The organism is Enterobacter sp. 6722112, assembly GCF_058661685.1.
This window is the reverse complement of sequence record NZ_JBZWGR010000007.1, coordinates 2,747,338-2,862,680: the sequence shown is the minus strand read 5'-3', so window position 1 is coordinate 2,862,680 and position 115,343 is coordinate 2,747,338. Positions and strand designations below refer to the sequence as shown.

Sequence of the window (115,343 nt, the reverse complement as noted above, 5' to 3'; positions counted from 1 at the left end):
CCCCAACCGCAGAGACGGCGGCGATGGCCGGGACCAGGAACCACAGGGGAATGGTCAGCATGCGGGTGAACAGGCCGATCAGCGGGATGTTCATTACCAGCAACATCACGTTGGCGATCAGCAGGGCGGCAATTAAACCCCAGACGATATCGGGCTGCTCGGTAAACATCGCCGGACCCGGGGTGATGTTATAGAGCGTCAGCGCGCCCATCATTACCGCCGTGGTGCCGGAGCCCGGCACGCCGAGGGTCAGCATCGGGATAAACGAGCCGCAGGCCGAGGCGTTATTCGCCGCCTCCGGCGCCGCCACGCCGCGGATATCGCCTTTGCCGAAGCTGTCGCTGTTACCGCTCAGCTTTTTCTCGGTCATGTAGGTGATAGCGCTGGCGATAGTAGCCCCCGCGCCGGGCAGAATGCCGACGAAGAAACCGATCACCGACGAACGCAGGGTGGCGCCAATACACTGCGCCCCCTCTTTGGCATTAAAGAGCATACGTCCGGTTTTACGCACCAGCGTCTGCCCGCTGCTGGTATGCTCCAGCATCAGTAAGATTTCTGAGACAGAGAACAGACCAATCACCACGACGATAAACTGCACGCCGTCGGAGAGATGAACGCTGTCGAAGGTAAAACGATAAACCCCGGTGTTGGCATCCACGCCGACGGTGGCCAGACTGAGGCCAATCAACGCAGACAAAAACGACTTCAGCGGATTCTGCGCCATCATGCTGCCGAGACAGGCGATGGCGAACACCATCAGGGCAAAATACTCGGCCGGACCAAACGCCAGCGACCACTGGGCCAGCGCCGGGGCGAAGAGGATGATGCCGCCAATGGCGATCATGGAGCCAAAGAACGAGCTGACGGCAGAAATAGAGAGCGCCACGCCGCCGCGCCCCTGCTGCGCCATCGGGTAGCCATCCAGCGCGGTCATAATGGCGGCGGCATCGCCGGGCACGTTAAGCAGAATCGAGGAAATACGCCCCCCGTATTCGCAGCCGATATAGACCGTCGCCAGCAGGATCAGCGCCGATTCCGCAGGCAGGTGTAGCGCAAAGGCCAGCGGCAGTAAAATCGCCACGCCGTTGATAGGGCCAAGGCCCGGCAGCAGGCCGACGATGGTCCCGACGAAACAGCCGATCAGGGCGATCACCAGGTTTTCCGGGGTCATCGCTACCGCGAACCCCTGAGAGAGATAGATCCAGGTATCCATAGCGTGCTCCGTTAGTTAAACCATGCGCCGAGCGGCAGGGTCACGTCCAGCAGGCGGTCGAAGGCGTACCAGAGTAAAATGCCCAGTACGACCCCGGAGATCCCCGCCGCAGGCAGCGAGGCGTTAAACAGTATGCCAATCACCATCGTCAGCAGGGCGGTGGCAATCGGGAAGCCGAGCCACTCAAAGCCCCACGCATACATCAGCAGGACAATTACCATTACCAGCAGACGTTGCAGCGTAAGGCGTGGCGGCCACTCCACGGTATCCGGATGGCGCAGCAGCAGCGCCACCGAGCAGAGCAGCATCAGGCCGACAATGCCGACGGGGAAGGGGCGTGGCCCCACGGGTTCATAGCTGTATTCGCTGTGGATCTGCCAGGCGACGAACATGCCGCCAATGCAGAGCAGCAGCCATATCCCGGCAAAAATGCGATCGCTCATAGCGCCTCCGGTTATTTCGCCAGACCAAAGGCTTTCGCCTGTTCTCGGTAGTCATTCACCTGTTTTTTGACATACTCGTCCAGCTGCTTGCCGTTCAGGTTGAACTCAAACAGCCCGCGCAGATCGCGCTGTTTTTTGAACTCCTCGGTTTGCTGAAGTTTTGCGAAGGTATCCACCCACCACTGGTACTCGGCGTCGGTCACTTTTGGCCCGACGAAGAAGCCGCGGATGATCGGCCAGACCAGGTTATAACCCTGCTCTTTGGCGGTTGGGACGTCTGCCAGCTGGCCCGGCAGACGGTTTTCCGAGAAGACCGCCAGCACGCGGATCTTATCCCCGCTCAGGTAGGGCACCATTTCGCTGAGATCGCCCGATACCGCCTGGACGTGATTGCCCATCAGCGCCGTCACCGGCTCGCCGCCGCCTTCAAAGGCCACGTAACGCATCTTGTGCGGATCCACTTTGGCCTGCTGCGCCAGCAGCGCGGCTTTCATCCAGTCCTGGCTGCCGATAGAGGCGCCCGCGCCAATGACCACGCTGTTCGGATCTTTTTCCATGGCGGTCAGCAGATCTTTCAGGGATTTCCACGGGGAGTCCGCGCGCACGGCGATCATGCCGTAATCAGTGCCTACGGTGGCGAGCCAGCGCACGTCATTCACGTCATAACGACCAAATTTCCCCTGCGACAGGTTCAGCAGCGAACCGCCGGAGAAGGCCACCACGGTGCCCGCTTCGGCAGGGCGCTGCGCGACGATGGCGTTATAGGCTACCGCGCCCACGCCGCCGGGCATGTAGGTGACGCGCATCGGTTTTTCAATGGCCTTCGTCTCCAGCAGGCTGACCTGAATCAGCTTACAGGTCAGGTCGAAGCCGCCGCCGGGTTTGGCCGGGGCGATACATTCGGTACGGGATGGCGCGTCCTGCGCCTGGACGACAGAGGCACTCAACAGCAATACGCTTGCAGCAAGGGTAGAAAGTATTTGTTTTTTCATCGTTTATCCTCACGCCGGAGAACCGGGAGTACGGGTACGGGTGTCTTTTTTCTGATTATGTGAACCACCTTGTAGCGGTTCCGTTGCGTGATTGTTAAAACAATAACCTTTCATTTCCCTTTCACTGCGACACCAACTTTACAGGATGTGATATGCGTCTCTTACTCGCGGAAGATAATCGTGAGCTGGCTCACTGGCTGGAAAAAGCGCTGGTACAAAACGGATTTGCCGTGGATTGCGTCAACGACGGGCGGGCGGCCGATCACCTTTTGCAGGGGGAAAACTATGCCGTCGCGATCCTTGATATCGGTATGCCCGGCTTCGACGGGCTGGAGGTGGTGCATCGGCTGAGAAAGCGCGGACAGACGCTGCCGGTGCTGTTTCTTACCGCCCGCAGCAACGTGGCAGACAGGGTGAAGGGGCTGAATGCCGGGGCGGATGACTACCTGCCGAAACCGTTCGAGCTGGAGGAACTTGATGCCCGTCTGCGCGCGCTGCTGCGCCGCAGCGAAGGACGAACCCAGGAGCGCCAGCGGCTGGGAGAGCTGGAGTACGATGATGAAGGCTTTTTTCTGCTGCGCGATGAACCCCTTTCCCTCACGCCGCGCGAACTCTCTTTGCTGAAGGTGCTGATGCACCGCCGGACCCGTCCCGTCTCCCGGCAACAGCTTTTCGACCAGGTATTCAGCCTGAACGACGACGTCAGCCCCGAGAGCATCGATCTCTATATTCACCGCCTGCGTAAGAAGCTGACCGGCAGCGGGGTGCGGATCATTACCCTCCGGGGGCTGGGCTACGTGCTGGAGTGCGGCGATGAAGTGGGTTAAGCCGCAGTCGCTTTACCTGCAACTTTTGCTTTTTCTGGGTTTGCCGCTGCTGCTGTTATGGGGGCTGTCAGCCTTTAACAGCTACGTTAGCGCGTTACAGGCGGCGACGCAGGCCTATGACCGCACGCTGTTATCCTCGGCGCGCACGGTGTCAGAGCGGCTGGTGGTGCACAACGGCAAGCTCCAGGTGAACGTGCCCTGGGTCGTGCTCGACAGCTTCGAGCTGAACATGAACGATCGCCTCTATTACAAGGTCGTGGACCCTGACGGGCGGACGATCTCCGGCTATGACGATCTGCCGAATATGCCCCCCTCCACGTCGCGCACCTCCCACTATCCGGCGCTGGCGTGGTTTTATCATACCGAGTATCGCGGGCAGGCGATCCGCGTGGCGAAGCTGCTCCAGCCGGTTAACGAGGACAGTGTGTTCGGCATGGCGGAAATCTACGTCGCCGAAACGTTGCAGTCGCGGCGCTATCTGGCCACTCAGCTGCTGTTTTCCTCGCTCGTGTCGCAGGGGCTGCTGGTGCTGCTGACGCTGGTCCTGACCGCCTGGCTGCTGCGTCGCGTGCTGCGCCCGATGCGGCAGCTCTCTTCGCTGATGGTGCGCCGTGAGCCCGGGCTGCTGGCCCCGCTGCCGGAGCTGCTGCCCTGGTCGGAAACGCGGCTGCTGATTGTGGCATTTAACCGCTATATCGACAGGTTGCGCGGCGTGCTTTCGCGGCAGGCGCGCTTTAATGCCGACGCCTCACACCAGCTCAAAACGCCGCTGGCGGTGCTGAAAACCCAGGTATCGGTTGCCCTGACGCGTGACGATCCGGCGCTGTGGCAGGAGAGCTTACGGGCGATGAACGTCACGCTGGATAACACCATCGTGCTGACGGAAAGGCTGTTGCAGCTTTCGGCGGTGAAGCGAAAAGAGCAGGGGGAGCGACAGTTTGCGCCTGTCGATCTGGTACAGGTGGTGCAAAACTGCTGCTTTTCCCGGCTGGCGCAGGCGCGCAGCAAGGGTATCGATCTCGGTTATGACGGCGTACAGCAGCCGGTAATGATTGAGGGGGATGACGTGTTGCTGGGCGAACTTTGCGCCAACCTGCTGGAGAACGCGATCAAATACACACCGGAGCAGGGCGTCGTGACGGTGTACCTGCGCACGGCTAACGATGCCGTTGAGCTGAGCGTGGAGGACAGCGGACCGGGCATTGCTGAAGACCAGATCTCCCAGGCCATGCTGCCGTTTCATCGGTTGGATAACGTGGGCGATGCCGCCGGGTCCGGCATTGGCCTGGCGCTGGCTAACGATATTGCCCGCCTGCACCGCAGCCATCTTCAGCTGATGCCCAGTGAAAATCTGGGTGGGCTGAGCGTGAAAATGCGCTTTGTGATGCAGGTATAAATGCCGATATTATCAAATCGTTACAAACTAATTGCCCGCCGCACGCGGAGTCCATTGATCACACAGGCAGTCAGGTTAAAATCTCGCGGTTTTTGGACATCTCTGAATAAATTGTGCGGGATCACGACAATGAAAAAAGTGGCATTAATGGGCTTAAGCGGCCTGATGTTTGTTTCAGCAGCGGCAAACGCAATTTCCTTCAACGGCTCGGCGGGACAAGATTATACCCATCTGGGCTTTGGTCTTGGCACGGATAGCGCAGGCCTGGCAATGACCGGCGGCTGGACGCACAACGACGACGATGGGGATGCGGCAAGCCTGGGCCTCGGCTTCAACGTGCCGTTGGGCCCCTTCCTGGCGACCGTCGGCGGTAAAGGCATTTACACCAACCCGAACGACGGCGACGAAGGCTACGCGGCGGCAGTGGGCGGCGGCTTGCAGTGGAAAATTGGCGACAGCTTTAGCCTGTTCGGTGAGTACTACTACTCCCCGGATTCCCTCTCCAGCGGTATCGACAGCTATCAGGAAGCTAATGCCGGCGCGCGCTGGACCATCATGCGTCCGATCACCATCGAAGCGGGCTATCGCTATCTGAACCTGGCCGGTAAAGACGGCAACCGCGACAACGCCCTGGCAGACGGTCCGTACGTCGGCGTGAGTGCCGGTTTCTAATCCTCTCGGCGCGGCGTTCAGTCGCGCCAGTTTCTCTCTTCCCCCGGTCTTCGATTGCGCTATAGTGTTTTGACCATTGAAATGGGAGAACACAATGATAAATGTGGAAATGTTATCCACTGGCGACGAAGTGCTGCATGGGCAAATCATTGATACCAATGCCGCCTGGCTCGCCGATCTCTTCTTTGAGCAAGGATTACCGTTAACGCGCCGCAACACCGTAGGTGACAATCTTGAGTCGCTGGTCAACGTTCTGCGCGAGCGCAGCGAACGCTGCGACGTGCTGATTGTGAACGGCGGGCTGGGACCCACCAGCGACGATCTCAGCGCGCTGGCCGCCGCCACGGCCAAAGGCGAAGGCCTGGTTCTGCACGAGGCGTGGCTGGCACAGATGGAGCGCTTTTTCTCCGGGCGTGGCCGCGTGATGGCCCCCAGCAACCGCAAGCAGGCTGAAATTCCCGCCAGCGCGGAACTGATTGATAACCCGGTCGGCACCGCCTGCGGGTTTGCCGTTCAGCTGAACCGCTGCCTGATGTTCTTCACCCCGGGCGTCCCGTCGGAATTTAAAGTGATGGTCGAGCAGCAGATCCTGCCGCGCCTGCGCGCGCGCTTTACGCTGCCTGAACCGCCGCTGTGCCTGCGTCTGACCACCTTTGGTCGCTCGGAAAGCGATCTGGCCCAGAGCCTCGATCACCTGCAACTGCCTCCTGGCGTGTCGATGGGCTATCGCTCCTCCATGCCGATTATTGAACTGAAGCTGACCGGACCGGCGTCAGAGAAAGCCGCCATGCTGGCGCTGTGGCCGGAAGTGCAGCGCGTCGCCGGGGAAAGCCTGATTTTCGAAGGAACGGAAGGGCTGCCGGCGCAGATCGCAGCGCATTTGCAGTCCCGCCAGCTGAGCGTGACGTTAAGCGAGCAGTTTACCGGTGGGCTTCTGGCGCTTCAGCTTACCCGGGCGGGTGCGCCGCTGCTGGCCAGTGAAGTGGTGCCGTTCCAGCAGGAGACGCTGGCGCAGACCGCGCGCTGGGCGTCCGAGCGCAGAGTGAAGCATTTCGCCGGGCTGGCGCTGTTTGTGGGCGGGCTGGATGAGGAGCATCTCAACTTTGCCCTGGCAACGCCGGAAGGGACGCACGCCCTGCGGGTCAGGATGAGCATTACCCGCCACAGCCTGGCCGTGCGTCAGGAGGTGTACGCGATGATGGCACTGAACATGCTGCGCCGCTGGCTGAACGGGAAAGAGGTCGCCAGCGAGCACGGCTGGATCAACGTCGTCGAATCGCTGTTCGTGGAGTGAGAGTGTGCCGGGGCCGTGTCCCCGGCAACGGTTACGCCAGCGCTTTTGCCAGCAAGGTAATGGGATGTTCACAGCGTTTGCTGGTGGACATCTCGATCTGCCACTTGCAGGTTTCGCAGTCCGTCACCACGATATCTGCGCCGCTCTCTTCAATCTGCCGGAACAGCGGTGCGCCAATGGCCTGTGACGTTGGGTAGTTTTCACGCTTGAAGCCGTACGTGCCTGCGATGCCGCAGCAGCGTGAGTCCAGCACCGTCAGCTCCAGCCCGGGGATCAGCCGCAGAAGCTCAAGCGTATAGATCGACCAGCCCATCTTCTCCATATGACATGGCGTGTGATACACCACCTTCAGCGGCAATTTGCCCAGCGGTAACGTCTGCCCGCTGTCCAGTTTGCGCCAGAGAAAACGGGTCGCCAGCTCAATGTGCTCGCGCAGGCCGGTGTTATCCACCTCCAGCAGATGCGGATATTCATCGCGCAGCGTGAAGGTACAGGTTGACGACGTCGCCAGTACCGGTATCCCTTTGTCGACGATCGCCTCACGTAAAGAGGTGACGTTGCTGCTCGCCTGCTTGCGCGCTTTGTCGATGAAGCCGTTGGCAATCAGCGGAACGCCGCAGCACTTTTCTTTGCTCAGCAGCTGAACGCCCGTTCCCATGGCGTTCAGCACTTTCAGCAGGTCTTTCCCCAGCTGCGGATGGTTGTAGTTCACGTAGCAGCCGTGGAAGAAGGCGACCTGCTCAGCGAACTGCGCCTGTTCTGCCGCCACGGATTTAAACCAGCGGCGGAAGGTGCCGTGAGAATATTTCGGCAGACTGCGGTGATGGTCGATTTTGAGCGTCGCATCCAGCAGCCTGCGCACCGGCTTCAGGGCGGTGGCGGCATTGACGACCGGCGCGAAAGGCGTCGAGAGGCTACCCATCAGATCGGTGTGGCTCAGTATCGCGTCACGCAGCGTCGGTTTTTGCGTACTGTAGCGGGCGCGGGCGCGCTGGATGATATCGCCTATTTTCACGTCCGACGGGCAGGCAACTTCGCAGCGTTTACAGTTGATACAGTATTTCAGCGCCTCGTCGTAGAGCGCGCCATCCTTCAGGCGCAGACGCTCCCCGTCGGGACCGGCCTGTTTCGGGCCGGGATAGCGCGGATCGACGCCGCTGACCGGGCAAACCGTGGTGCAGACCGTGCATTTGATACAGCTTTCAAATTGGGTGTCGTTCATTGTGCTCCCTCCCTGCGCTGGATAATCTGCTCCGCGACATGCAGCGCAGTGACGGCGCAGACGCCGCCACCGCAGCCCTGCGCCACGGGATCGTACCCGCCCAGAACCGAGCCGATGGCGTAAAGATTTTCAACCGGTTCCCCGCCCAGCCGCGGGCGCAGTTGGCTGTCGACGATCACGCCGAACTGCTGCCAGGGCTGCGGGGTGAAGAAATCGCTTTGATACCAGTCCGCGCGGGAAGCGCTTTGCCGGACGTCCAGACCGAGGATCGCCTCACGCACGCCATCCCGGCTGCTCAGCAGACCGTTACTGAAGAAACTGCCACTTGCCAGCACCGTAAAGCGTGCGCGAAGCGGGATGTCGCCGTGGTTGCGGGTCCAGATTTCGCTTACCGCGCCCTCAGCCAGGGTGATTTTTTTCACCTCGTCGCCTGCCATCCAGACGCCACCCTGGGCAACAAACTGACGCTGAAGCTGGGTGTGCAGACGAATGCCGGGCACGGAAGGGGGGAGCGTCGGCAGTAAACCGAGCGTACAGGGCAGGCGCGCCGAGAGCCAGCGCCAGAGCCGGTTGTCCGTTAAGCCAAAACAGGCGGGCATAAACAGGGCGTCGCAGGTCTTGCCGAGCGGTTGAAGCGCCGCGTACAGCTGCGGCCAATAACTTTCATTATCCAGCAGGCGGGCAATGTTCACCGCACGAAACTCGCTGGGGTTTTCGCGCAGCACGTCGAGTTCGGGGAGATCAATCTCCGCCGTATCCACCTGAACACCCTGCTGTCTGAGAGACGCGGCGGCCAGATGTGGCTGGAAATCGAGGAAGCCGCTGATCCCCACCACCCGCACTCGCTCGGCAGCGATGGGGGCGACAGGCACCTCTTCCGGGCTAAGCCAGGCGGCGCGCAGGGTGCCGAGCGGCGTGACGCGCTGATGATTTTGCTCGGCGTCACCCTGCATGCGTGCGCCGCAGGTGGTGAGCAGGTGTTCGGTTTCGCAGGCAAAGCGGGCCATATTCTCTGCGCCCGTCAGGCGGTAGGGATGTTCAGGCGGCAGATCGGCGAACGATAGCGCGCCCAGTAAATCCAGCGAGCCGGAAGAGAAGTGCAGGGCACTCTGACCGCGAGTGACAATGGCGCAGCGCAGACCCCGCTGCGTCAGTTTGAGGCCGCACAGCAGGCCCGCCAGCCCCCCACCCACAATCACGGTATCAAATTTCATGGTTGTGCTCCTTCTCCAGACCGCAAAGCCCCTGATAGACCCAGCGGGTAAACTCGCTTTCGCGCAGGGCATCGCCCCAGGCGACGGGCTGAATGCCTTTCCAGCGCTCGTTTAAAAAATCGCTGAGCTGGGCAAGCGACTGGGTTGACGTGGTGGCGTGAAAACGTTGCAGCAGCCCGGCGGCACGGCAGGCGCACAGCTCCCCCTGACAGGTGCCCATCCCGACGCGCGTGCGGCGGCGTAAATCGAGCAGGTTGTTCACCGTCAGGTTTTCCACGGCATACTGCACCTCGCCTGCGGTCACGGCTTCGCATTCGCACACCAGGCTGCGGCTGAGTCGCCCTTCACCGAGCCAGGTTGGGGTGCGGTCGCCGTGACGGTAAATCGCCGAACCGCGAAGCGGGGCAGGGAGTGAAATGATTTTGTGCAGCGTTTTTTCTGTCGATTGCTGCGAGCCGGGCAGAGCCTGTTCCGCCGTCACGCACGGTGCGGTGTTGCCGAGCTTACGGCAGACGGCATCGGTGGCCCACTGGGCCATCAGCCGGTAGGTCATCAGCTTGCCGCCGGTAATGGTGATAAACCCGTCCATGCCGTCGCGTTCGGCGTGATCGAGCAGCACGATGCCGCGGCTGACGTTACGCCCGCTCGGATCGTTATCGCTGGCGACGAGGGGACGCACGCCCGCGTAGGCACGCAGAATACGCGTCTGCGCCATCACCGGGGCCAGCTTTTCCCCTTCGCGCAGCAGGATATCCACCTCTTCAGCGGTGACGCGGTTGTAATCAATTTCGCTGTAGTCCACATGCATTGAGGTCGTGCCGATTAACGAAATGGTGTCCCCCGGCACGAGGATATCGGCGTCAGACGGTTTACGGCAGCGGTTGATGACATGGTTATTGATGCGGTGGTCGAGGATCAGCAGCGAGCCTTTCGCCGGGAACATGCGCACCGACAGGTCCGCGTATTCCGCGATGCGCTGGCCCCAGATCCCCGCCGCGTTGACCACGACGGCGGCATACAGCTCGCGGTGTTCGTTGTACTGCGCATCAAACACGCGCACCCCGCGCACGGTATTACCTTCACGAATAAGCCCGGTGACGTGATGCCCGGTCAGGATCTGGGCGCCATGTTCCCGCGCGTCGAGCATATTGGCGGCGGTCAGGCGGAAAGGATCAACGGTTCCGTCCGGTACTTTTACCGCGCCCAGTAACGCCGGGTTTACCGAGGGTTCAAGACGGCGCGCCTGCGCAGGATCGATCGCCTCGGCATGAATGCCTGCCGCCGTGCAGGCGGTGATAAAGGTTTGCTGAAAGCCGAGGTCATCTTCTGGAAGGGTGATAAAAAGACCGTTGGTCGGTTCAACGCAGTGGCGGGCGATGCGCCTGAGGATCTGGTTTTCAGCGATACACTCGCGTGCTGACTCAGCGTCAGTGACCGCATAGCGGGCGCCGCTGTGCAACAGACCGTGATTACGTCCCGTCGCGCCGGTGGCGATATCGTGGCGTTCCAGAAGCGTGACGCTCAATCCCCGCAGGGCGCAGTCGCGTGCGATGCCGGCACCCGTCGCGCCACCGCCAATGATAATCACATCGCTGAAGCGTGGATCGTGAATTGTCATTGCCTTTCCTCTATGTTCGTTTTTTAGCATTTAGCCACATTGATCGTGTGGTTTGTTTGATTTCGAACATAAACGCGCGAAATTCGAAAGTGAAACGTGATTTCATGCGCTTTTTTGCGCATTCTGTCATATTTCTGTAACAATCTGTGCGTTGATTCACAGTAACATTCACCGTGATTTCTTAACATCGCCGCCTCTGTAGCCGGGCGCGAGATGCCCGGTCATTTTTTGAAAGGCCACGGAGGCTGTTATGCTCAGTATCTTTAAACCTGCGCCACATCGGGCGCGACTGCCAGAGGCAGAGATTGATCCTCTCTACCGCCGTCTGCGTTGGCAAATCTTCCTCGGGATCTTCTTCGGGTATGCGGCGTACTATCTGGTACGTAAAAACTTTGCGCTCGCCATGCCGTACCTGGTGGAGCAGGGCTTCTCTCGCGGCGATCTGGGATTTGCGCTGTCGGGGATCTCCATCGCGTACGGTTTTTCGAAGTTCATTATGGGGTCGGTGTCGGATCGTTCGAATCCGCGCGTGTTCCTGCCCGCCGGTCTGATCCTCGCGGCAGCGGTGATGCTGTTCATGGGCTTTGTGCCGTGGGCGACCTCCAGCATTGCCATCATGTTCGTGCTGCTGTTCCTCTGCGGCTGGTTCCAGGGGATGGGATGGCCGCCATGCGGACGCACCATGGTTCACTGGTGGTCACAGAAAGAGCGTGGTGGAATTGTATCTGTGTGGAACTGCGCACATAACGTCGGGGGCGGGCTTCCGCCGCTGCTGTTCCTGCTGGGGATGGCCTGGTTCAACGACTGGCATGCCGCGCTCTATATGCCAGCCTTTGGCGCCATTCTGGTGGCGATTATCGCCTTCGCTCTGATGCGCGACACCCCACAGTCCTGCGGCCTGCCGCCGATTGAAGAGTACAAAAACGACTACCCGGATGATTACAGCGAGAAGCACGAAGAAGAGCTGACGGCAAAGCAGATCTTCATGAAGTACGTGCTGCCGAACAAGCTGCTGTGGTACATCGCGGTGGCAAACGTATTTGTCTACCTGCTGCGCTACGGCATCCTCGACTGGTCGCCAACCTACCTGAAAGAGGTGAAGCACTTCGCGCTGGATAAATCCTCCTGGGCCTATTTCCTGTATGAATACGCGGGCATTCCCGGCACGCTGATCTGCGGCTGGATGTCGGACAAAGTGTTTAAGGGCAACCGTGGGGCGACGGGCGTGTTCTTTATGACGCTGGTCACCATCGCGACGGTCGTTTACTGGCTTAACCCGCCGGGGAATCCGGGTGTGGATATGGCCTGTATGATCGTCATCGGCTTCCTGATTTATGGTCCGGTTATGCTGATTGGTCTGCATGCCCTGGAGCTGGCGCCGAAGAAAGCGGCAGGCACGGCGGCAGGCTTTACCGGTCTGTTTGGCTACCTCGGCGGTTCGGTCGCTGCGAGCGCCATCGTCGGCTACACCGTCGACTTCTTCGGCTGGGATGGCGGCTTTATGGTGATGATTGGCGGCAGCGTGCTGGCTGTTCTGCTGCTGGTTGTTGTGATGATTGGTGAAAAACGTCACCACGCCGAAGTGCTGGCGCGTCGTCAATAAGGAGCATTGCGATGAAATTAACTCAGTTAGCGACAGGTCTGCTGCTGGCGGGCCTGATGACAGGCTCCGCGCTGGCGGCGGATAAGATCGTGATCGCCCACCGTGGCGCCAGCGGTTATCTGCCGGAGCATACGCTGCCGGCAAAAGCGATGGCCTATGCCCAGGGCGCGGATTATCTGGAGCAGGATCTGGTGATGACGAAGGACGACCAGCTGGTCGTTCTGCATGACCACTATCTTGACCGCGTGACGGACGTGGCGGAGCGTTTCCCGGATCGCGCCCGTAAAGATGGTCGCTACTACGCCATCGACTTCACGCTGGCGGAGATCCGCTCGCTGAAGTTTACCGAGGGCTTCGAGATTGAAAACGGTAAGAAGGTACAGGTCTATCCGGGACGTTTCCCGATGGGCAAGTCTGACTTCCGTATTCACACCTTCGAAGAGGAGATCGAGTTTGTTCAGGGGCTGAACCACTCGACAGGAAAAAATATCGGTATCTACCCGGAAATCAAAGCGCCGTGGTTCCACCATCAGGAAGGGAAGGACATTGCCGCGAAGACGCTGGAGGTACTTAAAAAGTACGGCTACACCAGCAAGCAGGATAAGGTTTTCCTGCAATGTTTCGACGCCGCGGAACTGAAGCGCATCAAAACCGAGCTGGAGCCGAAAATGGGGATGGATCTCAATCTGGTGCAGCTGATTGCGTATACCGACTGGAATGAAACCCAGGAAAAACAGCCGGACGGGAAGTGGGTGAACTACACCTACGACTGGATGTTTAAGCCGGGCGCGATGAAGCAGATTGCGCAGTACGCCGACGGCATCGGGCCGGATTACCACATGCTGGTGGCGGAAGGCTCAACGCCGGGTCACGTGAAGCTGACGGCGATGGTGAAAGAGGCGCATGCGAGCAAGATGCAGGTGCATCCGTATACCGTACGCGCAGACCAGCTGCCGGAGTATGCGACGGACGTGAATCAGCTTTACGACGTACTGTATAACCAGGCGGATGTGGACGGGGTGTTTACGGATTTCCCGGATAAAGCGGTGAGCTTTTTGAAGGATAAACGCTGAAATTGCCGGGTGGCGGCTGCGCCTTACCCGGCCTACGAACTGCGGTTTTGTAGGTCGGGTCAGCGAAGCGCCACCCGACATAATTACATCTCGATCTCAATATCGCCTTTTGCCCGGCAGCAGCAGGGCAAAATCTCCCCTTCACTGATAAAGGCCAGCGGTTCGGTCAGCCAGTCTACCTGGCCTGCGACCAGACGGCAGCGGCAGGAGCCGCAGTAGCCTTCACGACACTGGTACTCTACTTCTACCTGATGCGCTTCAAGCGCCACCAGCAGAGAAGGGTGCTCTTCCTGGCACAACACCTCTGTACCAGAAAGGCTCAGCGTTACGCGGCTCATCAGAGCTGGAAATCGCTCAGGTCGTCGGTGTTGACTTCAGAATCAATCTGACCGACCAGATAAGAACTCACTTCCACTTCCTGCGGCGCAACCTGCACGTTATCGGACACCAGCCAGGTGTTGATCCACGGAATCGGGTTAGAGCGCGTCTGGAATGGCAGATCGAGACCCACAGCCTGCATGCGGATGTTAGTGATGTACTCCACGTACTGGCACAGAATGTCTTTGTTCAGGCCAATCATGGAGCCGTCGCGGAACAGGTAGTCTGCCCACTCTTTCTCCTGCTGGGCGGCCAGCACGAACAGATCGTAGCATTCCTGCTTGCACTCTTCGGCAATCGCAGCCATTTCCGGGTCGTCCGCGCCGCTGCGCAGCAGGTTCAGCATATGCTGGGTGCCGGTCAGGTGCAGGGCTTCGTCACGGGCGATCAGGCGGATAATTTTGGCGTTACCTTCCATCAGCTTGCGCTCGGCAAAAGCGAAGGAGCAGGCGAAGCTTACGTAGAAGCGGATTGCTTCCAGCGCGTTGACGCTCATCAGGCACTGGTACAGCTGCTTTTTCAGGGCCCGCAGGTTTACGGTAATGGTTTTGCCGTTCACGTTATGCGTGCCTTCGCCCATCAGATGCCAGTAGCTGGTCATCTCGATCAGCTCGTCGTAGTAGTGCGCAATGCCTTCCGCGCGCTTCTGGATCTGCTCATTGGTGACGATATCGTCAAACACCACCGCCGGATCGTTCACGATGTTGCGGATGATGTGGGTGTAAGAGCGGGAGTGGATCGTCTCGGAGAACGCCCAGGTCTCTACCCAGGTTTCCAGCTCAGGAATCGAGATCAGCGGCAGCAGCGCCACGTTTGGACTACGGCCCTGGATGGAGTCCAGCAGCGTCTGGTACTTCAGGTTGCTGAGGAAGATGTGCTTTTCGTGTTCCGGTAGCGCCTGGAAATCGATACGGTCGCGGGAAACGTCAACTTCTTCCGGACGCCAGAAGAAGGAGAGTTGCTTTTCAATCAACTTTTCGAAGATGTCATATTTTTGCTGATCGTAGCGTGCCACGTTGACCGGCTGGCCGAAGAACATCGGCTCTTTGAGCTGGTCGTTTTTCGTCTGTGAAAAGGTGGTATATGCCATTGCGGTGAGTCCTGTTGAGATTTTATTGCCCGGCGGCACTGCGTTTGCCGGGCCTACAAAACCGTAGGCCGGGTAAGCGTAGCGCCACCCGGCGAAGTGCTTAGATCTTACATGCGCCGCTTTCGCAGCCATCGTCCTGAATTGACGGCACCAGGTCGTCCTGGGCGTCTTCCGCACCATCACGGGTGTTGTGATAGTACAGCGTTTTCACGCCAAATTTGTAGGCGGTGAGCAGGTCTTTCAGCAGTTGCTGCATCGGAACCTTGCCAGACGGGAAGCGCGTTGGGTCGTAGTTGGTATTGGCAGAGATCGACTGGTCGATAAACTTCTGCATGATACCCACCAGTTGCAGATAGCCGTCGTTGTTTGGCATTTCCCACAGCAGCTCGTAGTTGTCACCCAGCGTTTCGTAATCCGGCACCACCTGACGCAGCACGCCGTCTTTCGACGCTTTGATGCTGACGTGGCCGCGCGGTGGCTCAATACCGTTGGTGGCGTTGGAGATCTGCGAAGAGGTCTCGGACGGCATCAGGGCAGAGAGCGTGGAGTTACGCAGGCCGTGAGTTTTAATGGACTCGCGCAGGCCTTCCCAGTCGAGGTGCAGCGGCTCGCTGACGATCGCATCCAGGTCTTTTTTGTAGGTGTCGATCGGCAGAATGCCTTTCGCGTAGGTGGTTTCGTTGAACCACGGACACGCGCCTTGCTCTTTCGCCAGCTCGTTAGAGGCTTTCATCAGGTAGTATTGGATCGCTTCGAACGTCTGGTGCGTCAGATTGTTGGCGCTGCCGTCGGAGTAACGCTTGCCGTTTTTCGCCAGCCAGTAGGCGAAGTTGATCACGCCGATACCTAAAGTGCGACGGCCCATTGCGCCGCGTTTTGCCGCCGGGATTGGGTAATCCTGGTAATCCAGCAGGGCGTCGAGCGCACGAACCGCCAGCACCGCCAGCTCTTCCAGGTCGTCCAGGCTCTTAATCGCACCCAGGTTGAACGCGGACAGCGTACAGAGCGCGATTTCACCGTTTTCGTCGTTCACGTCTTCCAGCGGTTTGGTCGGCAGGGCGATCTCCAGGCACAGGTTGGACTGGCGCACTGGGGCAACCACCGGATCGAACGGGCTGTGGGTGTTGCAGTGGTCAACGTTCTGGATGTAGATACGGCCGGTAGAAGCACGTTCCTGCATCATCAGGGAGAACAGATCGACCGCTTTCACGCGCTGCTTGCGGATGCTGTCGTCTTTTTCATATTTGGTGTACAGACGCTCGAATTCGTCCTGATCGGCGAAGAACGCGTCGTACAGACCCGGGACGTCGGACGGGCTGAACAGGGTGATGTCTTCCCCTTTCAGCAGACGGGTGTACATCAGCTTGTTGATCTGCACGCCGTAGTCCATGTGACGCACGCGGTTGCCTTCCACGCCGCGGTTGTTTTTCAGAACCAGCAGGCTTTCCACTTCCAGGTGCCACATCGGGTAGAACAGGGTCGCTGCACCACCACGCACGCCGCCCTGAGAGCAGGATTTTACTGCCGTCTGGAAGTGCTTGTAGAACGGAATACAGCCGGTGTGGAACGCTTCACCGCCGCGGATCGGGCTGCCCAGCGCACGGATACGGCCGGCGTTGATGCCGATACCGGCACGCTGGGAGACGTATTTCACGATGGCGCTGGAGGTCGCGTTGATAGAATCCAGGCTGTCACCACACTCGATCAGTACGCAGGAGCTGAACTGACGGGTAGGGGTACGCACGCCAGACATGATTGGCGTAGGCAGAGAAATCTTGAACGTAGAGACCGCATCGTAGAAACGCTTCACGTAGTCCAGACGGGTTTCACGCGGGTAATTAGAGAACAGGCAGGCGGCCACCAGAATATAGAGGAACTGGGCGCTCTCGTAGATTTCGCCCGTCACACGGTTCTGAACCAGGTATTTGCCTTCGAGCTGCTTCACCGCCGCGTAGGAGAAGTTCATGTCGCGCCAGTGATCGATAAACCCGTTCATCTGCTCGAACTCTTCTTCCGTATAGTCTTCCAGCAGATGCGTGTCGTATTTGCCCAGCTCGACCATTTTCACTACGTGATCGTAAAGCTTCGGCGGCTCGAACTGGCCGTAGGCTTTTTTACGCAGGTGGAAAATCGCCAGACGCGCAGCGAGGTACTGATAATCCGGTGCGTCGTGGGAGATCAGATCTGCCGCGGCTTTGATAATGGTTTCGTGGATATCAGACGTTTTGATGCCGTCGTAGAACTGAATGTGAGAACGCAGTTCAACCTGGGAGATAGATACGTTGTTCAGTCCTTCTGCTGCCCAGTCGAGAACTCGATGGATTTTGTCCAGATTGATACGCTCGGTGGTACCGTCGCGCTTTGTCACCAGCAGACTCTGATTCATGTGGGTTTTTACCTGTCCGTGAAATAAAAAAATATCCCCCGCTTATCCACAGAACCGTCTTGTGACTAACTCTGTGGATAAATACTACATATAGGGGTTTTGCGATAAGAAGAACGCTATATGGTGAGTATTCTAGTATCGAATCTTTTCAGCACAAGGGTTGATTTTGACGTTAAATTGAGGTTGTGAAAGGGTAAAAAAGGCTAAGTCCTCGTGCCGTAAGGCCTGGAAGAGATGTCAATAATTAAGAAAAAAAATTCAAAATTTGATCGAGTGCTGATTTCTTCAACGGGAGGTCAGAATTGCGCAACATGATGTCGCGCAATCATTATAAGAATAACGGATGACGTTAGTCGTTTTTGGCGGTTGTGTGCAACATATAGTTAACATCCACACCTGGGGCAAGTTTGAATTTATCCGTCAGCGGATTGTAGTGCAGACCCGTCATGTGCTGCTCCTTAAGCCATGTCTGGTCAACCCAGCCCAGCAGTTCGGCAGGCTTGATGAACTTCTTCACGTCGTGCGTCCCTTTCGGCACCATGCGCAGCACGTATTCCGCGCCTACCACGGCCATCAGCCAGGCTTTGCCGTTGCGGTTGATGGTCGAGAAGAAGACCTGTCCACCCGGTTTCACCAGTTTTGCACAGGCGCTGACCACCGACTGCGGATCGGGAACGTGCTCCAGCATCTCCATGCAGGTCACCACGTCATACTGGTGCGCATGTTTTGCCGCGTGCTCTTCCACGGTTTCCTGGACATATTCTACCTGTACGCCGGACTCCAGCGCATGAAGACGCGCAACCTGTAGAGGTTCGAAGCCCATGTCCAGACCGGTGACCGTGGCTCCTTCACGCGCCATACTTTCCGCCAGGATGCCGCCGCCGCAGCCGACGTCGAGCACTTTCTTACCGAACAGACCGCCGGAACGCTCCGCGATATAGCCCAGACGCAGCGGGTTAATACGATGCAGAGGTTTGAACTCACCTTCGAGATCCCACCAGCGGGACGCCACCGCTTCAAATTTGGCAATCTCTTCGTGGTCAACGTTGTGAGCCACCGGGGATTTTTCGGCATTCATGGGCGCTTTTACTCCTTATTTAGCAAGACAAATGAGTATATCAGGCAATCCCTGTGAATAAAGCGTATAGGTTTACCTGTATCACCGCGGCTGTGTTATAATTTGCGACCTTTGAATCCGGGATACAGTAGAGGGATAGCGGTTAGATGAGCGACCTTGCGAGAGAAATTACACCGGTTAACATCGAGGAAGAGCTGAAAAGCTCCTATCTGGACTATGCGATGTCGGTCATTGTTGGCCGTGCGCTGCCGGACGTCCGCGATGGCCTGAAGCCGGTACACCGTCGCGTACTATACGCCATGAACGTATTGGGCAATGACTGGAATAAAGCCTACAAAAAATCTGCCCGTGTCGTTGGTGACGTAATCGGTAAATACCATCCTCATGGTGATTCCGCGGTGTACGACACCATTGTCCGTATGGCGCAGCCCTTCTCGCTGCGTTACATGCTGGTAGATGGTCAGGGTAACTTTGGTTCTATCGACGGCGACTCCGCCGCGGCAATGCGTTATACGGAAATCCGTCTGGCGAAGATTGCCCATGAGCTGATGGCTGACCTGGAAAAAGAGACGGTTGATTTCGTTGATAACTACGACGGCACGGAAAAAATTCCTGACGTTATGCCAACGAAGATCCCAAACCTGCTGGTGAACGGTTCGTCCGGTATCGCCGTCGGTATGGCAACCAACATTCCACCGCACAATATCACGGAAGTGATCAACGGCTGCCTGGCCTACATTGACGATGAAGACATCAGCATTGAAGGGCTGATGGAACACATCCCGGGCCCGGACTTCCCGACGGCGGCAATCATCAATGGCCGTCGCGGTATTGAAGAAGCGTACCGCACCGGTCGCGGCAAGATTTACATCCGTGCCCGCGCCGAAGTGGAAGCGGACGCTAAAACCGGCCGTGAAACCATTATTGTTCACGAGATCCCGTATCAGGTGAACAAAGCGCGACTGATTGAAAAAATCGCCGAGCTGGTAAAAGAAAAACGCGTTGAAGGCATCAGCGCGCTGCGTGACGAGTCTGATAAAGACGGTATGCGCATCGTGATTGAAATCAAGCGCGACGCGGTGGGTGAAGTTGTGTTGAACAACCTTTACTCCCAGACTCAGCTTCAGGTCTCCTTCGGTATCAACATGGTTGCGCTGCACCATGGCCAGCCGAAGATCATGAACCTGAAAGAGATCCTGAGCGCGTTCGTGCGTCACCGCCGTGAAGTGGTGACCCGTCGTACCATCTTCGAACTGCGCAAAGCGCGCGACCGTGCCCATATCCTTGAAGCACTGGCCGTTGCGCTGGCGAACATCGACCCGATCATCGAGCTGATCCGCCGTGCGCCGACGCCGGCAGAAGCGAAGGCGTCGCTGGTTGCGCGTCCATGGGATCTGGGCAACGTGGCGGCAATGCTGGAACGTGCCGGTGATGACGCCGCGCGTCCTGAGTGGCTGGAACCGGAATTCGGCGTGCGTGACGGTCAGTACTACCTGACTGAACAGCAGGCCCAGGCGATTCTGGATCTGCGTTTGCAGAAACTGACCGGCCTTGAGCATGAAAAACTGCTCGACGAGTACAAAGAGCTGCTGGAGCAGATTGCCGAGCTGCTGCATATCCTGGGTAGCGCAGAGCGCCTGATGGAAGTGATCCGTGAAGAGCTGGAGCTGGTTCGCGATCAGTTCGGCGACGAGCGTCGCACCGAAATCACAGCCAACAGCTCTGATATCAACATTGAAGATCTGATCAACCGCGAAGACGTGGTAGTGACGCTGTCTCACCAGGGCTACGTGAAGTATCAGCCGTTGACCGACTACGAAGCACAGCGTCGTGGCGGTAAAGGCAAATCTGCGGCGCGTATTAAAGAAGAAGACTTTATTGACCGTCTGCTGGTGGCCAACACCCACGACACGATCCTCTGCTTCTCCAGCCGGGGCCGTCTGTACTGGATGAAAGTCTATCAGCTGCCGGAAGCGAGCCGTGGCGCGCGGGGTCGACCAATCGTCAACCTGCTGCCGCTGGAAGCGAACGAACGTATCACCGCCATTCTGCCGGTACGCGAGTACGAAGAGGGCGTGAACGTCTTTATGGCGACCGCGAGCGGTACCGTGAAGAAAACTGCGCTGACCGAGTTCAGCCGTCCACGTTCTGCCGGGATCATCGCGGTGAACCTGAACGAAGGCGATGAGCTGATTGGCGTGGATCTGACCTCCGGTTCCGATGAAGTGATGCTGTTCTCTGCCGCCGGTAAAGTGGTGCGCTTTAAAGAGAACGCCGTGCGCGCAATGGGTCGTACGGCGACCGGCGTGCGTGGTATCAAGCTGGCGGGTGAAGACAGCGTGGTTTCCCTGATCGTTCCGCGTGGCGAAGGCGCAATCCTGACCGTCACCCAGAACGGCTACGGTAAACGTACGGCGGAAAGCGAATACCCGACCAAGTCACGCGGCACGCAGGGCGTTATCTCCATCAAAGTGACCGAGCGCAACGGTTCCGTTGTTGGCGCGGTGCAGGTGGACGACGCGGACCAGATCATGATGATCACCGATGCCGGTACGCTGGTGCGTACCCGCGTGTCTGAGATCAGCGTGGTGGGTCGTAACACCCAGGGCGTTATCCTCATCCGCACTGCGGAAGATGAAAACGTCGTCGGTCTGCAACGCGTTGCTGAGCCGGTGGATGACGAAGAGCTCGACTCTATCGACGGCAGCGTTGCGGAAGGGGATGATGAAATCGCCCCGGAAGCGGACACCGATGATGAAGTAGCGGATGACGCTGACGAGTAACGTCTCCTGACGCATAAAGGGCCGGTTTCCGGCCCTTTTGTTTTGCGCAAGCAGACAAGTGAACGTTGCGACAAGCCGCGTTTACCGCTACCTTAACCACATTCTTTTTGACCCCGACGGCGGAGCCTCGCCCCTTTGAAATACCTCGTCTCCTTTCGTACCACGTTAAAAGTCTCTCGCTATCTGTTTCGGGCGCTTGCGCTACTGCTATGGTTGCTGGTGGCACTGCTCTCGGTGTTTTACATCGTTAACGCGTTACACCAGAAAGAAGCGGAGATCCGCCAGGAGTTTAACTTAAGCTCGGATCAGGCTCAGCGCTATATCCAGCGCACGTCTGACGTGATGAAAGAGCTTAAGTATATTGCTGAGAATCGACTCACGGCGGAGAACGGCATTCTTGCTATCCGCGGTCGGGATGAAAAAACCGAAGTACCTGATTTCGAACCGCTCTTCCCGGACTCCGATTGTTCCGCCATGAGCAAAGCCTGGCGTGGTTCACTGGAGTCCCTCTCATGGTTTATGCGCTACTGGCGCGATAATTTCTCGGCCGCCTACGATCTGAACCGTGTCTACCTGATTGGCAACGAAAATCTCTGCATGGCGGATTTCGGCCTGCGGGATATGCCCGTCGAACGCGAAGACGCGCTGAAAAGCCTGCATGAGCGTATAGTGAAATACCGCAATGCGCCTCAGGAAGAGCGCGGGAACAACATCTTCTGGATAAGCCAGGGGCCGCGCATGGGCGTCGGCTATTTCTATGCCCTGACTCCGGTTTACCTCGGAAACCGCCTGCAAGCGCTGCTGGGGATTGAACAAACCATCCGCATGGAAAACTTCTTCACACCGGGCAGTCTGCCGATGGGCGTGACCATTCTGGATGAAAACGGCCATCCGCTCATCTCCCTTACCGGGCCTGAAAACCGCCTGAAGGTGGAACCCAGCTGGATGCAGGAGCGGTCATGGTTTGGCTATACCTCCGGGTTCCGCGAGCTGGTGCTGAAGAAAAGTTTACCGCCATCGTCGCTGAGCATTGTCTACTCGCTGCCGGTGGACAAGGTCCTGGAGCGCATTCGCATCCTGATCCTTAACGCCATTTTGCTGAACATCGCGGTAGGCGTCGCGCTGTTTATGCTGGCGAGAATGTATGAGCGGCGGATCTTTATTCCGGCAGAAGCGGATGCTCAGCGTCTGGAAGAGCATGAGCAGTTTAACCGTAAAATTGTCGCCTCGGCGCCGGTAGGGATCTGCATCCTGCGTACTCAGGACGGGACAAATATCCTCAGTAACGAGCTTGCCCATAACTACCTGAACATGCTCACGCATGAAGACCGCCAGCGGTTAACGCAGATCATCTGCGGTCAGCAGGTTAACTTTGTGGATGTGCTGACCAGCACCCACACCAACCTGCAAATCAGCTTCGTCCATTCTCGCTACCGCAATGAAAACGTGGCCATTTGCGTGCTGGTGGACGTCTCTGCGCGCGTGAAAATGGAAGAGTCGTTGCAGGATATGGCGCAGGCGGCGGAGCAGGCCAGTCAGTCGAAATCGATGTTCCTCGCGACCGTCAGCCATGAGCTGCGTACGCCGCTGTACGGCATTATCGGTAACCTCGATCTGCTCCAGACCAAAGAGCTGCCGAAAGGGGTCGACCGGCTGGTGACGGCCATGAACAACTCGTCCAGCCTGCTGCTGAAAATCATCAGCGATATTCTCGACTTCTCTAAAATTGAATCCGAGCAGTTGAAAATAGAGCCGCGCGAGTTCTCCCCGCGCGAAGTGATGAACCATATCTGCGCTAACTACCTGCCGCTGGTGGTGCGTAAACAGCTTGGGCTGTACTGCTTTATCGAGCCGGATGTGCCGCTGACGCTGCATGGCGATCCGATGCGTCTGCAACAGGTCATCTCAAACCTGCTGAGCAACGCCATCAAATTCACCGATATCGGCTGTATTGTGCTGCACGTCTGTCGGGCAGGGGAGTACCTGACCATTCGCGTGCGCGACACGGGTGTTGGCATTCCGGCGAAAGAGGTCGTTCGCCTGTTCGATCCGTTCTTCCAGGTGGGAACCGGCGTCCAGCGTAATTTCCAGGGGACCGGGCTAGGTCTGGCGATTTGCGAGAAGCTTATCAGTATGATGGATGGAGATATCTCCGTCGATACAGAGCCAGGCATGGGCAGCCAGTTCACCATTCGTATTCCGCTCTATTCGGCGCACTATCCGGCGAAAACCACCGTCGACGGGCTGAGCGATAAGCACTGCTGGCTGGCGGTGCACAACGCCTCCTTACATGATTTCCTGACCTCGATGCTGACCAGCAGCGGCGTGCGGGTTTCACGCTACGAAGGCCAGACGCCGGACGCGGATGACATGCTGATCACCGACGTTGAGCCGGAGCAGGCGTGGGCGGGGCGCGGCGTAGTGATGTTCTGCCGCCGTCATATCGGTATTCCGCTTGAGCGTTCGCCTGGGGTATGGGTGCACAGCGTGGCGACACCGCACGAGCTGCTGGGCTTGCTGGCGCGTATTTACAGCGTGCAGCTTGAGGACAGCGACGGCGCGACCGTGCTGGCTTCCCCTGATGAACTGGCGTCGGTGAACGACGATATGATGATTCTGGTCGTCGACGATCATCCAATTAACCGTCGTCTGCTCGCAGATCAGCTTGGCTCTCTGGGCTATCAGTGTAAAACGGCCAATGATGGCGTGGATGCCCTGAATGTCTTAAGTAAGAACCATATTGATATTGTGCTCAGCGATGTGAACATGCCTAACATGGACGGCTATCGTCTGACGCAGCGTATCCGACAGCTGGGGCTGACGCTGCCGGTGGTAGGGGTGACAGCCAACGCGCTGGCGGAGGAAAAGCAGCGCTGTCTGGAGTCGGGAATGGACAGCTGCCTGTCGAAGCCGGTCACGCTAGATGTACTGAAGCAGACGCTATCCGTGTATGCGGAGCGTGTACGAAAAGCGAGACAATAAAAAAGGCCCGAAAGGGCCTTTTTTATTTCTCCGGCGGTTGTAGGCCGGGTAAGCGCGAGCGCCACCCGGCGTAGACAGCGAAGATCAATCTTTGTCCGTTGCGCTCAGCGTCACGGAAGAGAGATAGTTCAGCAGGGCGATATCGTTATCCACACCCAGCTTCATCATCGCGGATTTTTTCTGGCTACTGATGGTTTTAATACTGCGGTTCAGCTTTTTGGCGATTTCAGTGACCAGGAAACCTTCAGCGAACAGACGCAGAACTTCACTCTCTTTAGGCGAGAGACGCTTGTCGCCATAACCACCCGCGCTGATTTTTTCAAGCAGGCGTGAGACGCTCTCAGGAGTGAATTTCTTCCCTTTCTGTAGCGCCGCCAGCGCTTTTGGCAGATCGGTAGGTGCGCCTTGTTTCAGCACAATCCCTTCAATATCGAGATCCAGAACGGCGCTCAGGATCGCCGGGTTATTGTTCATGGTCAGAACAATGATCGAAATGTCCGGGAAGTGGCGTTTAATGTATTTGATGAGCGTGATCCCATCACCGTACTTATCTCCAGGCATGGAGAGATCGGTAATGAGCACGTGCGCATCAAGTTTAGGCAGATTGTTAATGAGGGCTGTGGAATCTTCAAATTCACCGACTACATTCACCCACTCGATCTGTTCAAGTGATTTGCGAATACCGAACAGTACAATCGGATGGTCATCGGCAATAATTACGTTCATATTGTTCATGTATAAGGCTACCTTGCTACAGCAAGCTCTTGACGTAAGCGTCAATGTCGCTGATGTATTTTTCAATGCCAGAGGCATCTTTCTCACGAATTAGATGTTCCAGCGTTTCACATAACTGCTTGCCGGGAACCAGATTAAGCATGGCAAACACCCCTTTAAGCCGGTGTGCTGTCTGTGCCAGCGCTGCAAAATCCTGCGCAGCGGACTCAGTATACAACCGCTTAACATCATCTGGTACTGTATCAACGAAGAGCGAATAATATCCGCTGGCATGGAGTTCGGCATTTTCATCGCCGCCTAACGGTGACTCCAGGATCTCTTCCTGCGCCAGATTCTCTTCAATCAGTTGTAATACAGCTTCCTGCATTGCATTGCTCATATTAAAGTTGACGCGCAGCTGCCCAGGGCCGATTTTCCGCACGCCTGGCTCATCATCGCTTAAAAGCAAGCCTGAGGCAGTAAGATTAGACGGATTATCAGTTAAAAATAGATCAAATTCTTGACTCGCGAGCCTTTCGTCCGGGGTAATGCAGGACGCCCCCCAGTTTTCCAGCTGACGAACGACGATATTACGGATCTCACTGGAGGTCACATCCACCATCACCACCACATCGTCCAGCAGACGCTCTTCATCCTCTTCCTGGGGATTCGCCGCCATTTTCACGTGTAAAGAGTAGCGGGTGCCGAGGGATTCGCGCGCCTTGATGTTCAGATGACCGCCCAGCTTACGCGCCAGCTGATCGCAGAGCCAGAAGGTGAGGGCATTCGCCTTACCGTAGTGGTCGCGCTGGGTATCGTTCAGGAACGGGAAGTGCAGGTTATCAATTTCGCTCACGGTGACGCCTTCGCCCGTATCCAGAATACGGAACGTCAGACGATCGTCGGTGGACTCATCGGTGCTGACTTCAAGGGTGATCTTGCCGATCTGCGTCGTGGTGACGGCATACTGTATCAACATCATCAGGATGCGACGCAGGGCATCGCGATCGCCGTGACGTTCGTCGTTGGCCGGTAAATGGTTGTTGATCAGCAGCTGGAGTCCCTTGCGCTTGATCACCGGCAGGACTTCCGGCACCACCTCATCAATCAGGTCCTGAATGGAGAAGAGCGTAGGGGTGCCCTTCCAGATGTCATTTTCCAGCATGTTCGCAAGCTGGATTTCGTCCACCAGACGAACCAGGGAGTCGGCCTGGCTGCTGAGCTGTCGGCTTTCCGGCGTGCTCAGATCAGCAATCTGCGTGGCGAGTGACTTCAACGGTTGTTTAAAGGCATCGCCAATATTTTGCATAAACGCCGCGCGGCCATGTTGGTTTTTCTCGTACAGCCTTTGCGCCTGCTTGAGCTTTTTATTCACCAGCACTTCGCGATCCTGATCGCGAATGATGAAGATTTGCGTGCGCGAGGCGACCTGACTGCGGAACTGACGGATCTCATACAGTTCATTATTAACGGTGGCCTGAATAACGCCCTGGTGCTGGTCCGCCATGGCCGTAATATTTTGCAGGTTAAGATGCGGCAGAAGGTGATCGGCAATTTTATTGCTCATTACCGTGCGGTTAGCCTCCTGGTCGTGAACGAGCACCCCAAGCGGCAGCACGGAAATAATCTCTTCATTCAGGGCACGAAGAATGCGCAACTCGTTGCTGGTCCCGGCTGATACCGACGTCGAGTCGCTCTGGCGGCCCGACTGGAAACGGAAGGTGCTGTAGCCAAACAGCGCCAGCGCCAGCAGGCCAATATTCAGCAACAGCGGCAGCAGAATGTTTTGCAGAGTATCAAGCATCAGGATGCCAAAAGGCACCTGCCACACCAGACGCATACCGGTTGAGTTGAGCGATGAGGCAATCTCAATCTTTGAGCCATTAAAGGAGATCGCTACGCTGTCCGCGCCTTCTTTATCCGACGGCGTGCGCATATTTTGGGTGCTGTTGTCTGGCTCCAGACGGAAACTGTCCAGCGGCATATCCGGTGGGATGAGATCGTTAATCGGCAGGTCGAAGGCAACCACGGTCGCCAGATGGCCCGGCTGGTTAAAGGTGGTTCGCAGCGTAAAGTAGTGGCCATTCTGCCAGGCAAGACGGCGTAATGACGAGAAACTTTCTCGCTCGTCCAGCGCGTTGGCCTGTTGCAGCATTTCTGCCCGACGGGAATCCACAATACTGCCAACGGTGGTCTCTTTAAAGCCGGACGAGAGATCCTTAAGCGGCAGGGTCGAGATCAGGATCATGCTGTTGTCCTGACCGTTCAGGTAATACATTGACCACGGTACGGTCTCGGCGCCCCACAGGGTGTCCAGATACGAGGAGATCCGCTGCGTCATCTCAAGCGTTGCGCTGTCGTGCGAGCCGAAAATCAGGGCTTCCGTCTTGCGCTGCGGTTTTTCAAGGTAATACACATCCTGCTTAAGGCGCGTTTCCTGCAACCCTTCGCCTGACGAGGTGGCAGGCGCGGCAGCGATATTGTCGTAGATTTGCCAGGTCGCATAGCGCCACGTATCAATGCGCTTGTGCACCGCATGGGTGATATCGACGATTTGATAGCTTTTATCTTTAAGCCAGGTATTAACGGCGCTCTGAACCATCACCCCCATTGTGACTAACAGCACAACGATCAACAGAAGAAAGAAACGGGTGATGCTGCCCGGTAGAAGGGAGAATTTGCTCGGGGCGGTAGTTTCAGTCTGACTCATCGATGTGTTTAACCCGTAATGGCCGCGCGGTAATGGGATAGGGCAGTATAAAGGGTAATAACTGAATTTCCAGCGTCGTTAACGGTATGACCTTGACTTTTTATCCGGGTAACCGGCTTCAACGTCCCCGGATGAAAGGGAAGGTGCGAATAAGCAGGTCATTTCTTCCCAAGCTGACTCGCTGATTAAAATTTCGCGGATCTGGGCCGATTTTTTTCCCGCAAACACATCGAATCAGCCTATTTAGGCTATTTTTTCCACCATTTCTGGCGTTATTTCCGGTTTTTACTGAGATCTCTCCCACTGACGTATCATTTGGTCCACCCGAAACAGGTTGGCCAGGGTGAATAACATCGCCAGTTGGTTATCGTTTTTCAGCAGCCCCTTGTATCTGGCTTTCACGAAGCCGAACTGCCGCTTGATGATGCGAAACGGGTGCTCCACCCTGGCACGGATGCTGGCTTTCATGTATTCGATGTTGATGGCCGTTTTGTTCTTGCGCGGATGCTGCTTCAAGGTTTTTACCCTGCCGGGACGCTCGGCGATCAGCCAGTCCACATCCACCTCGGCCAGCTCCTCGCGCTGTGGCGCTCCTTGGTAGCCGGCATCGGCTGAGACAAATTGCTCCTCTCCATGAAGCAGATTACCCAGCTGATTGAGGTCATGCTCGTTGGCCGCGGTGGTGACCAGGCTGTGGGTCAGGCCACTCTTGGCATCGACACCAATGTGGGCCTTCATGCCAAAGTGCCACTGATTGCCTTTCTTGGTCTGATGCATCTCCGGATCGCGTTGCTGCTCTTTGTTCTTGGTAGAGCTGGGTGCCTCAATGATGGTGGCATCCACCAAAGTGCCTTGGGTCATCATGACGCCTGCTTCGCCCAGCCAGCGATTGATGGTCTTGAACAATTGACGGGCCAGTTGATGCTGCTCGAGCAGGTGGCGGAAATTCATGATGGTGGTGCGATCCGGCAGGGCGCTATCCAGGGATAATCGGGCAAACAGGCGCATGGAGGCGATTTCGTACAGGGCATCTTCCATGGCACCGTCGCTCAGGTTGTACCAATGCTGCATGCAGTGAATACGCAGCATGGTCTCCAGCGGATAGGGTCGCCGGCCATTACCAGCCTTGGGATAAAACGGCTCGATGACAGCGGTCATATTCTGCCATGGCAGAATCTGCTCCATGCGGGAGAGGAAAATCTCTTTTCGGGTCTGACGGCGCTTAGTGCTGAATTCACTATCGGCGAAGGTGAGTTGATGGCTCATGATGTCCCTCTGGGATGCGCTCCGGATGAATATGATGATCTCATATCAGGAACTTGTTCGCACCTTCCTTAGATCTGTACGGTAAAGTGGATGGTCTGCACTATTTCTCTGATGACGACAGTGCAGACGGCGACCAGACCTACATGCGTCTGGGCTTCAAAGGCGAAACTCAGGTTAACGACCAGCTGACCGGTTACGGCCAGTGGGAATACCAGATCCAGGGTAACTCTGGTGAGAACGAAAACAACTCATGGACGCGTGTGGCGTTCGCAGGTCTGAAATTCGCTGATGCGGGTTCATTCGACTACGGTCGTAACTACGGCGTTGTTTACGATGTGACTTCCTGGACCGACGTTCTGCCGGAATTCGGCGGCGATACCTACGGTTCTGACAACTTCATGCAGCAGCGTGGTAACGGCTTCGCGACCTACCGTAACCAGGACTTCTTCGGTCGGGTTGATGGTCTGAACTTCGCGTTGCAGTACCAGGGTAAAAACGGCAGCGCAAGCGGCGAAGGCCAGACCAACAACGGTCGTGACGCGCTGCGTCAGAACGGTGATGGCTACGGCGGCTCTCTGACCTACGATCTGGGCGAAGGCTTCGCTATCGGTACGGCAGTCACCAGTTCTAAACGTACTGCTGACCAGAACGCTGCGGGCTACTACGGTGAAGGCGATCGCGCAGAGACCTATACCGGTGGTCTGAAATACGACGCGAACAACATCTACCTGGCTGCACAGTATACTCAGACTTACAACGCGACCCGTGCGGGCGACCTGGGCTGGGCTAACAAAGCGCAGAACTTCGAAGTGGTTGCGCAGTATCAGTTCGACTTCGGTCTGCGTCCATCCGTGGCGTACCTGCAATCTAAAGGTAAGGACCTGGAAAACGGCTACGGCGACCAGGATCTGCTGAAATATGTTGATGTTGGCGCGACTTACTACTTCAACAAAAACATGTCCACCTACGTTGATTACAAAATCAACCTGGTTGATGAGAACGACTTCACTCGCGCAGCAGGTATCGGTACTGACGATATCGTCGCGCTGGGTCTGGTTTACCAGTTCTAATTGCTCATACAGCGACAAAGGGGCCATCAGGCCCCTTTTTTCATGCTTTTTTAGGGTCTTACAAATACGCTGTTTTAGTGTACTCTTGCCGCCCTGGCATGAGGATAATAACCAATGGATATGACTTTTTTACGCGCCAGCGTTCTGGCGACTTTTTTACTCCTGACCGCGTGTGACTCTTCCACACAGCCCGCAAAAATCGACGCACCCGCCGCGACGGTGCTGGAAGGGAAAACCATGGGGACCTTCTGGCGCGTCAGCGTGATGGATATTGATAAATCCCGCGCTGAAGAATTACGCGGTAAAATTCAGGCGCAGCTGGATGCCGACGATCAGCTACTCTCTACCTATAAAAATGACTCAGCGCTGATGCGTTTCAATCGCTCCAGCAGCACCTCGCTGTGGCCGGTGAGCGAAGCGATGGCCGATATCGTCACGGAATCCATGCGCGTGGGCTACAAAACCAACGGCGCAATGGATGTGACCGTGGGGCCGCTGGTGAACCTGTGGGGATTTGGCCCCAACAAGCAGCCGGTGACTACACCCGATCAAGCCGCCATCGACGACGCCCGCGCCCGTACGGGGTTACAGCATCTGGCGGTGATCTCCCAGTACGGTCAGCAATACCTGCAAAAAGATATTCCCGACCTGTTTGTCGATCTCTCCACGGTAGGCGAGGGGTATGCTGCGGATCATCTCGCGGCCCTGATGGCGCAGGAAGGCATTCCCCGTTATCTGGTTTCCGTCGGGGGCGCGCTCGTCAGCCGGGGCATGAACGCCAGCGGCAGGCCGTGGCGAGTGGCCATCCAAAAACCAACCGATCAGCAGAACGCGGTGCAGGCGATTGTCGACATCAACGGGCATGGTATCAGCACCTCCGGAAGCTACCGCAACTATTACGAGCTGGATGGCAAACGTATCTCGCACGTGATTGATCCGCAAACCGGACGCCCGATTACCCACAACCTGGTGTCCGTGACGGTGATAGCCCCAACCGCGCTGGAAGCGGATGCCTGGGATACCGGATTGATGGTGCTCGGCACGGAGAAGGCCAAAGAGGTGGTGCGTCAGGAAGGGCTGGCCGTCTATATGATCACCAAAGAGGCTGACGGATTTAAAACCTGGAGTTCGCCGCAGTTCAATAGCTTCCTGGTGAGCGAAAAAAATTAAAAAGCAAGGTTGCGGGTTTTTGTTCGGTGGCGTTCAGGCAAGCTGAGCGTATGCTTGTAAGAGGAGCCGATAATGAAAAACACAACCTATCTTACCGATGAGGATCGCTGGCAGGCCGTACTGGCCCGCGATCCGCGTGCGGATAACCAGTTTGTCTTTGCTGTGCAGACGACCGGCATTTATTGTCGTCCGTCCTGCCGCGCCCGCCACGCGCTGCGTAAAAATGTCTGCTTTTATCCTGATGCTCACCAGGCCGCGCAGGCGGGTTTCCGCCCCTGTAAGCGCTGTAGGCCGGACCAGGTCGACCCTATGGCGCAGAAAAAGGCCAACATTGCGCTGGCCTGTCGACTGCTTGAACAGGATGCCGCGCTGAACCTGGAGGCACTGGCGCAGCAGGTTGCCATGAGTCCGTTCCATTTCCACCGCTTGTTTAAATCCGTCACCGGCATGACGCCGAAAGCATGGCAGCAGGCCGCGCGTGAACAACGCCTGCGCACCCTGCTTGCACAGGGCGGTAAAATCACCGACGCCGTACTGGCCGCTGGCTTTCCGGACGGCAGCAGCTACTACCGTAAAGCCAACGGCGCGCTGGGCATGACGGCAAAACAGTACCGCAACGGAGAGGCTGCGGTCCGCTATGCCATCAGTGACTGCTCGCTGGGCCGCTGTCTGGTGGCGGAAAGCGAGCGCGGGATCTGCGCAATACTGCTGGGTGATGACGACGCCGGGCTGACGGCTGAGCTGCTGTCACTGTTTCCGCTTGCCGTCCGTGAACCGATGGAAGGCGCGTTTGCCGGGCGTGTTCGGCAGGTTATTGCCTCTGTCGACAGCCGCGCGACGCCGCTGATGCTGCCGCTGGATATCCGTGGTACCGCCTTCCAGCAGCAGGTCTGGCAGGCGCTGCGGGATATCCCCTGCGGTGAAACGGCAAGCTATCAGCAGGTGGCGAAGGCCATTGGTAAACCCAATGCCGTACGTGCCGTGGCGGGGGCCTGCGGTGCCAACAAACTGGCGATAGTCATCCCCTGTCACCGCGTGGTGCGTAACGACGGTGCGCTGTCGGGTTATCGCTGGGGCGCAGCGCGTAAGATGCTATTGTTGAAACGTGAGGCGAACAACCCGGAGGGATAATGCTCGATCTTTTTGCTGATGCTGAACCCTGGCACGAGCCGCTCGCGCCGGGGGCGACGATCCTGAGACGCTTCGCGCTTTCCCGCGCGGCGGCGCTGTTCGACGGTATTGATGCCGTTACCGCTTGTTCACCGTTTCGCCATATGGTTACGCCGGGCGGGTATACCATGTCCGTGGCGATGACCAACTGCGGCGAACTGGGATGGGCGACGAATGAGCGGGGCTATGTATATGCCGCGAACGATCCGCTGACGGATCAGCCGTGGCCGCCGATGCCGGAGGCGTTTCAGGCGCTGTGTCATGACGCCGCCGTGGCGGCCGGCTATCCTGATTTTCGACCCGATGCCTGTCTTATCAACCGTTATGCCGTTGGGGCAAAGCTCTCCTTGCATCAGGATAAGGACGAGCCAGACCTGCGCGCGCCGATTGTCTCGGTATCCCTTGGGCTGCCCGCTGTCTTTCAGTTTGGCGGCCTGCGGCGCAACGACCCGCTCAAACGGCTGATGCTGGAGCATGGTGATGTGGTGGTCTGGGGCGGTGAATCACGGCTTTTTTACCACGGTATTCAGCCGCTTAAACCTGGCGATCACCCGGTGGCGGGGGCATTTCGCTACAACCTCACGTTCCGTCAGGCGGCATACAGAGAATAAAAATAAGAATTATTCTTGATGTGTGTGAAAGGCAGTTTACACTGCTGGCTGATTTTTCTTGTCCGGATTGCTCTGCATGCAACTACTTCTTCTTGTCTGGCGGCAGTATCGCTGGCCTTTTATCGCGGTGATGGCGTTAAGCCTTGCCAGCGCGGCGCTGGGGATCGGCCTGATTGCCTTCATTAACGTGCGTTTGATCGAAATGGTCGACACGTCACTCTCCGTCCTGCCGGAATTTCTGGGTTTACTGCTGCTGCTGATGGCAGTCACGCTCGGGTCACAGCTGGCGCTGACCGCCCTCGGCCACCATTTCGTTTTCCGTCTGCGCAGTGAGTTCATCAAACGGATCCTTGATACTCAGGTGGAACGCATCGAGCAGCTGGGAAGTGCCTCTCTGCTGGCGGGGCTGACCAGCGATGTGCGCGCCATTACCATCGCCTTTGTGCGCCTGCCGGAGCTGGTGCAGGGGATCATCCTGACATTTGGCTCGGCAGCCTATCTCGCCTGGCTCTCCAGCAAAATGCTGGCGGTTACGGCGCTGTGGATTGTTATTACCATCTGGGGCGGGTTCCTGCTGGTATCACGCGTCTATAAGCACATGGCGGTGCTGCGCGAAACGGAAGACAAGCTCTATAACGATTATCAGACGGTGCTGGAAGGGCGCAAAGAGCTGATACTGAACCGCGAGCGTGCCGAGCATATCTTCAACCATCTCTATATCCCGGATGCGCACGAATATCGTCATCACATTATCCGCGCCGATACGTTCCACCTGAGCGCCGTGAACTGGTCCAATATCATGATGCTGGGCGCGATTGGCCTGGTGTTCTGGATGGCGAACAGCCTGGGGTGGGCCGATACCAACGTGGCGGCAACCTACTCCCTGACGCTGCTGTTTTTACGCACGCCGCTGCTGTCGGCCGTTGGCGCACTGCCGACGCTGCTGAGCGCTCAGGTGGCCTTCAACAAGCTGAAGAAATTCGACCTTGCGCCGTTTAAGGCTGAGTTCCCGCGCCCGCAGGCCTTCCCGAACTGGCAAACGCTGGAGCTGCGTAACGTTACCTTCCGCTATCAGGATAACGCCTTCTCCGTAGGGCCGATAAACCTGACCATTCACCGCGGCGAACTGCTGTTCCTTATCGGCGGCAACGGCAGCGGCAAATCTACGCTGGCGATGCTGCTGACGGGCCTCTACCAGCCGCAGGCGGGTGAAATTTTGCTGGATGGTAAAGCGCTGAGCGCGGAGAAACCGGAGGACTACCGCAAGCTCTTCTCGGCGGTATTTACCGACGTCTGGCTGTTCGACCGGCTGCTGGGACCGGAAGGGCAGCAGGCGGATCCGGCGCTGGTGGAGAAGTGGCTTGCGCACCTGCAAATGTCGCACAAGCTGGAGCTCCAGGATGGCAAAATCCTGAATCTGAAGCTGTCGAAAGGGCAGAAGAAGCGCGTGGCGTTGCTGCTGGCCCTGGCCGAGGAGCGTGACATCATCCTGCTGGATGAGTGGGCCGCCGATCAGGACCCGCACTTCCGTCGCGAGTTTTATCAGGTCCTGCTGCCGCTGATGCAGGCGATGGGAAAAACCATTTTTGCCATCAGCCATGACGATCACTACTTCATTCACGCCGACCGTCTGCTGGAGATGCGCGACGGCAAGCTGAGCGAGCTGACCGGCGATGAGCGCGATGCGGCGTCACGGGACGCGGTGGCGCGTACGGCCTGATTGCAATTGTGCCGGGTGGCGCCCGGCACACTAATTTTTCATATATGCCGTTTTTTTCTCCATCCCGACCCGCCGTTTATTCTTATTTACATATCCCCGCGCTATGCTTAACGCCAACTCATTTAATGGATTTATGATTGATGTCGGTATTAAAGAAAAACAGCGCCAGGCAGCGTGACCAGGAGCGTGCGCGGCTCATCTGGCTCCTGACGACCGATAAAGCGGTCACGTCAACGTTATTGGGTAAGCTAACCCTGGCTGAGCAATATGATGTCGGCACGCTGGCCGACGATATTGCTGAGGTAGGTGCGCTGGTTGCACATTTACCGCCCCCGGACCTGGCGGACACCCTGGAGGCATTGCCTTCCGAGGAGCGCCACGCCCTGTGGCGGCTGGTGCAGGATCACGAGCGCGGTCAGGTATTGCTTGAAGCCTCGGAAAACGTCTGGGATGACCTTATCGATGAGATGAGCGACCGGGACATCCTTGACGCCCTGCAAACGCTGGATATCGATGAGCAGATTTACCTCGTTCAGCATCTTCCGCGCAACCTGACCGGACGCCTGCTGGCTTCCCTGCCTGCTGAAGAGCGGGCGCGCGTGCGTCAGGTGATGCACTACGAGAAAAACAGCGTCGGCGCGATCATGGAGTTTGGCGTCATCACCGTGCGCCCGGACGTCACCCTGGGTACGGTGCAGCGCTATCTTCGTCGCCTGGGCAGTATGCCGGACAACACCGATAAACTGTTCGTCACCTCGCGGGATAAAACCCTGCTCGGGGAGCTGGAGCTGAAAACGATCCTGCTGAACAGCACCCAGCAGCGGGTGAGTGAGGTCATGGAAACCGAGCCGATGGTCTTCTCGCCGGAAGACGATGCCGAAAAAGCGGCGCGTACCTTCGAACGTGATGACCTGGTGAGCGCGGCGGTGGTGGATTCGGTGGGCAAGCTGATGGGGCGTCTGACCATCGATGAGATCGTTGACGTGGTCTATGAAGAGACCGATAACGACCTGCGTGCCCTTGGCGGGATCAGTGCCGAAGATGACGTTCATGCCTCCGTCGGCAAGGCCGTCAAAACGCGCTGGGCGTGGCTCGCCATCAATTTATGCACCGCGTTCGTGGCGTCCCGCGTTATTGACGGCTTCGAACATACCATTTCCCAGCTGGTGGCCCTGGCGTCGCTGATGCCGATTGTGGCGGGGATCGGCGGGAACACCGGTAACCAGACTATCACCATGATCGTTCGCGCCCTGGCGCTGGAAAACATACAGCCGGGTAATTTCTCGTGGCTGATTTTCAGGGAGATGGGCGTTGCGCTGATTAATGGCCTGGTCTGGGGCGGCATCATGGGCGGCATTACCTGGTGGCTGTATGATGATATGGCGCTGGGCGGGGTCATGATGCTGGCGATGGTGCTGAACCTGCTGGTGGCGGCGATGATGGGCGTGATTATCCCGTTGACCATGACCCGGCTGGGGCGCGACCCCGCGGTGGGGTCGAGCGTGATGATCACCGCCATTACCGATACCGGCGGTTTCTTTATTTTTCTTGGACTGGCGACGATTTTTCTTCTGTAGCCAGCGCTTTTTGCTTAAGTCGGGCAGGGAGGATGAACATCATCACAATCCCGCCCAGCACGCCAATCGCCAGGTTGCCGGTGAAAACCGTTGCCACAACCGTCACCAGCATCACGACGGTTTCAGCCACCGGCGCGTTTTTCAGCGTTCCGGGCTGAACGCTATGCCAGCTAAAGGTCTTGACGGCCACAATGGCCATAATTCCCGCCAGTACCGCCATCGGAATTTTGGCCATCACCTCGCTGAGCGCCGTAACCAGCACCAGCAATACGATGCCCGCCGCAAGGGTGGAGATACGGCTTCTGCCTTTCCCCATCTCCACGTTAACGATGGTCTGCCCAATCATCGCGCAGCCCGCAATGCCGCCGTAGAACCCGGCCATAATATTGCCCACGCCCAGTCCGATGCTCTCGCGGCGCTTACTGGAGGGGGTAGCGGTCAGCTCGTCCACCAGTTTTGCCGTCAACAAGGATTCCAGCAGGCCAACGAAAGCGATACTTAGCGCGCACGGCCAGATGATGCTCAGGGTTTCCAGATTGAGCGGCACCAGCAGTTGCGTAAAGCCCGGCAAACCGCCGCCCATGGAACCTTCATCCCCTACCGTCGGCAGGATTTGCCCGCTGGTGACGGTGAACAAAGTCAGCAGCACAATGGCAATCAGCGGGGAGGGCACGCTTTTGATATAGCGTGGCACCCAGAGCACAATCAGCAGCGTCAGCACGAACAGGCCCACAATCAGCGGGCTTCGGCTCCAGAAATGGGGCACCTGGGCAAAGAAAATCAAAATGCCAAGGGCGTTAACAAACCCGGTCATCACCGACTGGGGAATAAAGCGCATCAGCCGCGCCATACCCAGCGCGCCGAACAGGATCTGAATCACGCCTGCCATCACCACCGCGGGCAGAATGTACTGTACGCCGTGTTGATGGACCATCGGCCCAATCACCAGCGCGACGGAACCTGCCGCCGCCGTCACCATGGCCGGACGCCCGCCGAGCAGGGAAAGGGCGAAACAGAGCACCACGGAGGCGATAAGGCTCACTTTCGGATCCACGCCCGCGACCACGGAAAACGAAATCACTTCCGGGATCAGCGCCAGCGCGGTAATCACACCGGCCAGGGTTTCGCGCATCAGACGGTGAGGCGAACGTAAAACAGTGGCGACATGGCCTTCTTGAGGTACAGACGAGTGGGGTAATGACATAACAATTCGCTGGTAGGGGCAGGCTTCCGTGCGCGCGATCACAAAGTGCAGCATGATAGCCAGGAAAATCGTCGGGTGCCAGCCTGTCTGCCAAATCCCTACAAACAATCCATCATTAAATTTCACAATTACAATAATTTCGTAACCTTTAAACAATATTTAAAAGTTGCTACCGTGCCACCGCAGCGTGTTTCACCTGTAATTTCCACGCATCAAGCACTATTCAACTAAGGCATAAATGATGAAAAAAATGACTGCCGTGCTCTTTTCTCTGGCCGTGGGGCTGAACGTCGTCTCGCTGGCGGCGAAGGCTGACGCACCAAAAGAGCAGGAAACGGATGTCCTTTTAATTGGTGGCGGCATCATGAGCGCCACGCTGGGAACGTATCTTCAGGAATTAGAGCCGAACTGGTCCATGACCATGGTCGAGCGCCTCGATGGCGTGGCACAGGAAAGCTCTAACGGCTGGAACAACGCCGGGACGGGGCACTCGGCACTCATGGAACTGAACTATACGCCGCAGAAAAAGGACGGTTCCATTAGTATCGAGAAGGCGGTAGAGATCAACGAAGCGTTCCAGATCTCACGTCAGTTCTGGTCTCACCAGGTGAACAGCGGTGTGTTGCACAATCCGCACTCCTTCATCAACACCGTACCGCACATGAGCTTTGTGTGGGGCGATCAAAACGTCAACTTCCTGCGCGCGCGCTACGCTGCCCTGCAACAGAGCACGCTTTTCCGCGGGATGAAATACTCTGAAGATCACGCTCAAATCAAAGAGTGGGCGCCGCTGGTCATGGAAGGCCGCGATCCGAACCAGAAAGTAGCGGCGACCCGCACTGAAATTGGTACTGACGTTAACTACGGTGAAATCACCCGTCAGCTGGTGTCCTCTCTGAAGAAAAAAGAGAACTTTAACCTGCAACTCAGCTCCGAAGTGCGTGGTTTCAAGCGCAACGCGGATAATAGCTGGAGCGTGACCGTTGCCGATCTGAAAAACAACGAAGCCGAGCATGTGATTAAGGCGAAGTTCGTGTTTATCGGTGCGGGCGGCGCGGCGCTGAAACTGTTGCAGGAGTCCGGCATTCCGGAAGCAGACGACTACGCGGGCTTCCCGGTTGGCGGCCAGTTCCTGGTGTCGGAAAACCCGGAAGTGGTTAACCGTCATCTGGCGAAAGTGTACGGTCAGGCCTCTGTGGGCGCACCACCGATGTCCGTTCCGCATATCGACACCCGCATGCTGGACGGTAAGCGCGTAGTGCTGTTCGGGCCGTTTGCCACATTCTCCACCAAATTCCTGAAAAACGGTTCCCTGTGGGATCTGCTGAGCGCGACCACGACGTCAAACGTTAAGCCAATGATGGACGTGGGGCTGGATAACTTCGATCTGGTGAAATACCTGATTAGCCAGGTGATGCTCTCTGATGAAGAACGCTTCGAGGCGCTGAAAGAGTACTATCCGCAGGCGAAGAAAGAAGACTGGCGTCTGTGGCAGGCAGGTCAGCGCGTGCAGATTATCAAACGCGATCCGAAAGAGGGCGGCGTGCTGCGTCTGGGCACCGAAGTGGTAAGCGATAAGGATGGCACCATTGCCGCGCTGCTGGGGGCATCTCCGGGGGCGTCTACCGCTGCGCCAATCATGCTGCACCTGATGGAAAAAGTGTTTAAGGACAAAGTATCCAGCCCGGAATGGCAGGCGAAGCTGAAAACCATTATTCCATCCTACGGTACGAAGCTGAACGGTAACGTTGAAGCCACGGAACAAGAGCTGGAATACACCAGCCGCGTTCTGCAACTGCAATACGTCAAACCGCAGGCTGCGGATGCTGCGCCTAAGGCAGAGCTGAAGCCTCAGGCGGAAAGCAAGCCGGTAGCGGATATCGCGCTGTAAGGTAAACGCAAAACGGTAACATCCGTTACCGTTTTTAGTGTTTTCTCCCTCTCCCGGTGGGAGAGGGTTGGGGTGAGGGCACCAGAACGCACCCTTTCCTGGTCGGGTAAGCGAGAGCGCCACCCGACTTATTATTAACGAACTACCGCTTGTCCTACCGTCTCATCCGCCTTCCATACGCGATATTTCACATCCACGTTTTCCGGCGTGTATACGACGATCGGCAGCTTGCTGTTATAGCGCAGCAGACTGTTATCACCCAGATACGCGGTAATAAATTTCTTCTCTTTCTTGCCGTCCGGGCACGCCATCATGGTGGAGACTGGCGAGGTTACTTTGTCGAAGACATAGTAGTCATAGCCCCAGCCTTCCAGCGTTTTGCTTTCCAGCTGGCCGCCCAGGCGATGCTGGTTGCAATCCACTTCCAGCGTCTGGCCGATTAACAGCTCAACTTTGAAATTTGCTTCATCCTGCTGAGCCGGGAGCTGAATAACCTGGCGCTTCATCCCTTTGTCCGCTTGCGGATACGGAGCAACTTTTTCCAGCGGCTGCTCTTTCCGGGTTTCGCTGGCGAAAGCACTGGTGCTGGCGCACGCAGCGGCGATGAGGGCGATGGCAAATTTAGGTGCGTTTTTCACTGTCATTCCTTTTTGTTAAAACGATCCTGGAAAGACTAACATATAGTACGTGAATAGTTGGCGCAATTTACTCATATTTTCATTTTAAATGGAGTAATACACTGCTTTTATGTTTATTTATTGGTGTTTAATGCTGTGTTGGAGTCGATGCGGCAATCGTGTTATTTTACGCGTTAATTATTGTTATTCATCTGTAAAGGGAGGGGAGATGGTACGGGAAAAACTGAAGACACCTGAAGGCCGCAAGTTCCTGCTGGCGTTACTGGTTGTGTTTATGATTGCTGCTGCATGCGTGGGGCGAGCAACCATTGTCGGTGTGATTGAGCAGTACAACATCCCGCTCTCTGCCTGGACAACCAGCATGTTTGTCCTGCAATCGGCGATGATCTTTGTTTACAGCCTGGTGTTCACCGTCCTGCTGGCGATTCCGCTGGGGATTTTCTTTCTCGGTGGGCGTGAAAAACACTAAGCATTGCGCATGCGGAGACAGGCAATAAAAAACCAGCCATAAGCGGCTGGTTTTTTTGTGTAGTTTTGGTCGGCACGAGAGGATTTGAACCTCCGACCCCCGACACCCCATGACGGTGCGCTACCAGGCTGCGCTACGTGCCGACGCATAAAAGGAATACTACTCGATTCCTTTTTGAATGCAAGGGGCAAGCAACGCTAACTGATTCATAAATAATCAGTTAGCGATAAAGCGCTTCTCGTCTGTCAGCACCTGCAACAGCAAACTGAGCTGCGGCTTCTGGTCTTTCAGCTTCTCACCTTCGAGGTTATACGTCTGGTAATTGCCATTGCTGTTCAGCACCAGGGACAACGTTGGCGTGGTCACCACCAGCGTGTTTCCGCCAGCAGCCGTGACCCAGTTATGACGCCGCGTGGCGCTAAAGAGGTCTTGTCCCTGCGAGTACTCAATTGCCGGTGTGCTGACGTGCAGCAGCCGTTGCATTAACGTGGTCATGACGTCTTTATGGTCGGTGAGCATGTTGATGCGCTGCGCGGGAGTGCCCGGCCAGTGGATCACAAGGGGAACATGCAGGTTCGGACGCGACCACTCCATGCCCTTCGCCTCGTCGCCGAGCGGCACGCCATGCCCCGCCGTGATAATCACGACCGTATTATCCAGCTTGCCCGCGTCGCGCAGGGCGGTCAGCACGCGGCCGATCTGCGCATCGACATCGCCCGCCGCACGGCTATAGCGGCGCGCGAAGCCTTTCTGATTGCTGTCATCAAGCGTTGTGCCGTTTAACGCAACCCAGGAGAACCAGCGGTTATCTTCCTGCGCATAGCGCTTCAGCCAGTCTATCCACTGGTCAGCGGTCCGATCGTCAGACTGGCTCTGCGCGGCGGGCAGTGAGAAATCAGACAGCAGCGCCTGGCGGTACAGCGAGCTGTTGAAACCATCAGAGGCGAACAGCCCCAGCTGGTAGCCCTGCTGATTAAGCCCGGTAACCAATGCCGCCGGAATACGGGCCGACAGCACGCCGTCCATATAGCTCGGTGAAATGCCGTAGAACAGGCCGAAAATACCCGCGTCGGTCGAATTACCGGAGCTCATATGCTGAGTGAATACGATGTTGTTCTCAGCGAATTCAGCCAGCGCTGGCATCTGCTTCTCATAGCGGGAATAGTTCAGGCCATCGACGGTAATCAGCAGCACGTTCTGACCGCGGCCCATGTCGCGATATTTCAGATCGCTCAGGGGATACTGCACGCTGACCGCTTCCGGATTACCCTGTTCGACCAGACGACGCTGATACTCCTGCGCGTCCAGCAGGCCGTGTTTTTCGAGGAAACGACGCGCCGTCATCGGATAGGAGAGCGGCAGATTTGCGCGCTGCATGGTAATCGGGCGGTAGAAGTTCGCATCTGCCCAGATATACATCAGGTGCGAACCGATAAATGAGGCGAAAAAGAGCGCCGCGACGGGCTTCGCATAATGGCGGCGTCGGGTCAGACTGCGGAGTTTTTGCCAGCTCCACGTGGCGAACAGCATTTCGATCAGCAGGATAATCGGCACGCTGATAAACATCAGCTGCCAGTCGCGCGCGGTCTCGTTCTGATCCGGGTTAATCACCAGCTCCCAGACAACAGGATTCAGGTGCAGGTGGAAGCGGGTAAAGACTTCGCTGTCGATCAGCAACAGCGTCATGCCCGCCGTCGCAAGAATGGCGGACAGGAAGCGCATCAGCCGCTGCGACATGACGATAAACGTCAGTGGGAACAGGATCAGCAGATAGGTGGCGAAGACCAGAAAGCTAAAGTGACCAACAAGGCTCATCCACGAGTAGATGCGCCCGGTTAACGTGGTTGGCCAGTCCGCCACAAACAGATAACGGCAGCCGAGCACCATCGCCAACAGAATGTTGAACAGGGCAAACCAGTGCCCCCAGCTGACCATCTGGGAGACTTTTTCACGGTAGCGCTGACGATTCGTCACCATAAACTGTTGTTCGTTTCCCTTAGTGTGCCTGGTCGTCGCTAACGGAGGACTGCAAAGCCTGGGCGAAAGATTTGGCGATCGCCTGACGCTGAGCCGGAGCAACGCTGGTATTGATCAGGTTGGTAACCATATTTCCCAAAACCATCAGGGAGAGATCGGTTGGCGTTTTATGTTTTTCCAGTACGTTGACCAGCTCACTGAGCAATTGTTCAACGTGTTCGTCACTGTAGCGGGAATGTTGTGGCATAAATCAAAATCAGTTTGTTGAGAGAAGGGCGACATATTACCGTAGCAACAGCTTTTTTTCCCCTTTTTTATCTTCTGTTGCACACATGCGTTGGTGGTGGTTGAATACCGCCCGGTCTAAAAGGAGAGTTTATCATGAGTCTGGAAATCAACCAGATTGCCTTGCACCAGCTTATCAAGCGTGATGAGCAAACCCTTGAAGTGGTGCTGCGCGATTCGTTACTGGAACCAACGCCTACCGTTGTCGAGATGATGGCGGAGTTGCATCGCGTCTACAGCGCGAAAAATAAAGCCTATGGCTTGTTCAGCGAAGAGAGCGAACTGGCGGATAGCCTGCGCCTGCAACGTCAGGGCGAAGAGGATTTCCTGGCATTCAGCCGCGCTGCTACTGGCCGTCTGCGTGACGAGCTGGCGAAATATCCCTTCGCCGATGGCGGTATCGTCCTGTTCTGCCACTACCGCTATCTGGCGGTAGAGTATCTGCTGGTCACCGTGCTGAATAACTTAAGCAGTATGCGCGTGAACGAGCAGCTGGATATCAGCTCAACGCACTACCTGGATATCAACCATGCGGATATTGTGGCGCGTATCGATTTAACCGAATGGGAAACCAACCCGGAATCAACGCGCTATCTGACCTTCCTTAAAGGCCGCGTGGGCCGCAAAGTGGCGGATTTCTTTATGGACTTCCTCGGCGCCAGCGAAGGGCTGAATGCCAAAGCGCAGAACAAAGGTCTCCTCCAGGCGGTGGATGACTTTACGGCTGAGGCGCAGCTTGATAAATCTGAGCGTCAGACCGTGCGTCAGCAGGTTTACAGCTACTGCAACGAGCAGCTACAGGCTGGAGAAGAGATTGAGCTGGAGTCGCTGTCCAAAGAGCTGGCAGGCGTCAGCGAAGTCAGCTTCCAGGAATTTACTGCGGAAAAAGGCTATGAGCTGGAAGAGAGCTTCCCGGCGGATCGCAGTACGCTGCGTCAGCTGACGAAATTTGCCGGTAGCGGCGGTGGGTTAACCATTAACTTTGATGCCATGCTGCTCGGGGAACGTATCTTCTGGGACCCGGCCACCGACACGCTGACCATTAAAGGCACACCGCCGAATCTGCGCGACCAGCTTCAGCGTCGCACTTCAGGCGGTAAGTAACAGCCATAAAAAAACCCCGCAAACGCGGGGTTTTTCTCGACAGGTTTGCGATTACGCGCGAACGAAGTCGATGTGAGTCAGTTTTGGCTTGAACGCGTGACGCTGAACAGCCTGAACTTTCACTTTTTCTTCTTTACCGTCAACAACGATGGTCAGAACTTCGCTGTAGAATTCAGCTTTGTTCTGCATGTTCCATACTTTGTCGTGATCCAGTTCAATAGCAACTGGAGCAGCTTCGCCACCGTAAACGATAGCCGGGAACTTGTTTGCGGTACGCAGGCGGCGGCTCGCACCCTTACCCTGCACGTTACGTACTTCTGCTTCGATAGTGAACATTGATTTCTCTCTGTATTTAAAACCTTACTACAGGCGACCCAGCAGCAGGTGAGTGTTCTGCCTCACGGATGTGAAGCGGGCGGCATTTTATACTCAAATGGCTCGCGCATCAACGAAAAGTCCCGTTAACCGCGCAATTCGTTTGCCCGGCGAAAGCGTCCTTCATAGTCAAAGACCTTCTCACGCACCTGCCAGAACTGCCCTTTTTTACGGGCGACAACAAAATCAGGATGGCGCAGTAACGCCTGCTGGCGCACGATATCGGCCACGGTTATCCAGCGCAGCGGCACGCCAGGCGTGCGGGTATGCGGGCGGATAAAGAGCTGCTCGAACGCGGTGCGCTGGGCGGGCGTCTGGACCCGGAACCGCTCGCTGACGTCTGCGCCATCCTCGTCGTAGTAGGTAATTTTTAGCCACTCGCCTTTTTCATCCGCGCCGGGCTGTAAGGCCATGCCGGAACAGCGCAGCACCAGCGCATCTTTCAGCTTCAGCGCCGCTTTCAGCATGTCGTCCGGGTCGACCAGGACCGTGTCGCACTCCCGACAGCGGCGGGCGGCAATGTCGTTTTCGGCATTGCACTGCGGGCAGTTTTTGAAGCGGAAGCGGAAATCACACTGTTCGCGATGGCCTTCATCGTCTTCAAACCAGCCCTGACAGCGGCGGCCAAAATGTTCGATCAGCGTGCCGTCGGCGGTGGTTTTCCCCCAGAAGGTGTTGGCAAACCCGCAGGCAGGGCAAAAAACCTGAACGGGCACGTTGTCGCTCTTGCCTTTTGGCGTGCCGACTTCCGGCGAATAGAGATCGTGCGGGTTACCGGCGTAATCAAGGATCAGACAGTCGGTTTTGCCCGGCGCCAGACGCAGCCCGCGGCCAACAATCTGCTGATACAGGCTGACGGATTCCGTCGGGCGAAGAATCGCAATCAGGTCGACGTGCGGGGCGTCAAAGCCGGTGGTTAGTACGGAGACATTCACCAGATAGCGGAACCGCTGAGCTTTGAAGTCCTCAATCAGGCTGTCGCGCTCCGGGCCGGGGGTTTCACCGGTAATTAACGCCGCGTCGTCGGCGGGCAGCAGCCCCGTAATTTCGCGCGCGTGTTCGACAGTGGCAGCAAAAATCATCACCCCTTTGCGCGTTTGTGCGAACTCTTCAATCTGGCTGATGATATGCGGCGTGATCCGCTTCTGTTTATTCAGCTCATGGTTAAGATCTGCCTCGCTGAACAGCCCGTTGCTCTGCGCCTGTAAGCGGCTGAAATCGTACTGCACGACGGGCATATCCAGCCGCTCCGGCGGCGTCAGGTAGCCATGCTTGATCATGTAGCGCAGCGGAAGCTCATAGATACAGTCGCGGAACAGGGCCTTTTCATCGCCACGCACCATGCCGTGATAATGAAACTGATAAATCCAGCCCTTGCCCAGACGAAACGGCGTGGCGGTGAGGCCAAGCAGACGGAGGTGAGGATTCACCTTTTTCAAATGAGTGAGGATTTGCTGATACTGGCTGTCGTCGTCATCGCTGATGCGGTGACACTCATCGACAATCAGCAGGGAAAACTCGCTGCGAAACAGTTCCAGGTTGCGCGCAACGGATTGTACGCTGCCAAACACCACTTTTCCGTGGCTCTCTTTGCGCTTCAGTCCGGCGGCAAAAATGTCGGCCTCCAGGCCGAGCGCGCAATATTTGGCGTGGTTTTGCGCCACCAGCTCTTTGACGTGCGCCAGCACCAGCACGCGTCCGCGGGCCAGGCGCGCCAGTTCGGCAATCACCAGGCTTTTACCGGCTCCGGTCGGGAGAACGATGGCGGCGGGCTCCCGATGCTTGCGAAACCAGGCGAGGGTGGCATCAACGGCTTCCTGCTGATAGGGGCGTAATGTGAACGTCATGGCTTCTCTATTCAGTTAACTCGCATATAGTATGCCACGAAACTTTTTCCCTTGAGTGGCGCAACCAGACCATTATACTGAACTGTTTCTGACTGCTTCTTTTTCGGACGCGTAGTCCGACTTCCAGCACCATTAAGGCTAAAAAGATTTCATGCGACTTGATAAGTTTATCGCTCAGCAACTCGGCGTAAGCCGCGCTATTGCCGGGCGTGAAATTCGCGCCAGCCGCGTAACCGTGGACGGCGACATTGTGAAAGACAGCGCTTTTAAACTCCAGCCTGAGCACCAGGTGGAGTATGACGGCAACCCGCTGACCCAGCAGAATGGCCCGCGCTACTTCATGCTCAACAAACCGGAAGGTTACGTCTGTTCAACGGACGATCCGGATCACCCGACGGTGCTCTATTTCCTCGACGAACCTGTGGCGCACAAGCTGCATGCGGCAGGGCGACTGGATATCGATACTACCGGCCTGGTGCTGATGACCGATGACGGCCAGTGGTCGCACCGCATCACCTCCCCGCGCCATCACTGTGAGAAAACCTATCGGGTGATGCTTGAGTCTCCGGTCTCGGATGACACGGCAGAGCAATTCGCGAAAGGCGTTCAGCTGCATAATGAGAAGGATCTGACCAAACCGGCGGTGCTGGAAATCCTCACCCCCACGGACGTCCGTCTGACCATCAGTGAAGGCCGCTACCATCAGGTTAAGCGGATGTTTGCCGCCGTGGGCAACCACGTTGTGGGGCTGCATCGTGAACGTATCGGCGCGATTGAACTCGATCCAGACCTGGCCCCAGGGGAATATCGCCCGCTGACGGAAGAAGAGATTGCCAGCGTCGGGCTGCCTTCACGCTAAATTCAGGAGAACCCTGTGACCACCAGGCCACACTCGTCGTTTAAAATTGTATTTATCCTTGGCCTGCTGGCCATGCTGATGCCGCTGTCTATCGATATGTATCTGCCCGCGCTGCCGGTGATTTCCGCTCAGTTTGGCGTACCGGCAGGCAGCGCGCAGATGACGCTCAGCACCTACATTCTTGGTTTTGCCCTCGGTCAGCTCTTTTATGGACCAATGGCCGACAGCCTGGGGCGTAAACCGGTTATCCTGGGCGGGACATTGATATTTGCCGCGGCGGCGGTGGCCTGCGCGCTGGCGCAGAGTATCGATCAGCTGATTGTGATGCGCTTCTTCCATGGCCTGGCGGCGGCTGCGGCAAGCGTGGTGATTAACGCGCTGATGCGCGACGTCTACCCGAAGGAAGAGTTCTCACGCATGATGTCGTTCGTCATGCTGGTCACGACAATTGCGCCGCTGGTCGCCCCCATGGTGGGCGGGGCGGTCCTGGTGTGGTTCAGCTGGCATGCGATTTTCTGGATCCTGGCGATTGCCGCGCTGCTGGCCTCGGTGATGATCTTCGTCTTTATCGATGAAACGCTGCCGGTCGAGCGACGTCAGAAGTTCCACATTCGCACCACGCTTGGCAACTTTGCCTCGCTGTTTCGCCATAAGCGTGTGCTCAGCTATATGCTGGCCAGCGGCTTCAGCTTTGCCGGAATGTTCTCGTTCCTGAGCGCGGGGCCGTTTGTGTACATCGAACTGAACCATGTGTCACCCCAGCATTTTGGTTACTACTTCGCGCTGAATATTGTGTTCCTGTTTGTGATGACCATTATCAACAGCCGCTTTGTCCGGCGGGTTGGGGCGCTGAATATGTTCCGCGCCGGGCTGTGGATCCAGTTCGTGATGGCTATCTGGCTGGTATTGAGCGCGTTGCTGGGCGTCGGTTTCTGGGCGCTGGTGGTGGGCGTGGCGGCGTTTGTCGGCTGCGTGTCGATGGTTTCATCCAACGCGATGGCGGTGATCCTCGACGAATTTCCGCATATGGCGGGCACCGCCTCGTCGCTGGCAGGAACGTTCCGTTTCGGAATTGGCGCGATAGTCGGGGCGCTGCTCTCGACGGCGACGTTTAATACCGCCTGGCCGATGCTGTGGGCGATTGCCCTCTGCGCGACCTGCTCCATACTCTTCTATCTTTACGCCAGCCGGCCGCGAAAGACGGCGCATAAATGACCACTTAAGGCCCGTGACGGGCCTTTTTGTTGACCCATATCAACCAACCCTCCGTTCGTTTACCCTGTGTTTGTTTCTTTTATGTAAAATCTATTTATGTAAAAAGTCACATCATTGTATTTAAAAAGGTTGAGTTAGATCGCAGAAACGGGTACATATAGCGCCGACGCGAGCCTGCAACGCCTATAAAATCCGCTAAACAGTGCAGGTTGGCGATGATGTGTTACTATAAATGTAAATAAATTGTGAAGTAAATTTGCTTCCGGGGATCTGAACGTGAATACATTACAACTCTCCATTGTCCATCGCTTGCCCCAGAGCTATCGCTGGTCGACGGGTTTTGCAGGTTCGAAAGTTGAACCGATTCCGCAAAGCGTTGCCGGGGAGGATAATTGTCTGGTGGCCCTCAAACTGCTCAGCCCGAGCGATGAAAATGCGTGGCCGGTCATGGAACGTCTCAGCCAGGCGCTGACGGACATCGAAGTGGACAGCTCCGTGCTGGAATGCGAAGGTGAGCCGTGCCTGTTTGTTAACAGCCAGGATGAGTTTGCCGCCACCTGTCGTCTGAAAAACTTCGGCGTGGCCATTGCCGAGCCGTTCTCCGGTCAATATCCTTTCTGAGTGCTAGTCAGCGGACAATAGCTGGCGTGTGTAATCCTGCGTCGGCGCGGTGAATACGCGCTGGCACTCTCCCTGCTCAACGACTTCTCCCTGCCGCAATACCACCACCTGATGGCAAAGCGCACGCACCACCTGTAAATCGTGGCTGATAAAGATATAGGCCAGCCGATGCTTTTCCTGTAGCCCCTTCAGCAGCGCCAGAATTTGCGCCTGCACGGTGCGGTCCAGGGAAGAGGTTGGCTCGTCCAGCACGATCAGCTCCGGTTTCAGGATCAGCGCGCGGGCAATCGCTATACGCTGGCGCTGTCCGCCGGAAAACTCAGCCGGATACCGGTGCCGGGTCTCGGGATCTAAACCCACTTCCGCCATCACCCGCATCACGTCGATTTCACGCTGTTGCGCCGTCATTGTCGGCTGGTGGACGCGCAGGCCCTCTTCAATAATCTGTAATACGCTCAGGCGCGGGTTAAGCGAAGAGTTTGGATCCTGAAATACCACCTGCATCCGCGGACGCACGGGAAGCATCATCCGGCGATTCAGGTTTTGCAGCGGCATGCCGTCAAAAACAATGCTTCCCTGAGAGGCGATCAGGCGCAGCAGCGCCAGGCCGGTGGTGCTTTTGCCTGAACCGGACTCGCCCACAAGCCCAAGCGATTCGCCTGGACGCAGAGCGAAGCTCATGTCTTTCAGAACATGATTGTGATCGACCACGCGACGCAAAATGCCTTTGCGGATCGGGAATGACACCGACAGCCCCTCAACCCTCAGCAACGGCGCGCTGTCAGCGTTAAGCGGAACCGGGTCGCCAGCGGGTTCGCTATCGAGCAGGCGCTGTGTATACGGGTGCTGAGGCGCGCTCAGCAGGGCGGATGCCCGGTTCTGTTCCACGCAGCGGCCGTTTTGCATCACGGCCACCGTGTCAGCGAGCTTTTTCACGATGCTCAGGTTGTGCGTAATAAACAGCAGGCTCATGTTCAGCTCGTCGCGCAGTTCGCGCAGCAGTTGCAGAATTTGTGCCTGTACCGTGACGTCCAGCGCGGTAGTAGGTTCATCGGCAATCAGCAGTTCGGGGCGCGTGAGCAGGGCCATTGCAATCATCACGCGCTGGCGCTCGCCGCCGGAAAGCTGGTGCGGGAAATCGTTCAGCCGTTTCGCCGCATTACGGATACCGGTGCGTTCAAGGCAGTCCAGAATTTCACCCCGCGCTGCCTCTTTACGCATTCCCCGATGAAGTGACAGCACTTCATAGAGCTGTTTTTCCAGGGTATGCAGTGGGTTGAGCGACACCATCGGCTCCTGAAAAATCATGGCGATGTTGTTGCCACGAATGCCGCGCAGGGTTTGCTCGTCAGCGTTCAGCAGCGATTGTCCATGGAACAGAATATCCCCCTGCGGATAGCTGACCGGCGGGGAAGGGAGCAGGCGCAGCACCGACAGCGCCGAAACGCTCTTACCGGAGCCGGATTCCCCGACCAGCGCCAGCGTCTCTCCGCGCTGGATCTGCAACGATAAATCCGTCACCACCGTGCGTGATTCGCCCTGTTTTGAAAACGCAATCGACAGATTCTCTATGCTCAGAAGAGGCCGGGTCATGTCATACCGCCTTGTTGGGATCGAAGGCATCGCGCACGGCTTCGCCAATAAAAATCAGCAGGGAAAGCAGCACCGCCACGGAGAGGAATGCGGCGATGCCCAGCCAGGGGGCCTGGAGATTGTTTTTGCCCTGCAACAGCAGTTCGCCAAGGGACGGTGAGCCCAGCGGCAAACCGAAACCAAGAAAATCAAGCGACGTCAGGGTGGTGATGGAGCTGCACAAAATAAACGGCAGGAAGGTAAGGGTCGCCACCACCGCATTGGGAAGCATGTGGCGGAAGATGATTGCGCCATCGCTCACGCCTAACGCCTGCGCGGCGCGAATATAGTCGTAATTCCGCGTACGCAGAAACTCCGCGCGTACCACGCCGACCAGCGCCATCCAGCCGAACAGGACGGTGATCCCGAGCAGCCACCAGAAGCCAGGCTGTACCACGCTGGACAGCAGGATAATCAGAAACAGCGTCGGCATACCGGACCAGACTTCAATCACGCGCTGTCCCCATAAATCTATTTTACCCCCGTAATAGCCCTGCACGGCGCCCGCCACAACGCCCATTACGCTGCTAAAGAGCGTCAGCAGCAGCCCAAACAGGAGCGAGATGCGGGTGCCATAGAGAATGCGCGCCAGCACATCGCCGCCGTTGGCGTCCGTTCCCAGCCAGTTTTGCGCGGAAGGCGGCGAAGGGAAGGGGGTGGACGTGGCGAAGTTAATACTGTTCGCGCCAAAACGAATCGGCGCCCAGATAGCCCAGCCATGCTGCGCTATCTGTTCACGTAACCAGGGATCCTGGTACTCGGCTGGCGTCGCAAACGGGCCGCCAAAATCGCTTTCGCTGTAGGTAGTCAGCACCGGCACATACCAGCGGTCTTTGAAATGCACCAGCAGGGGTTTATCGTTGGCAATCAGTTCCGAACACATACTTAAGGCGAACAGGACGGCGAAGATCCACAGCGACCAGTAGCCGCGACGGTTGTGGCGAAAACGCGCCCAGCGGGCCTGATTGACGGGGCTTAAACGCGACATCAGCGGCCCTCAAAATCGATACGGGGATCGACCAGCGTATAGCTGATATCGCTGATGATGTTCAGCAGCAGGCCGATCAGGGTGAAAATGTAGAGCGTGCCAAACATCACCGGATAATCACGGGAGACGGTGGCCTCATAGCCCAGCAGCCCTAATCCGTTGAGCGAGAACATCACCTCTATCAGCAGCGAGCCGGTAAAAAACATACTGATGAACGTGGCGGGGAAACCGGCAATCACCAGCAGCATGGCGTTACGAAAAACGTGCTTCCACATGATCTGCTTTTCACCGACACCCTTGGCGCGCGCGGTGACGACGTACTGTTTGCGGATCTCATCAAGAAAGGCGTTTTTGGTCAGCATCGTAAGCGCCGCAAAACCGCCGATGACCGTCGCCAGCACCGGAAGCGTGATGTGCCAGAAGTAATCGGTGATTTTCTGATACCACGGCAGGGTGCTGAAATCCGCAGAGACCAGCCCGCGCAGCGGGAAGAGGTCGAAATAACTGCCGCCGGCGAAAAAGACAATCAGCAGCACGGCAAACAGAAACGCCGGGATAGCGTAGCCGATGATAATGAATGTGCTGCTCCAGATATCAAAACGGCTACCGTTGTAGACCGCTTTTCGGATCCCCAGCGGAATGGAGACCAGATAAATAATCAGCGTCCCCCACAGTCCGAGCGTGATGGAAACCGGCAGGCTTTGTTTGATCAGGGTTAACACCGAGGCGCTGCGAAACAGGCTGTCGCCAAAATCGAAACGGACATAATCCCAGAGCATCCTGAAATAACGCTCGTGCAGCGGCTTGTCAAAACCATAGCGATGGGTGATCTCGGCGATCACCTCCGGATCCAGTCCGCGACCGCCCCGGTAGTGGCTTTCGCTGATGTTGCCCACGCCCGTCCGGGCATGGCTGGCCCCCATTCCTTCACCGCCGCCGCCCGGCATGCCGCCAGCGTGACCAAATTCTATTGCCGCAATTGCCTGGTCCACCGGACCGCCGGGGGCGATCTGGACGATAAAAAAGTTAATGGTAATGATGGCCCACAGCGTCGGGATCACTAACAGCAGCCGGCGGATAAGATAAGCGCCCATCGTCACTCCTTAACGCCGCTCTGCGGGCAGTTTTGCGGCTTTATTCACGTCATACCACCAGGTGTCAAAGCCGAGGGTGTAGACCGGGCGAACGGCAGGCAGGGAGAATTTATCCCAGCGGGCCACGCGATCTTCGCCCATATACCACATCGGCAGCATGTAATAGTTCCAGGTTAAGACCCGATCGAGCGCGCGGCCAAGCGGCAGAAGCTTGTTCTTATCGCCCTGAGCGGCGACAATTTTTGCAATCAGCGCATCTATCACCGGGCTCTTTACGCCCGGGGCGTTGTAGGAGGAGTCGATATAACCCGATGCCCAGGAGATTTGCAGATCTGAACTCGGCCACGGCTGCGCGGCCCACAGGGTCTGCATCATGTCGTAATCGCGACTGCGCTTGCGGTTGGTTAACTGGGCCATATCGACCTGGCGGATATTCATGGTGACGCCAAGCCGGGCAAGGTTCTTCTTAAATGGCAGCACCCACTGATCGTTTGCGCCGGAGGCAATCAGCAGTTCGAAGCTGAGCGGTTTACCGGTTTGCACATTAACCCGTTGCCGATTTTTCAGCACCCAGCCAGCATCATCCAGCAGGTTGCTGGCTTTCAGCAGGTTGTCCCGGTCGAACCCGTTTCCGTCGGATTTGGGCGGTTCAAATACGCGGGTGAACACCTCCGGCGGGAGCTCCGCTTTCATTGGCGCCAGCAAAACCAGCTCGTCCGCGTGGGGATAATCACGGGCGGCATATTCAGTATTCTGGAAATAGCTGTTCGCCCGGCTGTAGGCTCCGTAAAACAGCGCTTTGTTCATCCATTCGAAATCAAACGCCAGGGTAATGGCTTCACGCACCCGACGATCGGAAAAAACCGGGCGCTGAATATTAAACGCCAGCCAGCGCGTGTCCTGCGCGGATTCGTTTTTGTGTTCGTCTTTAACGATATAGCCTTTCGCGAAATTTTTTCCGATATAGCGGGTCGCCCAATTTTTGGCGCTGTTCTCGACACGTAAATCAAACGCGCCCGCCTTAAATGCCTCGAAGGCCACGTTATCATCCAGGTAGTAGTCGTAGCGGATTGTATCGAAGTTCCAGCGGCCCCGGTTTACCGGCAGCGTGGCTGCCCAGTAATCTTTCACCCGGGAATAGATCACGTACTGGCCCATTCGCCAGTCGGTAATGCGATACGGCCCTCCGGCCAGCGGCGGGGTAGAGAGGGGATCGCTCAGCTTATGATTTTTCCAGAAGGATTCGGGCATGACGGGCAGGGAGAACAGGCTCAGCATATTCTCTTTGTTCGGCTCAGGGAGTTCGATTCGCACGGTCAGCGGGGCGATGGCTTTCACCGTGGTGCCCTTGTACACCAGACGAAACTGCGGCACGCCTTCGGTCATAAATTTATGAAAGGTGAATGCCACGTCACGGGCGCTAACCGGCGTACCGTCGTGAAAACGCGCCCGCGGATTAATCGCGATTTCTGCCCAGCTGAAATCATCGGCGTAACGCACGTTCTCAGCAACCAGGGGATAATAGCTGCCGGGCTCGTCGTCGGAGGTGACGAACAGCGTGTCATAGAGGGATTCGGTACGCGCTGCCGCCACGCCGCGAAGGGCAAAGCGGTTAAAGTTGTCAAACGTTCCCGTGGCGGAAAGCGTCACGTTTCCGCCTTTCGGGGCGGCGGGGTTAACGTAATCGTAGTGGTTAAAGTTAACCGCGTACTTCGGCTCGCCAATGACGGCAAAGGCCGTGCTCTCTTTGATGGTCTGCGCCTGGCTCGACAGGCTCACCAGCGCCAATAGCGTCAACACAACGCGCATAATCATAGTGCGGCGGATCCCTTTGTTCACAGGCAGGCTCGGTTGAACAGAATAATAAGGGACAGCGCCGTGATTGTGAAATTATTCCCCGAGCGTGATGTCGGGTTGCCACGTCCTGAACTGCTCCAGCGGCATCGGGCGGCCGATCCAGTAGCCCTGAAGATAGTTCACGCCATGCTCGCGCAGCCACGCCGCCTGCTCCGGCGTTTCAACACCCTCGGCAACGGTTAACATATTCAGGCGTTCTGCCAGCGTCAGCACCGCGTCAAGCACTGGCGAGGTGACGGTTTCAGTCCCGATGGCATTCACGAAGCCACGGTCAATTTTCAGGTAATCCATCGTAAAGCGTTCCAGATAGATCAGCGCGCTGTGGCCGGTGCCAAAATCATCGATGGCAATTTCAAAACCTTCTTCGTGCAGCCATTCGAACAGCTGATTAGCCTCGCGGTGGTTGATCATATCGCGCTCGGTTATTTCCAGCACAATCTGGAAGTGATCGGGTGGAAGGGCGGCGGCAAATGCGCGCATATCCTCTTTAAAGCTTTCCGCATGCAGATGCCCGGGCGCGATGTTGATCCCAAACTTGGCCCCAGGCGGGAGCACCGTTTGCAGGACAGGGGCATCGCGGATAATCAGGTCAAAAAGATGCAGCGTCAGTGGGACAATCAGCTTCTGCGCTTCAGCGAAATTAATAAAGGCATCCGGTGGAATTTCTCCCATCACCGGATGCTTCCAGCGCATCAGGACTTCCAGCCCGGTCATTTTGAGCGACTGCGCATCCACGACGGGTTGATAGACCACGTAAAACTGGTCGCGTTTGATGGCCGTTAGGATCTCTTTCCCCGGATTAAGACGGATAGTAAGAATATAGAAATTCAACAGGCCCGCCGCGATACCGCAGACCAGGCCGAAAAACAGGGCGTACAGCACTTCATCGGTCGTCCAGGCTTCCGCATAAACATGGATGGTCAGAGGCACATTTTTCAGCGTGGCGGTACGGACCGGGATATCAGGCAAATCACGCGCAGAGACCAGCGTTCCGGAATGGGTTGATAACGCATAATCGCCAATAATGATGGAAATACCGGCAAACTCATCCTGTCTTGAGGTGTAGAGGAGATAAGGAGTCAGGTTAAGATTAACGGAGGTAAATACACCGCCGTCCTTCACCAGTGGGTTGCGATACCAGATGGCAATCGCGGGCTTGTCCGGCATCATGGGGGTGCCCGGCAGGAGCGCCATATCAACCTGTTTATTGATGTGCAGTTCAGGAATAAGCGCTTCCAGAGGGACATTCATCGGGCCGGTGGCGGAAGAGCAGTAGGCGTTTTTATCCCTGACCAGCAAAAAGGCGCGCACGTTGATGCTAAAGGCCGCCCGGGAGGTCAGGGCGGCACTCACTTCCTCGCAGCTGTTTAGCGTGAGTGGCTGGAGTGTATCAATCGACATTTTGAGCTCATCGAAATAGCTCTCCATGTAGACGCTTAAATCGGTAATAAGGGTATCGAATCTGACGTCTCGCTTGTGGTAACTCCAGTAAAACTGTAATGCTCCCAGGAGCAGGGCAGTGAATAACCCCGTAAGGAAACTGAGAAACAGAATCTTGCGGTTGCTGGAGAAGTAGCGGGTAAACATAGATGTCGTGATTCCTGAAATGCCGCTGGATAGTTATCAGTGTAACGGGCAAAAAAAAACACTGCCGGAGCAGTGCTTTTTTTATCGTATCGCCAGCCAAGGGATAACCAACGATACGACAGCAATATTAACTACGGCTCAGAACGCGGCGAGCTTCGTTGTAGCGCTTCTTCCAGTAAGGTTCGTTCATGCTGGAAATCGTCACACCACTGCTGGTGGAAGCATGGACAAACTGATCGTTACCGATATAGATGCCAACGTGTCGACCGGTTGAACCCGCTCTGAACAGGACTAAATCGCCCGTGCGCAGTTTAGTGCGCGAAATGGATTTGCCCATTTCCTGCTGTTCATAAGTAGAACGCGGAAGGTCTAACCCAAACTGCTCACGGAACGTACGCTGTACGAACGCGGAACAATCGATGCCTTTCTTGGTGCTGCCGCCCAGACGGTAACGCACGCCTTTCCAGTCAGCATACTGATCCATAATACGCGACTTAACGTCGAGATTACGTACCATATTTTCAAATTCATCCTGAGAGGCTTGCAGTGAAGAGGAATCTTCCATTCCCACAACACGCGTCTCAGGATGCATATTCTTCGCGGTGTTCGTCGTACTACATGCCGAAAGCAGAACCGCCACTGCAATCGCCGGGATCCCCCGCAAGATATATCTCAAGATTGGTTGAGATTTGACCATTTTGTTTGTTTTCCCTTGAAGTCCTTAACGAAAATATCGTTATAAAAATGCCAACCGTGACGAGACTAATAATCTGTTCACAATGAGACAATTCTTTATGGTGAAAACTGTGGCTCAACGCACAAAATTATTCACCATGATAATAATTATCTCAGTGGGGCAAAACGAGTTCGAGGTTAACCGATTGCACGGGGTATTGCGAGCAAAAAAGTCCGTTTTTTTATAAGAAAATGTGATACACAAAGTTACAGCGCGGAATTGCTCAAAATGCCGCCATTCATATCGGTAATCCCTGCAATTACTTCATTTTTATCACGAATTGTATGACGGGGTGATGACAGCGTTGAATGACGCCGAAAAGAAGTGACGCAGGGATCGAAAACGATCCCTGATGAATGGTGTTAATTTTCGTTATTTATTTGTTTCCAGCTTGTTTAAATTTGCCAGGAAGATAGCGATCAAAAATGCCTATTATGCGATCGCTCAGTGGGGTCATCAGCACCCACGGTAAACCAATTAACACCGCCGTGAGGGAGCCTACGGCGATATCTGTCAGCCAGTGAGCGCCAATCATCACCCGCGGGAATGCAAATACCACCACAATAACCAGGGCGATGGTGAAGGCTTTTTTACCAAAATAGCGCAGCATGAAGCCTGCAAAAATCAGCAGCATCATACCGTGGTCGCCCGGGAAACTGTCCTTCGAGGCATCTTTGGTTGGAATATGAAGCAGCTCGCTGACGCGGTTAATATTCGGGAAAAAGAGCGAAGGACTGGCGCGTTTAACCGGCATCAGATGCTGCGCCAGCTGGTTGATAATCACGGCCGTCAGCAGCATCACCAGGCCGATAATCAGAATACGGCGACGACCCGTTTTGTCTTCCTTCAGCCAGAAGGAGAGCATCAGACAGCCCATTGCCAGCAGCGAACAGCCGTCAAACGCGCGGTTGTTGGTGATCGCCACCAGCCACAGGAAGGCTTCACTCTTCGCCAGCGCCTGGTTAAAGAAGTGGAACAGCCCGGAATCCAGCGGGAACCAGAAACCGTGATCCGCCGGGATATACCAGGAGAAAAAGATCGCCAGGCCGGCAGCGTTGAGCAATAAAATAGCAGGAAGTCGAGTCGTCATAGTCTTCAGCAATGTGTGAAATCAGGGGCAACGTTAGCCGCCCAAACTTAAACGAAGCTTCAACAGGCTTGACTGGAGGGCATTCCAGTCGGTATTAACCGCACTAATTAACTCTATCCGGCTGTCGGGTGGCGCGACGTTCTGGGTTTCAATAAAGAAATCCTCGCCCTGACGGTTAATGCGCACCAGACCATCCGGAGTGCGCATGATCCCTTTTACCCGCTCAACCGGCGCGAGTCTCGCCCATTCCAGTATACCAATGGTGTCGAAAACCGTATCGGCATCGAAGATCCACCCGCAGGCCTGGTGCCCCTGGCCGCTATTCAGGTTGCGACGCCAGCGCTGATGCTCCGGCAGGCTCAGTGCAGCCAGGCCTTGCTTCGCGCCGTGGCTATGCGAATGCTCAGCGCTGGCAGGCAGTTGCGTCTGGTTGAGGCGGGGAAGGTCGAGCAGGGCGCCATCAATGTTGCCCTGGGTCGTCTGCACATAGTGACGTCCACCGCCAGCCTGCTGCCACCAGGACTGGAACGCGGCCTGACTCTCAGCCGTCGCGCGATCGGATTTATTCGCCACGATAATATCTGCCGAGGCGAGCTGGTCGCGGAAATTGTCATTATTGATCGCTTTTTCATCCAGCAGCTGGCGGGGGTCGAGCAGGCAAAGCGTCGCACGCAGCTCAAGCCACGGCTCGTATACCGGGGCCGTCAGTAAATCAAGGATTTGCTTAGGATGACCCAGCCCGGTGGGCTCAATCAGCAGACGGTCCGGCTTGCCCTGACGCAGCAGCGTATTCAGCCCGACCTGCATCGGCAGACCATTCACGCAGCACATACACCCGCCCGGGATCTCTTTCACCATCGCGCCGCTGTCGGCGAGCAACGCGCCGTCGATCCCCACTTCGCCAAATTCGTTGACCAGCACGGCCCACTTTTCCGCCGGGTCTTTATTGGCCAGCAAATGCAGAATGGACGTAGTTTTACCGCTGCCGAGAAAACCGGTGATCAGGTTGGTTTTGGTCACGTGCGCTCCGATAAATAATTGTGATGTAGTAACAACTATCTATCATCCTGACGAAAAAATCGGGCATTGAGAAGAGGGAGGGCGAACGGAGCACAAAACCGTTCGCCTTAAACGCAATAATCGCTAAATTTTTAACGTTTCGATAACGGCCTGGCGCGCGCCGAGCCGGACGAGGCGCTGGTACGCGCTGGTGATTGCCTCGACAAAGACAGAGTTTTGCGGCAGGTCGTCGCCAAAGATTTCATTTAGCGTCAGCAGGGCGCTAACGCGTTCTGCGTCGCTGCTGGTAGCGACAATGGCCTGAAACTTGTCGCTCAGCGGATCGCGTACGTCAATGGCGTTGCCCTGTTCGTCCGTACCGCTGACGTAGCGCATCCAGCCCGCCACCCCCAGCGCCAGTAATGGCCAGGCGGTGTTACGCTCAAGATGCACGCGGATCCCATCCAGCATGCGCTGAGGCAGCTTCTGGCTGCCGTCCATGGCGATTTGCCATGTACGATGCTGTAGGGCCGGGTTGGCGAAGCGGTCAAGCAGGCTGTCAGCATAGGCTGTCAGATCAACGTTGGTGATGCGCAGCGTAGGGGCCTGCTCATTCAGCATCAGCCTGCGGGCCGCCTCGCGGAAACTGTCGTCCTGCATACATTCATTTATGTGCGCGTAGCCGGCAAGGTAGCCCAGATACGCGAGGAAGGAGTGACTGCCGTTCAGCATCCGCAGCTTCATCTGCTCCCAGGGCAGGACATCCTCAACCATCTGTACGCCTGCCACCTCCCACTCCGGACGCCCGGCGACAAAGTTATCTTCCACTACCCACTGAATGAACGGTTCACAGCTGATGGCGCAGGGATCTTCAACGCCAAGTTCCTGGGCGATTTCCGCGAGTGAGACGTCGGTGGCGGCGGGCACGATTCGGTCGACCATGGTACCAGGGAAGCTCACGTGCGCCTCGATCCATGCGGCCAGCTCTGCGGAACGCTTTCCGGCCATGCCGAGAACGGCATTTTTCACCACATGGCCGTTGTCGGGAATATTGTCGCAGGAGAGCACGGTAAACGCCGGCAGGCTCCGCTCGCGGCGGCGATGAAGGGCTTCAACCAGAATACCCGGTGCGGAATGCGGCTCAGACGGGTGCTCAAGATCGTGCAGGATGCGGCTGTTCCGCATATCCAGTTTTCCCGTCGCCGGATCGATACAGTAGCCTTTTTCGGTAATGGTGAGGGAGACAATTGCCACCTGCGGTTCGCAGAATTTCTCAATAATGGCTGCCAGCGAGTCGAGTTTGGCGTTCAGGCACTCTTTTACCGCACCGATAATAATGGGCTGATTGCCTTCGGCACCTTTCTCCAGCACGGTAAACAGATGATCCTGCGCCCGGAGCTGGCCCATAAGGACATCGCCGCTAAAGAGGCTAATCTCACGAATTCCCCAGTCGCCTCCTTTGGCATTCAGTACCCGGTTTGTTAACAACGCCTGATGCGCCCGGTGGAACGCGCCAAAACCGAAATGGACGATGCGGGAGCGTAACTGCTCGCGATCGTAGCGGGGCTGCTGGACATGAGCAGGAAGCGCGGTGGAGGCAATAGTCTTCATGTAATACACACCTGATTAACCATTAATTAACAATGCCAGTGTAAAGTTATATGACAACAAATTAAATTGGTAAGCCGTAAATATCCCTGTTATGTGAGTTTGATCAATCAATGCCGCGTGCTGTATTGACCACTTCGATTAAACATGTATGGTAGTCGTCATTGAAGTAACACATATTGGTATAACAACTTGAGAGGGTGGGGCAATGGAACAAACCTGGCGTTGGTACGGGCCGAACGATCCGGTTTCTCTTGATGATGTGCGTCAGGCTGGCGCAACGGGTGTAGTCACGGCGCTGCATCATATTCCGAACGGTCAGGTGTGGCCGGTAGAGGAAATCCAAAAGCGTCAGGCTCAGCTGGCAGAGAAGGGGTTAACCTGGTCTGTTGTGGAAAGTATTCCGGTTCACGAAGATATCAAAACCCACTCCGGTGAGTGTGATACCTGGATTGCGAATTATCAGCAGAGCATTCGTAACCTGGCAGCCTGTGGTATTGATACCGTCTGCTACAACTTTATGCCGATCCTGGACTGGACGCGTACCGACCTGGAATATGAAATGGCCGATGGTTCGAAGGCGCTGCGTTTCGATCAAATCGCTTTTGCGGCTTTCGAACTGCACATTCTGAAGCGTCCGGGGGCGGAAGCAGACTACACCGCCGAAGAGCAGCAGCAGGCGCTGGCGTGGTTCAATGCCGCCGGTGAAGCGGACATTGAGAAGCTGGTTCGCAATATCATCGCGGGCCTGCCCGGTGCGGAAGAGGGTTATACCCTCGATCAGTTCCGCGCGCGCCTGGCGGAATATGGCGATATCGATAAAAACCAGCTGCGTGAAAACATGGCGCACTTCCTGCGCGCTATCGTGCCGGTGGCAGAAGAAGTCGGCGTGCGGCTGGCGGTTCATCCGGACGATCCACCGCGTCCTATTCTTGGCCTGCCGCGTATCGTGTCGACCATTGAAGATATGCAGTGGCTGAAAGAGACGGTGGACAGCATCTACAACGGCTTTACCATGTGTACGGGCTCGTATGGCGTGCGGGCGGATAACGATCTGGTGCGGATGATCGAAACCTTCGGCGATCGCATTCATTTCACCCACCTGCGTGCAACCTGCCGTGAAGAGAACCCGAAAACCTTCCACGAAGCAGCCCATCTTGGCGGCGACGTGAACATGGTTGCGGTGGTGGATGCCATTCTCTCTGAAGAGGTACGTCGTAAGCAGGCGGGGGATGTGCGTCCTATCCCGTTCCGTCCGGATCACGGGCACCAGATGCTGGACGATCTGCGCAAGAAAACGAATCCAGGGTATTCGGCGATTGGCCGTCTGAAAGGGATGGCGGAAGTGCGCGGTATCGAGCTGGCGTTGAAAATGACGAAGTATCCTGAACTGCTGTAAAGTTTGTTGCCGGGTGGCGGCTGCGCCTTACCCGGCCTACAAAAACACAAAAACCGGCATCAGAGCCGGTTTTTTGTAGGCCCGGTAAGCGTAGCGCCACCGGGCGAAAAGCAGGATCAGTCAGCACGACCCATATAGCGTTTTTCTTCGATATGGATACGGATTTTCTCGCCCGCTGACAGGTACTCTGGCACCTGTACGACCAGACCGGTAGTCAGGGTAGCCGGTTTGTTACGCGCACTTGCAGACGCGCCTTTGATGCCCGGCGCCGTTTCAACAATTTCCAGATCAACGGTCTGCGGCAGCTCCAGCGCCAGCAGCACGCCATCCCAGGTCAGCACCTGCATGTCCGGCATCCCACCCTCTGGAATAAACAGCAGCTCTTCTTCGATCTGATCTTTGGTGAAGATATACGGGGTGTAATCTTCTTTATCCATGAACACGTATTCGTTGCCGTCGATGTAGGAGAAATCAACGTAGCGACGGGTGAGGGTCACGGTATCAACGATATCGTCGCCTTTAAAACGTTCTTCCACTTTCAGGCCGGTGCGGACATCGGAGAAACGCATTTTGTACAGCGTTGCTGCGCCACGGGCGCTGGGTGCCTGAATGTCGATATCTTTCACAATCAGCAGTTTGCCGTTGTAATTCAGTACCATACCTTTCTTAATTTCGTTCGCTCTTGGCATTGCAGTAATCCTGTTTACGGGAGGTAAAAAATATCGCGCCAAATTACTCGCGCGCGGCCTTTCAGGCAAGCGGAATTCGTGGGTTTTGCTATCAATACATAAAAGGTGTTACTGTGCGCGCAATGCCCGACTGCGCGGGCATCTGCCACCAACAGAGAGCATGTATGGATTGTCGTTCCGACTGTGGCGCGTGCTGTACCGCACCGTCCATCTCAAGCCCCATTCCAGGCATGCCGGAGGGCAAGCCTGCCAATACCCGCTGCGTTCAGCTCTCTGACACTAACCTGTGCATGATCTTTGGCTCGCCCCTGCGCCCGAAGGTGTGCTCCGGGCTCCAGCCAACCGCCGAAATGTGCGGCAGTACGCGCCAGCAGGCCATCACTTATCTGCTTGAGCTGGAAGCGCTCACCGCGCCTTAAACGTCTTTGATTCGCGTCAGGCAGCTCAGCGTCAGGACGCACATCACCAGCGCAATCCAGAACACCGTATGATAGTTCCAGATTTCAGCCACAACGCCCGCCAGTGAGCCTGCAATAATCCAGCCCACGCGGGTGGTATTAGTATAAAGGGTGGTGGCAGAGCCTGCCTGACCCGGCATCAGATCCTGGAAGTAGAGCATGCCGATACCGGCCAGAATACCGATGTAAATGGCGTTCAGCAGCTGTAAAGCAAGAAGCAGGGCTGGCGTATGAACCGTCAGCATACCGACATAAAACAGCAGCCCGGCTACGGCGGCGACGCGCATCAAAAAGCGCTTGCCGAAGCGCTTCGCGTAATAGCCCGCAATCAGCATGGTGGGGATCTCAAGCCCCGCGGCGGTTCCCATCATGATCCCGGCCAGCTTCTCCGGCAGATGCAACTCATCAATAATAAACAGCGGCATATTAATGATATAGAGGCTGTTGGTTCCCCACATTAGCGTACAGATAATGAATAACAGCAGCGCGTCGCGCCGGTTACGTCGCGGAGCTTCCAGCGTACCGGTCGCCACTTTCGGCTCTTTGCGCATGGAGGGCAGAAAGAACCAGACCATTGCGCCGCATACCACGAAGGCCACGGCTGCGCTGAGGTACATCACCGTAAAGCCAAAACCCATCGCCAGCGCGTAGGCGAGCGGGGGGCCAATCACCCAGGCCAGCGACACCTGCGCGCGCAGTATCGAGCTGAACATCACCGCTTCTCGCCCGGTGCGGTCGGCATGCTCGCGGGCAAGGGCGAACATCTGCGGGTTGGCGGTCGAGCCGAAACTGCTCAGGAAGACGCCCACGAACAGCAGAATGAAGTAGTTACGGTTCCAGGCAAACAGCAGGCAGGCAAACACCCCGAGCAGGCAGCAAAAAACGATCAGGCTTTTGCGATCGCCTTTGCGGTCTGAACGCCCGGCTAGAAACTGGCTGACGAAAATGCCGATGATGGCGCTCCCGGTGAAGAAGAAGCCAACCATCGCCGGGCGGGCGTGAACTTCGTTGGTCAGAAACAGGCTCAGCGTAGGCGTTTGTAACGCACCGGCAATACCGGTGAGAAAAGCAACGATCAAAAACGCCGTTGACGTCAAATCAAAAGGCTTTGGTGAGGCGGCAGCGGGGGTGTTATGCATGTTCAGTCTTTGCGAGTAACAGAGAGAGGCGGAGTTTACGCCGCCTGTCATTAAATAAACAGAGGGCAAAATCAAGATTGCCACAATAAATCAAAATAGCATTTCAGTTTATCGCCGTTTCGCTGAAGCGTGCTGAACCTGTTTGCTGAACATCAGCAAAAACCTCCCGACTGAAGAAGAAATGTGCTGCACTTCTAAATTCTGCAACAAGAAATGTAACTTTTCTTGCAACCTTTTGTAGAAAAGACAAGACTTCTTGAAACGTTTCAGCGCTATCTTGCCTGTCCTGACGAAGCAGGTTAGCGCCTGGTTTCTCAGTTAAGCTGAAACGATTCAATTTCAGCAGGAGAGGAGAATCATGTTCCAGTTATCTGTTCAGGATATTCACCCGGGCGAACAGGCCGGGAATAAAGAAGAGGCTATTCGCCAGGTCGCCGCTGCGCTCGTGCAGGCTGGCAACGTGGCTGACGGCTACGTCAACGGCATGCTGGCGCGTGAACAGCAGACCTCCACCTTCCTCGGTAACGGTATTGCAATTCCGCACGGCACCACGGACACCCGCGATCAGGTGCTGAAAACCGGCGTGCAGGTCTTCCAGTTCCCGCAGGGCGTGCTGTGGGGCGAGGGTCAGGTGGCTTATGTGGCGATCGGCATCGCGGCCAGCGGTGACGAACACCTGGGCCTGCTGCGTCAGCTGACGCACGTGCTGAGCGATGATGCCGTCGCGGAACAGCTTAAATCCGCCACCACTGCTGAAGAGCTGCGTGCCCTGCTGATGGGCGAAAAACAGAGCGAAGCGCTGAAGCTGGATAATGAAACCCTGACGCTGGACGTCGTTGCGTCCGATTTGCTGACGCTCCAGGCGCTGAACGCGGCCCGCCTGAAAGAAGTGGGAGCGGCAGATACCACTTTTGTGACGCGCGCCATCAATGATAAGCCATTAAACCTGGGTCAGGGCATCTGGCTGAACGACAGTGCGGAAGGCAACCTGCGTAGCGCTATCGCGGTCAGCCGTGCTGCGGTTGCCTTTGAGACAGACGGCGAACGCGCCGCGATGCTGGTAACGGTTGCCATGGCGGACGATCAGCCGGTATCCGTGCTGAAGCGTCTGGGCGATCTGCTGCTGAACAATAAAGCTGAAAAACTGCTGAACGCAGACGCGGCGACGGTGCTGGCCCTGCTGACCAGCGACGATGCGCTGACGGATAACCTGCTGAGCGCAGAGTACGTGGTGCGTAACGAACACGGCCTGCATGCCCGTCCGGGCACCATGCTGGTGAATACCATTAAACAATTTGCAAGTGAGATCACCGTGACCAATCTGGACGGTTCGGGTAAACCAGCCAACGGGCGCAGCCTGATGAAAGTTGTCGCGCTGGGCGTGAAGAAAGGCCATCGTCTGCGCTTTACCGCGCAGGGTGCGGATGCTGAACAGGCGCTGAAAGCGATTGGCGACGCCATCGCGGCCGGTCTGGGGGAGGGCGCATAATGAGCAGACGTGTTGCGACCATTACGCTGAACCCGGCTTACGATCTGGTGGGTTTCTGCCCGGAAATTGAGCGTGGCGAAGTCAACCTGGTGCGGACGACCGGCCTGCATGCCGCAGGAAAAGGGATTAACGTGGCGAAGGTGCTGAAAGATCTCGGCATCGACGTCACCGTAGGCGGCTTCCTCGGTAAAGACAACCAGGATGGTTTTCAGCAGTTGTTCAGTGAACTGGGCATCGCTAACCGTTTTCAGGTTGTGCAGGGCCGTACCCGCATCAACGTTAAGCTGACCGAGAAAGACGGTGAAGTGACCGATCTGAACTTCTCGGGCTTCGAAGTGACCCCGGCTGACTGGGAGCGCTTTGTTGCCGATTCCCTGAGCTGGCTGGGCCAGTTTGACATGGTGTGCGTCAGCGGCAGTCTGCCGTCCGGCGTCAGCCCGGAAGCGTTCACCGACTGGATGACGCGCCTGCGCAGCCAGTGCCCGTGCATTATTTTCGACAGCAGCCGCGACGCGCTGGTCGCCGGTCTGAAAGCCTCGCCATGGCTGGTTAAGCCTAACCGCCGCGAACTGGAGATCTGGGCGGGCCGTAAGCTGCCAGAATTAAAGGATGTGATTGACGCTGCCCATGCGCTGCGTGAGCAGGGTATCGCTCACGTGGTGATTTCGTTGGGTGCAGAAGGTGCCCTGTGGGTTAACGCCTCCGGGGAATGGATTGCCAAACCGCCTTCAATGGAGGTGGTCAGCACCGTGGGTGCCGGGGATTCGATGGTTGGCGGCCTGATCTACGGTCTGCTGATGCGCGAATCCAGTGAACATACCTTACGTCTTGCTACCGCCGTTGCGGCCCTGGCCGTGAGCCAGAGCAATGTCGGTATTACCGATCGTACCCAGTTAGCCGCGATGATGGCGCGCGTTGACTTAAAACCTTTTAACTAACAGCAGGAGAGGAATAATGAAAACGCTGCTGATCATTGACTCCGGTCTCGGACAGGCTCGTGCCTATATGGCGAAGACCCTGCTGGGCGCGGCGGCACAAAAAGCGCATCTGGATATCATTGATAACCCGGGTGATGCTGAAATGGCGATTGTTCTGGGCGACAAAATCCCCGCTGACAGCGCCCTGAACGGCAAAAAAGTGTGGCTGGGTGATATTAATCGCGCGGTGGCATACCCTGAACTGTTTCTGAGCGAAGCAAAAGGTCATGCGACGGTTTACAGCGCACCTGTTGAGGCGGCGCCGGTTGCCGCCGCTGGGCCGAAACGCATTGTTGCGGTAACGGCCTGCCCGACAGGTGTGGCGCACACCTTTATGGCGGCTGAAGCCATTGAAACCGAAGCGAAAAAACGTGGCTGGTGGGTGAAGGTTGAAACCCGCGGCTCTGTTGGTGCGGGCAATGCCATCACGCCGGAAGAGGTGGCGGAAGCCGATCTGGTGATTGTGGCGGCGGATATCGAAGTGGATCTGGCGAAGTTTGCCGGCAAGCCGATGTACCGTACCTCTACCGGCCTGGCGCTGAAGAAGACCGCGCAGGAGTTTGATAAGGCGCTGGCAGAAGCCAAACCGTATCAGGCAACCGGTGCGGCTAAAACTGCGACCGAAGGGAAAAAAGAGTCTGCGGGCGCGTATCGTCACCTGCTGACCGGCGTGTCCTACATGCTGCCGATGGTGGTGGCGGGCGGCCTGTGTATTGCGCTCTCCTTCGCCTTTGGTATCGAGGCGTTTAAAGAGCCGGGCACACTGGCGGCCGCGTTGATGCAGATTGGCGGCGGCTCCGCGTTTGCGTTGATGGTGCCGGTGCTGGCGGGCTTTATCGCCTTCTCCATTGCTGACCGTCCGGGTCTGACGCCGGGTCTTATCGGCGGTATGCTCGCCGTGAGCACCGGTTCTGGCTTTATCGGCGGTATCATTGCCGGTTTCCTCGCCGGTTATGTGGCGAAGCTGATCAGCTCGAAGCTGAAGCTACCGCAGAGTATGGAGGCGCTGAAACCTATCCTGATCATCCCGCTGATTTCCAGCCTGGTGGTCGGTCTGGCGATGATTTACCTGATTGGTAAGCCGGTCGCGGGCATTCTGGAAGGTCTGACCCACTGGCTGCAAACCATGGGGACGGCGAACGCGGTGCTGCTGGGCGCAATCCTCGGCGGTATGATGTGTACCGACATGGGTGGTCCGGTGAACAAAGCGGCATATGCGTTTGGCGTTGGCTTGCTGAGTACCCAGACCTACGCGCCGATGGCGGCGATCATGGCGGCCGGTATGGTGCCTCCGCTGGCGCTCGGTCTGGCGACGATTATTGCCCGCCGTAAGTTCGATAAAGCGCAGCAGGAAGGCGGTAAAGCGGCGCTGGTGCTGGGCCTGTGCTTCATCACCGAAGGCGCAATCCCGTTTGCGGCACGCGATCCAATGCGTGTTCTGCCGTGCTGTATCGTGGGTGGTGCGGTGACGGGGGCTATCTCCATGGCGGTAGGTGCGAAACTGATGGCGCCGCACGGCGGTCTGTTCGTCCTGCTCATCCCTGGCGCCATCACGCCGGTGCTGGGTTATCTGCTGGCGATTGTTGCCGGTACGCTGGTGGCAGGCCTGTCTTACGCGGTGCTGAAGCGCCCGGAAGCGGAAGTGGTCGCAAAAGCAGCCTAAAAGAGGTGTCGGGTGGCGGCTTCGCCTTACCCGACCTACAAAAAAAGCCGGGTGCGTAAGCAGCCCGGCTTTTTTTATGCCGCCTGTTCAGCGGTTTGCTGCGCCTTCAGCCAGGCAATCTCTTCCGCCCAGATATCCGGGTTAATGGTTTCGAGCACCATCGGAATACCGTCGAAGCGGGCGTCCTGCATGATAAAGCGGAACGCATCATGGCCGATGTTGCCTTCGCCCAGGCTGTGGTGGCGGTCAACGCGGCTGCCGAACGCGCTTTTCGCATCGTTTAAGTGCATACCGCGAAGGTATTTAAAACCGACAATACGCTCGAACTCCTCGAAGGTATTTTTCGTGGCCTCGGTTGTGCGCAGGTCATAGCCGGCGGCAAAGGCGTGACAGGTATCGATGCACACCCCCACGCGGGATTTATCTTCCACGCCGTCGATGATCGCCGCCAGATGCTCAAACTTAAAGCCGAGGTTGCTGCCCTGACCGGCGGTATTCTCAATCACCGCCGTCACGCCCTGGGTTTTATCCAGCGTCATGTTGATGGACTCGGCGATGCGCGCCAGACAGGCGTCTTCGTCAATCTGCATCAGATGGCTGCCGGGATGGAAGTTCAGCAGCGTCAGCCCCAGCTGTTCACAGCGCTGAACCTCATCCAGGAACGCTTCGCGGGATTTTTCCAGCGCCTCGGCAACCGGGTGACCGAGGTTAATGAGGTAGCTGTCATGGGGAAGGATTTGGCCAGGCCCATAGTGGTATTTCTCACAGGCGGCTTTGAAATCATCAATCACTTCAGCGGTGAGCGCTGCGGCGCGCCACTGGCGCTGGTTTTTGGTGAACAGGGCGAAAGCGGTCGCCTCGATTTCGGCGGCGCGAATGGCGGCATTCGCAAGGCCACCGGCAGCGCTGACGTGCGCTCCAACATATTTCATAAAAAGACTCCTGTTAACCCGAAATGCCTATGATAGCGGGTTAACAGGAGAAGGACGAGATGGTTTATGCCAACAGGCTGTGTACCGCAAGGTTAATCGCACCACCGCCAACGATTAGCCAGATGAACAGCACAAGCGCCATCAGCAGCGGTTTCGCGCCGGCTTTTTTCAGCGCGCTGACGTGTGTGGTGACGCCCAGCGCCGCCATCGCCATCGCCAGCAGGACCGTATCCAGCGTCACCAGCATATCCACCATCGCTTTTGGCAGCAGGTGGAAAGAGTTGAAGACAGCGACCACGATGAACAGGATCGCAAACCACGGAATGGTGATTTTGCTTTTCTCGCTGCCGCCTGCCGGAGCAAGCTGTTTAACCCGCGCCGCGAGGAAAATCAGGAACGGGGCCAGCATCATCACGCGCAGCATTTTGGCGATGACCGCCGCGTTTTCCGCTTCCGGGTTAATGGCGTGACCTGCCGCCACCACCTGCGCCACTTCGTGCATGGTTGAGCCGATATAAATGCCGTAGGTTTCCGGACTAAACCAGTGCGCCACCAGCGGATACATGGCCGGATACAGGAAGATCGCCAGCGTACCGAAGATAACTACCGTCGCGACGGCAACCGTGACTTTACTGGCTTCGGCTTTAACGACGGGTTCTGTTGCCAGTACCGCCGCCGCGCCGCAGATGCTGCTACCCGCACCGATCAGCCAGCTGGTCTGTTTGTCCAGCCCAAAGATCTTCTGGCCGATAAAGCACGCCAGTAAAAAGGTGCTCGAAAGGGTCAGGACGTCAATGGCAATCCCGCTGACACCGACATCCGCAATCTGCGAAAAGGTGAGACGGAAGCCATAAAGGATGATCCCGAGACGTAATAAATGCTGCTTGGCGAAAATCACGCCGCCGTCGCAGGATTTCCAGATGTGTGGATAAACGGTGTTCCCGACCACCATGCCAAGCAGAATGGCCAGCGTCAGGGCGCTGAACCCTGCGCCGGCAACCGCCGGTATACTCCCGCCCCATAAAGCCACGCCGGTAACCACGGCGCTGAGCGCGAGACCCGGCACGAAGTGCCACACTGTACGATGATGTTGTAAGGTGATTTCTGACATAACCTTCTCCTTTGTCTGGCTAAAGGTTACGGCGCTCTGGCTTAAAAATAAAATTGATTATATATTTATAATCAATCTTTATAAGTGGTAAGCAACCATGCACATTACATTGCGTCAGCTGGAAGTTTTTGCCGAGGTGCTGAAAAGCGGCTCGACAACCCAGGCGTCACAAATGCTGGCGCTCTCGCAGTCCGCCGTTAGCGCGGCCTTGACCGATCTTGAAGGGCAACTGGGCGTTCAGCTTTTCGACAGGGTAGGAAAGCGGCTGGTGGTGAACGAACATGGCCGCCTGCTGTACCCGCGTGCCCTGGCCTTGCTGGAGCAGGCAACGGAGATCGAACAGCTGTTCCGCGAGGACAACGGCGCTATTCGCGTCTACGCCAGCAGCACGATCGGTAACTACATCCTGCCGGAAGTGATTGCCCGCTACCGCCGGGATTTTCCGACCCTGCCGCTGGAAATGAGCGTCGGCAACAGCCAGGACGTGATCAACGCGGTGATCGATTTCCGCGTGGACATCGGGCTTATCGAAGGGCCGTGCCACAACGTGGATATCATTGCGGAACCCTGGCTTGAGGATGAGCTGGTGGTGTTTGCCTCCCCGGCCTCTTCTTTACTCCAGGGCGAGGTGACGCTGGAGCGTCTGGCGCAGGCGCAGTGGATCCTGCGAGAGCAGGGCTCTGGCACGCGTAAGATTGTCGATTATCTGCTGCTGTCCCATCTGCCGCAGTTCCAGTTAGGGATGGAGTTAGGTAACTCCGAGGCGATTAAGCATGCGGTGCGTCATGGCCTGGGCATTAGCTGTCTTTCCCGACGGGTGATTGCCGAACAGCTGGAAACCGGCTCTCTGGTTGAGATCCCCGTTCCGCTGCCGAAGCTGGTGCGCACGCTGTGGTGCATCCATCATCGTCAGAAACACCTTTCCAGCTCGCTCCAGCGTTTTCTGCGCTACTGCGCCATTTAACGTTCCCCGGTGGCGCTTCGCTTACCGGGGCTATGTGCGCTTATCACCCCACATTTTTATGCTTTACTTATAATCCTGGCCGAGTCATGAAGCTCTCTTATAACTGAGCATTTCTGCCGGAAGCAACGCAGATCGTCTGCTACAATCGCGCCTCATTTATTGAATGGACAGCATTTTCACATGGTTTCAGAAACTAAAACCACAGAAGCGCCCGCGCTACGTCGCGCACTTAAGGCGCGTCACCTGACGATGATCGCCATTGGCGGCTCCATCGGTACGGGTCTTTTCGTTGCCTCTGGCGCAACAATTTCGGCAGCCGGCCCGGGTGGGGCATTATTCTCTTATATTCTGATTGGCCTGATGGTCTACTTCCTGATGACCAGCCTGGGTGAACTGGCGGCATACATGCCGGTGTCTGGTTCGTTTTCGACCTACGGACAAAAATACGTTGAGGAAGGCTTCGGCTTCGCGCTGGGCTGGAACTACTGGTACAACTGGGCGGTGACCATCGCCGTTGACCTCGTCGCGGCACAGCTGGTGATGACCTGGTGGTTCCCGGACACGCCAGGCTGGATCTGGAGCGCCCTGTTCCTGGCGGTCATCTTCCTGCTGAACTACATCTCCGTGCGCGGCTTTGGCGAAGCGGAATACTGGTTCTCTTTGATTAAAGTGGCAACCGTCATCATCTTTATCGTCGTCGGTGTGGCGATGATCGTTGGTATTTTCAAAGGGGCTGAACCGGCGGGCTGGAGTAACTGGACTATAGGCGATGCGCCGTTTGCCGGGGGCTTCTCGGCGATGATTGGCGTGGCGATGATTGTCGGCTTCTCCTTCCAGGGTACCGAGCTGATTGGTATCGCGGCCGGTGAATCCGAAAACCCGGAGAAGAACATTCCGCGCGCGGTGCGTCAGGTGTTCTGGCGTATCCTGCTGTTCTATGTGTTCGCGATCCTGATTATCAGCCTGATTATTCCGTATACCGACCCAAGCCTGCTGCGTAACGATGTGAAAGACATCAGCGTCAGCCCGTTCACGCTGGTCTTCCAGCACGCGGGTCTGCTCTCTGCCGCGGCGGTGATGAACGCGGTGATCCTGACGGCGGTACTGTCTGCGGGTAACTCCGGGATGTACGCCTCCACCCGCATGCTCTACACCCTGGCCTGCGACGGTAAAGCGCCGCGTATTTTCTCGAAACTGTCTCGCGGTGGCGTGCCGCGCAACGCGCTGTATGCGACCACGGTGATTGCGGGTCTCTGTTTCCTGACCTCCATGTTCGGCAATCAGACGGTCTACCTGTGGCTGCTTAACACCTCTGGTATGACGGGCTTCATTGCCTGGCTGGGCATTGCCATCAGCCACTACCGTTTCCGTCGCGGGTACGTCAAGCAGGGTCATGATCTGAATAATCTGCCGTACCGGTCAGGGTTCTTCCCGCTGGGGCCGATCTTCGCCTTCGTTCTGTGCCTGATTATTACCCTGGGTCAGAACTATGAGGCCTTCCTTGCGGACACCATTGACTGGGGCGCCGTCACGGCCACCTATATTGGCATTCCGCTGTTCCTGATCATCTGGTTTGGCTACAAACTGACGAAAGGAACACGCTTCGTTCGCTACAGTGAAATGGATTTCCCGGAACGATTTAAACAATAACCGCACTTCCTCTCTTTTAGCCCGCTCAGTTGAGCGGGCTTTTTTATGGGCAGATCAGAAGTTGTAGGTCATGCCGACGGTATAGCGACGGCCATCCAGCACGGTGTCATACGTATCGTAATCAATCTGCTTATCGAGCACGTTATACACACCGGCAGTAACCAGCAGGTTTTTGTTGGCGTTGTAGCGCATACCGACATCAACCTGAGTGTAGGACGGCGTACCCTGGGACATTGACGTGCGGCTCAGGTACTCAGACGTTTTACCGCGCAGGTTCAGACGGCTCCAGAATCCGACATCTGGCGTCGCCTGCCAGTCCAGGGTGGTGTTGAACATGTGTTTCGGCATTTTGTTCAGTGGCTTGCCGGAGAACTGGCCGCTCTTCTGCTCAGACTCCGTATAGGTGTAGTTTGCAGTCCAGTTCACATCGCGCGTGATTTTCCACCCGAAGGAGGACTCCACACCGCGCATGTTGGCTTTGTCCACGTTGACGCGATCGCTGACGAAATCATAGCTGTGATCGCCAATCGTACAGGCGGGATCGGCGCTGCTGTTACAACGGCGAACTTCCGTAATCTTGTCCTTGAAGTCGGTATTAAACAGCGTTACGCCGGCATTCAGGTTATCGTTGTTATCCCAGAGCAGGGCGAGCTCTTCGCTCAGGCTCTTCTCTGGTTTCAGATCCGGGTTGCCAACGATGATACCGTCAAGACGGCCGCCACCCGTTACCTGGCCCCAGCTGGCAGACGACTGACGCAGATCCGGCGCACGATAGCCAGCCGAAACCCCGCCTTTTAATGTCCACTGATCGGCCAGGTGCCATACGCCGTAACCGCGCGGCGTCCAGTTAGTACCGTAGTTTTGGTCTTTGTCCATACGCAGGCCGCCGGTCAACGTAAAGCTTTCCGTCATTGCCCATTCATCTTCGGCAAACAGGGCCCAGCTCCAGCGCGTCAGTTTGTTCAGTCCGTCAGCAGCTTCCAGCTGATTACCCTTGTCGCGCAGTTTCTCATAACGATACTGCCCGCCGAGGGTCAACGTATGATCGCCGAGGAAAATCTGGTTCTGGTTGTTGAAGGTGGTGTTATAGGAGCGCATTTTGCGACCTGGATTATTGGTCTCTTCCTGCTGGATATAGCTGGTGGTATTGAAGTCGTCGTAATACCCGCTGTGCGTTAAGGAGTAGGTCGTGTGCTCATAGCGCGAGTCGCTTTTGGTATTTGGCGTACAGGTTGTTCCCCGGCAGGTTTCAGCCGCTTTCGACATCCCCGGGGTGCTGTTTCTGTCCTGAAGCTCGCGAGCAAAGTCGAGGTCGAAATCGTTCTTCTCGTCCGGCGTGAAGTTCAGCGTAATGCCACCGTTACGCATTTTCTGCTCGTTATAGCCGTTCACGATTTTATCTTCTGCGCGGCGTGACAACAGCCCCGTCACTTTTGCGCCCAGCAGTCCGTCGATCAGGGGACCAGAAGCGTAGGCGTTGGTCTGGAAGATATCGCCGGAATCATTGTTTTCCTGGAAGGTCGCATCGCCATGCAACGAACCGGTCCAGGCTTTAGTGTTCGAGACTTTTTTGGTAATGACGTTAATTACGCCACCCATAGCATCGGAGCCGTAAAGCGAGGACATCGGGCCGCGGATGACCTCGATGCGCTCAATGGACTCCAGCGGCGGCAGCCAGCCTTGTTCAATACCCGAGTTGTCGCTGTTGGGGCGGGTGCTTCGCGTACTGACGCGTTTGCCGTTCACCAGGAACAGGGTGTACTGAGAGGCCATGCCGCGAATACTGATATCACTGCTGCTCCCGCCGCCAGTGACGACAACGCCCGGGACGTCTCTCAGGGCATCGGTAACATCACGGTAGGCTTTATCTTCAATCTGCTGTTTTGAAATCACAGAGATGGAGGCCGGGGCATTCTGGATCTTTTGTTCAAAACCCGTCGCGGTGACGACAACGGTGTCCTGATCGGCTGCGTGAACGAAGGGGGAACATGTGGCAGCGCCAATGGCGACGGCCAGGAGCTTAATGCGCGGTATTGTCATTTGTACATTCCGTATAAAAATGAATAAAACTCCATCGGGATAACCCTGAGAACTGTATGTTTTTGTCTTGTAAGAACTCTTTGAGATGGAGAAGAGCCTGGAATTGTACAAAAGAATGTAGAATTGTAAACACAAATGATAATTGAAATCATTTGTGTTTGGGTGTCGGCGACAGAAATCAGGCTGGATTCAAGCGGATAGAAGTATGTAAAGAGGGGGAGGGGAAGACCCGGTAGGCAGGAGGCGCTACCGGGCAAAAGGCGGAACTTATCTGAACAGATGCTCCGCATGGAAGCGGAGATGATCCTCAATAAAGGACGCCATGAAGTAATAGCTGTGGTCGTATCCCGGCTGAATGCGCAGCGTTAGCGGCCAGTCCTTCTGGCGCGTGGCTTCCGCCAGCACCGCAGGCTGTAGCTGTCCGGCGAGGAACTGATCCGCATCGCCCTGATCGATAAGCATTGGGATCGCATTCACCGAATCGCTCGCCAGCATCAACGCGCAGCTGTCCCATTCCTGCCATTTTTCTGCATCTTCACCCAGATAGTGCGTAAAGGCTTTTTGCCCCCACGGCACCTGCGTTGGGTTCACAATCGGCGCAAATGCGGACACGCTGGTGTATTTCCCCGGATTTTTCAGCGCCATTATCAGCGCCCCGTGGCCACCCATCGAATGTCCGCTTATCGCGCAGCGCTCGCTGACCGCGAACTGAGAGTGCACCAGGGCAGGCAGTTCATCGCGAATGTAGTCATACATGCGGTAATGGCTCGCCCACGGTTGTTCCGTGGCGTTGAGATAGAACCCGGCGCCTTTACCCAAATCGTATCCGGCATCGTCGGCCACGTCATCGCCACGCGGGCTGGTATCTGGCATCACCAGCGCAATGCCCAGTTCGGCGGCAATACGCTGGGCACCCGCTTTGGTGGTGAAGTTTTCGTCGTTGCAGGTCAGGCCTGAAAGCCAGTACAGCACCGGTGGATTGTCCGCAGGGGGCAGGAAAATGCTGAACGTCATAGCACAATTCAGCGCGGTGGAGTCGTGCCGCCAGCGCTGCTGTCGACCTTCAAAACAACGATGCTCTTCGAGCAGTTCCATGCAGGGCTCCTTAAAGGTAAGACGATTCATAAAACGCATAATACAGAGTTTTCATTGACCTGTGAGCAACTTTCACTTTCGCAGGACGGCGAGATGTTGCATCATAAATTTACTTTTCTTTAACAATTGGAGCGATCATGGCGCTGCGTATCGCGCTCAGCGGATTTGTGGTTCTGGTCGTGGCGATGGGGATAGGGCGCTTCGCCTTCACGCCTCAGGTGCCGCTGATGATAGCCGCCGGGCAACTCACGCTTACCAGCGCGGGGCTGGTGGCGGCAATGAACTATCTGGGCTATCTGGTGGGGGCATGGGATGCCATGCGCGCCCATCGCTTCGTTGAAACGCGTCTCTGGCTTGGCATCACCGGTGCGGTGGCGCTAACGCTGCTCTCCGCGGCGGCAGATAATGCCGTTGTTCACGGTCTGCTGCGCTTTGTGATCGGCTGCATGAGCGGCTGGTCGATGGTGCTGATTGCCGCCTGGACCAACGAGCGGCTGGGGCAGCTGGGCAAACCGGGACTCAGTGCGGCCGTCTTTGCCGGACCCGGGGCCGGCATCGCCCTGAGCGGCCTGCTGGCGGTCTATATTCAGGCGAAATCCTTGTCCGCCGGGGCGGCATGGCAAATCTACGGCGTACTGGCGCTGGTGCTGATTGTGCTGGTGGCGCGCTACCTGCCGCGGTCCGGGCAGCTCCATCGGCCCGGTACCGCGCCTGAACCGCTGCTGCTGACCGCAGATCTCAAGCGTCTGGTCTGGAGCTACAGCCTGGCAGGGTTCGGCTATATCCTCCCGGCGACCTTTTTATCGCAAATGGCGGCGGTGCGTTTTCCCGGCAGCCTGTTTGCCCAGTTTGTCTGGCCGATATTTGGCGCCGCCTCGGTGGTGGGAATTGCGCTCAGCATTGCCCTGCGGCATACATCAAGCGCTAACCGCAGGCTGGCGATTGTTCTGTGGTTACAGGGGATTGGCGTGCTGGCGGCCTGGCTGCTGCCGGGCATAGGCGGCTTGCTGACGGGTGGGCTGCTGGTGGGCGGCGGGTTCCTCTGCGCCGTGCAGCTCTCTCTTTTGTACGGTCGCGAGCTGGCGCCAGACCACACGCGTTATATGGCGGGACTGCTCACCACCGGGTATGCCATTGGTCAGCTGGTGGGTCCGGTCACGTCGGCACTGTCGACCTGGCTCACACATCGGCTGGAACCTGCGCTGGGGCTGGCGGGGATCGCGCTGTTCGTTGGCGGAGCGTTAGTCTGGAACCGTCAGGCTGAAAGGCAACAGCAATTGCAATAATTATCGTCGTGAATACTGGATTATGTGCGTCGCCTCACGCACAATGAGCGCACACTTTTGCCACAACGAGGGCAAAAGACGCCACACCTGCAGGAGAAAAGAATGTCATCACTCAGTAAAGAAGCAGCCCTTGTCCATGAAGCGCTGGTTGCGCGCGGTCTTGAAACGCCACTGCGCCCGCCCGTGCAGGAGCTGGACAATGATACCCGCAAGAGTCTGATCGCCGGCCATATGACGGAGATCATGCAACTGCTGAATCTCGATCTGAGCGACGACAGCCTGATGGAGACGCCGCACCGCATCGCGAAGATGTACGTCGACGAAATTTTCTCCGGCCTGGATTACGCGAACTTCCCGAAAATCACCGTCATTGAAAATAAGATGAAGGTCGATGAGATGGTGACGGTACGCGATATCACGCTGACCAGCACCTGCGAGCATCACTTTGTGACCATCGATGGTAAAGCGACGGTGGCCTATATTCCAAAAGATACGGTCATTGGCCTGTCCAAGATCAACCGCATCGTGCAGTTCTTTGCCCAGCGTCCGCAGGTGCAGGAGCGTCTGACGCAGCAGATCCTGACCGCACTGCAAACTCTGTTGGGTACTAACAACGTGGCGGTGTCTATCGACGCGGTGCACTACTGCGTGAAAGCGCGCGGCGTGCGTGATGCAACCAGCGCAACCACCACCACTTCGCTGGGCGGCCTGTTCAAATCGAGCCAGAACACCCGCCAGGAGTTCCTGCGCGCCGTGCGTCACCACAACTAATCAGACAGGGCAGGGACCATGGAGCGAAACGTCACGCTCGATTTTGTTCGCGGCGTCGCCATTCTCGGTATCCTGCTGCTGAATATCAGCGCCTTCGGTCTGCCGAAGGCCGCTTATCTGAATCCTGCGTGGTATGGCGACATCACGCGCAGCGACGCCTGGACGTGGGCAATCCTCGATCTCTTTGCACAGGTTAAATTCCTGACCCTCTTTGCGCTTCTGTTTGGCGCGGGACTTCAGCTTCTCCTTAAACGCGGTACGCGCTGGATCCAGTCGCGTTTAACGCTGCTGGTTATCCTCGGTTTTATTCACGGGCTGCTGTTCTGGGACGGCGATATTCTGCTCGCGTATGGTCTGGTGGGGCTGATTTGCTGGCGGCTGATCCGCGACGCGCCCGGTGTGAAAAGCCTGTTTAATACCGGCGTGATGCTCTATGTCATGGGACTGACCGTGTTATTGCTGCTTGGCATGATTGCCGATGCTTCCACCAGTCGTTCATGGATCCCGGATGCGGCCAACCTGCAATATGAGCAGTTCTGGAAGCTGAAAGGCGGCATGGAAGCGATAGGCAACCGGGCCGATATGCTCGGCGATAATCTGCTGGCGCTGGGCGCGCAATACGGCTGGCAACTGGCGGGGATGATGCTGATGGGCGCAGCCCTGATGCGCACCGGCTGGCTGAAAGGGGAATTTAGCCTGCGACACTATCGTCGTACGGGAGCAGGGCTGGTGCTGCTCGGCGTGATCATCAACCTCCCGGCGGTGATGATGCAGTGGCATCTTCAGTGGGATTACCGCTGGTGTGCATTCCTGTTGCAGGTGCCGCGCGAACTGAGCGCGCCGTTCCAGACTATTGGCTATGCGGCGCTGATCTACGGCTTCTGGCCCCAGCTTTCCCGCCTGTGGATCGTCAGTGCGGTGGCCTGCGTTGGGCGGATGGCGTTAAGCAATTACATCCTGCAAACGCTGATATGCACCACGCTTTTCTACCGATTCGGCCTGTTTATGAAATTCGACCGCCTGACGCTGCTGGCGTTTGTTATTCCGGTCTGGATTGTTAACGTGGTGTTTTCGGTTGTCTGGCTGCGTTTTTTCCGCCAGGGGCCGCTGGAATGGGCATGGCGACGGTTAACCGTCCGTGCTTCGGGCGTGTCATTGCGTAATACATCCAGATAACGATCTGGATCACAATCATTAACAAAACGGATGTAAGCGTTTTCATCTGTGTGAGCTTCTTCACGTAGTCTCCTCTCTCTCGCTGCCAGAATAGCCACCTTGCTAAACACAGGGGGTGTCTGTGAGTTGCTGCAATCCTTTAAAGGGTGGTGAATATGATCACCATTCGTGACGTCGCCCGCCAGGCGGGTGTTTCTGTTGCTACTGTCTCCCGCGTGCTGAACAACAGTGCGCTGGTCAGCCCTGAAACGCGTGAAACCGTAATGAAAGCCGTGACCCAGCTGGGGTACCGGCCAAACGCTAATGCCCAGGCGCTGGCGACGCAGGTCAGCGATACCATTGGCGTAGTGGTGATGGACGTGTCGGACGCCTTCTTCGGCGCGCTGGTCAAAGCGGTGGACGTCGTTGCCCAGCAGCACCAGAAATATGTGCTGATTGGCAACAGCTATCACGAGGCTGAAAAAGAGCGTTATGCCATTGAGGTACTGATCCGCCAGCGCTGTAACGCCCTGATTGTGCACTCTAAAGCCCTGAGCGATGAAGAGCTGGCCGGGTTTATGGAGCAGATCCCCGGCATGGTGCTGATCAACCGTATCGTCCCCGGTTATGCACACCGCTGCGTCGGTCTGGATAACATCAGCGGCGCGATGATGGCGACGCGGATGCTCATCAGCAACGGCCATCAGCGCATTGGTTATCTGGCCTCCAGCCACGGTATTGAAGACGACATGATGCGCCGCGAGGGCTGGCAAAACGCCCTGAAAGAGCAGGGCATTGCGCCGCTGGAAAGCTGGGTAGGTACCGGTTCGCCGGACATGCAGGGCGGTGAAGCGGCAATGGTGGAACTGCTGGGGCGTAATCTTCAGCTGACGGCCGTGTTTGCCTATAACGACAGCATGGCGGCAGGTGCGCTTACCGCGCTGAAAGACAACGGCATTGCGGTGCCACAGCATTTATCGCTGATCGGCTTTGACGATATCCCGATTGCCCGTTACACCGATCCGCAGCTGACAACGGTGCGTTACCCCATTGCGTCGATGGCGAAACTGGCGACAGAGCTGGCGTTACAGGGGGCGGCAGGGCTGTTAGATCCTGACGCAACGCATTGTTTTATGCCGACTTTAGTACGCCGCCATTCGGTCGCTATCCGACAAACTGTGGCTCCGATCACTAACTGATAACATCACGTGATGTAACCGTTTTCAATCTGTGAGTAAATTCACAGTATCTTAACAAGCCGCTGTCTATGATGTCAGCGTTTTAGGGGCTGAAACACAATGTAACGGTGATTATTCACTTTTACCGTTACCAGCATGCCTCAAACAACGAATAAAACGCATTTCTGGAGCGTTACCGAACACGGAAGCTGGACATTTTATAAGTGAACTTCGGCGATCAGTAACGTTTTATTAACTTCTGCCCGCCGACCGTTTTTCACAAGAACTACCCTGCATAAAAAAAACCGGAGATACCATGAATAAGAAGGTGTTGACTCTGTCTGCTGTCATGGCAAGCATGCTTTTTGGCGCAGCAGCGCACGCAGCGGATACCCGTATTGGCGTGACTATCTATAAATACGACGACAACTTCATGTCCGTTGTGCGTAAAGCAATTGAAAAAGATGCTAAATCAGCGCCAGACGTGCAGCTGCTGATGAATGACTCCCAGAATGACCAGTCCAAACAGAACGATCAGATTGACGTTCTTCTGGCAAAAGGCGTGAAAGCGCTGGCTATTAACCTGGTGGACCCGGCGGCGGCAGGCACGGTGATCGAGAAAGCGCGCGGCCAGAACGTGCCAATTGTCTTCTTCAACAAAGAACCTTCCCGTAAGGCGCTGGACAGCTACGACAAAGCGTATTACGTGGGTACCGACTCCAAAGAGTCCGGGATTATCCAGGGCGATCTGATTGCGAAACACTGGGCGGCGAACCCGAACTGGGATCTGAACAAAGATGGTCAGATTCAGTTCGTTCTGCTGAAAGGCGAACCGGGCCATCCGGATGCTGAAGCACGTACCACCTACGTTATTAAAGAGCTGAACGACAAGGGCCTGAAAACCCAGCAGCTGGCGTTAGACACCGCAATGTGGGACACCGCTCAGGCGAAAGATAAGATGGACGCGTGGCTCTCTGGTCCGAACGCCAACAAAATTGAAGTGGTCATCGCCAACAACGATGCGATGGCAATGGGTGCCGTTGAAGCCCTGAAAGCCCACAACAAGTCCGCCATTCCTGTGTTCGGTGTGGATGCCCTGCCAGAAGCGCTGGCGCTGGTGAAATCTGGCGCTATGGCCGGTACCGTGCTGAACGATGCCAACAACCAGGCGAAAGCCACCTTCGATCTGGCGAAAAACCTGGCCGACGGTAAAGGCGCCGCTGACGGGACTAACTGGAAAATTGACAACAAAATCGTTCGCGTTCCTTACGTGGGCGTAGACCAGTCCAACCTGGCTGAGTTTATCGGTAAATAAGTTATCTGCATTGTCTTCACTGGGCGCAATTCGTTGCGCCCTTTTATAACGCGATATGCGAGGCCAACAAGGTATAATTATGGTCAGCACAACTACTCAGTCGTCCGGTGAATACTTGTTGGAAATGACCGGTGTCAACAAGTCATTCCCCGGTGTTAAGGCGCTCGATAATGTTAATTTAAAAGTTCGTCCACACTCTATTCATGCGTTAATGGGTGAAAACGGTGCGGGTAAATCAACATTATTAAAATGCCTCTTTGGGATCTATCAAAAAGATTCTGGCAGCATTCTTTTTCAGGGAAAAGAGATCGACTTCCATTCAGCGAAAGAAGCGCTGGAGAACGGTATCTCGATGGTACACCAGGAATTAAACCTGGTTCTGCAACGTTCAGTTATGGATAATATGTGGTTGGGTCGTTATCCAACCAAAGGTGTCTTTGTCGATCAGGATAAAATGTATCGCGACACCAAAGCCATTTTTGATGAGCTGGATATTGATATCGACCCGCGCGCACGCGTCGGGACATTATCCGTTTCCCAGATGCAGATGATCGAAATTGCCAAAGCGTTCTCCTATGATGCGAAAATCGTGATCATGGATGAACCGACATCGTCATTAACGGAAAAAGAGGTTAACCACCTTTTTACCATTATTCGTAAGCTGAAAGATCGCGGCTGCGGCATTGTCTATATCTCACATAAAATGGAAGAGATCTTCCAGCTGTGCGATGAAATCACCATCCTGCGCGACGGCCAGTGGATCGCCACCCAGCCGCTGGAAGGGCTGGATATGGACAAGATCATCGCCATGATGGTTGGCCGTTCTCTGAACCAGCGTTTCCCGGATAAAGAAAACAAGCCAGGCGAAGTGATTCTGGAGGTGCGTAACCTGACCTCGCTGCGTCAGCCGTCTATCCGCGATGTCTCTTTCGATCTGCACAAGGGGGAGATCCTTGGCATCGCAGGGCTGGTGGGCGCCAAGCGCACCGATATCGTGGAAACCCTGTTTGGTATCCGTGAGAAAGCCGAAGGCACCATTACGCTGCACGGTAAGAAGATCAACAACCACAACGCCAACGAAGCCATTAATAATGGCTTTGCGCTGGTGACGGAAGAGCGTCGTTCCACCGGTATTTACGCTTATCTGGATATTAACTTTAACTCGTTAATTTCTAATATTCGCAATTACAAAAATAAAGTCGGGCTGCTGGATAATTCCCGCATGAAGAGCGATACCCAGTGGGTGATTGACTCCATGCGCGTGAAAACGCCGGGCCACCGCACGCAAATTGGCTCACTCTCGGGAGGGAACCAGCAGAAAGTCATTATTGGTCGCTGGCTATTAACCCAGCCTGAAATTCTGATGCTGGATGAACCTACGCGCGGTATCGACGTGGGTGCAAAATTTGAGATATACCAGCTGATCGCCGAGCTGGCGAAAAAAGATAAAGGGATCATTATTATTTCTTCCGAAATGCCGGAATTGTTAGGGATCACAGACCGTATTCTGGTTATGAGCAATGGTCTCGTTGCCGGTATTGTTGAAACCAAAACGACAACGCAAAACGAAATTTTGCGTCTTGCGTCTTTGCACCTTTAAGATCAGGGGCTCCTCATGAGTGCGTTAAATAAAAAAAGTTTTCTCACTTATCTGAAAGAAGGCGGTATTTACGTTGTTCTTTTAGTCTTGCTGGCGATTATTATTTTCCAGGACCCTACGTTCTTAAGTCTGCTGAACTTGAGTAACATTCTGACCCAGTCTTCCGTACGTATTATTATCGCGCTTGGCGTGGCGGGACTTATCGTTACCCAGGGGACTGACCTTTCGGCAGGGCGCCAGGTGGGTCTGGCGGCGGTCATTGCGGCAACCCTGTTGCAGTCGATGGAAAACGCCAACAAGGTGTTCCCGGAGATGGCGACCATGCCGATTTTCGTGGTGATCCTGATCGTGTGCGCCATCGGCGCGGTAATTGGCCTGATTAACGGCATCATCATTGCTTACCTGAACGTTACGCCATTCATCACCACGCTTGGCACGATGATCATCGTTTATGGTATCAACTCCCTGTACTACGATTTCGTCGGCGCGTCTCCAATCTCTGGCTTCGACAGCGGCTTCTCGACCTTCACGCAGGGGTTTGTTGCGCTGGGCAGCTTCCGTCTCTCCTACATCACCTTCTATGCGCTGATTGCGGTGGCGTTCGTCTGGATCCTGTGGAACAAAACCCGCTTCGGTAAAAACATCTTTGCTATCGGCGGTAACCCTGAAGCGGCGAAAGTGTCCGGGGTCAACGTGGCTCTGAACCTGCTGATGATTTACGCCCTGTCCGGGGTCTTCTACGCCTTCGGCGGGATGCTGGAAGCGGGCCGTATCGGCTCTGCAACCAACAACCTCGGCTTTATGTACGAACTGGATGCGATTGCAGCCTGCGTGGTTGGCGGCGTCTCCTTCAGCGGCGGCGTGGGGACCGTGCTGGGCGTGGTGACCGGTGTGATCATCTTCACCGTTATCAACTACGGCCTGACCTACATCGGCGTGAACCCGTACTGGCAGTACATCATCAAGGGTGCCATCATCATCTTCGCGGTTGCGCTGGATTCACTGAAGTACGCGCGTAAGAAATAAGCGCTGGAATGAAAGAACCCGCAGCGATGCGGGTTTTTTTATGAGAAAAGTGAAGCGATAAGCGATTTTGAAACGGGCACTAGTCCGGTTTGAAGCCCAAAGGGTTTAAAGATTTTATTTATGACGTCAGCGGAATAATTGCCTCTGTTATTTTCTACATCCGACAATGTTTTCCGGGATACGCTGACCAGCTTTGCATATTCATCCTGCTTCAGCCCTAACACCTCGACCCTGAGCCTTTTCAGCGCCTCTCCCTGTGTAATTTTCCCCAGCAAAATGTCCCGTATGGCTGCATGCAGTACAGCCTGGCGATCAAGAGTACTAATCCGCGTTAAGCCTTGTGTAACGCGTTGCCTCTTCACTACCGATGGCTTGTCCGGATCTTCCGCCTCGTCATGATGTCGCTTTTTATTTACGCTGCGTACTTGAGCTAATGTCTGTAAAAGCTCTGATTCAGCTTCATTAGGTGTTTTCATAATAAACCCCAACGGGAAAGTTTATCCGGGATGTAGCGAAAACCCATCGCGGGCATTTCCATTATCTGTTCCGGAACGCCTCGCGCCGCCAGCCTTTCCGGGAGATCAATAAGCTGAACGGCTGTTTCATGCAGAGCATCAAGTAATGTTGTGGGAGGGATCCACTCCGCCAGCGTTTGTGCGATAGTGTTGAAATTATAATCCCCTCCTGATTCGCAAGATAATGACCACTTCAGGGTTCTTGGTATCCCTTCAGGATCGGCTTTCATCGGCGCAAAGTCATATACAGGGGAGAGCATAATTTGATTTTCAGCCTTCACAAAGGCGGTATTTCGCCCATGGTTGTCACTATTTCCAAAAATAATATTTAGCAGATCGCGACGCACCCATTCTGTTACAAATCCCGGAATATCAAAATGATAGCCCTGCTGCTGGACCATATGGCTGGAGGTGATTTTATTAATTAACGTGCGCAACGTTGTCTCATGATCAAGGAGGGTGCCGGGTGCCTTTTGTAATAGCGAATACACCGATTCCATACCCAGCCTGACCAGTTGGTCCTGCTCATTTCTCACTATGTCGAAACGCGGTAACCACAGAGACGGGTAATGGCTACCTTCTTCAAGGCGCATTGTTTCCACTGGGATCGTGGAAAAACCCATCGCGTTAAGCTCATGATAATAATGGAATTCAGCTCGCAGAATATTACAATCAACTTCTGTCCTGTTACCGCGTGGATATTTAACCAAATAATAGCGGTCCCGGTTATCCGGCTCGTTTTGCCAGGTATCGATCCAGATGGCATCAGTTTCACTACAGCGCAGCAAAAGTTTAGGCGCTTCACCGCCAGCACCGGTTGCACCACCCGCCGCCGCGCCTCTTTCCTGGGCATAATCCAGAAAATCGGCCGCACGATCGATTACGTCCGCAACCGTAAACGTTTTAGTGCTGGCGAATTTATTCCATTCTGGGACGGATTCTTTTATGCGCAAATTCCCCACAGGGGACATTGTGCCAAATTTCAGCAATAAGAAATTTTGCTGGCCAACGGGTAATTCACTGATGTCGAGCGCATTAATCCAGTAACGGCGGCTTGCTCCGGCGGGAATAATATCGTCGATAAATCGCAGCCAGCCCGGTTGGCCATGGTCATCAAAAAAGAGTGATACAGGGTGATTGACTGAGACTGCGTGAAAATCATCATAGTCGAGAAAATTAATCGCATACTCAGTGAGATAGTCTAACTGCGTGGTATTCCAGTCATTTTTTTCACTTCCTGGATATTTGATGAGAGCGATATCCGTCCATGTTTCGTTCAGATATGCCTGTACGGTTAACGTCTCCATCTCACCTCCATAACGCGACAATGTGTAAAATATTACTCATAGTCAGTGATAAAAACAAGTATTGCTACTTATATCACTCATTAGGTGTCTAAAAAGAGAGTAATGCGTTTTATATCACGCATTGTAGATCTGAATTACTTCTTCTGAATTTCCAGCAACTGCTCTGGCGTTACCGCCGGGTAACCCTGTGCATTCTCCGGCACTTCGTGCATCGTTGGGATCGGCACCAGCGGGCCTAAAAAGCGCGGTTCACGTTTGAATAAGTACAGGTCAGCCAGCGCGCCAAAACGAGCGCCAAACTCACGTACGCGCACGCTCAGCATATCCTTTGGCGATGGCACCGCATAACACTGCGCCTGAATGCCCATATGCAGGGCGATAAACAGCGCCCGCTCGCAGTGGAAACGCTGGGTAATGATGATGAAATCATTGGTGTCGAACACCTTGCGGGTACGCACGATGGAATCAAGCGTGCGGAATCCGGCGTAGTCGAGCACGATATCGGCCGGGTCGACGCCTGCGGCAATCAGATCTTTGCGCATCGTCACCGGCTCGTTATAGCTTTGCAGCGCGTTATCGCCGCTCAGCAGCAGATAGTTCACCTTGCCGCTGTTATAGGCGTTCAGCGCGCCCTGAATACGATACCGGTAATACTGATTTATGACGCCAGTGCGGTAATACTTGGCGGTGCCAAGCACCACACCAACCTGACGGTAGGGGAGATCCTGTAGGTCATCAAAAATGTAGGGGGCTGTTTTCCAGCTCATCCAGCGGTCGAGACCCAGCACGATCAACAGCAGTATGCCGACCAGGACAGACAGGCTGTAAAACACGCGCTTTAACATGCAGATGGCTCGTACCGATGATGAAATTTCCCTCAGGCTACTGTACCCGCCTGGTTAGCGCAAGAAACAGCGATTCAACTGAGGGGTTTTTCGTCAGACTGGCGGGCAACTCTGCCCGCCGAACAGATTATGCCAGCAGCACGCGGTCGATGGTTGAACAGCCCAGCGCTTTCAGCGTGGCTGCGGTCGCGTCCCACTGGATCAGCGGCGCATCGGCCTTTTCAGCCAGGATTGCGCGCTGAATATCCGGGTAGTCATACCCGTTCAGGCTAAGCAGGTTCAGGGCACCCTGGAGCGGAGGCAGCGTCGGGTTAAATGCGGCGTTCTCTGCATAGCTGCCGGTGAAGATGCGGCCGTCGCGGCACTGAAGGGCGACGCCGCTTGGAGATTTGCTGTAGGGCGTGTGGCTTTTATTGGCGGCGGCAATGGCCGCTTCGCTCAGCTCATCTCCCGAGAGCGCATAACCGTGGTCCTGCTCGTCCATCAGCAGGGTTTTGATCTCAAGATCTTTCGGGCCGAAAGCATCCGGCAGGTAATCACCCAGCGTATGCGGTGCGCGTCCTGGCAGGTTGATACGCAGTTCAAGACCGCTGTTCAGCTCATTCATAAACTGGCGGCAGTGGCCGCAAGGGGTATAGTTGACGGTGATGGCGCGCAGGGCTTTTTCGCCGCGCAGCCAGGCGTGACTGATGGCGCTCTGCTCCGCGTGGACGGTTTGCTGCATGGTCGCACCAAGAAACTCCATGTTTCCGCCGAAGTACCAGGTTCCGCTCACGCCGCGCGCAATTGCGCCTACGTTAAAATGGGAAAGGTCAGCGCGGGCGCAGGCAGCCGCAAGGGGCAGCAGGGCGAAAGCCAGCGCGTCTTCGTCCAGCTCCGTTGCCTGTTTAAGGGCCGTGACCTGATCTGCCGTCAGCAGGGCGGGGAAATGCGCATCCGCCAGAACCGGAGCCAGGGCTGATTGCAAATTCTCTGCAAGCTGAGAGAAAGCAGCTTGAAAACGTGGATGCATGACGTTGCCTCATCAAGGTTAATGGATCGGTAGTGTACGGAGCCGTACGGCCTTTATATGTGATCCAAATCTCATTATGTGTGCAACTTATGAAATGAAAATGAAATTTGCGCGACGCATCGCAAATTTTAGCCCATGACTGCCAGAATAATCGGGAAGATAAACGGCGCGACCAGGGAAGTGATAATCCCGCAGATCACCAGCGCCAGCGAGCTGAATGCCCCTTCCTGATAATCCAGTTCCGCGCAGCGTGCGGTGCCCAGCGCGTGCGAGGCGGTACCCATCGCCAGACCGCGTGCCGCTTTGGTCCGAATTTTCATGATATTCAGCAGCGTATGACCAAACACCGCGCCCAGGATACCGACGAAAATCACGCACACGGCGCTGATGGCCGGAATGCCCCCGATGCTGCCGCCCACGGCCATGGCAATCGGCGTGGTGACGGATTTAGGCAGGATAGAGGCGGCGATCTGCGGCGACGCGCCCATCAATAAGGCCACCGAGGTACCGGTGATCATCGCAACAAGGCTACCCACAAAGCAGATGGTAATGATGGATTTCCAGCGCGCGCGGATCTGATGCAGTTGCTCATATAAAGGAAACGCCAGCGCCACCACGGCAGGCTGCAACAAATCGTTGAGGATCCTGCTCCCGGCGAAGTAACGCTCATAAGGAATGCCGGTGAGCAGCAGAAAAGGAATAATCACCACCATGGCGACCAGCAGCGGGTTGAGCAACGGCATTTTGAAACGCACCGCAAGCTTACGCGCAGCAAAGAACACCACCAGGGTTAACGGCAGGGACCACCAGATATTCGCCATCATTTTTTTGTTTTCTCCCCGACGACCTTGCGTTCGCCATGCACAATGTGTGAACTCCAGCTGACGACCAGGAATACCACCAGCGTACTGATGGCGCAGGAGACCACAATCGGGCCGAACTGCGCTTTAAGCACATCGTAATACTGCATCACCCCAACGCCGATAGGCACAAAAAGCAGGGCCATATAGCGAATGAGAACGAAGCACCCCGGATTAACCCATTTCGCGGGCAGCACCTGTAATGCCAGTAGCACAAACAGGATCAGCATGCCGATAATGCTGCCGGGTATCGTAATCGGCAGCAGCGAAGCGATAAAAATGCCGGCGTACAGGCAGGCATAAATGAGGACGAAGGCGCGAAGGTATTGCCAGATAGTATTCAGTGATTTGCTCATGGTGAAAGTCCTTGCTGAGACGTATTCATCATACAATTAAACCTGAAAATGTGCCACGGATCACATCATGAATTTTGGGCATACCAGACATTCCGCAATGGAACGCCGGGCTTTCAACATACATAGAGAGCAGCTACTATAGCGCGTCTTTTTTCACAGGTACTCAGAATGCGTGTTTTACTGGCCCCGATGGAAGGTGTGCTCGACTCTCTCGTGCGCGAGCTGCTTACCGAGGTGAACGATTACGATCTCTGCGTGACGGAGTTTCTGCGCGTGGTCGATATGTTGCTGCCAGAAAAATCATTTTATCGTCTCTGCCCGGAACTGCATCGTCAGAGCCGCACTCCGTCCGGTACGCTGGTGCGCGTCCAGCTGCTCGGCCAGTATCCTGAGTGGCTGGCTGAAAACGCCGCCCGCGCGGTAGCGCTTGGTTCGTACGGCGTCGATCTTAACTGCGGCTGTCCGTCAAAGCTGGTCAACGGCAGCGGCGGGGGGGCGACGCTACTTAAAGATCCGGAGCTGATTTATCGCGGCGCAAAGGCCATGCGTGAGGCGGTGCCATCGCACCTGCCGGTGACGGTCAAAGTGCGTCTGGGATGGGACAGCGACGACAAGCAGTTTGAAATTGCTGACGCGGTGCAGCAGGCGGGCGCCACCGAGCTGGTGGTGCACGGGCGAACCAAAGAGGATGGTTATAAAGCCGAGCGCATTAACTGGCAGGCGATTGGCGAGATCCGCAAACGGCTTACGATCCCGGTGATTGCCAACGGCGAAATCTGGGATTACGAGAGCGCGCAGGCCTGCCTCAAAGAGACCGGCTGTAATGCCGTGATGATTGGCCGCGGTGCGCTGAACGTGCCGAACCTCAGCCGGGTGGTGAAATATAATGAGCCGCGGATGCCGTGGGCGGATGTGGTGAAACTACTGCAAAAATACACGCGGCTGGAAAAGCAAGGCGATACCGGCTTGTATCACGTCGCGCGCATTAAGCAGTGGCTGAGTTATTTGCGTAAAGAGTACGACGACGCGCTGGGATTATTTCAGGAGATCCGTACGCTACAGACGTCTGCGGATATTGCCCGGGTGATCCAGTCAAAATCCTGAGCGAAGTGTGAAGAGCTTGCCCGGCGCGGAGCCGGGCAGCAGAATCAGAAAATCATCTTGAATACGCCGGTTACCACCAGCAGCCCTATCAGAAATATAATCAAAATAACCCACAATAATATTTTCATTCGCCTCTCCTGCGTATGTCTGTCGAAGTAAGTGTAGCAGCCAATTCATAATTAGCATGAATACATGAAATTAAATCATTGTCTTGGAGAATAAATTTCCGGATATGAAAATGTATAACAATATGCAGATTGCCACGCGTTACTAAAAAACGGAACGTCAGTAAGCGTAAGTTGCGCCTTTATTTTTTTGAGTTCATGGCGTAATGAAACGTTCTCTTACTTTATCTCTGAGTGCTCCTCTTGTTTTTATGCTGGCCGCCTGCGCGCCGGAACATGCCACGGTGTCTCCAGTAAAAACGCAAGCCGCCGCCGCAGCTGTAAATACCCAACTGCGTCATGCCGACTGGCCAAAAAGCGAATGGTGGAAAGACTTTAACGACCCCCAGCTCAACGCGCTGATCGACAAAGCGCTGGAGGATGCGGCGGATATGCAAATTGCCCGTCAGCGTATCACCCTGGCGGAAGCACAGGCGAAAGCCGCTGTCGCTGCTGAGGGTCCACAGCTGGATTTTTCCGCAGATGTTGAACGGCAAAAAATGTCGGCAGAGGGGCTGATGGGTCCATTTGCGCTGACCGATCCGGCGGCGGGGACAACCGGCCCCTGGTACACCAACGGCACCTTTGGTCTGACGGCGGGTTGGGATCTGGATTTATGGGGTAAAAACCGCGCCCAAATTGAGGCCCGCATCGGTCAGGTGAATGCGCAAAAAGCGGAGCTGGAGCAGACCCGCCAGCTGCTCGCCAGCAGCGTCGCGCGGCTGTACTGGGACTGGCAGACCGAGGCCGCGGTGGGTGACGTACTCGCGCAAATCAAACGGGAGCAGGAAAATATCATCGGTGCCGATCGTGAGCTTTATCAGCACGGCATTACCTCCTCGGTGGAAGGCGTTGAAACGGATATTAATGCCAGCAAAACCGATGAACAGCTCGCTGACGTGCACGGCAAAATGAAGGTCATTGAGGCGCGTCTGAATGCGTTGACCCATACCCCTTCAGTCACGCTCGCCCGGCATGCCTTACCTGACGCAGAGGCGTCGTTGCCATCAACGCTCGGTTATGAACTGCTGGCTCGGCGCCCGGATTTGCAGGAGGCGCACTGGTATATCGAAGCATCCATGAGCGAAGTGGATGCCGCCAGAGCCGCGTTCTACCCTGACATCAATTTGATGGCATTCTTGCAGCAGGATGCATTGCACCTGAGTGACCTGTTCCGCTCATCTGCGCAGCAAATGGGCGTAACCGCCGGGCTGACGCTGCCAATTTTTGACAGCGGTCGGTTGAATGCGAACCTGGATATCGCCCAGGCGCAAAACAACCTCTCCGTGGCGAACTACAACAAGGCCGTGGTAGATGCCGTAAACCAGGTTGCCCGGACGGCCAGCGAAGTGGAAACGCTGACCGCCAAAAATCAGCACCAGCAGCAGATCGAAAAAGATGCGGCGCGCGTCGTTGCGCTGGCACAGGCGCGCTTCAGCGCCGGGATCATTGCCGGCTCCCGGGTGAGTGAAGCAAAAATTCCGGCGCTCAAAGAGCGTTTTACCGGGTTGATGCTGAAAGGTCAGTACGTGGATGCCACGCTCCAGCTCACCTCCGCGCTGGGTGGCGGATATCATCACGGCTAACATTGCGCATTATCTATACTTACCTCTTTGCAGATTATCAGGAGGTGAGTATGACGCGAGTCGCAATTGTTACCGCATCGGATTCAGGAATTGGCAAAACGACGGCCCTGATGCTGGCCGAACGCGGGTTTGATGTCGGAGTAACCTGGCATTCAGATGAGAAAGGGGCGCTGGCAACCTGCCGTGAAATTGAAGCGCGCGGGCAGCGTGCCGAGGCGATTCATCTCGACTTAAGCAATTTGCCGGAAGGCGCAAAGGCCATTGAAACCCTGATTACGCGTTTCGGGCGGCTGGATGTGCTGGTTAACAATGCCGGGGCGATGAATAAAGCGCCATTTCTGGACCTGTCGTTTGACGACTGGCGGCACATATTCACCGTTGACGTGGACGGCGCGTTTCTCTGCTCGCAAATCGCGGCGCGTCAGATGGTGAAGCAGGGGGAAGGGGGGCGGATCGTGAATATCACCTCGGTGCATGAACATACGCCATTGCCGGACGCCAGCGCCTATACGGCGGCCAAACATGCGCTGGGCGGGTTAACAAAGTCGATGGCGCTGGAGCTGGTTAAACATAAGATTCTGGTGAACGCCGTTGCGCCCGGAGCGATCGCCACGCCGATGAATGATATGGACGACAGCGAAGTGAAAGAAGGCGCAATGCCGGAAATCCCGCTGGCACGGCCAGGGCATACCAAAGAAATTGCCAGCCTGGTGGCGTGGCTGTGTGACAGCGACGCCAGCTACACCACCGGGCAGTCGTTTATCGTCGACGGCGGTTTTATGCTGGCGAATCCGCAGTTTAAGCCTGCGGAATAAGCATTCCCCTCACCCCCAAGGGGAGAGGGTGTATAGCGTTTGGGGAGAGGGGTAGGGTGAGGGGCAGCAGGCCGAACTCACTCTTCATCCCGCCGCTTTTCGCGATGCTTGAGCCACAGCCGTACCACAATCACCACCGCAACAACCAGGATCAACCAGGCCCAGTGTTTAAGATGCTGATCGAGATTATGCAGCCACGGACCTATTACTTCGCCACCCACGTAGCCAAGCGTGGTGAAAATCAGCGCCCAGGCAATCGCCCCGAGAATGTTCAGCGGCAGGAAGATTTTCGGCGGTAAGCGGCTCGCGCCAATCAGTATTGGCCCGATGATGCGAAAGCCGTACATAAAGCGGGTACCAATCACAAACAGCCAGGGACGTCGCTGGATAAGCCGCTGAGCACGGCGAATTTTCTTTTGATGCTTAGCAAAACGTTGCAAAAGCGTCGGGCCAAAGCGCAGCCCCAGAAAGTAGAGCAGCTGATCGCCAATCATACCGCCCAACGCGACGGCGGCGACCACCAGCGAGAATTTCAGCAAACCCTGGTGTGCGGCCACCCCGCCCAGCAGCGTGATGGTTTCGCCTTCCGCCACGCTGCCGATCACCAGCGCGGCGTATCCATATTGTTCAATAAGACCGTTGATATCCATTACGTAAACGTCATCTCCCTTACTGTGCCTGCGTTAATCATATACCCCATCCATCAACCGCGCGGCAATCAACGGAAATTTCCCACTGTACATAAAATAATCTAAAGCCTGCATTATACTTAAGCTATCGCTGACGGGCCGACAACAAGGGGGCGTTATGAACCATGTCTGGGGACTTTTCTCCCATCCCGATCGTGAAATGCAGGTGATCCGTAACGAGAACGAAACGGTCGCGCATCACTATACCCACCATGTCCTGCTGATGGCAGCGGTGCCGGTGGTCTGCGCGTTTATTGGTACTACGCAGATAGGCTGGAACTTTGGTGACGGCACCGTGGTTCAGCTTTCCTGGTTTACCGGACTGTACCTGGCCATTCTGTTTTATGGCCTGATGCTGGCCGGGGTGGCGGTGATGGGGCGGGTCATCCACTGGATGGCGCGCAACTATCCGCAGCGCCCGTCGCTGGCACACTGTATGGTCTTCGCCGGATACGTCGCGACCCCGCTGTTTTTAAGCGGTATTGTCGCGCTCTATCCACTGGTCTGGCTGTGCGCGCTGATCGGTACGGTTGCCCTCTTTTACACCGGTTATCTGCTGTATGTAGGGGTGCCAACCTTCCTCAATATCAATAAAGAAGAGGGCCTGAGCTTCTCCAGCTCTACGCTTGCCATCGGCGTACTGGTCCTTGAGGCGCTACTGGCCCTGACAGTTATTCTTTGGGGTTATGGATACCGTTTCTTTTAAGTTCCCTGCATTGCTGGCGTAAATGCCAGCAATGCAGCATCTGGTTATGATTCTCCGCTGGCGACAACGCACGGTGATCGCTATGATGCCGAAGCCAGCCTGTGTTTATCCGTTGACACAGGCGGTGTACGTCATAACGTGCGTGAATCATTATCAGAAGTCTCATCATGCTGAAATTTCGAGTGTCACTCCTTAGTCTTGCGCTGCTGCTGGGCGTCTCCGCTACCGCGCCAGCCATCGCCAAAACGACCGCAGTCGCCACCGCTGCTGCGCAACCCCAGATTGCGTCCGGCAGCGCGATGATCGTTGACCTGAATACCAACAAGGTGATCTACGCCAGTCATCCGGATCTGGTGCGCCCGATCGCTTCCATAACCAAAGTCATGACCGCGATGGTGGTGCTTGATGCACGACTGCCGCTGGACGAAAAGCTGAAGGTGGATATCAGCCACACGCCAGAGATGAAAGGGATCTACTCTCGCGTGCGTCTGAACAGTGAAATCAGCCGTAAAAATATGCTGCTGCTGGCGCTGATGTCCTCTGAGAACCGCGCGGCGGCAAGCCTTGCCCACCATTATCCTGGTGGTTACGACGCGTTTATCCGCGCGATGAACGCCAAAGCCAAAGCGCTGGGGATGAAAAATACCCATTTCGTAGAGCCAACCGGTCTGTCGATTCATAACGTCTCGACGGCGCGTGATTTAACCAAGCTGCTGATCGCCAGTAAGCAATACCCGCTGATCGGTCAGCTCAGTACCACGCGTGAGGAGATGGCGACATTCTCGAACCCGGCGTATACGCTGCCGTTCCGCAACACTAACCATCTGGTGTATCGCGATAACTGGAATATTCAGTTAACCAAGACCGGATTCACTAATGCGGCAGGGCACTGCCTGGTGATGCGCACCGTGTTTAACGGTAAGCCAGTGGCGCTGGTGGTGATGGATGCCTTCGGAAAATATACCCACTTTGCGGACGCCAGCCGCCTGCGCACCTGGATTGAAACCGGGAAAGTGCAGCCGGTGCCGGCTTCAGCGCTGGCGTATAAAAAGCAGAAAGCGGAACAGATGGCGACGGCGCAGAACGACTGAGCCGCCTGTCTGTGCCGGGTGGCGGCTTCGCCTTACCCGGCCTACGGCCCTAAAGCGGCCCCGATACGTAGGCCCGGTAAGCGAAGCGCCACCGGGCGAAAGCGCCTACTCCGGCAGCGTCCAGTCACCATCGTTGAGTGGACGCTGCATGATCAACGTATCCCGCCAGTCGCCCTTCTTATACCCCACGCTGCGCAGTTGACCGACAACCTCGAAGCCATGTTTTTTATGCAGCCGTAACGATCCCGCATTATTGTTTCCGTCACCAACCACGGCAATCATCTGCCGCCAGGGTCCTTGTTCACAACGGGCGATCAGTGCCTGGAGTAAGGCCGAGCCAAACCCGCGCCCGGTAGTGCTGGCATCCACATAGATGGATTCCTCAAGGGTGTACCGGTAGGCCTGGCGTGGACGATAAAACGTGGCGTAGCAGTAGCCGACAACAATGCCGCGATACAGCGCAACCAGCCACGTTAAACCGCTGTCGGTCACGCTCTTCATCCGCTGACGCATCTCATCGACGGTGGGAGGAACTTCCTCGAAGGACGCACGGCCATGAAGCACATGCCAGGCGTATATCGCCGAGATGGCATGCGCATCGTCAGGAAGGGCGTCGCGCACCTCGATTTCAGTTTCGGGGAAAATTTCTACAGCCGACATGTTCTGCCCGCTCCTTGTTTGGAAAGCCAGAGAAACGTTTCTCTGGCAACAGGCAGATACTCTAGTACGTTTGAGGAGGGCTTAACAATCTCTTAAATTTGGCTATAAGAGTTCATCAGAGGCTTGCGTATTGTGCTCCTCTGTTTCGGCACTCTCTTTCCAGTATTTCTTCCGCGTTGTCTTACCAATGCCGGGGTTCATACTGTTTGTAGGGTCATTTTTGCGATAAAACTGTTTAAGCGTCTCCGGCGCTTTATACAGGTGTCCCACGTTGTGCTCGGCAGGATATTGCGCGCCACGCTCGTGCAGCAGCGCCAGCATCTGTTCTTTCAGCGCATGCGCATCAACCCCTTTTTTGACGATGTAATCCTGGTGGAAGACATAGCACATAAAGTGGCCGTAATAGAGCTTATGCACCAGCTTGCTGTCGATCTCCGGCGGCAGATGTTCAAACCACTCGGTATCGTTGCGACGCAGGGCGATATCCAGCGCCAGAATATCCTCCACCTCTTCGGAATGCACCGCCTGATAACGGATGGCAGCACCCGCCGCGGCGAAGCGGTGCAGGAAGGCTTTGCTGCCTTCTTCCGGCGTACAGGCAAAGAAATCCCCGTCGGCGGTTTTGAAGAATTCGGTGAGCCAGCTCTGCGCTTCGGCAATTCCGTCCCCGGCCATTTTCAGCAGCAGATGGTGCTCATACTTGTCGCGCCAGGTCTTCATCCGCTCCGGTAAATGCGCCGGGAAGACGTTACCCAGCTTCTGCATAAAGCGGTCGGTGAAGTGCGGTTTGAACAACGATACTTTCTCCAGCATCGCGTCGGTGCGGCCCTTCATAGTGAAGAAGAACGGCATTTTGTCGGTGCCGAGCTTGTCGATCATCAGGAAGGTATCTTTGCCGTAGCGCTCGGCGATGTCGTAAATGTCCCGGTGCATATACTCGCCCGCCACCGGCAGGTGAGTGAACTCGGCCAGAATATGACGACGGATCTCCGTCAGCACCTCCGGCTGATTGGTGCCGATGTAAAACACCTGCTGCTTTTTCTCTGCCGGGAAGGTATCGAGGCGCACCGCAAAAACGGCCAGCTTGCCCGCGCAGCCGGAGGATTCAAACAGGCGATCCGGATCGGCGTTATAGCGCGCCGGCGTATCGGCATTGATATCGCGCACGCGGGTGATGTAATCGTGGTCATGCGCGTGACGGCCATCGTGCTGAACGTCTTCGTCCTTTACGCGGTCATCGTCAAGTTTGCTGAGGATCTGCTCTGGCGTTACGCCCAGATCGATCCCCAGATGGTTAACCAGCGTCAGCTTGCCGTTTTCATCGATACGGGCGAACAGCGACATTTCCGTGTAAGCCGGGCCGCGCTGCACCAGCGAGCCGCCGGAGTTATTGCAGATCCCGCCGATCACCGAGGCGCCAATGCACGATGAGCCGATCACCGAGTGCGGTTCGCGTCCCAGCGGCTTAAGCGCTTTTTCCAGCGAGTAAAGCGTGGTGCCGGGGAAGGCGAGCACCTGTTCGCCCTTGTCCAGCAGGTGCAGTTTGTCGAGGCGCAGGGTGCTGATAATCACGATGTCACGATCGTAATCGTTGCCGTTCGGCGTGGAGCCTTCGGTCAGGCCGGTATTCGCAGCCTGCATTAAAATAATCTTGTCTGCCGCAACGCAGGCGCTGAGCACGCGCCACAGTTCGAGCAACGTACCGGGGAAGACTACCGCCAGCGCGTCGCCCTGGCCGGAGCGAAAGCCCTTCCGATAGCGGGCGGTTTTGGCCGGGTCGGTAAGCAGGTGAGAGTGACCAACCAGGCGAGACAGTTCGTTAATAAATGTAGTGTTATCGTCAGTTCGAACAGAAGACATCTTCCACTCCTTGTGGTGGGGCAAATTTCTCGCTGTAAAGCATAGCGCGATTAGCCGTTGAGCGGTCGGGTATTCATGAGAAAAATCAGAGAATAACCCTGCAAGGTTTTCAGGCTTTATGGCACACTGCGCTTTTCGCACGGTCTGGCCGGGTGCTTCCCGCGGTTATTGATGAGAGAGAATAACAACATGAAATGGCTATGTTCTGTAGGTGTCGCCGTCAGCCTGGCGCTGCAACCTGCGCTGGCAGAGGATTTGTTTGGTAATCACCCGCTCACGCCCGAAGCCCGCGACGCCTTTGTCACGGATTTACTCAAAAAGATGACGGTCGATGAGAAAATCGGCCAGCTGCGCCTGATCAGCGTCGGTCCGGATAACCCGAAAGAAGCCATTCGCGAGATGATCAAAGACGGGCAGGTAGGGGCCATTTTTAACACCGTTACCCGCCAGGATATCCGCAAGATGCAGGATCAGGTGATGGAGCTGAGCCGCCTGAAAATTCCACTGTTCTTCGCTTATGACGTGGTGCACGGCCAGCGTACCGTCTTCCCGATTAGCCTCGGCTTAGCCTCCTCTTTTAATCTTGATGCGGTGAAAACCGTCGGGCGCGTTTCGGCATATGAAGCCGCAGACGACGGCCTGAATATGACCTGGGCGCCGATGGTTGACGTCTCCCGCGATCCGCGCTGGGGCCGCGCTTCGGAGGGCTTCGGTGAAGACACGTATTTAACCGCCACGATGGGCAAAACCATGGTGGAAGCGATGCAGGGCAAAAGTCCGGCAGATCGTTACTCGGTGATGACCAGCGTCAAGCACTTCGCCGCCTATGGCGCGGTGGAGGGCGGTAAAGAGTACAACACCGTCGATATGAGCCCACAGCGCCTGTTCAACGACTACATGCCGCCATACAAGGCAGGGCTGGACGCGGGCAGCGGGGCGGTGATGGTAGCGCTGAACTCTCTCAACGGCACGCCTGCCACCTCCGATTCGTGGCTGCTGAAAGACGTGTTGCGCGACCAGTGGGGCTTTAAGGGCATTACCGTCTCTGACCACGGCGCGATTAAAGAGCTGATTAAACACGGCACGGCGTCCGATCCGGAAGACGCGGTACGCGTGGCGCTCAAGTCCGGCATCAACATGAGCATGAGCGACGAGTACTACAGCAAATACCTGCCGGGGCTGGTGAAGAGCGGCAAAGTGACGATGGCAGAGCTGGACGACGCCGCTCGCCACGTGCTGAACGTGAAATATGACATGGGGCTGTTTAACGATCCTTACAGCCATCTGGGGCCGAAGGATTCAGACCCGGCGGACACTAACGCCGAAAGCCGTCTGCACCGTAAGGAAGCCCGGGAAGTAGCGCGCGAAAGCCTGGTGCTGCTGAAAAACCGTCTCGACACGCTGCCGCTGAAAAAATCCGGCACCATTGCCGTGGTTGGTCCGCTGGCCGACAGCAAGCGCGACGTCATGGGCAGCTGGTCCGCCGCAGGCGTGGCGGATCAGTCCGTTACCGTGCTGACCGGCATTAAGAGCGCCGTGGGTGATAATGCAAAAGTGGTTTACGCCAAAGGCGCGAACGTCACCAACGATAAAGACATCGTGACCTTCCTCAACCAGTACGAGGAAGCGGTGAAGGTGGATCCGCGCACGCCGAAAGAGATGATCGACGAAGCGGTGAACGCCGCGAAGCAGTCCGACGTGGTGGTCGCGGTGGTGGGTGAAGCGCAGGGGATGGCGCACGAAGCCTCCAGCCGTACCGACATTACCATCCCGCAAAGCCAGCGCGATCTGATCGCGGCCCTGAAAGCCACCGGCAAGCCGCTGGTGCTGGTGCTGATGAACGGGCGTCCGCTGGCGCTGGTGAAAGAAGACCAGCAGGCTGACGCCATTCTGGAAACCTGGTTCGCCGGTACCGAAGGCGGTAACGCCATTGCCGACGTGCTGTTTGGCGATTACAACCCGTCCGGCAAGCTGCCGATGTCCTTCCCGCGCTCCGTCGGGCAGATCCCGGTTTACTACAGCCACCTGAACACCGGTCGTCCGTATAACGCCGACAAGCCGAACAAGTACACGTCTCGTTATTTCGATGAGGCGAACGGCCCGCTGTATCCGTTTGGCTATGGCCTGAGCTACACTACCTTTAAGGTCTCTGACGTGAAAATGTCAGCGCCGACCCTGAAGCATGACGGCAAAGTGACCGCCAGCGTGGAGGTGACCAACAGCGGCAAACGCGAAGGCGCGACGGTGATCCAGATGTACATTCAGGATGTCACGGCCTCCATGAGCCGTCCGGTGAAACAGCTGCGCGGCTTCGAGAAGGTCAACCTGAAACCGGGCGAAACCAGAACGGTCAGCTTCCCGATTGACGTGAATGCGCTGAAGTTCTGGAACCAGCAGATGAAATACGATGCCGATCCTGGCAAATTCAACGTCTTCATTGGCGTGGATTCCGCCCGCGTGAACAAAGCCGAATTCGAGCTGCAATAATCTTACCTTCCTCCCCATTCCCCGCCTGGCGGGGGATGCCTCTCATCTTGTACGAAAAACGGTTAAATTCGCTGTTTTAAGCTACGCTTTTGTCTCAAGCCTATGAAAAAGGCCACAAAATAATGAGGAAAGCAGAATGACGATTATTAAGGGGATAACAGGATCGGCGGTGCTTCTGGCGGCGCTAAGCCTGCCGCTACAGGCCGCAGAGCCGGTTAAGGTGGGTTCCAAAATTGATACCGAGGGCGCGTTGCTCGGCAATATCATTTTGCAGGTACTCGAAAGCCACGGCGTGAAAACGGTCAATAAAGTACAGCTTGGCACCACACCTGTCGTACGCGGTGCCATCACGTCCGGCGAGCTGGATATCTACCCGGAATACACCGGCAACGGGGCATTCTTCTTCAAGGATGAAAACGATCCGGCCTGGAAAAATGCCAAAGCCGGGTACGAAAAAGTCAAAAAGCTGGACGCGGAAAAAAATAAGCTGGTCTGGCTTACGCCGGCACCGGCCAACAACACCTGGACCATCGCGGTGCGTAAAGATATTGCCGAGAAAGGCAAGCTCACCTCGCTTGACGATCTCAGCCGCTACCTGAAAGAGAAGGGCGAGTTTAAGCTCGCGGCCTCGGCAGAGTTTATCGAACGCGCTGATGCCCTGCCAGCGTTTGAAAAAGCCTATGATTTCAAGCTCGATCAGTCCCAGTTGCTCTCGCTGGCGGGCGGCGACACGGCGGTGACCATTAAGGCGGCGGCGCAGCAAACCTCCGGCGTCAACGCGGCGATGGCCTACGGCACCGACGGCCCGGTCGCGGCGCTTGGTCTGCAAACCCTGACCGACCCGAAAGGCGTTCAGCCCATTTACGCCCCAACCCCGGTCGTGCGCGAGGCGGTGCTGAAAGCCTACCCGGATATTGCGGAATGGCTCAAACCGGTGTTTGAAAAACTGGATGCGAAAACGCTGCAACAGCTGAATGCCAGCATTGCCGTTGAGGGGCTGGATGCCAAAAAGGTGGCTGCCGACTTCCTGAAACAACAAGGGCTTGTGAAGTAACGGGACAAGGCTGTGCCAATAAAATGTTATAACCGCGTCCTGCTGCTGTTGGCCTGTGTGGCCATTGCGGCGGTCGCGTTACCCTTTGTAAATGTCGCGCCAAACCGTCTGGTGTCGGGCGAACCGCGCGCGCTCTGGCAGATCTGGTCATTTACGCCGCTACTGCTGGGCGCGGCGCTGGCGAGTACTGTAGCCTTAGCCTTCTGGCCAGGGCGAGCCGCCCTTTGGCTGACGCTTCTGCTCAGCGAAGCACTGTTTATCGTGCTGTTCTGGAGCGCGGGACAGGCGGCAACGCAGATGGCCTCGGTTGAAAGCCCGCTGGCGCGCACGTCGATTGGCAGCGGGCTGTGGCTGTGGCTGGCACTTTGTCTGCTGGTCTGTAGCGATGCCATTCGCCGTCTCACGCCGCTACCCGTCTGGCGCTGGCTGCTGAACGCGCAATTCTGGGTCATCCCTCTGCTGATCCTCTTCAGCGGCGATCTGAATCAACTCTCGCTGTTAAAAGAGTACGCCAACCGCCAGGAGGTGTTTGACAACGCGCTGGCGCAACATCTGACGATCCTGTTTGGGACGCTGATCCCGGCGCTGCTGCTGGGCGTGCCGCTGGGCATCGGGTGCTACCGGCATCCCAGCCGCCAGGGTGCCGTCTTTACCGTGCTCAACGTTATTCAGACCATCCCCTCCGTTGCCCTGTTTGGCCTGCTGATTGCCCCCCTGGCCGGTCTGGTGAAATCCTTCCCTGCGTTGGCCGCGGCAGGCATTGCCGGAACCGGGCTGACGCCTGCCCTTATCGCCCTTGTGCTGTATGCGCTGCTGCCGCTGGTGCGCGGCGTGGTGGCGGGGTTAAGCCAGGTTCCGCCTGACGTGCTGGAAAGCGCCCATGCGATGGGGATGAGTGCGCGGCAGTGTTTCTGGAAAATACAGCTGCCGCTTGCGCTTCCGCTGCTGGTTCGCAGCCTGCGGGTGGTGACGGTGCAAACCGTGGGGATGGCGGTGATTGCCGCGCTGATCGGGGCGGGCGGCTTTGGGGCACTGGTCTTCCAGGGGCTGCTCAGCAGCGCGCTGGATCTGGTGCTGCTGGGCGTTGTGCCGACGATTGCGCTGGCGGTCGTACTGGATGCATTGTTTGCCCTGTGGCTCGCGCTGCTCAGGAGAAGAGCCAATGATTGAATTTCATGATGTGAGTAAAACCTTTGCGGGCCGTCCGGCGGCAAGCCACCTCAATCTGCATTTTGCCGAGGGGGCGTTCTCGGTATTGATCGGGACGTCGGGGTCGGGAAAATCGACGACGCTGAAGATGATCAACCGGCTGGTGGAACATGACAGCGGGACGATTCGCTTTGCCGGAGAGGAGATCCGCAGCCTGCCAGTGCTGGAACTGCGGCGGCGTATGGGCTACGCCATTCAGTCCATCGGCCTGTTTCCCCACTGGACGGTGGCCCAGAACATTGCCACCGTGCTACAGCTGGAAAAATGGTCCCGGGGGAAGATCAATGAGCGTGTCGACGAGCTGATGGCGCTGCTGGGCATGGACGCGTCGCTTCGCGACCGCTATCCGCACCAGCTTTCCGGCGGACAGCAGCAGCGGGTCGGGGTGGCGCGCGCGCTGGCCGCTAACCCGCAGGTGCTGCTGATGGATGAGCCCTTCGGCGCGCTGGATCCGGTCACCCGCGGCGCACTTCAGGCGGAGATGAGTCGCATCCACCGTATTCTAGGGCGCACCATCGTGCTGGTGACGCATGATATCGACGAAGCGCTGCGGCTGGCCGATCGTCTGATACTGATGGATCACGGCGAAGTCGTCCAGCAGGGTACGCCGCTTGAGCTGTTAACCTCGCCAGCGAATGATTTTGTGCGTGAATTTTTTGGCCGCAGCGAGCTTGGCGTCAGGCTGCTCTCGCTGCGCACCGTCAGGGACTATCTGCGTCCGCAGGATGCGCAAATCGGTGGTGAACCGCTGCACGATGGGATGAGCCTGCGCGATGCCCTGTCGGCGTTTGTCGCCCGGCAGTGCGAGGTGTTACCCGTTGCGGACGGGCAGGGGACGCCATGCGGGACGATCCATTTTCGCGATCTGCTGGCGGGGGAGGTGACGCGTGAAGTGGGTCCGTGATCCGTTACTCTGGCTGACAGGGCTGTTTATCGCCTTACTCTACCTGATGCCGCACAGCGCGGCGCTGTTTAATGCGCTTATCCCCGGGCTGCCGCGCCCGGTGTACCAGCAGGAGAGCTTTGTTAATCTCACCCTGGCGCACTTCTGGCTGGTGGCGGTGTCAAGCGTGATTGCCATCGTGCTGGGCACAGGCGCCGGGATTGCGGTGACGAGACCCGCGGGCAGGGAGTTTCGTCCGCTGGTGGAGACCATCGCCGCAACGGGGCAGACCTTCCCGCCGGTGGCCGTGCTGGCGATTGCCGTGCCGGCGATCGGTTTTGGGCAGGAGCCTGCCATCATTGCGCTGATTTTGTACGGCGTGTTGCCCATTCTGCAAGGGACGCTGGCGGGGATTGCGGCGGTGCCTGCATCGGTGCTGAGCGTAGCGGAAGGGATGGGGATGAGCGCCTGGCAGCGGCTGGTGAAGGTCGAACTGCCGCTGGCCGCACCGGTGATTATCGCCGGCGTGCGAACGTCCGTGATTATCAACATTGGTACGGCAACCATCGCCTCGACGGTCGGAGCCAATACGCTGGGAACGCCGATCATTATCGGGTTAAGCGGGTTTAATACGGCTTACATTATTCAGGGGGCGGTTCTGGTTGCGCTGGCGGCGATTGTGGTGGATCGCCTGTTTGAACGCCTGGCCGGATACCTCAGCCAACACCGCCGCGAACAATAAATGAATAACCTGCAAGCATAACGCCACCGATACCGCTGATGGCCATCAGTGCAAAGAGGGTAATTACGGCCAGTTTCGTTGCCTTCATCATGTGCTCCTGTTGTTAACGGAACAATTATACGGTGAAGCGCAGCTGTTAATGAACCATTAAATGCCGTTACGACGCATTTGGCCCCAGCGAGTAAACGGGATAACCATGTTCGCGCCATTCCGTCAGGAGCTGCTGCTGGGAAGCGGAGGGGACTTCGCCGCACCAGACCAGCAGCGTCTGTCCCTCAAACAGTTCCGGTCTGAGCTGGGCCAGGGAGTGGGCAAGCACGTCAACGCGCCAGCCCTGCTGGGTGGCAATCCAGGCTTCGAGCCACAGCCGGGTGGTATCGTGTACGTTCCAGCCGATCACCAGCGCATCTTTGCTGTTTTTATTCCGCGCTGAGGCAAGACAGACGGAAATATAGTTAATCAGCACGCCATCAAGCATGCTGAGCAGTGCCTGTAAGGTGGTTTGCTGACACTGAAGCCGACGCCGTAGGGGAATAAAAAGATGGGTGATCAAGGTTTGCGCCGGGTAGTCTCGACCCTGTTCTTTGATCCAGCCGCGCAAACGCTGCAAATTGCCACTCTGCAACAGCCTCAGCAGCGTTTCCTGCTGCTCGCGCCAGAGAAGCTGCGTATCTGGATCGTCCTGGCTCAGAAGCGATTTTACCTTGCCGACCTGTACGCCATTGTCGATCCAGCTTTTGATCTCGCGGATCCGGTCAATATCCGCATCGTTAAACAGGCGGTGCCCGCCGTCCGTTCTTTGCGGCTTAAGCAATCCATACCGTCGCTGCCACGCCCGTAGCGTAACGGGATTGATATCACACAGGAGTGCCACTTCACCTATTGTGTAAAGCGCCATTTTCGCCCCCAGGCTTGCGCGTCCCCAGCTTAACTGTAGACCCACTTTGCGGAACCAGGAAGATTTGATTCTTTTTTGTACAAATTATACGAAAGACAGGTTATCTCCGGCAAAAGGTGTGATGGCGGACACGATTTATCGCTTTTTTGGCACGTTTCAAAGAAAGTTAACCGCTATCAGTGTATGTTACGCGTTTTTAGAATGTGCGGTTTGTGAGTATGTACGAATTTAATCTGGTGCTGCTGTTGCTTCAGCAGATGTGCGTGTTCCTTGTCATCGCCTGGTTGATGAGCAAAACGCGCCTGTTTATCCCGCTGATGCAGGTCACCGTCCGTCTGCCGCACAAATTCCTCTGCTACGTCGTATTTTCCATATTCTGCATTATGGGGACCTGGTTTGGTCTCCATATCGAAGATTCCATCGCCAATACGCGCGCCATCGGCGCGGTAATGGGCGGGCTGCTCGGAGGCCCGGTTGTCGGCGGTCTGGTGGGGTTAACCGGCGGCCTGCACCGCTATTCGATGGGCGGTATGACGGCGCTGAGCTGCATGATCTCCACCATCGTCGAAGGGTTGCTCGGTGGTCTCGTCCACAGCTATATGATTAAGCGCGGTCGCCCGGATAAAGTGTTCAGTCCCTTTACCGCAGGGGCGATTACCTTCGTGGCGGAAATGGCGCAGATGGCGATCATCCTGCTGATCGCGCGCCCGTTTGACGATGCGTTACATCTGGTCAGCAGCATTGCCGCACCGATGATGGTCACCAATACCGTAGGTGCGGCGCTGTTTATGCGCATTCTGCTCGACAAACGCGCCATGTTCGAAAAATACACCTCGGCATTTTCTGCCACCGCCTTAAAAGTTGCGGCGTCGACGGAAGGGATCCTGCGGCAGGGATTCAACGAGGAGAACAGTATGAAGGTGGCGCAGGTGCTGTATAAAGAGCTGGATATCGGAGCCGTGGCGATTACCGATCGCGAGAAGCTGCTGGCGTTTACCGGTACCGGCGACGACCACCATCTGCCGGGCAAACCGATCTCCTCGGCCTATACCCTGCGCGCTATTGAAACGGGTGAAGTGGTGTATGCCGACGGAAATGAAGTGCCGTACCGCTGTTCCCTGCATCCGCAGTGCAAACTCGGCTCTACGCTGGTCATTCCCCTGCGGGGCGAAAACCAGCGCGTCATGGGCACTATTAAGCTTTACGAAGCCAAAAACCGCCTGTTCAGCTCCATCAACCGCACGCTGGGGGAGGGGATCGCCCAGCTGCTTTCGGCGCAAATCCTGGCGGGGCAGTATGAACGGCAAAAAGCGCTGCTGACGCAGTCAGAAATTAAGCTCCTGCACGCTCAGGTGAACCCGCATTTCCTGTTTAACGCGCTCAACACGCTGAAGGCGGTGATCCGCCGCGACAGCGATCAGGCCGCGCAGCTGGTGCAATTTCTCTCGACCTTTTTCCGCAAAAATCTGAAGCGACCCTCGGAGATCGTCACCCTCGCGGACGAGATTGAGCATGTAAACGCCTATCTGCAAATTGAAAAAGCGCGCTTCCAGTCACGTTTACAGGTGTCGTTATCCGTCCCGGACGATCTGGCGTATCAGCATCTTCCGGCCTTTACCCTGCAACCGATTGTAGAAAATGCCATTAAGCATGGGACGTCGCAGCTGCTGGGAAGTGGAGAGATTATGATTTCCGCTTCCCGTTTTAACCGCCATCTGGTGCTGGATATTGAAGACAACGCGGGGCTGTATGAAGCTTCCGCGTCAGGCGGTCTGGGCATGAGCCTGGTGGATAAACGCCTGCGCGCGCATTTTGGTGACGACTGCGGTATCACCGTCGCCTGTGAGCCAGACCGCTATACCCGAATTACCTTACGATTGCCGCTGGAGGAGAACGCATGTTAAGAGTGCTGATTGTCGATGATGAGCCGTTAGCACGGGAAAACCTGCGTGTTCTGTTGCAGGAGCAGAGTGATATCGAAGTTGTGGGGGAATGTGCCAATGCGATTGAAGGCATCGGTGCGGTGCATAAACTGCGCCCGGACGTGCTGTTCCTCGATATTCAGATGCCGCGCATCAGCGGGCTGGAGATGGTCGGCATGCTCGACCCGGAGCACCGTCCCTATATCGTCTTTCTGACGGCCTTTGATGAGTACGCGGTAAAGGCGTTTGAAGAGCACGCATTTGATTATCTGCTGAAGCCGATTGAAGAGAAACGGCTTGAAAAGACCCTGACCCGCCTGCATCAGGAGCGTACCGTGCAGGACGTGACGCTCCTGCCGGAGCATCAGCAGCCCCTGAAGTTTATACCCTGTACCGGGCACAGCCGGATTTACCTCCTGCAAATGGACGACGTTGCCTTTGTCAGCAGCCGTCTGAGCGGGGTATACGTCACCAGCGCTGAAGGTAACGAAGGCTTTACCGAGCTGACCCTGCGCACGCTGGAGAGCCGCACGCCGCTAATCCGCTGCCATCGTCAGTATCTGGTGAACATGGCGCACCTGAAAGAGATCCGTCTGGAAGATAACGGCCAGGCCGAGCTGGTGTTACGTGCCGGGCAAACCGTTCCCGTCAGTCGTCGCTACCTGAAAAGTTTGAAAGAGGCGATAGGGCTGTAAAACTGGTACACTGCGCGCCATTGCATCATCGACATTCGAAGGCTCTATGCTAAGTAACGATATTCTTCGTAGCCTGCGCTACACCCTGAAAGCGAACAATAATGACATGGTGCGCATTCTTGCGCTCTCCGACATGGAATCCACGTCCGCCGGGTTCGACACCTGGATGACTAAAGAAGATGAAGAGGGTTTTGTTCGCTGCCCGGACATTATTCTGTCGGGCTTTCTGAATGGCCTGATCTACGACAAGCGCGGCAAAGATGAATCTGCGCCTGAGCTGGCGCTGGAGCGTCGGGTGAATAACAACACGGTGCTGAAAAAGCTGCGTATTGCTTTCTCCCTGAAAACTGACGACATTCTGGCGATCATGACCGAGCAGAAATTTCGCGTGTCGATGCCGGAAATCACTGCCATGATGCGCGCGCCGGATCATAAGAATTACCGCGAGTGTGGGGATCAGTTTCTGCGTTATTTCCTGCGTGGGTTGACGCAGCGGGTGCATAACCAGAAGGGGTGATTTTAGCCGGATGGCGGCTTCGCCTGACCCGGCCTACAAAACCCGTAGGCCCGTGCAAGCGTAGCGCCGCCGGGCAAAAAAAAAAGCCGGATTCTCATCCGGCTTTTTTATTACTTCACCTGCTGACCCGGCTTCGCGCCTTCGTCAGGGCTTAACAGGAAGATATCTTTCCCGCCCGGGCCTGCGGCCATCACCATCCCCTCAGAGATGCCGAAGCGCATTTTGCGCGGCGCCAGGTTTGCCACCATCACGGTCTGACGACCGATCAGCACCTGCGGATCGGGATACGCGGAACGAATGCCGGAGAAGACGTTACGCTTCTCGCCGCCCAGATCCAGGGTCAGACGCAGCAGTTTGTCAGAACCTTCCACGAACTCCGCGTTTTCGATCAGCGCCACGCGCAGGTCGACTTTGGCGAAATCATCAAAGGTGATGGTCTCCTGAATCGGATCGTCCGCCAGCGGGCCGGTCACCGGTGCGGCAGCCGCTTTCACCTCTTCTTTGGATGCATCCACCAGCGCGTCAACCTGCTTCATCTCGATGCGGTTATACAGTGCCTTGAAGGTGTTCACCTTGTGGCCGAGCAGCGGCTGCTGGATGGCATCCCAGGTCAGTTCGGTGTTCAGGAATGCTTCCGCGCGGGCTGCCAGCTGCGGCAGAACCGGCTTCAGCCAGGTCATCAGCACGCGGAACATGTTCAGACCCATGGTGCAGATCGCCTGCAAGTCGGCGTCGCGGCCTTCCTGTTTCGCCACCACCCACGGCGCCTGCTCGTCCACATAGCGGTTGGCCACGTCTGCCAGCGCCATGATTTCGCGAATGGCTTTACCGAATTCACGGCTTTCCCAGGCTTCGCCAACCGCAGCGGCGGCGTCGGTGAAGGTTTTATACAGCTCAGGATCGGCCAGTTCGGCAGAAAGCACGCCGTCAAAGCGTTTGGCGATAAAACCTGCGTTACGGGACGCCAGGTTCACCACCTTGTTGACGATGTCCGCGTTCACGCGCTGCACGAAATCTTCCAGATTCAGGTCGATATCGTCGATGCGGGAAGAGAGCTTCGCGGTGTAGTAGTAGCGCAGGCTGTCCGCGTCAAAGTGGTTCAGCCAGGTGCTGGCCTTAATAAACGTCCCGCGAGATTTAGACATCTTCGCGCCGTTCACCGTTACGTAGCCATGTACGAACAGGTTGGTCGGCTTGCGGAAGTTGCTGCCTTCCAGCATTGCTGGCCAGAACAGGCTGTGGAAGTAAACGATGTCTTTACCGATGAAGTGATACAGCTCGGCATCGGAATCTTTCTTCCAGTATTCGTCGAAGCTTACGGTGTCGCCGCGCTTGTCACACAGATTCTTGAACGACCCCATGTAGCCAATCGGCGCATCCAGCCAGACGTAAAAATATTTGCCCGGCGCGTTCGGGATTTCGAAACCAAAGTAGGGCGCATCGCGGGAGATATCCCACTGTTGCAGCCCGGATTCGAACCACTCCTGCATTTTGTTCGCGACCTGCTCCTGCAACGCACCGCTGCGGGTCCACGCCTTCAGCATTTCGCTGAACGACGGCAGGTCGAAGAAGAAGTGCTCGGAGTCACGCATCACCGGCGTCGCGCCGGAGACCACGGACTTCGGTTCGATAAGCTCGGTCGGGCTGTAGGTTGCGCCGCACACTTCGCAGTTATCGCCGTACTGGTCCGGGGATTTACATTTCGGACAGGTGCCTTTGACGAAACGGTCCGGCAGGAACATGCCTTTTTCCGGATCGTACAGCTGAGAGATGGTGCGGTTTTTAATGAAACCGTTCTCTTTCAGACGGGAGTAGATCAGCTCTGACAGCTCGCGGTTTTCGTCGCTGTGCGTGGAGTGATAGTTGTCATAGCTGATGTCAAAGCCAGCAAAATCGGTCTGATGCTCCTGACTCATTTCGGCGATCATCTGTTCCGGGGAAATGCCCAGCTGCTGCGCTTTCAGCATGATCGGCGTGCCGTGGGCATCGTCCGCACAGATGAAGTTCACCTCGTGGCCGCGCATTCGCTGGTAACGGACCCAGACATCAGCCTGGATATGCTCCAGCATGTGGCCGAGGTGGATTGAGCCGTTGGCGTACGGCAGGGCGCACGTTACCAGAATTTTTTTCGCGACTTGAGTCATAGTAGGCATTACTTCTTTTAACTGTGAAAAGGGTTTTCGATATTACCAAAAGGGGCATTATTAAGTAAGCACAAACCGCGGCCTTTCAGGTAAACTTGTTTGTCTAAGGTCTTATTCACAAGAACAAAGGAGTCGGGATGAGTTCTCAATCCCAGGCCAAATCACCGGAAGCCTTACGAGCAATGGTCGCCGGGACGCTGGCTAATTTTCAGCATCCAACCCTGAAGCACAATCTCACGACGCTGAAAGCGCTTCATCACGTCGCATGGCTGGACGATACGCTGCACATTGAGCTACAGATGCCGTTCGTCTGGACCAGCGCCTTTGATGCCCTGAAAGAGCAAACCAGCTCTGAGCTGCTGCGCATTACCGGCGCAAATGCAATTGACTGGAAGCTAAGCCACAGCATCGCCACGCTCAAGCGCGTGAAAAATCAGCCGGGCGTTCACGGCGTGAAGAACATCATCGCCGTCAGCTCGGGCAAGGGCGGGGTGGGTAAATCGTCGACCGCCGTGAACCTGGCGCTTGCGCTGGCGGCTGAAGGGGCGAAAGTCGGCATTCTGGATGCGGATATCTACGGCCCGTCCATTCCAAACATGCTGGGGGCGGAAAACCAGCGTCCAACCTCGCCGGACGGCACCCACATGGCGCCAATCGTGGCGCACGGTCTGGCGACCAACTCCATTGGTTACCTGGTCACGGACGATAACGCAATGGTCTGGCGTGGCCCGATGGCCAGCAAGGCGCTGCTGCAAATGTTGCAGGAGACAATGTGGCCTGACCTCGATTATCTGGTACTGGACATGCCGCCGGGCACCGGTGATATCCAGCTGACGCTGGCGCAGAACATTCCGGTTACCGGCGCCGTCGTGGTCACCACGCCGCAGGATATCGCGCTGATCGACGCCAAAAAAGGCATCGTCATGTTCGAGAAGGTGGAGGTGCCGGTACTGGGTATCGTCGAGAACATGAGCATGCACATTTGCAGCAACTGCGGGCACCATGAGCCTATCTTTGGTACCGGTGGTGCCGAAAAGCTGGCGGCGCAATACCACACGCAACTGCTGGGGCAACTGCCGCTGCATATCACACTGCGTGAAGATCTGGATAGCGGTAAGCCGACGGTGGTCAGCCGTCCGGATAGCGAATTCACGGAAATCTATCGTCAGCTGGCGGGGCGCGTTGCGGCGCAGCTTTACTGGCAGGGCGAAGTCATTCCGGGTGAAATCGCCTTCCGCGCGGTGTAACGCCTCTGCGCGTTAGTGCCGGGTGGCGGCTTCGCCTTACCCGGCCTGGCTCGATTTTGTAGGTCAGGTAAGCGTAGCGCCACCTGACTTTACCCAAGCCGATAGTGCATCAAATAATACTCTCCGTCCGGAGAATCTCCCGTCGCCTCAATGTGCCAGCCGTGGCGCTGGTAAAACGCAACCGCCCGCTCATTCTTCACCAGACACTTGAGTGAACCCGTGCTGGTAAACGTCTTCTGCACGTGTTCAAGCAACACATGTCCGACGCCCAGGCTCTGATAGTTCGGATCGACAAACAGGTTGTGCAAAAAATTATCGTTCGTCGAGACTGAGGCAAAGCCAAGTCGGTGCCCATCCTGCTCCGCCACCCAAATCCCTTCGTCCAGGGTTGCCGCGTCAAAATCTTCAAGCTGCCACGCAGAACTGTCCATCCACGGCCAGGCTTCACGTCGGGCGTGAAGGAAGAGCGTGCGCAGGAAAGGGCGATCGCTCTCCTGCCACGGACGGATTAGGATCGTATCAGCGGTGATAGAAAATATCTCCGTTATAGGCTTTGTAGATTTTGCCATCGGCATCGCCAATCAGAACATAATTCTCACCCATGTAGGTCCAGTGTGTGCCGGCATCGGGCGCGGGAAGGTTACGCAGCTGGTACTGTTTGATGGTGTACTCAGGCGTCTGATACTGCGCGGGCGCGGTGTCGCCGATTTTAAACTTCGTAAAATCGGCAATAAACTCTTGCTCTTCATAGGCCTTGATGCCGGAAGGCGCTGTCGATGTTTGCGGTGCAGCGTGCGCGGCCCCCGCCAGTGACAGTAATACACCCAGAAGCAACAATTTACGCTTAGCCATTTTTTCTCCAGTCATATCGTTACTGATACTTTTTGTGTGCAGATCCGCTAACGGATGGCAGACAGTTCATTTTAAGTATCCTCACAGGGTGAGTTTGCAAAAAATGTAACAAAAGTACACGGTTTTGTGTAGTCGCAACCGTCATTAATTATTACTTCGACGAATAAATATGAGCTTATACAGATAACATAATTATTGGTTTATTAATTAATTCTGAAAAAACATTTTCAAGGCAAATTTACTAAGATTCAGGCATGCATTCAACAAATAGAACATTTAAGATTGCCTGAAACCCTCTTTCCGAATGCCTGATTAAGACAATGCAGGGCTGTAAAGTCTGCCCAAAGGAATGTCGTGTGGTTTTATAAATACTCTTTGTGTTTCTGTTAATTCATTGAATAACAGCAACTTGTGCTTGAGTGAAATGTTACTGTTTTATCCTGTATACGATAATCACTACTATAAAAGATATTATGTAATAAATGAAAAACACAACAGTTGTATCGATATTATTTTTAATTATTACCCCCTTATCTGGCTGCGTATTTTATCCTGGCCAGCATCTCGATCTCGCTGGGAAAAAGATAATTGCCGCAGAAGATGTAAATGATCGTCTTGAGAAACGGATTGATGTTTATCCTCTTACGCCTTCGTTAATTGAAAAAATGCGACCATCGGTTTTGAAATCTCAGGCAAATCCTAATCTGGATGAACAGGTCAAAAACTGGGAATACCGTATCGGCGTTGGGGATATTCTGACCGTCACCGTCTGGGATCACCCTGAACTGACAACCCCGGCAGGGCAGTATCGTAGCGCCAGTGACACCGGTAACTGGGTCAATGCCGACGGCACACTTTTCTATCCCTATGTCGGTAAATTGCCGGTGGCTGGCAAAACGGTCGCACGGGTACGCGAGGAGATCACGGCCCGGCTGAACAATGTTATTGAAAGCCCGCATGTGGATGTCAGCGTCGCCTCTTTTCGCTCACAAAAAGCCTATGTGACGGGCGAGGTGGTGAAGTCAGGGCAGCAGGCTATTACCAATATCCCGTTAACGGTCATGGATGCCGTGAACGCCGCTGGGGGGCTCTCTGCCGACGCGGACTGGCGCAATGTCGTGCTGACGCATAATGGGAAGGACACGCGCCTCTCGCTATATGCGCTGATGCAGCATGGCGATCTCACGCAAAATAAGCTGCTCTATCCCGGCGATATTCTGTTTGTCCCCCGTAACGATGCGCTGAAAGTGTTCGTCATGGGCGAGGTCGTTAAACAGAGCACGCTGAAAATGGATCGCAGCGGCATGACCCTGGCCGAAGCGCTGGGCAATGCCGGTGGGCTGAACCAGAATATGGCCGATGCCACCGGAATTTTTGTCATTCGTTCGCTGCCGAAAAGCGAGCGTTCAGAAAAAATTGCCAACCTCTACCAGCTCAATGCTCAGGACGCATCAGCCATGGTGTTAGGCACCGAGTTTCAGCTTGAGCCCTATGACATTGTCTATGTCACCACTGCACCACTGTCCCGCTGGAATCGCGTGATATCACAGCTTGTTCCGACCATCAGCGGGGTGCATGACCTTACCGAAACGGTTCGTTACATCAGATCGTGGCCGCAATAATGTTCAAATCAATACTCGTGGTTTGCACCGGAAATGTCTGCCGTTCTCCGATTGGGGAGCGGCTTTTACGCCAGCACCTGCCCGACAGATATATCGCTTCGGCGGGCATATTCGGGCTTGAAGGGCACCCGGCGGATGACAGCGCCCAGGACGTAGCCTGGCGGCATGGGATTTCCCTCGACGGTCATGTGGCGCGCAGGCTGACACGCAATTTGATGCAGGGATCCGATCTTATCCTGGTTATGGAGCCGGAACATCTTCGCTTCATTGCGGCCATGGCGCCGGAGATTCGAGGAAAGTCGCTGCTTTTTGGGCAATGGCTGGAGCCGCAGGAGATCCCCGATCCCTACCGTCAAAGCCGGGAAGCGTTTGAATATGTGTTTGGGCTATTGGGTAAAGCCAGTCAGGAATGGGCACGTCGTTTAGGTCAGAAAGGAATGAAGCATTAATGTCGTCTTACACAACAGACAATTATGGTGCAGCGGCACCCCAACAACATGAAGTCGATCTCGTTCGTTTGCTCGTCGAGATGATCGACCACCGCACGATGATTTTGTGCGTGACGTTCCTGTTCATCCTGTGCGCCGGTCTCTATGCCTGGATTGCGCCACCTGTTTATCAGGCGGATGCCATGGTGCAAATTGAAAACAAACAGGATAACAACCTGCTCAAAGGTTTGAGCCAGCTGGGCACCGATGTGTCGCCGGATGTTGCCCCTGAAATTTTACTGCTGAAATCCCGCATGATCCTCGGCGAGACCGTTGACAAATTAGGTCTGACACAGCAGGCAAAGCCGCGCGTTTTGCCTGTGGTGGGGCGTCTCTGGCAGCGTCTGCAAGGGCGTGAGCAGGGCAAAATCACGTTAGGCGAACTCCAGATCCCGCAGGTGGAAGGCAAAGCGCAAGAGCTCACGCTGACCGTACAGGAAGCGGGAAAATATCACCTGACGGGCGAAAACATTGAGGCCGACGGCCAGGTTGGGAAAACGCTGGTTACGCAAGGGATCGTTCTGCTGGTGACGTCGATTGAGGCGATGCCAGGCACGCAATTTTCGCTTAAGTCGTTGACGCGGCTTGAGACGATCAACGCGCTGAAGAAGCGTCTCACGGTTGCGGAATCGGAGAAACAGAGCGGTATCGTGACCTTAACCCTGACGGGCGAAGATCCTGACAGCATCGCCCGGGTGCTGAATGCAATTGCTGAAAATTATCTCCAG

The 115,343-nt window shown here is 56.2% G+C and carries 100 protein-coding genes, 1 tRNA gene and 1 pseudogene (2 of these 102 only partly in view); 51 read left to right on the top strand and 51 right to left on the bottom strand.

Features of this window, described 5'->3' with window-relative positions; all coding sequences use genetic code 11:
- The 3 genes in view from AC4OVU_RS15090 to AC4OVU_RS15080 are tightly spaced (at most 11 nt apart) and all read right to left on the bottom strand, a layout consistent with a single transcriptional unit that may run on beyond the window.
- A protein-coding gene (locus AC4OVU_RS15090) for a tripartite tricarboxylate transporter permease (RefSeq protein ID WP_015572280.1) crosses the window boundary here: on the bottom strand, positions 1–1,213 show its 5' portion. It extends 302 nt beyond the left edge of the window; the window shows 1,213 of its 1,515 coding nt (coding positions 1–1,213); the start codon lies at positions 1,211–1,213; its stop codon lies off the left edge, out of view.
- An 11-nt stretch (positions 1,214–1,224) separates the two neighbouring features.
- A complete protein-coding gene (locus AC4OVU_RS15085; protein WP_110292762.1) occupies positions 1,225–1,656 on the bottom strand; it encodes a tripartite tricarboxylate transporter TctB family protein in 432 nt (143 codons plus the stop codon).
- Between the two features lie 11 nt (positions 1,657–1,667).
- Entirely contained in the window at positions 1,668–2,648 is a 981-nt protein-coding gene (locus AC4OVU_RS15080; RefSeq protein WP_017693013.1) for a Bug family tripartite tricarboxylate transporter substrate binding protein, read from the bottom strand.
- A gap of 152 nt (positions 2,649–2,800) precedes the next feature.
- Between AC4OVU_RS15080 and tctD the strand changes: the two genes are divergently transcribed.
- The 4 genes from tctD to AC4OVU_RS15060 all read left to right on the top strand — a co-directional run bounded on the left by tctD (position 2,801) and on the right by AC4OVU_RS15060 (position 6,837).
- Entirely contained in the window at positions 2,801–3,475 is a 675-nt protein-coding gene (gene tctD / locus AC4OVU_RS15075) for a transcriptional regulator TctD (RefSeq protein WP_006811361.1), read from the top strand.
- Positions 3,462–4,871 carry a sensor histidine kinase gene (locus tag AC4OVU_RS15070; RefSeq protein ID WP_063623990.1) on the top strand — a complete coding sequence of 470 codons (1,410 nt, stop codon included), beginning with the start codon at positions 3,462–3,464 and terminating at the stop codon, positions 4,869–4,871. Before tctD ends, AC4OVU_RS15070 begins: the two co-directional genes overlap by 14 nt.
- A 129-nt stretch (positions 4,872–5,000) precedes the next feature.
- Positions 5,001–5,543: a YfaZ family outer membrane protein gene (locus AC4OVU_RS15065; RefSeq protein ID WP_047365178.1), complete on the top strand. Its 543-nt coding sequence runs from the start codon at positions 5,001–5,003 to the stop codon at positions 5,541–5,543.
- Between the two features lie 94 nt (positions 5,544–5,637).
- The gene (locus AC4OVU_RS15060) at positions 5,638–6,837 is read left to right on the top strand and encodes a nicotinamide mononucleotide deamidase-related protein YfaY (RefSeq protein ID WP_047737441.1); all 1,200 of its coding nucleotides are present in this window, start codon (positions 5,638–5,640) and stop codon (positions 6,835–6,837) included.
- 31 nt (positions 6,838–6,868) lie between these two features.
- Here AC4OVU_RS15060 and glpC read toward each other — a convergent pair whose 3' ends face one another.
- The 3 genes from glpC to glpA are packed head-to-tail and all read right to left on the bottom strand — an operon-like array spanning position 6,869 to position 10,891.
- The gene (glpC, locus tag AC4OVU_RS15055; protein WP_110292761.1) at positions 6,869–8,059 is read right to left on the bottom strand and encodes an anaerobic glycerol-3-phosphate dehydrogenase subunit GlpC; all 1,191 of its coding nucleotides are present in this window, start codon (positions 8,057–8,059) and stop codon (positions 6,869–6,871) included.
- On the bottom strand, positions 8,056–9,273 hold the full coding sequence (glpB, locus tag AC4OVU_RS15050) for a glycerol-3-phosphate dehydrogenase subunit GlpB (RefSeq protein WP_032619312.1): 1,218 nt from the start codon (positions 9,271–9,273) through the stop codon (positions 8,056–8,058). The genes glpC and glpB overlap by 4 nt, the downstream gene beginning before the upstream one ends.
- Positions 9,263–10,891, bottom strand: a complete 1,629-nt coding sequence (glpA, locus tag AC4OVU_RS15045; protein ID WP_491928738.1) for an anaerobic glycerol-3-phosphate dehydrogenase subunit A — start codon at positions 10,889–10,891, stop codon at positions 9,263–9,265. Before glpA ends, glpB begins: the two co-directional genes overlap by 11 nt.
- 250 nt (positions 10,892–11,141) lie before the next feature.
- Between glpA and glpT the strand changes: the two genes are divergently transcribed.
- Both glpT and glpQ read left to right on the top strand, forming a co-directional pair.
- A complete protein-coding gene (gene glpT / locus AC4OVU_RS15040) occupies positions 11,142–12,494 on the top strand; it encodes a glycerol-3-phosphate transporter (RefSeq protein ID WP_003859423.1) in 1,353 nt (450 codons plus the stop codon).
- An 11-nt stretch (positions 12,495–12,505) separates the two neighbouring features.
- Complete coding sequence (glpQ, locus tag AC4OVU_RS15035; protein ID WP_023304137.1) at positions 12,506–13,567, top strand: glycerophosphodiester phosphodiesterase; 1,062 nt, start codon at positions 12,506–12,508, stop codon at positions 13,565–13,567.
- 83 nt (positions 13,568–13,650) lie between these two features.
- Here the strand turns inward: glpQ and yfaE are convergent, their stop codons facing one another.
- From yfaE to ubiG, 4 genes are all read right to left on the bottom strand, one after another.
- Positions 13,651–13,905 carry a class I ribonucleotide reductase maintenance protein YfaE gene (gene yfaE / locus AC4OVU_RS15030; protein WP_003859419.1) on the bottom strand — a complete coding sequence of 85 codons (255 nt, stop codon included), beginning with the start codon at positions 13,903–13,905 and terminating at the stop codon, positions 13,651–13,653.
- The gene (nrdB, locus tag AC4OVU_RS15025) at positions 13,905–15,035 is read right to left on the bottom strand and encodes a class Ia ribonucleoside-diphosphate reductase subunit beta (RefSeq protein ID WP_110292763.1); all 1,131 of its coding nucleotides are present in this window, start codon (positions 15,033–15,035) and stop codon (positions 13,905–13,907) included. The genes yfaE and nrdB overlap by 1 nt, the downstream gene beginning before the upstream one ends.
- A gap of 100 nt (positions 15,036–15,135) precedes the next feature.
- On the bottom strand, positions 15,136–17,421 hold the full coding sequence (gene nrdA, locus AC4OVU_RS15020) for a class 1a ribonucleoside-diphosphate reductase subunit alpha (RefSeq protein WP_110292760.1): 2,286 nt from the start codon (positions 17,419–17,421) through the stop codon (positions 15,136–15,138).
- A gap of 349 nt (positions 17,422–17,770) precedes the next feature.
- A complete protein-coding gene (gene ubiG / locus AC4OVU_RS15015; protein ID WP_006811346.1) occupies positions 17,771–18,499 on the bottom strand; it encodes a bifunctional 2-polyprenyl-6-hydroxyphenol methylase/3-demethylubiquinol 3-O-methyltransferase UbiG in 729 nt (242 codons plus the stop codon).
- Between the two features lie 146 nt (positions 18,500–18,645).
- On the opposite strand from ubiG, the gene gyrA reads away from it, so the two are divergent.
- Together gyrA and rcsC are read left to right on the top strand one after the other, a co-directional pair.
- Positions 18,646–21,282, top strand: a complete 2,637-nt coding sequence (gyrA, locus tag AC4OVU_RS15010) for a DNA topoisomerase (ATP-hydrolyzing) subunit A (RefSeq protein ID WP_017693022.1) — start codon at positions 18,646–18,648, stop codon at positions 21,280–21,282.
- 135 nt (positions 21,283–21,417) lie between these two features.
- The gene (gene rcsC / locus AC4OVU_RS15005; protein ID WP_017693023.1) at positions 21,418–24,264 is read left to right on the top strand and encodes a two-component system sensor histidine kinase RcsC; all 2,847 of its coding nucleotides are present in this window, start codon (positions 21,418–21,420) and stop codon (positions 24,262–24,264) included.
- An 84-nt stretch (positions 24,265–24,348) separates the two neighbouring features.
- On the opposite strand, the gene rcsB is transcribed toward rcsC, so the two are convergent.
- From rcsB to AC4OVU_RS14985, 4 genes are all read right to left on the bottom strand, one after another.
- Positions 24,349–24,999, bottom strand: coding sequence for a response regulator transcription factor RcsB (rcsB, locus tag AC4OVU_RS15000; protein WP_003859405.1), 651 nt, complete (start codon positions 24,997–24,999; stop codon positions 24,349–24,351).
- A gap of 16 nt (positions 25,000–25,015) precedes the next feature.
- Positions 25,016–27,688, bottom strand: a complete 2,673-nt coding sequence (gene rcsD / locus AC4OVU_RS14995; protein WP_491928737.1) for a phosphotransferase RcsD — start codon at positions 27,686–27,688, stop codon at positions 25,016–25,018.
- A 118-nt stretch (positions 27,689–27,806) separates the two neighbouring features.
- Positions 27,807–27,992 (bottom strand): hypothetical protein, encoded by a 186-nt coding sequence (locus AC4OVU_RS14990; RefSeq protein WP_491928736.1) that lies wholly within the window; start codon positions 27,990–27,992, stop codon positions 27,807–27,809.
- Positions 27,974–28,954, bottom strand: coding sequence for an IS5-like element ISKpn26 family transposase (locus AC4OVU_RS14985; protein WP_491928679.1), 981 nt, complete (start codon positions 28,952–28,954; stop codon positions 27,974–27,976). The genes AC4OVU_RS14990 and AC4OVU_RS14985 overlap by 19 nt, the downstream gene beginning before the upstream one ends.
- Before the next feature lie 65 nt (positions 28,955–29,019).
- Here AC4OVU_RS14985 and AC4OVU_RS14980 point away from each other — a divergent pair.
- The 6 genes and pseudogenes from AC4OVU_RS14980 to mgtE all read left to right on the top strand — a co-directional run.
- Positions 29,020–30,024 (top strand): annotated as a pseudogene (locus AC4OVU_RS14980) (porin OmpC); the annotation flags it as partial.
- 114 nt (positions 30,025–30,138) lie between these two features.
- Complete coding sequence (gene apbE, locus AC4OVU_RS14975; RefSeq protein WP_015572290.1) at positions 30,139–31,194, top strand: FAD:protein FMN transferase ApbE; 1,056 nt, start codon at positions 30,139–30,141, stop codon at positions 31,192–31,194.
- A 72-nt stretch (positions 31,195–31,266) separates the two neighbouring features.
- Positions 31,267–32,325 carry a bifunctional DNA-binding transcriptional regulator/O6-methylguanine-DNA methyltransferase Ada gene (gene ada, locus AC4OVU_RS14970; protein ID WP_032619314.1) on the top strand — a complete coding sequence of 353 codons (1,059 nt, stop codon included), beginning with the start codon at positions 31,267–31,269 and terminating at the stop codon, positions 32,323–32,325.
- On the top strand, positions 32,325–32,975 hold the full coding sequence (gene alkB, locus AC4OVU_RS14965) for a DNA oxidative demethylase AlkB (protein ID WP_003859395.1): 651 nt from the start codon (positions 32,325–32,327) through the stop codon (positions 32,973–32,975). Before ada ends, alkB begins: the two co-directional genes overlap by 1 nt.
- Positions 32,976–33,051: 76 nt before the next feature.
- Positions 33,052–34,695 carry a multidrug ABC transporter permease/ATP-binding protein gene (locus tag AC4OVU_RS14960; protein WP_491928735.1) on the top strand — a complete coding sequence of 548 codons (1,644 nt, stop codon included), beginning with the start codon at positions 33,052–33,054 and terminating at the stop codon, positions 34,693–34,695.
- 140 nt (positions 34,696–34,835) lie between these two features.
- Positions 34,836–36,272 (top strand): magnesium transporter, encoded by a 1,437-nt coding sequence (gene mgtE, locus AC4OVU_RS14955; protein ID WP_006811337.1) that lies wholly within the window; start codon positions 34,836–34,838, stop codon positions 36,270–36,272.
- Here the strand turns inward: mgtE and AC4OVU_RS14950 are convergent.
- On the bottom strand, positions 36,235–37,530 hold the full coding sequence (locus tag AC4OVU_RS14950) for a SulP family inorganic anion transporter (protein WP_032650078.1): 1,296 nt from the start codon (positions 37,528–37,530) through the stop codon (positions 36,235–36,237). The two genes, mgtE and AC4OVU_RS14950, sit on opposite strands and share 38 nt — an antisense overlap.
- Before the next feature lie 187 nt (positions 37,531–37,717).
- Here AC4OVU_RS14950 and mqo point away from each other — a divergent pair, with 187 nt between their 5' ends.
- On the top strand, positions 37,718–39,367 hold the full coding sequence (mqo, locus tag AC4OVU_RS14945) for a malate dehydrogenase (quinone) (RefSeq protein WP_032619315.1): 1,650 nt from the start codon (positions 37,718–37,720) through the stop codon (positions 39,365–39,367).
- Between the two features lie 134 nt (positions 39,368–39,501).
- Here mqo and eco read toward each other — a convergent pair whose 3' ends face one another.
- Complete coding sequence (gene eco / locus AC4OVU_RS14940) at positions 39,502–40,011, bottom strand: serine protease inhibitor ecotin (RefSeq protein WP_015572295.1); 510 nt, start codon at positions 40,009–40,011, stop codon at positions 39,502–39,504.
- Between the two features lie 202 nt (positions 40,012–40,213).
- Here eco and AC4OVU_RS14935 point away from each other — a divergent pair, with 202 nt between their 5' ends.
- Positions 40,214–40,474 (top strand): DUF2534 family protein, encoded by a 261-nt coding sequence (locus AC4OVU_RS14935; protein ID WP_006811332.1) that lies wholly within the window; start codon positions 40,214–40,216, stop codon positions 40,472–40,474.
- A 66-nt stretch (positions 40,475–40,540) separates the two neighbouring features.
- Here the strand turns inward: AC4OVU_RS14935 and AC4OVU_RS14930 are convergent.
- From AC4OVU_RS14930 to AC4OVU_RS14920, 3 genes are all read right to left on the bottom strand, one after another.
- A tRNA-Pro gene (locus AC4OVU_RS14930) sits at positions 40,541–40,617 on the bottom strand.
- Positions 40,618–40,690: 73 nt separating this feature from the next.
- Positions 40,691–42,451 (bottom strand): LPS biosynthesis-modulating metalloenzyme YejM, encoded by a 1,761-nt coding sequence (gene yejM, locus AC4OVU_RS14925; protein WP_491928734.1) that lies wholly within the window; start codon positions 42,449–42,451, stop codon positions 40,691–40,693.
- Between the two features lie 19 nt (positions 42,452–42,470).
- Positions 42,471–42,698 (bottom strand): YejL family protein, encoded by a 228-nt coding sequence (locus AC4OVU_RS14920; RefSeq protein WP_001135586.1) that lies wholly within the window; start codon positions 42,696–42,698, stop codon positions 42,471–42,473.
- Between the two features lie 134 nt (positions 42,699–42,832).
- On the opposite strand from AC4OVU_RS14920, the gene yejK reads away from it, so the two are divergent.
- Positions 42,833–43,840, top strand: a complete 1,008-nt coding sequence (gene yejK / locus AC4OVU_RS14915) for a nucleoid-associated protein YejK (RefSeq protein ID WP_017693031.1) — start codon at positions 42,833–42,835, stop codon at positions 43,838–43,840.
- A 51-nt stretch (positions 43,841–43,891) separates the two neighbouring features.
- Here yejK and rplY read toward each other — a convergent pair whose 3' ends face one another.
- Together rplY and radD are read right to left on the bottom strand one after the other, a co-directional pair.
- A complete protein-coding gene (gene rplY / locus AC4OVU_RS14910) occupies positions 43,892–44,176 on the bottom strand; it encodes a 50S ribosomal protein L25 (protein ID WP_015572298.1) in 285 nt (94 codons plus the stop codon).
- A 125-nt stretch (positions 44,177–44,301) separates the two neighbouring features.
- Positions 44,302–46,062, bottom strand: coding sequence for a DNA repair helicase RadD (radD, locus tag AC4OVU_RS14905; RefSeq protein ID WP_110292790.1), 1,761 nt, complete (start codon positions 46,060–46,062; stop codon positions 44,302–44,304).
- A 151-nt stretch (positions 46,063–46,213) separates the two neighbouring features.
- On the opposite strand from radD, the gene rsuA reads away from it, so the two are divergent.
- The 3 genes from rsuA (at position 46,214) to AC4OVU_RS14890 (ending at position 48,757) form a co-directional block, all read left to right on the top strand.
- Complete coding sequence (rsuA, locus tag AC4OVU_RS14900; protein ID WP_017383401.1) at positions 46,214–46,921, top strand: 16S rRNA pseudouridine(516) synthase RsuA; 708 nt, start codon at positions 46,214–46,216, stop codon at positions 46,919–46,921.
- Between the two features lie 15 nt (positions 46,922–46,936).
- The gene (locus tag AC4OVU_RS14895) at positions 46,937–48,136 is read left to right on the top strand and encodes a Bcr/CflA family multidrug efflux MFS transporter (RefSeq protein WP_017383400.1); all 1,200 of its coding nucleotides are present in this window, start codon (positions 46,937–46,939) and stop codon (positions 48,134–48,136) included.
- A 276-nt stretch (positions 48,137–48,412) separates the two neighbouring features.
- On the top strand, positions 48,413–48,757 hold the full coding sequence (locus AC4OVU_RS14890) for a YejG family protein (RefSeq protein WP_003859372.1): 345 nt from the start codon (positions 48,413–48,415) through the stop codon (positions 48,755–48,757).
- Between the two features lie 3 nt (positions 48,758–48,760).
- Here the strand turns inward: AC4OVU_RS14890 and yejF are convergent, their stop codons facing one another.
- The 9 genes from yejF to AC4OVU_RS14845 all read right to left on the bottom strand — a co-directional run bounded on the left by yejF (position 48,761) and on the right by AC4OVU_RS14845 (position 60,351).
- Positions 48,761–50,350: a microcin C ABC transporter ATP-binding protein YejF gene (yejF, locus tag AC4OVU_RS14885; protein ID WP_017383398.1), complete on the bottom strand. Its 1,590-nt coding sequence runs from the start codon at positions 50,348–50,350 to the stop codon at positions 48,761–48,763.
- 1 nt (position 50,351) lies between these two features.
- Positions 50,352–51,377: a microcin C ABC transporter permease gene (locus AC4OVU_RS14880; protein WP_015572302.1), complete on the bottom strand. Its 1,026-nt coding sequence runs from the start codon at positions 51,375–51,377 to the stop codon at positions 50,352–50,354.
- Positions 51,377–52,471, bottom strand: a complete 1,095-nt coding sequence (locus tag AC4OVU_RS14875) for a microcin C ABC transporter permease YejB (RefSeq protein ID WP_003859369.1) — start codon at positions 52,469–52,471, stop codon at positions 51,377–51,379. Before AC4OVU_RS14875 ends, AC4OVU_RS14880 begins: the two co-directional genes overlap by 1 nt.
- A 9-nt stretch (positions 52,472–52,480) precedes the next feature.
- Positions 52,481–54,286 carry an extracellular solute-binding protein gene (locus tag AC4OVU_RS14870; RefSeq protein WP_017383396.1) on the bottom strand — a complete coding sequence of 602 codons (1,806 nt, stop codon included), beginning with the start codon at positions 54,284–54,286 and terminating at the stop codon, positions 52,481–52,483.
- A gap of 75 nt (positions 54,287–54,361) precedes the next feature.
- The gene (locus AC4OVU_RS14865; protein WP_045327800.1) at positions 54,362–55,915 is read right to left on the bottom strand and encodes a cyclic di-GMP phosphodiesterase; all 1,554 of its coding nucleotides are present in this window, start codon (positions 55,913–55,915) and stop codon (positions 54,362–54,364) included.
- A gap of 127 nt (positions 55,916–56,042) precedes the next feature.
- The gene (gene mepS, locus AC4OVU_RS14860) at positions 56,043–56,612 is read right to left on the bottom strand and encodes a bifunctional murein DD-endopeptidase/murein LD-carboxypeptidase (protein ID WP_003859364.1); all 570 of its coding nucleotides are present in this window, start codon (positions 56,610–56,612) and stop codon (positions 56,043–56,045) included.
- A 415-nt stretch (positions 56,613–57,027) separates the two neighbouring features.
- Positions 57,028–57,741, bottom strand: coding sequence for a phosphatase PAP2 family protein (locus AC4OVU_RS14855; RefSeq protein WP_017693036.1), 714 nt, complete (start codon positions 57,739–57,741; stop codon positions 57,028–57,030).
- Positions 57,742–57,774: 33 nt separating this feature from the next.
- Positions 57,775–58,761: a CobW family GTP-binding protein gene (locus AC4OVU_RS14850; protein ID WP_110292791.1), complete on the bottom strand. Its 987-nt coding sequence runs from the start codon at positions 58,759–58,761 to the stop codon at positions 57,775–57,777.
- Positions 58,762–58,884: 123 nt separating this feature from the next.
- Positions 58,885–60,351 carry a mannitol dehydrogenase family protein gene (locus AC4OVU_RS14845; RefSeq protein ID WP_491928733.1) on the bottom strand — a complete coding sequence of 489 codons (1,467 nt, stop codon included), beginning with the start codon at positions 60,349–60,351 and terminating at the stop codon, positions 58,885–58,887.
- 205 nt (positions 60,352–60,556) lie between these two features.
- Between AC4OVU_RS14845 and uxuA the strand changes: the two genes are divergently transcribed.
- Positions 60,557–61,747: a mannonate dehydratase gene (gene uxuA / locus AC4OVU_RS14840; RefSeq protein ID WP_017383391.1), complete on the top strand. Its 1,191-nt coding sequence runs from the start codon at positions 60,557–60,559 to the stop codon at positions 61,745–61,747.
- A 116-nt stretch (positions 61,748–61,863) separates the two neighbouring features.
- Here uxuA and yeiP read toward each other — a convergent pair whose 3' ends face one another.
- Positions 61,864–62,436, bottom strand: a complete 573-nt coding sequence (yeiP, locus tag AC4OVU_RS14835) for an elongation factor P-like protein YeiP (protein WP_003859355.1) — start codon at positions 62,434–62,436, stop codon at positions 61,864–61,866.
- Between the two features lie 164 nt (positions 62,437–62,600).
- Between yeiP and AC4OVU_RS14830 the strand changes: the two genes are divergently transcribed.
- Entirely contained in the window at positions 62,601–62,855 is a 255-nt protein-coding gene (locus tag AC4OVU_RS14830) for a YkgJ family cysteine cluster protein (protein WP_003859353.1), read from the top strand.
- Here AC4OVU_RS14830 and setB read toward each other — a convergent pair.
- Positions 62,852–64,033 carry a sugar efflux transporter SetB gene (setB, locus tag AC4OVU_RS14825; RefSeq protein WP_015572310.1) on the bottom strand — a complete coding sequence of 394 codons (1,182 nt, stop codon included), beginning with the start codon at positions 64,031–64,033 and terminating at the stop codon, positions 62,852–62,854. The two genes, AC4OVU_RS14830 and setB, sit on opposite strands and share 4 nt — an antisense overlap.
- Before the next feature lie 358 nt (positions 64,034–64,391).
- Here setB and fruB point away from each other — a divergent pair, with 358 nt between their 5' ends.
- The 3 genes from fruB to fruA are packed head-to-tail and all read left to right on the top strand — an operon-like array spanning position 64,392 to position 68,162.
- Positions 64,392–65,522 carry a fused PTS fructose transporter subunit IIA/HPr protein gene (fruB, locus tag AC4OVU_RS14820; protein ID WP_045341037.1) on the top strand — a complete coding sequence of 377 codons (1,131 nt, stop codon included), beginning with the start codon at positions 64,392–64,394 and terminating at the stop codon, positions 65,520–65,522.
- Positions 65,522–66,460: a 1-phosphofructokinase gene (gene fruK / locus AC4OVU_RS14815; RefSeq protein ID WP_006811313.1), complete on the top strand. Its 939-nt coding sequence runs from the start codon at positions 65,522–65,524 to the stop codon at positions 66,458–66,460. The genes fruB and fruK overlap by 1 nt, the downstream gene beginning before the upstream one ends.
- A 16-nt stretch (positions 66,461–66,476) precedes the next feature.
- The gene (gene fruA, locus AC4OVU_RS14810) at positions 66,477–68,162 is read left to right on the top strand and encodes a PTS fructose transporter subunit IIBC (RefSeq protein WP_110292793.1); all 1,686 of its coding nucleotides are present in this window, start codon (positions 66,477–66,479) and stop codon (positions 68,160–68,162) included.
- Between the two features lie 74 nt (positions 68,163–68,236).
- On the opposite strand, the gene nfo is transcribed toward fruA, so the two are convergent.
- Both nfo and AC4OVU_RS14800 read right to left on the bottom strand, forming a co-directional pair.
- Complete coding sequence (gene nfo / locus AC4OVU_RS14805) at positions 68,237–69,094, bottom strand: deoxyribonuclease IV (protein ID WP_017693043.1); 858 nt, start codon at positions 69,092–69,094, stop codon at positions 68,237–68,239.
- A gap of 64 nt (positions 69,095–69,158) precedes the next feature.
- Positions 69,159–70,205 carry a YeiH family protein gene (locus AC4OVU_RS14800; protein ID WP_017383388.1) on the bottom strand — a complete coding sequence of 349 codons (1,047 nt, stop codon included), beginning with the start codon at positions 70,203–70,205 and terminating at the stop codon, positions 69,159–69,161.
- A gap of 97 nt (positions 70,206–70,302) precedes the next feature.
- On the opposite strand from AC4OVU_RS14800, the gene yieE reads away from it, so the two are divergent.
- Positions 70,303–71,169, top strand: coding sequence for a DNA-binding transcriptional regulator YeiE (gene yieE / locus AC4OVU_RS14795; RefSeq protein WP_491928732.1), 867 nt, complete (start codon positions 70,303–70,305; stop codon positions 71,167–71,169).
- A gap of 180 nt (positions 71,170–71,349) precedes the next feature.
- Entirely contained in the window at positions 71,350–72,819 is a 1,470-nt protein-coding gene (locus AC4OVU_RS14790) for an amino acid permease (RefSeq protein ID WP_006811308.1), read from the top strand.
- 54 nt (positions 72,820–72,873) lie between these two features.
- Here AC4OVU_RS14790 and AC4OVU_RS14785 read toward each other — a convergent pair whose 3' ends face one another.
- Entirely contained in the window at positions 72,874–74,859 is a 1,986-nt protein-coding gene (locus AC4OVU_RS14785) for a ligand-gated channel protein (protein ID WP_491928731.1), read from the bottom strand.
- Positions 74,860–75,126: 267 nt separating this feature from the next.
- Positions 75,127–75,954 (bottom strand): S-formylglutathione hydrolase, encoded by an 828-nt coding sequence (gene fghA / locus AC4OVU_RS14780; RefSeq protein WP_110292794.1) that lies wholly within the window; start codon positions 75,952–75,954, stop codon positions 75,127–75,129.
- A 137-nt stretch (positions 75,955–76,091) separates the two neighbouring features.
- Here fghA and AC4OVU_RS14775 point away from each other — a divergent pair, with 137 nt between their 5' ends.
- The 7 genes from AC4OVU_RS14775 to mglC all read left to right on the top strand — a co-directional run bounded on the left by AC4OVU_RS14775 (position 76,092) and on the right by mglC (position 84,285).
- Complete coding sequence (locus tag AC4OVU_RS14775; RefSeq protein ID WP_017383385.1) at positions 76,092–77,240, top strand: YbfB/YjiJ family MFS transporter; 1,149 nt, start codon at positions 76,092–76,094, stop codon at positions 77,238–77,240.
- Positions 77,241–77,342: 102 nt separating this feature from the next.
- Positions 77,343–78,011, top strand: a complete 669-nt coding sequence (gene folE, locus AC4OVU_RS14770; RefSeq protein WP_015572317.1) for a GTP cyclohydrolase I FolE — start codon at positions 77,343–77,345, stop codon at positions 78,009–78,011.
- A gap of 18 nt (positions 78,012–78,029) precedes the next feature.
- Positions 78,030–79,187 carry a DUF418 domain-containing protein YeiB gene (yeiB, locus tag AC4OVU_RS14765; RefSeq protein ID WP_023304116.1) on the top strand — a complete coding sequence of 386 codons (1,158 nt, stop codon included), beginning with the start codon at positions 78,030–78,032 and terminating at the stop codon, positions 79,185–79,187.
- Between the two features lie 155 nt (positions 79,188–79,342).
- Positions 79,343–80,365, top strand: a complete 1,023-nt coding sequence (galS, locus tag AC4OVU_RS14760) for an HTH-type transcriptional regulator GalS (RefSeq protein ID WP_003859324.1) — start codon at positions 79,343–79,345, stop codon at positions 80,363–80,365.
- Positions 80,366–80,660: 295 nt separating this feature from the next.
- Positions 80,661–81,659 carry a galactose/glucose ABC transporter substrate-binding protein MglB gene (gene mglB, locus AC4OVU_RS14755; RefSeq protein WP_017383382.1) on the top strand — a complete coding sequence of 333 codons (999 nt, stop codon included), beginning with the start codon at positions 80,661–80,663 and terminating at the stop codon, positions 81,657–81,659.
- 79 nt (positions 81,660–81,738) lie between these two features.
- Positions 81,739–83,259, top strand: coding sequence for a galactose/methyl galactoside ABC transporter ATP-binding protein MglA (gene mglA, locus AC4OVU_RS14750; protein ID WP_003859320.1), 1,521 nt, complete (start codon positions 81,739–81,741; stop codon positions 83,257–83,259).
- A gap of 15 nt (positions 83,260–83,274) precedes the next feature.
- Positions 83,275–84,285, top strand: a complete 1,011-nt coding sequence (mglC, locus tag AC4OVU_RS14745; RefSeq protein ID WP_003859318.1) for a galactose/methyl galactoside ABC transporter permease MglC — start codon at positions 83,275–83,277, stop codon at positions 84,283–84,285.
- A gap of 38 nt (positions 84,286–84,323) precedes the next feature.
- Here mglC and AC4OVU_RS14740 read toward each other — a convergent pair whose 3' ends face one another.
- From AC4OVU_RS14740 to AC4OVU_RS14715, 6 genes are all read right to left on the bottom strand, one after another.
- Positions 84,324–84,761, bottom strand: a complete 438-nt coding sequence (locus AC4OVU_RS14740) for a helix-turn-helix transcriptional regulator (RefSeq protein ID WP_045333654.1) — start codon at positions 84,759–84,761, stop codon at positions 84,324–84,326.
- Entirely contained in the window at positions 84,758–86,107 is a 1,350-nt protein-coding gene (locus tag AC4OVU_RS14735; protein WP_045333653.1) for a type II toxin-antitoxin system HipA family toxin, read from the bottom strand. Before AC4OVU_RS14735 ends, AC4OVU_RS14740 begins: the two co-directional genes overlap by 4 nt.
- Before the next feature lie 134 nt (positions 86,108–86,241).
- On the bottom strand, positions 86,242–86,952 hold the full coding sequence (sanA, locus tag AC4OVU_RS14730; protein ID WP_017383381.1) for an outer membrane permeability protein SanA: 711 nt from the start codon (positions 86,950–86,952) through the stop codon (positions 86,242–86,244).
- Positions 86,953–87,079: 127 nt separating this feature from the next.
- Entirely contained in the window at positions 87,080–87,964 is an 885-nt protein-coding gene (gene cdd, locus AC4OVU_RS14725) for a cytidine deaminase (protein ID WP_110292795.1), read from the bottom strand.
- Positions 87,965–88,092: 128 nt separating this feature from the next.
- A complete protein-coding gene (locus AC4OVU_RS14720; protein WP_032648907.1) occupies positions 88,093–88,788 on the bottom strand; it encodes a CidB/LrgB family autolysis modulator in 696 nt (231 codons plus the stop codon).
- The gene (locus tag AC4OVU_RS14715) at positions 88,785–89,180 is read right to left on the bottom strand and encodes a CidA/LrgA family protein (RefSeq protein WP_003859308.1); all 396 of its coding nucleotides are present in this window, start codon (positions 89,178–89,180) and stop codon (positions 88,785–88,787) included. The genes AC4OVU_RS14720 and AC4OVU_RS14715 overlap by 4 nt, the downstream gene beginning before the upstream one ends.
- Before the next feature lie 168 nt (positions 89,181–89,348).
- Here AC4OVU_RS14715 and dusC point away from each other — a divergent pair, with 168 nt between their 5' ends.
- Positions 89,349–90,284 carry a tRNA dihydrouridine(16) synthase DusC gene (gene dusC, locus AC4OVU_RS14710; RefSeq protein ID WP_015572323.1) on the top strand — a complete coding sequence of 312 codons (936 nt, stop codon included), beginning with the start codon at positions 89,349–89,351 and terminating at the stop codon, positions 90,282–90,284.
- Positions 90,285–90,328: 44 nt separating this feature from the next.
- Here dusC and yohP read toward each other — a convergent pair whose 3' ends face one another.
- Complete coding sequence (gene yohP, locus AC4OVU_RS14705) at positions 90,329–90,412, bottom strand: small membrane protein YohP (RefSeq protein WP_015572324.1); 84 nt, start codon at positions 90,410–90,412, stop codon at positions 90,329–90,331.
- Between the two features lie 203 nt (positions 90,413–90,615).
- Between yohP and mdtQ the strand changes: the two genes are divergently transcribed.
- Together mdtQ and AC4OVU_RS14695 are read left to right on the top strand one after the other, a co-directional pair.
- Positions 90,616–92,034 (top strand): multidrug resistance outer membrane protein MdtQ, encoded by a 1,419-nt coding sequence (gene mdtQ / locus AC4OVU_RS14700; protein WP_110293113.1) that lies wholly within the window; start codon positions 90,616–90,618, stop codon positions 92,032–92,034.
- 50 nt (positions 92,035–92,084) lie between these two features.
- Positions 92,085–92,849, top strand: coding sequence for an SDR family oxidoreductase (locus tag AC4OVU_RS14695; RefSeq protein WP_023295053.1), 765 nt, complete (start codon positions 92,085–92,087; stop codon positions 92,847–92,849).
- Between the two features lie 77 nt (positions 92,850–92,926).
- Here AC4OVU_RS14695 and AC4OVU_RS14690 read toward each other — a convergent pair whose 3' ends face one another.
- Positions 92,927–93,499, bottom strand: coding sequence for a DedA family protein (locus AC4OVU_RS14690; RefSeq protein ID WP_015572327.1), 573 nt, complete (start codon positions 93,497–93,499; stop codon positions 92,927–92,929).
- A gap of 157 nt (positions 93,500–93,656) precedes the next feature.
- Here AC4OVU_RS14690 and AC4OVU_RS14685 point away from each other — a divergent pair, with 157 nt between their 5' ends.
- Both AC4OVU_RS14685 and pbpG read left to right on the top strand, forming a co-directional pair.
- Entirely contained in the window at positions 93,657–94,244 is a 588-nt protein-coding gene (locus AC4OVU_RS14685; RefSeq protein WP_047735000.1) for a Yip1 family protein, read from the top strand.
- A 167-nt stretch (positions 94,245–94,411) separates the two neighbouring features.
- Positions 94,412–95,335, top strand: a complete 924-nt coding sequence (gene pbpG / locus AC4OVU_RS14680; RefSeq protein WP_015572329.1) for a D-alanyl-D-alanine endopeptidase — start codon at positions 94,412–94,414, stop codon at positions 95,333–95,335.
- Between the two features lie 105 nt (positions 95,336–95,440).
- Here pbpG and AC4OVU_RS14675 read toward each other — a convergent pair whose 3' ends face one another.
- Positions 95,441–95,995 carry a GNAT family N-acetyltransferase gene (locus tag AC4OVU_RS14675; protein ID WP_045910728.1) on the bottom strand — a complete coding sequence of 185 codons (555 nt, stop codon included), beginning with the start codon at positions 95,993–95,995 and terminating at the stop codon, positions 95,441–95,443.
- 102 nt (positions 95,996–96,097) lie between these two features.
- A complete protein-coding gene (gene dld / locus AC4OVU_RS14670; protein WP_015572331.1) occupies positions 96,098–97,855 on the bottom strand; it encodes a D-lactate dehydrogenase in 1,758 nt (585 codons plus the stop codon).
- A gap of 189 nt (positions 97,856–98,044) precedes the next feature.
- Between dld and bglX the strand changes: the two genes are divergently transcribed.
- From bglX to AC4OVU_RS14645, 5 genes are all read left to right on the top strand, one after another.
- Complete coding sequence (gene bglX, locus AC4OVU_RS14665; protein ID WP_110293114.1) at positions 98,045–100,342, top strand: beta-glucosidase BglX; 2,298 nt, start codon at positions 98,045–98,047, stop codon at positions 100,340–100,342.
- Positions 100,343–100,478: 136 nt separating this feature from the next.
- The gene (gene osmF, locus AC4OVU_RS14660; protein WP_015572333.1) at positions 100,479–101,396 is read left to right on the top strand and encodes a glycine betaine ABC transporter substrate-binding protein OsmF; all 918 of its coding nucleotides are present in this window, start codon (positions 100,479–100,481) and stop codon (positions 101,394–101,396) included.
- 12 nt (positions 101,397–101,408) lie between these two features.
- Positions 101,409–102,566, top strand: a complete 1,158-nt coding sequence (locus tag AC4OVU_RS14655; protein WP_023295049.1) for an ABC transporter permease — start codon at positions 101,409–101,411, stop codon at positions 102,564–102,566.
- The gene (locus AC4OVU_RS14650) at positions 102,559–103,509 is read left to right on the top strand and encodes an ABC transporter ATP-binding protein (protein ID WP_110293115.1); all 951 of its coding nucleotides are present in this window, start codon (positions 102,559–102,561) and stop codon (positions 103,507–103,509) included. The genes AC4OVU_RS14655 and AC4OVU_RS14650 overlap by 8 nt, the downstream gene beginning before the upstream one ends.
- Positions 103,493–104,230 carry an ABC transporter permease gene (locus AC4OVU_RS14645; RefSeq protein ID WP_017383373.1) on the top strand — a complete coding sequence of 246 codons (738 nt, stop codon included), beginning with the start codon at positions 103,493–103,495 and terminating at the stop codon, positions 104,228–104,230. The genes AC4OVU_RS14650 and AC4OVU_RS14645 overlap by 17 nt, the downstream gene beginning before the upstream one ends.
- Here the strand turns inward: AC4OVU_RS14645 and AC4OVU_RS14640 are convergent.
- On the bottom strand, positions 104,205–104,318 hold the full coding sequence (locus AC4OVU_RS14640) for a protein YohO (protein ID WP_017383372.1): 114 nt from the start codon (positions 104,316–104,318) through the stop codon (positions 104,205–104,207). The genes AC4OVU_RS14645 and AC4OVU_RS14640 overlap by 26 nt on opposite strands.
- 69 nt (positions 104,319–104,387) lie before the next feature.
- Positions 104,388–105,128, bottom strand: coding sequence for an HTH-type transcriptional regulator MlrA (gene mlrA / locus AC4OVU_RS14635; protein ID WP_017693055.1), 741 nt, complete (start codon positions 105,126–105,128; stop codon positions 104,388–104,390).
- A gap of 218 nt (positions 105,129–105,346) precedes the next feature.
- Here mlrA and AC4OVU_RS14630 point away from each other — a divergent pair, with 218 nt between their 5' ends.
- From AC4OVU_RS14630 to AC4OVU_RS14620, 3 genes are read left to right on the top strand one after another with little or no spacing between them, the layout of a single operon-like run.
- Positions 105,347–107,032: a sensor histidine kinase gene (locus AC4OVU_RS14630; RefSeq protein ID WP_032648895.1), complete on the top strand. Its 1,686-nt coding sequence runs from the start codon at positions 105,347–105,349 to the stop codon at positions 107,030–107,032.
- Positions 107,026–107,745, top strand: a complete 720-nt coding sequence (gene btsR / locus AC4OVU_RS14625) for a two-component system response regulator BtsR (protein ID WP_015572336.1) — start codon at positions 107,026–107,028, stop codon at positions 107,743–107,745. Before AC4OVU_RS14630 ends, btsR begins: the two co-directional genes overlap by 7 nt.
- Positions 107,746–107,791: 46 nt before the next feature.
- On the top strand, positions 107,792–108,262 hold the full coding sequence (locus AC4OVU_RS14620; RefSeq protein ID WP_015572337.1) for a YehS family protein: 471 nt from the start codon (positions 107,792–107,794) through the stop codon (positions 108,260–108,262).
- A 110-nt stretch (positions 108,263–108,372) separates the two neighbouring features.
- On the opposite strand, the gene metG is transcribed toward AC4OVU_RS14620, so the two are convergent.
- Positions 108,373–110,406, bottom strand: coding sequence for a methionine--tRNA ligase (metG, locus tag AC4OVU_RS14615; protein WP_063138632.1), 2,034 nt, complete (start codon positions 110,404–110,406; stop codon positions 108,373–108,375).
- Between the two features lie 137 nt (positions 110,407–110,543).
- Between metG and apbC the strand changes: the two genes are divergently transcribed.
- Positions 110,544–111,653, top strand: a complete 1,110-nt coding sequence (apbC, locus tag AC4OVU_RS14610; protein ID WP_023304103.1) for an iron-sulfur cluster carrier protein ApbC — start codon at positions 110,544–110,546, stop codon at positions 111,651–111,653.
- Positions 111,654–111,742: 89 nt separating this feature from the next.
- Here the strand turns inward: apbC and AC4OVU_RS14605 are convergent, their stop codons facing one another.
- Together AC4OVU_RS14605 and AC4OVU_RS14600 are read right to left on the bottom strand one after the other, a co-directional pair.
- Positions 111,743–112,222 (bottom strand): GNAT family N-acetyltransferase, encoded by a 480-nt coding sequence (locus AC4OVU_RS14605; RefSeq protein ID WP_032619327.1) that lies wholly within the window; start codon positions 112,220–112,222, stop codon positions 111,743–111,745.
- Positions 112,173–112,505 (bottom strand): RcnB family protein, encoded by a 333-nt coding sequence (locus AC4OVU_RS14600; RefSeq protein ID WP_017383366.1) that lies wholly within the window; start codon positions 112,503–112,505, stop codon positions 112,173–112,175. Before AC4OVU_RS14600 ends, AC4OVU_RS14605 begins: the two co-directional genes overlap by 50 nt.
- Positions 112,506–112,987: 482 nt before the next feature.
- On the opposite strand from AC4OVU_RS14600, the gene AC4OVU_RS14595 reads away from it, so the two are divergent.
- The 3 genes in view from AC4OVU_RS14595 to AC4OVU_RS14585 are tightly spaced (each overlapping or abutting the next) and all read left to right on the top strand, a layout consistent with a single transcriptional unit that may run on beyond the window.
- The gene (locus tag AC4OVU_RS14595) at positions 112,988–114,127 is read left to right on the top strand and encodes a polysaccharide export protein (protein ID WP_491928730.1); all 1,140 of its coding nucleotides are present in this window, start codon (positions 112,988–112,990) and stop codon (positions 114,125–114,127) included.
- On the top strand, positions 114,127–114,576 hold the full coding sequence (locus AC4OVU_RS14590; RefSeq protein ID WP_045340312.1) for an arsenate reductase/protein-tyrosine-phosphatase family protein: 450 nt from the start codon (positions 114,127–114,129) through the stop codon (positions 114,574–114,576). Before AC4OVU_RS14595 ends, AC4OVU_RS14590 begins: the two co-directional genes overlap by 1 nt.
- On the top strand, positions 114,576–115,343 hold the 5' end (the start) of the coding sequence (locus AC4OVU_RS14585) for a polysaccharide biosynthesis tyrosine autokinase (protein WP_110293192.1). It continues 1,431 nt past the right edge of the window; 768 of the gene's 2,199 nt are visible here — the first part of the coding sequence; the start codon lies at positions 114,576–114,578; the stop codon falls past the right edge of the window. The genes AC4OVU_RS14590 and AC4OVU_RS14585 overlap by 1 nt, the downstream gene beginning before the upstream one ends.

Excerpts from the sequence above, each read along its gene's own strand:
- AC4OVU_RS15085 (WP_110292762.1), bottom strand. The coding sequence starts at position 1,656 with ATGAGCGATCGCATTTTTGCCGGGATATGGCTGCTGCTCTGCATTGGC.
- AC4OVU_RS15080 (WP_017693013.1), bottom strand. The coding sequence starts at position 2,648 with ATGAAAAAACAAATACTTTCTACCCTTGCTGCAAGCGTATTGCTGTTG.
- tctD (WP_006811361.1), top strand. The coding sequence starts at position 2,801 with ATGCGTCTCTTACTCGCGGAAGATAATCGTGAGCTGGCTCACTGGCTG.
- AC4OVU_RS15070 (WP_063623990.1), top strand. The coding sequence starts at position 3,462 with ATGAAGTGGGTTAAGCCGCAGTCGCTTTACCTGCAACTTTTGCTTTTT.
- AC4OVU_RS15065 (WP_047365178.1), top strand. The coding sequence starts at position 5,001 with ATGAAAAAAGTGGCATTAATGGGCTTAAGCGGCCTGATGTTTGTTTCA.
- AC4OVU_RS15060 (WP_047737441.1), top strand. The coding sequence starts at position 5,638 with ATGATAAATGTGGAAATGTTATCCACTGGCGACGAAGTGCTGCATGGG.
- glpC (WP_110292761.1), bottom strand. The coding sequence starts at position 8,059 with ATGAACGACACCCAATTTGAAAGCTGTATCAAATGCACGGTCTGCACC.
- glpB (WP_032619312.1), bottom strand. The coding sequence starts at position 9,273 with ATGAAATTTGATACCGTGATTGTGGGTGGGGGGCTGGCGGGCCTGCTG.
- glpA (WP_491928738.1), bottom strand. The coding sequence starts at position 10,891 with ATGACAATTCACGATCCACGCTTCAGCGATGTGATTATCATTGGCGGT.
- glpT (WP_003859423.1), top strand. The coding sequence starts at position 11,142 with ATGCTCAGTATCTTTAAACCTGCGCCACATCGGGCGCGACTGCCAGAG.
- glpQ (WP_023304137.1), top strand. The coding sequence starts at position 12,506 with ATGAAATTAACTCAGTTAGCGACAGGTCTGCTGCTGGCGGGCCTGATG.
- yfaE (WP_003859419.1), bottom strand. The coding sequence starts at position 13,905 with ATGAGCCGCGTAACGCTGAGCCTTTCTGGTACAGAGGTGTTGTGCCAG.
- nrdB (WP_110292763.1), bottom strand. The coding sequence starts at position 15,035 with ATGGCATATACCACCTTTTCACAGACGAAAAACGACCAGCTCAAAGAG.
- nrdA (WP_110292760.1), bottom strand. The coding sequence starts at position 17,421 with ATGAATCAGAGTCTGCTGGTGACAAAGCGCGACGGTACCACCGAGCGT.
- ubiG (WP_006811346.1), bottom strand. The coding sequence starts at position 18,499 with ATGAATGCCGAAAAATCCCCGGTGGCTCACAACGTTGACCACGAAGAG.
- gyrA (WP_017693022.1), top strand. The coding sequence starts at position 18,646 with ATGAGCGACCTTGCGAGAGAAATTACACCGGTTAACATCGAGGAAGAG.
- rcsB (WP_003859405.1), bottom strand. The coding sequence starts at position 24,999 with ATGAACAATATGAACGTAATTATTGCCGATGACCATCCGATTGTACTG.
- rcsD (WP_491928737.1), bottom strand. The coding sequence starts at position 27,688 with ATGAGTCAGACTGAAACTACCGCCCCGAGCAAATTCTCCCTTCTACCG.
- AC4OVU_RS14985 (WP_491928679.1), bottom strand. The coding sequence starts at position 28,954 with ATGAGCCATCAACTCACCTTCGCCGATAGTGAATTCAGCACTAAGCGC.
- apbE (WP_015572290.1), top strand. The coding sequence starts at position 30,139 with ATGGATATGACTTTTTTACGCGCCAGCGTTCTGGCGACTTTTTTACTC.
- ada (WP_032619314.1), top strand. The coding sequence starts at position 31,267 with ATGAAAAACACAACCTATCTTACCGATGAGGATCGCTGGCAGGCCGTA.
- alkB (WP_003859395.1), top strand. The coding sequence starts at position 32,325 with ATGCTCGATCTTTTTGCTGATGCTGAACCCTGGCACGAGCCGCTCGCG.
- AC4OVU_RS14960 (WP_491928735.1), top strand. The coding sequence starts at position 33,052 with ATGCAACTACTTCTTCTTGTCTGGCGGCAGTATCGCTGGCCTTTTATC.
- mgtE (WP_006811337.1), top strand. The coding sequence starts at position 34,836 with ATGTCGGTATTAAAGAAAAACAGCGCCAGGCAGCGTGACCAGGAGCGT.
- AC4OVU_RS14950 (WP_032650078.1), bottom strand. The coding sequence starts at position 37,530 with ATGCTGCACTTTGTGATCGCGCGCACGGAAGCCTGCCCCTACCAGCGA.
- mqo (WP_032619315.1), top strand. The coding sequence starts at position 37,718 with ATGAAAAAAATGACTGCCGTGCTCTTTTCTCTGGCCGTGGGGCTGAAC.
- eco (WP_015572295.1), bottom strand. The coding sequence starts at position 40,011 with ATGACAGTGAAAAACGCACCTAAATTTGCCATCGCCCTCATCGCCGCT.
- AC4OVU_RS14935 (WP_006811332.1), top strand. The coding sequence starts at position 40,214 with ATGGTACGGGAAAAACTGAAGACACCTGAAGGCCGCAAGTTCCTGCTG.
- yejM (WP_491928734.1), bottom strand. The coding sequence starts at position 42,451 with ATGGTGACGAATCGTCAGCGCTACCGTGAAAAAGTCTCCCAGATGGTC.
- AC4OVU_RS14920 (WP_001135586.1), bottom strand. The coding sequence starts at position 42,698 with ATGCCACAACATTCCCGCTACAGTGACGAACACGTTGAACAATTGCTC.
- yejK (WP_017693031.1), top strand. The coding sequence starts at position 42,833 with ATGAGTCTGGAAATCAACCAGATTGCCTTGCACCAGCTTATCAAGCGT.
- rplY (WP_015572298.1), bottom strand. The coding sequence starts at position 44,176 with ATGTTCACTATCGAAGCAGAAGTACGTAACGTGCAGGGTAAGGGTGCG.
- radD (WP_110292790.1), bottom strand. The coding sequence starts at position 46,062 with ATGACGTTCACATTACGCCCCTATCAGCAGGAAGCCGTTGATGCCACC.
- rsuA (WP_017383401.1), top strand. The coding sequence starts at position 46,214 with ATGCGACTTGATAAGTTTATCGCTCAGCAACTCGGCGTAAGCCGCGCT.
- yejF (WP_017383398.1), bottom strand. The coding sequence starts at position 50,350 with ATGACCCGGCCTCTTCTGAGCATAGAGAATCTGTCGATTGCGTTTTCA.
- AC4OVU_RS14880 (WP_015572302.1), bottom strand. The coding sequence starts at position 51,377 with ATGTCGCGTTTAAGCCCCGTCAATCAGGCCCGCTGGGCGCGTTTTCGC.
- AC4OVU_RS14875 (WP_003859369.1), bottom strand. The coding sequence starts at position 52,471 with ATGGGCGCTTATCTTATCCGCCGGCTGCTGTTAGTGATCCCGACGCTG.
- AC4OVU_RS14870 (WP_017383396.1), bottom strand. The coding sequence starts at position 54,286 with ATGATTATGCGCGTTGTGTTGACGCTATTGGCGCTGGTGAGCCTGTCG.
- AC4OVU_RS14865 (WP_045327800.1), bottom strand. The coding sequence starts at position 55,915 with ATGTTTACCCGCTACTTCTCCAGCAACCGCAAGATTCTGTTTCTCAGT.
- mepS (WP_003859364.1), bottom strand. The coding sequence starts at position 56,612 with ATGGTCAAATCTCAACCAATCTTGAGATATATCTTGCGGGGGATCCCG.
- AC4OVU_RS14855 (WP_017693036.1), bottom strand. The coding sequence starts at position 57,741 with ATGACGACTCGACTTCCTGCTATTTTATTGCTCAACGCTGCCGGCCTG.
- AC4OVU_RS14845 (WP_491928733.1), bottom strand. The coding sequence starts at position 60,351 with ATGAAGACTATTGCCTCCACCGCGCTTCCTGCTCATGTCCAGCAGCCC.
- uxuA (WP_017383391.1), top strand. The coding sequence starts at position 60,557 with ATGGAACAAACCTGGCGTTGGTACGGGCCGAACGATCCGGTTTCTCTT.
- yeiP (WP_003859355.1), bottom strand. The coding sequence starts at position 62,436 with ATGCCAAGAGCGAACGAAATTAAGAAAGGTATGGTACTGAATTACAAC.
- AC4OVU_RS14830 (WP_003859353.1), top strand. The coding sequence starts at position 62,601 with ATGGATTGTCGTTCCGACTGTGGCGCGTGCTGTACCGCACCGTCCATC.
- setB (WP_015572310.1), bottom strand. The coding sequence starts at position 64,033 with ATGCATAACACCCCCGCTGCCGCCTCACCAAAGCCTTTTGATTTGACG.
- fruB (WP_045341037.1), top strand. The coding sequence starts at position 64,392 with ATGTTCCAGTTATCTGTTCAGGATATTCACCCGGGCGAACAGGCCGGG.
- fruK (WP_006811313.1), top strand. The coding sequence starts at position 65,522 with ATGAGCAGACGTGTTGCGACCATTACGCTGAACCCGGCTTACGATCTG.
- fruA (WP_110292793.1), top strand. The coding sequence starts at position 66,477 with ATGAAAACGCTGCTGATCATTGACTCCGGTCTCGGACAGGCTCGTGCC.
- nfo (WP_017693043.1), bottom strand. The coding sequence starts at position 69,094 with ATGAAATATGTTGGAGCGCACGTCAGCGCTGCCGGTGGCCTTGCGAAT.
- AC4OVU_RS14800 (WP_017383388.1), bottom strand. The coding sequence starts at position 70,205 with ATGTCAGAAATCACCTTACAACATCATCGTACAGTGTGGCACTTCGTG.
- yieE (WP_491928732.1), top strand. The coding sequence starts at position 70,303 with ATGCACATTACATTGCGTCAGCTGGAAGTTTTTGCCGAGGTGCTGAAA.
- AC4OVU_RS14790 (WP_006811308.1), top strand. The coding sequence starts at position 71,350 with ATGGTTTCAGAAACTAAAACCACAGAAGCGCCCGCGCTACGTCGCGCA.
- AC4OVU_RS14785 (WP_491928731.1), bottom strand. The coding sequence starts at position 74,859 with ATGACAATACCGCGCATTAAGCTCCTGGCCGTCGCCATTGGCGCTGCC.
- fghA (WP_110292794.1), bottom strand. The coding sequence starts at position 75,954 with ATGGAACTGCTCGAAGAGCATCGTTGTTTTGAAGGTCGACAGCAGCGC.
- AC4OVU_RS14775 (WP_017383385.1), top strand. The coding sequence starts at position 76,092 with ATGGCGCTGCGTATCGCGCTCAGCGGATTTGTGGTTCTGGTCGTGGCG.
- folE (WP_015572317.1), top strand. The coding sequence starts at position 77,343 with ATGTCATCACTCAGTAAAGAAGCAGCCCTTGTCCATGAAGCGCTGGTT.
- yeiB (WP_023304116.1), top strand. The coding sequence starts at position 78,030 with ATGGAGCGAAACGTCACGCTCGATTTTGTTCGCGGCGTCGCCATTCTC.
- galS (WP_003859324.1), top strand. The coding sequence starts at position 79,343 with ATGATCACCATTCGTGACGTCGCCCGCCAGGCGGGTGTTTCTGTTGCT.
- mglB (WP_017383382.1), top strand. The coding sequence starts at position 80,661 with ATGAATAAGAAGGTGTTGACTCTGTCTGCTGTCATGGCAAGCATGCTT.
- mglA (WP_003859320.1), top strand. The coding sequence starts at position 81,739 with ATGGTCAGCACAACTACTCAGTCGTCCGGTGAATACTTGTTGGAAATG.
- mglC (WP_003859318.1), top strand. The coding sequence starts at position 83,275 with ATGAGTGCGTTAAATAAAAAAAGTTTTCTCACTTATCTGAAAGAAGGC.
- AC4OVU_RS14740 (WP_045333654.1), bottom strand. The coding sequence starts at position 84,761 with ATGAAAACACCTAATGAAGCTGAATCAGAGCTTTTACAGACATTAGCT.
- AC4OVU_RS14735 (WP_045333653.1), bottom strand. The coding sequence starts at position 86,107 with ATGGAGACGTTAACCGTACAGGCATATCTGAACGAAACATGGACGGAT.
- sanA (WP_017383381.1), bottom strand. The coding sequence starts at position 86,952 with ATGTTAAAGCGCGTGTTTTACAGCCTGTCTGTCCTGGTCGGCATACTG.
- cdd (WP_110292795.1), bottom strand. The coding sequence starts at position 87,964 with ATGCATCCACGTTTTCAAGCTGCTTTCTCTCAGCTTGCAGAGAATTTG.
- AC4OVU_RS14720 (WP_032648907.1), bottom strand. The coding sequence starts at position 88,788 with ATGATGGCGAATATCTGGTGGTCCCTGCCGTTAACCCTGGTGGTGTTC.
- AC4OVU_RS14715 (WP_003859308.1), bottom strand. The coding sequence starts at position 89,180 with ATGAGCAAATCACTGAATACTATCTGGCAATACCTTCGCGCCTTCGTC.
- dusC (WP_015572323.1), top strand. The coding sequence starts at position 89,349 with ATGCGTGTTTTACTGGCCCCGATGGAAGGTGTGCTCGACTCTCTCGTG.
- yohP (WP_015572324.1), bottom strand. The coding sequence starts at position 90,412 with ATGAAAATATTATTGTGGGTTATTTTGATTATATTTCTGATAGGGCTG.
- mdtQ (WP_110293113.1), top strand. The coding sequence starts at position 90,616 with ATGAAACGTTCTCTTACTTTATCTCTGAGTGCTCCTCTTGTTTTTATG.
- AC4OVU_RS14695 (WP_023295053.1), top strand. The coding sequence starts at position 92,085 with ATGACGCGAGTCGCAATTGTTACCGCATCGGATTCAGGAATTGGCAAA.
- AC4OVU_RS14690 (WP_015572327.1), bottom strand. The coding sequence starts at position 93,499 with ATGGATATCAACGGTCTTATTGAACAATATGGATACGCCGCGCTGGTG.
- AC4OVU_RS14685 (WP_047735000.1), top strand. The coding sequence starts at position 93,657 with ATGAACCATGTCTGGGGACTTTTCTCCCATCCCGATCGTGAAATGCAG.
- pbpG (WP_015572329.1), top strand. The coding sequence starts at position 94,412 with ATGCTGAAATTTCGAGTGTCACTCCTTAGTCTTGCGCTGCTGCTGGGC.
- AC4OVU_RS14675 (WP_045910728.1), bottom strand. The coding sequence starts at position 95,995 with ATGTCGGCTGTAGAAATTTTCCCCGAAACTGAAATCGAGGTGCGCGAC.
- dld (WP_015572331.1), bottom strand. The coding sequence starts at position 97,855 with ATGTCTTCTGTTCGAACTGACGATAACACTACATTTATTAACGAACTG.
- bglX (WP_110293114.1), top strand. The coding sequence starts at position 98,045 with ATGAAATGGCTATGTTCTGTAGGTGTCGCCGTCAGCCTGGCGCTGCAA.
- osmF (WP_015572333.1), top strand. The coding sequence starts at position 100,479 with ATGACGATTATTAAGGGGATAACAGGATCGGCGGTGCTTCTGGCGGCG.
- AC4OVU_RS14650 (WP_110293115.1), top strand. The coding sequence starts at position 102,559 with ATGATTGAATTTCATGATGTGAGTAAAACCTTTGCGGGCCGTCCGGCG.
- AC4OVU_RS14640 (WP_017383372.1), bottom strand. The coding sequence starts at position 104,318 with ATGAAGGCAACGAAACTGGCCGTAATTACCCTCTTTGCACTGATGGCC.
- mlrA (WP_017693055.1), bottom strand. The coding sequence starts at position 105,128 with ATGGCGCTTTACACAATAGGTGAAGTGGCACTCCTGTGTGATATCAAT.
- AC4OVU_RS14630 (WP_032648895.1), top strand. The coding sequence starts at position 105,347 with ATGTACGAATTTAATCTGGTGCTGCTGTTGCTTCAGCAGATGTGCGTG.
- btsR (WP_015572336.1), top strand. The coding sequence starts at position 107,026 with ATGTTAAGAGTGCTGATTGTCGATGATGAGCCGTTAGCACGGGAAAAC.
- AC4OVU_RS14620 (WP_015572337.1), top strand. The coding sequence starts at position 107,792 with ATGCTAAGTAACGATATTCTTCGTAGCCTGCGCTACACCCTGAAAGCG.
- metG (WP_063138632.1), bottom strand. The coding sequence starts at position 110,406 with ATGACTCAAGTCGCGAAAAAAATTCTGGTAACGTGCGCCCTGCCGTAC.
- apbC (WP_023304103.1), top strand. The coding sequence starts at position 110,544 with ATGAGTTCTCAATCCCAGGCCAAATCACCGGAAGCCTTACGAGCAATG.
- AC4OVU_RS14605 (WP_032619327.1), bottom strand. The coding sequence starts at position 112,222 with ATGGCAAAATCTACAAAGCCTATAACGGAGATATTTTCTATCACCGCT.
- AC4OVU_RS14600 (WP_017383366.1), bottom strand. The coding sequence starts at position 112,505 with ATGGCTAAGCGTAAATTGTTGCTTCTGGGTGTATTACTGTCACTGGCG.
- AC4OVU_RS14595 (WP_491928730.1), top strand. The coding sequence starts at position 112,988 with ATGAAAAACACAACAGTTGTATCGATATTATTTTTAATTATTACCCCC.
- AC4OVU_RS14590 (WP_045340312.1), top strand. The coding sequence starts at position 114,127 with ATGTTCAAATCAATACTCGTGGTTTGCACCGGAAATGTCTGCCGTTCT.